This window comes from Domibacillus sp. DTU_2020_1001157_1_SI_ALB_TIR_016 (genome assembly GCF_032341995.1).
GTDB classification, from domain to species: domain Bacteria; phylum Bacillota; class Bacilli; order Bacillales; family Domibacillaceae; genus Domibacillus; species Domibacillus indicus_A.
In genome coordinates this window covers 2,858,204-2,973,546 of record NZ_CP135439.1, presented here as the reverse complement: position 1 = coordinate 2,973,546, position 115,343 = coordinate 2,858,204, and the positions used below count along the sequence as shown (strand labels likewise).

The following is a 115,343-nucleotide window of genomic DNA, read 5'->3' as shown; positions in this document are numbered from 1 at the left end:
GATGAGATCGCCCATTATCTTGATATTTCAGAGGAAGAAGTATTGGAAGCAATGGAGATGGGCAAAAGCTATCAGGCGTTATCAGTGGATCATTCCATTGAAGCCGATTCGGATGGAAGCACGGTAACGCTTCTTGATATTGTTGGGAACCGTGAAGAAGGATATGAGCGTGTCGACCAGCGCCTTGTTCTTGAAAAAGTATTACATGTGTTATCCGACCGGGAAAAGCAGATTATACAATTTACCTATCTTGAAAACCTGAGTCAAAAAGACGCAGGGGACAAGCTTGGCATTTCCCAAATGCATGTTTCCCGGCTGCAAAGAAGGGCTATTAAAAAGTTGAAAGAAGCGATTCATGCTGAGGCCTATTCAACGGAGCACCTTTCTTGATGGAAAAAATACAAAATGAACAGCTGGAATTAATAGCAGGTACACATTCAAAATACGGAAATTCTTTTTGCGGGGATACCTATTATTTTGCGCAGGAGGGAAACTCGTTTGTTTGTTTGCTTGCAGACGGCCTTGGAAGCGGCCGCTATGCCTATGAGTCATCACAAGCAGCGGCGGAAATTGTGAAACGGGATTGGCAGGAAGAATCGGTCGAAGGAATGATGAATTTAATTAACACCGCCATGTTTCAAAAACGTGGAGCGGCGGTTGCACTGTTTAAAATTGATTTTAAAGCACGAAGTTTCGAATATACGTGCGTTGGCAATATTCGTTTTTACTTATATGCTAAAGATGGAAAACTTACGTACCCTCTGCCTGTCACCGGTTATTTATCCGGCCGTCCGCAAAGGTATAGAATGGAACGCTTTACATATGAGCCGGGCAGTAAATTTCTTGTTCATTCAGATGGCGTTAATTTGCTTAACACAAAAGAGCTGATGCGCTACCGGAGTACAGAACAAATTGCGGCAGAACTGGACGCTGTCGCTTTAAAATCAAATGACGATGCAACCTTTTTAGTTGGCAACCTGCTGTGAATCAGCGGGTTTTTTCTTTTTTTGCTACAATATGAATATTCAAGAAAGAAGCGGAGGCACATGTATGGAGGAACAATTAATTAAAGCAGCGGCAGCAGATACAAAAACCAGTGTGAAACAAGTAAAAGCTGTTATTCAGCTAACAGAAGAAGGGAATACAATCCCCTTTATTGCCCGGTATCGAAAAGAAATGACCGGATCACTGGATGAAGTCGAAATTCGAACAATCTTAGAGCAATATACATATCGTAAAAATCTTGAGCAGCGGAAAGAAGAGGTTGCCCGTTCGATTACCGAACAGCAAAAAATGACTCCTGATATCGCAGCAGCGATTGAGGCAGCAGCAACATTGCGGGCTGTAGAGGACATCTACCGTCCGTTTAAGCAAAAAAAGCGTACGAAAGCGTCCGTTGCAAAAGAAAAAGGTTTAGAGCCTTTGGCCAAGTGGCTTCTATCCTGTCCTAAAGACGCACAAATCGATCAGGAAGCTCAACAATATATAAATGAACAAGTAGAAAACACAGAAGCCGCTCTTCAAGGCGCAGCGGATATCGTTGCAGAGACTATTGCAGATGATGCAGCAGTTCGGGAGCGTATCCGGCTTGATATGACGAAATATGGAAAAATAAAAACAGAGTTAAAAGGTGAAGATGAAAAAGAAGTCTTTAAAATGTATTACGAGTATGAAGAGCCCATTAATAAAATTGCTCCCCACCGCACGCTTGCTGTGAACCGAGGCGAAAGTGAAGGAGTATTAAAGGTAGCTGTCTCTTTTGATGAAGAGCGTGTGATCGGCTATTTAGCAAAGAAATTCATTCGAGATGAACAAAGCCCCGCAGCCCCGATTCTATTGGATGCGGCCCGGGATGCATACAAGCGTCTTATTCGCCCCTCTGTAGAAAGAGAAGTGCGGAATGAACTGACAGAAGCGGCAGAAGAACGGGCTATCCACATTTTTTCGGAGAACTTAAAAAATCTTCTGCTCCAGCCGCCGTTAAAAGGAAAAGTGGTGCTTGCAGTTGATCCGGCATACCGAACAGGATGTAAAATGGCGGTTGTAGATGAAACAGGAAAAGTTCTAGCGATTAAAGTCATGTATCCGCATACAGGAGAAGGAAAAAGAAAAGAAGCGAGAGAGCTGTTTAAACAGCTTGCAGAGGAGTTTGAAGCAGATATTATTGCCATTGGAAACGGGACGGCTTCAAGGGAAACCGAACAGTTTGTAGTAGAAATGCTGCCGAGCCTCAAGAAAAAAGCCGCTTATATTATTGTAAATGAAGCAGGGGCCAGCGTGTATTCCGCGTCTGATATTGCACGCGAGGAGTTTCCTCACCTTCAAGTAGAGGAAAGAAGTGCTGTGTCGATTGGGCGCCGCATTCAAGACCCGTTGGCGGAGCTGGTAAAAATCGATCCGCAATCGATTGGCGTAGGCCAGTACCAGCACGATGTATCCCAAAAGAAATTATCCAGCTCGCTTGCATTCGTGGTAGAAACAGCCGTAAACCGTGTGGGTGTGGATGTGAATACAGCTTCTCCTTCGCTGCTTGAACACGTAGCGGGATTAAATAAAACAGTAGCCAAAAATATTGTTCAATATCGAGAAGAAAACGGAAAATTCACGAAGCGTTCTGTGATCAAAAAAGTGCCGCGTCTTGGCGGGAAAACCTTTGAACAGTGCATTGGCTTTCTGCGTATTACAGATGGAGAAGAACCGCTTGACCGGACACCTATTCATCCGGAAAGCTATAAAGAAACAACCGCTCTGTTGAAATCGCTTGGATTTAAAACGGCGGATATTGGTTCAGAAGAGCTGGGAGCTGCTCTTCAGGCGGTGAATACAGAGCAAATAGCAAAGGAGCTTGGCATTGGCGAGCTGACATTAAAAGATATTATTGACTCACTTCAAAAGCCGGGACGCGACCCGCGTGACGAAATGCCGGCGCCGCTTTTAAAAACAGATGTACTGAAAATGGAGGATCTTCAAAAGGGAATGGAGCTGCAGGGAACCGTTCGGAATGTAACAGACTTCGGCGCTTTTGTAGATATCGGCGTAAAGCAGGACGGACTCGTTCATATCTCAAAATTGAAAAAAGGATTTGTGAAAAATCCTTTCAACGTTGTGTCGGTTGGGGATATTGTAACCGTCTGGGTAGAGGCTGTAGAAGCTGGAAAAGGAAGAATTTCATTGACGATGGTTAAAGACGAATCCAAATGAAAACGAGCGATAAAATGATTCAAAAGCTGACAGAAGAGCTGTCAGAACGTTTTTTTAATCGGCCTTTTCTGCACCGGGCATATATTAACAAGCGGCTTCGGACAACCGGAGGCCGCTACCTGCTTGTATCTCACAATATTGAAGTGAATGAAAAATACATTGAAGCGTTTGGAGAAGAAGAACTCATTGGTATTTTGAAGCACGAGCTGTGCCATTACCATCTTCACCTGCAAGGGAAAGGGTACAAGCATGGAGATGAGGACTTTAAAGAGCTGCTGAAACAAACCGGATCGCCGCGTCACTGCAGGACACTTCCAGAACAGGAAGGGAAGCAGAAACAAAGAAAGATTGTTTTTTATAAATGCTCAGCATGCGGAATAAAGTATAAAAGATACCGGCGTATTAACACATCAAGATATGTATGCGGGGCATGCCGGGGAGTTTTAAAAGAAATTATCGAATAATGATGTTGACAATTGCTGCTTCAATTGATATTTTAATTGAGCAGCTTTTTTTATAACGGTGTTCAATTAATAAATATTGAAAAACAGTTAAAAAAGTTGTTGACTATAAATGAGTAATTGGTTTATAATACTAAGTGTCGATAAGATAACATTCGTTATTCCGCAGTAGCTCAGTGGTAGAGCAATCGGCTGTTAACCGATCGGTCGCAAGTTCGAGTCTTGCCTGCGGAGCCAATCTGGGGAAGTACTCAAGAGGCTGAAGAGGCGCCCCTGCTAAGGGTGTAGGTCGGGTAACCGGCGCGAGGGTTCAAATCCCTCCTTCTCCGCCAGATTTTATTTTTAAGGCCCCTTGGTCAAGCGGTTAAGACACCGCCCTTTCACGGCGGTAACACGGGTTCGAATCCCGTAGGGGTCATCGTCGGGAAGCCGGCTTCACCGGTTTCCCTTCTTTATGTTTAATATTCCATGGTCCGGTAGTTCAGTTGGTTAGAATGCCTGCCTGTCACGCAGGAGGTCGCGGGTTCGAGTCCCGTCCGGACCGCCATTTTCAAAGAAAGTATTGGGCTATAGCCAAGCGGTAAGGCAACGGACTTTGACTCCGTCACGCGAAGGTTCGAATCCTTCTAGCCCAGCCATTTTTTTGAGCCATTAGCTCAGTCGGTAGAGCATCTGACTTTTAATCAGAGGGTCGAAGGTTCGAGTCCTTCATGGCTCACCATTCCTTCGAAAACTTTTAAAAAAGTGTTGACAAGGCAATGAAGTTCATGTAAAATATTATTTTGTTGGCAAGCGACAATTTGGTGCGCGGAACGCTTTTATGCGGTCGTGGCGGAATGGCAGACGCGCTAGGTTGAGGGCCTAGTGGGGGCAACCCCGTGGAGGTTCAAGTCCTCTCGGCCGCACCAAATAAATAAGCGCCCGTAGCTCAATTGGATAGAGTACTTGACTACGAATCAAGCGGTTAGAGGTTCGAGTCCTCTCGGGCGCGCCATTTTATTATCTTATTTAACGGGAAGTAGCTCAGCTTGGTAGAGCACTTGGTTTGGGACCAAGGGGTCGCAGGTTCGAATCCTGTCTTCCCGATCTTCATTTTTATGCGGGTGTAGTTTAATGGTAAAACCTCAGCCTTCCAAGCTGATGTCGTGGGTTCGATTCCCATCACCCGCTCCAGAAAATTGAACATTGAAAACTGAACAAAATCAATAAAAACGTCAACGTTTTAAATTTTTATCTTCCATTAAAAACACCCCGTGTTTTTAATGGAAACAAATGAGCAAGTCAAACACTTTTTGGAGAGTTTGATCCTGGCTCAGGACGAACGCTGGCGGCGTGCCTAATACATGCAAGTCGAGCGGACTTGACAGAGCTTGCTCTGTTCAAGTCAGCGGCGGACGGGTGAGTAACACGTGGGTAACCTGCCTGTAAGACTGGGATAACTCCGGGAAACCGGGGCTAATACCGGATAACATCAAGAACTGCATGGTTCTTGATTGAAAGGCGGCTTCGGCTGTCACTTACAGATGGACCCGCGGCGCATTAGCTAGTTGGTGAGGTAACGGCTCACCAAGGCGACGATGCGTAGCCGACCTGAGAGGGTGATCGGCCACACTGGGACTGAGACACGGCCCAGACTCCTACGGGAGGCAGCAGTAGGGAATCTTCCGCAATGGACGAAAGTCTGACGGAGCAACGCCGCGTGAGTGAAGAAGGTTTTCGGATCGTAAAACTCTGTTGTCAGGGAAGAACAAGTACGGGAGTAACTGCCCGTACCTTGACGGTACCTGGCCAGAAAGCCACGGCTAACTACGTGCCAGCAGCCGCGGTAATACGTAGGTGGCAAGCGTTGTCCGGAATTATTGGGCGTAAAGCGCGCGCAGGCGGCCTTTTAAGTCTGATGTGAAAGCCCACGGCTCAACCGTGGAGGGTCATTGGAAACTGGAAGGCTTGAGTGCAGAAGAGAAGAGCGGAATTCCACGTGTAGCGGTGAAATGCGTAGAGATGTGGAGGAACACCAGTGGCGAAGGCGGCTCTTTGGTCTGTAACTGACGCTGAGGCGCGAAAGCGTGGGGAGCGAACAGGATTAGATACCCTGGTAGTCCACGCCGTAAACGATGAGTGCTAAGTGTTGGGGGGTTTCCGCCCCTCAGTGCTGCAGCTAACGCATTAAGCACTCCGCCTGGGGAGTACGGCCGCAAGGCTGAAACTCAAAGGAATTGACGGGGGCCCGCACAAGCGGTGGAGCATGTGGTTTAATTCGAAGCAACGCGAAGAACCTTACCAGGTCTTGACATCCCGCTGACCTCCCTGGAGACAGGGCTTTCCCTTCGGGGACAGCGGTGACAGGTGGTGCATGGTTGTCGTCAGCTCGTGTCGTGAGATGTTGGGTTAAGTCCCGCAACGAGCGCAACCCTTGATCTTAGTTGCCAGCATTTAGTTGGGCACTCTAAGGTGACTGCCGGTGACAAACCGGAGGAAGGTGGGGATGACGTCAAATCATCATGCCCCTTATGACCTGGGCTACACACGTGCTACAATGGATGGTACAAAGGGCTGCAAGACCGCGAGGTTTAGCCAATCCCATAAAACCATTCTCAGTTCGGATTGCAGGCTGCAACTCGCCTGCATGAAGCTGGAATCGCTAGTAATCGCGGATCAGCATGCCGCGGTGAATACGTTCCCGGGCCTTGTACACACCGCCCGTCACACCACGAGAGTTTGCAACACCCGAAGTCGGTGGGGTAACCCTTACGGGAGCCAGCCGCCGAAGGTGGGGCAGATGATTGGGGTGAAGTCGTAACAAGGTAGCCGTATCGGAAGGTGCGGCTGGATCACCTCCTTTCTAAGGATATTTACGGAAGTGAGAACTTGGTTCTCGCAAACGTTTGACGTTTGATTTTGTTCAGTTTTGAAGGTTCAATCTGAAACTTCATAATGGAAGTAGGGGCCTATAGCTCAGCTGGTTAGAGCGCACGCCTGATAAGCGTGAGGTCGATGGTTCGAGTCCATTTAGGCCCACCATTCTTACTTCTTTATATGGGGCCTTAGCTCAGCTGGGAGAGCGCCTGCTTTGCACGCAGGAGGTCAGCGGTTCGATCCCGCTAGGCTCCACCATATTATGTTCTTTGAAAACTGGATAGAAGCAACACATTGTATGACCAAAGCAAAAAACCGAGTAAGATACACCGCCATTTTAGGTTAAGTTAGAAAGGGCGCACGGTGGATGCCTTGGCACTAGGAGCCGAAGAAGGACGGGACTAACACCGATATGCTCCGGGGAGCTGTAAGTAAGCTTTGATCCGGAGATTTCCGAATGGGGAAACCCGCCATCCGTAATGGGGTGGCACACCTGCCTGAATACATAGGGCAGGAGGAGGCATACCCGGGGAACTGAAACATCTAAGTACCCGGAGGAAGAGAAAGCAAACGCGATTCCCTGAGTAGCGGCGAGCGAAACGGGACATAGCCCAAACCAAGAAGCTTGCTTCTTGGGGTTGTAGGACACTCTATACGGAGTTACAAAGGAAGAGGATAGGTGAAGCGATCTGGAAAGATCCGCGGTACAAGGTAACAGCCCTGTAGCCGAAATTCTCTTCTCTCTTGAGTGTATCCTGAGTACGGCGGAACACGAGGAATTCCGTCGGAATCCGGGAGGACCATCTCCCAAGGCTAAATACTCCCTAGTGACCGATAGTGAACCAGTACCGTGAGGGAAAGGTGAAAAGCACCCCGGAAGGGGAGTGAAAGAGATCCTGAAACCGTGTGCCTACAAGTAGTTAGAGCCCTTTAACGGGTGATAGCGTGCCTTTTGTAGAATGAACCGGCGAGTTACGATTTCATGCAAGGTTAAGCTGATAAGGCGGAGCCGCAGCGAAAGCGAGTCTGAATAGGGCGCTTGAGTATGAGGTCGTAGACCCGAAACCAGGTGATCTACCCATGTCCAGGATGAAGGTGAGGTAACACTCACTGGAGGTCCGAACCCACGCACGTTGAAAAGTGCGGGGATGAGGTGTGGGTAGCGGTGAAATTCCAATCGAACCTGGAGATAGCTGGTTCTCTCCGAAATAGCTTTAGGGCTAGCCTCAAACGAAGAGTACTGGAGGTAGAGCACTGTTTGGACTAGGGGCCCATCCCGGGTTACCGAATTCAGACAAACTCCGAATGCCAGATACTTATGTTTGGGAGTCAGACTGCGAGTGATAAGATCCGTAGTCAAGAGGGAAACAGCCCAGACCACCAGCTAAGGTCCCAAAGTATACGTTAAGTGGAAAAGGATGTGGAGTTGCCCAGACAACCAGGATGTTGGCTTAGAAGCAGCCACCATTTAAAGAGTGCGTAATAGCTCACTGGTCGAGTGACTCTGCGCCGAAAATGTACCGGGGCTAAACGTATCACCGAAGCTGTGGATTGACACCTTTCGGTGTCAGTGGTAGGAGAGCGTTCCAGAGGCTGTGAAGTCAGACCGGAAGGACTGGTGGAGCGTCTGGAAGTGAGAATGCCGGTATGAGTAGCGAAAGAAGGGTGAGAATCCCTTCCACCGAATGCCTAAGGTTTCCTGAGGAAGGCTCGTCCTCTCAGGGTTAGTCGGGACCTAAGCCGAGGCCGAAAGGCGTAGGCGATGGATAACAGGTTGATATTCCTGTACCACCAAGCATCGTTTGAGTGATGGGGGGACGCAGGAGGATAGGAGATCACGCAGCTGGATACGCGTGTTTAAGCAGTCAGGCTGGAAATGAGGCAAATCCCGTTTCCATTAAGGCTGAGCTGTGATGACGAGGGAATTTTAGTACCGAAGTCTTCGATTCCACACTGCCAAGAAAAGCCTCTAGCGAGATGTAAGGTGCCCGTACCGCAAACCGACACAGGTAGGCGAGGAGAGAATCCTAAGGTGAGCGAGTGAACTCTCGTTAAGGAACTCGGCAAAATGACCCCGTAACTTCGGGAGAAGGGGTGCTCTGGTAGGGTGCAAGCCCGAGAGAGCCGCAGTGAATAGGCCCAGGCGACTGTTTAGCAAAAACACAGGTCTCTGCAAAGCCGCAAGGCGACGTATAGGGGCTGACGCCTGCCCGGTGCTGGAAGGTTAAGAGGAGGGCTTAGCGCAAGCGAAGGTCTGAATTGAAGCCCCAGTAAACGGCGGCCGTAACTATAACGGTCCTAAGGTAGCGAAATTCCTTGTCGGGTAAGTTCCGACCCGCACGAAAGGCGCAACGATCTGGGCACTGTCTCAACGAGAGACTCGGTGAAATTATAGTACCTGTGAAGATGCAGGTTACCCGCGACAGGACGGAAAGACCCCGTGGAGCTTTACTGCAGCCTGATATTGAATTTTGGCACAGTCTGCACAGGATAGGCAGGAGCCTTGGAAGCCGGAGCGCCAGCTTCGGTGGAGGCGCTGGTGGGATACTGCCCTGACTGTGTTGAAATTCTAACCCGCACCCGTGATCCGGGTGGGAGACAGTGTCAGGCGGGCAGTTTGACTGGGGCGGTCGCCTCCTAAAATGTAACGGAGGCGCCCAAAGGTTCCCTCAGAATGGTTGGAAATCATTCGCAGAGTGTAAAGGCACAAGGGAGCTTGACTGCGAGACCTACAAGTCGAGCAGGGACGAAAGTCGGGCTTAGTGATCCGGTGGTTCCGCATGGAAGGGCCATCGCTCAACGGATAAAAGCTACCCCGGGGATAACAGGCTTATCTCCCCCAAGAGTCCACATCGACGGGGAGGTTTGGCACCTCGATGTCGGCTCATCGCATCCTGGGGCTGTAGTCGGTCCCAAGGGTTGGGCTGTTCGCCCATTAAAGCGGTACGCGAGCTGGGTTCAGAACGTCGTGAGACAGTTCGGTCCCTATCCGTCGCGGGCGCAGGAAATTTGAGAGGAGCTGTCCTTAGTACGAGAGGACCGGGATGGACACACCGCTGGTGTACCAGTTGTCTCGCCAGAGGCATCGCTGGGTAGCTATGTGTGGACGGGATAAGTGCTGAAAGCATCTAAGCATGAAGCCCCCCTCAAGATGAGATTTCCCATTACGCAAGTAAGTAAGATCCCTTGAAGATGACGAGGTAGATAGGTTCGAGGTGGAAGTGCGGCGACGCATGGAGCTGACGAATACTAATCGATCGAGGACTTAATCAATGTACACTTGGCGTGTAACCGAAAGGTTTTTGCCCATACAATAACGCTTCTATCCAGTTTTGAAAGAACACTTCTTTCAAACTTCATAGTCAGGTGGCAATAGCGAAGAGGTCACACCCGTTCCCATCCCGAACACGGCCGTTAAGCTCTTCAGCGCCGATGGTAGTTGGGGGTTTCCCCCTGTGAGAGCAGGACGCCGCCTGGCTGTGAAGGATTAAAATTATATATTTTCTTTTTATCGTCGCGGGGTGGAGCAGCCCGGTAGCTCGTCGGGCTCATAACCCGAAGGTCGCAGGTTCAAATCCTGCCCCCGCAATCGTTGGTCCGGTAGTTCAGTTGGTTAGAATGCCTGCCTGTCACGCAGGAGGTCGCGGGTTCGAGTCCCGTCCGGACCGCCATTTTCTTTTAGAATACGCAATTATTCGATATAATAAAGATACAATCAGAAACCTTAGGATCATCATTATCCTAAGGTTTTTTTTCGAGGAAAGAAGGCGGACACATGACATCTTCTTATACATGGACGTTAAACAATTTGGAAGAAATGAGCGCATTTGCCAGTGCGCTGGCTGATACGCTTCGTCCAGGCGACGTCTTGCTGCTTGAAGGCGACTTAGGAGCGGGAAAAACAACATTTACCCAACATTTGGCAAAAGCATTAGGTGTCACGAAAAATGTAAACAGTCCAACATTTACCATCATCAAAGAATATGAAGGCACCTATCCTCTTTACCATATGGACGTTTACCGGCTAGGGGAAGAATCAGAAGATCTGGGCTTTGATGAATACTTTTACGGTAATGGCATTACGGTCGTGGAATGGGCCCATTTAATCGCAGACCAGCTTCCGGAAGAGTACATACAAATCAATCTCTTCCACACTGGTGTAGAAGGGCAGCGAAAAGTACAATTAACACTGAATGGGGATCGATATGTCCGCATTCTTGAGAAGGTGAATACATTTGAAAACATTAGCGATTGATACCTCTACTTATACGCTGTCGATCGGTCTCGCAGATGGAGACGTCATTCTGGCAGAGCAGGTAACAAATGTGAAAAAGAATCATTCTATCCGGGTAATGCCGGCTATTCAAACGTTAATGAATGAAGCAGACATAAAGCCGGAAGATTTGGAAAAGATTATTGTAACAAATGGTCCGGGCTCATATACAGGAGTTCGTATTGGTGTAACAATCGCCAAAACGTTGGCCTGGACATTAAATATTCCATTGGCTGCCGTTTCTGGTCTCGCTTCACTGGCTGCTTCAGCTCCCGTGGTAGATGGACTTGTCTGCCCGGTTTTTGATGCGCGGCGTGGACGCATTTTCACGGGTTTATACCGCTTGTCAAATGGCGCGGTTCAGCCCGTTTTGGAAGATCGGAATGTTTCGGTGGCGGAATGGTGCACAGAGCTGCTTCTTCAAAAGGAGCCGGTTTTATTTGTGGGGCAAGAAAGTAAAATTCATGAGAAAGTAATTGCTGAACAAATGGGTGAGCAGGCTGTATTTGCTGGCAGAGCCGTTCCTTATACCCGCCCGGCTGCTCTTTTAGCGCTCGGGGCGGCAGTGGAAAGTAACCCGACAGAGGTTGTACCAAATTATGCACGTCTTGCTGAAGCAGAAGCTAAGTGGATTGAGGCAAATGAAAAGAAGGCGGCAGGCCGTGAGTGAGGCAGTAATCCGCCCAATGGTAATAGAAGATATTCCGGCTGTGCTCGAAGTAGAGCAGGCAAGCTTTTCCCTTCCTTGGCCAAAAGAAGCCTTTGAAAGAGAAATTGCATTAAATGATTATGCTCATTATTATACGGTCGAACAAGAGGGCAATGTTATCGGCTATTGCGGAATGTGGGTTGTGTACGATCAAGTGCAGATTACCAATATCGCGATTTTGCCTCGATTCCGTGGAAAAGGATATGGGAAAAAACTGCTTGGTTTTATGATCCAAAAAGCAAGGGAGTACGGTGGAGCTGTTCTTTCACTTGAGGTTCGCGTCAGCAATACAGCAGCAATGACATTGTATAAACAATTCGGTTTGCAGCCGGGTGGAATCCGGAAGCAATATTATACCGACAACCAGGAAGATGCTTTAGTAATGTGGGTGAATTTATAATGGAAAAAAACACATATGTTTTTGGAATTGAAACGAGCTGTGATGAAACGGCGGCGGCCATTGTAAAAAATGGTACAGAAATTGTGGCGAATGTTGTTTCTTCTCAAATTGAAAGCCACAAGCGGTTTGGCGGTGTTGTGCCTGAAATTGCTTCCCGCCATCATGTAGAACAAATTATTGCTGTACTGAACGAAACACTTGAACAGGCAGGTCTGACGTTTAAAGATATGGATGCAATCGCTGTGACGAAAGGTCCAGGCCTTGTAGGTGCTCTATTAATTGGCGTAAATGCTGCAAAGGCAATCGCTTTTGCCCACAACCTGCCGCTTATTGGTGTCCATCATATTGCGGGACATATTTACGCAAATCGTCTGCTGAAGGAAATGGCGTTTCCGCTTTTGTCTCTCGTCGTCTCAGGCGGACATACGGAGCTCGTTTATATGAAGGAACATGGATCATTTGAAGTTATTGGTGAAACACGCGATGATGCAGCAGGTGAAGCATACGATAAAGTAGCACGTACACTAAACCTGCCTTATCCAGGGGGTCCGCATATTGATCGGCTTGCGGCTCAAGGAGAAGATACGTACAAGCTTCCGCGTGTCCGGCTTGAAGAGGGTTCTTACGATTTCAGCTTCAGCGGTTTAAAATCAGCGGTTATTAATACGGTTCATAATGCAGAGCAGCGCGGGGAAGAGATTGTGCCGGAAAACCTGGCGGCAAGCTTTCAAGCAAGTGTTGTCGATGTATTAACCGAAAAAACGATCCGTGCTGCTAAAGAGTATGGAGTAAAGCAAGTGCTATTGTCTGGAGGCGTTGCGGCCAATAAAGGACTTCGTGCTTCTTTAGAAAATGCTTTTGCTGATTTTAAAAACATCGAGCTTGTGATTCCGCCACTGTCTTTATGTACAGATAACGCGGCGATGATTGCAGCAGCAGGCACGATTTTATTCGAGCAGGGAAAACGAGATGGGATGGATATGAATGGTCATCCCGGCTTAGATATTGAAGCTTTTTAAAAAAGAGGCATTCTGGCTGGAATGCCTCTTTTTTGTGTATAAAGGGGATAAATTCTTCCACAACCTGTGGATAATGTGTATAAATCTGTGGAAACCTTTGCAATAAACAGAGTATTCGATGTTTTTATGTGGATAAAAAGAAAAGAGGCTGTGGATAGCCTCTTATTTACTCAGATTGCAATTCTTCCCATTCTGTCATAAGCTGTTCAATCGCTTCATTTGCCCGATCAAGCTGCTGCTGCAGCTCCAGCGATTTTTCGTGATCTTCATATACTTCAGGCAGACAAAGCAATTCTTCTGCTTCTGTTACTTTTTCTTCTTGAGCGGCAATTTCTGTTTCGATTTCTTCAATCCGCCGCGCTCGCTGCCGTTCTTTTTTACGCTGTTCTTTATCTGTTTTATAAGAATCCGCTGATGCCGGCTGGGCTTTTGTGACTGTTTTTTCGTCTGCTTCAAGCGCAGCGAGCTCCTCAAGCTCATTTTTTTTCTCTACATAATAATCGTAGTCACCCAAATAGACGGTTACGCCTTCTTTGTCGAGCTCAATCACTTTTGTAGCAATCCGGTTAATAAAATACCGGTCATGAGACACGAATAAAAGAGTACCCGGATAATCGATCAAGGCGTTTTCAAGAACTTCTTTACTATCGAGGTCCAAATGGTTCGTCGGCTCATCGAGAATTAAGAAATTGGCCTTTTGCATCGTCAGCTTGGCCAGCGCAAGGCGCGCTTTTTCGCCTCCGCTAAGAGCAGCTACTGGCTTTAAGACGTCATCTCCTGAGAACAGAAACGTGCCTAGTATCGAACGAATTTCTTTTTCCGGTGTGCCCGGATAGTCATCCCACAGTTCAGACAGCACGGTTTTAGCCCGGTTCAAATGAGATTGCTCCTGATCGTAGTAGCCGATTTCCACTCCAGCTCCATGACGAATATCGCCGCCAATCAGCGGAAGAGCACCGGTAATGGATTTGAGCAGGGTCGACTTGCCGGCTCCATTTGGTCCGACAAGGGCGATGCTATCACCGCGTGTAACGGAAAAAGACAGATCTGCGCCAATTTTTTCACCATTGTAGCCTATCGATGCATGGTCTACATGCAGTACTTCACTGCCGCTCTGACGATCGATATCAAACAGCATGCCCGGCGGCTTTTCGTCTCCGTCCGGCCGAGCCATCATTTCCATGCGGTCAAGCTGCTTGCGCCGGCTTTGCGCTCGTTTTGTAGTAGAGGCACGTGCGATGTTTCGCTGAATAAACTCCTCCAGCTTTGCGGCTTCTTCCTGCTGTTTTTCATATTGCTTCATTTCCCGTTCAAACTGCTCGGCTTTCTGGGTTAAGTATTTGCTGTAGTTACCGGTAAAACGGCGGATTTTATGACGGGATACTTCATATACCTGATTAACGGTTTTATCGAGGAAGTAGCGGTCATGCGAGACAATTAAAATCGCACCAGAATAGCTTTGCAGATAGTTTTCAAGCCAGGAAAGTGTCTCGATATCAAGGTGGTTAGTCGGTTCATCGAGAATTAAAATATCCGGTTTTGTTAAAAGAAGCTTGGCAAGGGCGAGGCGTGTTTTTTGTCCGCCGCTCAGCGTGGAAATGCGAGTATCATAGTCATAATCATGAAAACGAAATCCGTGCAGGACCGACCGGAGATCAGCCTCGTATTGATAGCCGCCTGCTTCCTTAAATTCATTTTGCAGACTATCGTAAGCAGTCATGACTTGGTTGTAGCGGGCAGAATTTTCATACACATCAGGATCGGCCATGCTGGCTTCAAGTGCCCGCAGCTTTTGTTCCATTTCGCGCAGGCCGTCAAATACACTGTTCATTTCATCCCAAATAGATAAGTCCGATTCAAGCCCGGTATCTTGTGCCAGATAGCCGATGGTTACGTCTTTTGGCTTCATAATGGCGCCTTCTTCATAAGAAAGCTGTCCGGCAATCGTTTTCAGCAGAGTCGATTTGCCGGCTCCGTTACGTCCAACAAGAGCAATGCGGTCGCCTGTCTGCACTTCAAGCTTAATATTAGATAAAATCAGTTCAGCTCCATAATATTTCGAAAGCTGCTGTACTTGTAGAAGAATCATTGTTTTTCACCTCACCTTCCACTTTACTTGAGCTCAGCGCCTTGGGCAATGAAAAAGAAGCGGTTCTTGTGAAAAACGCTACAAAGATTTATGATTGTATTAAGAAAAGAAAACAAACATGGAAGCGGTATCACCTTGGAGGGAAAAAAATGAACAACGATTCGATGAAAATACCTCAGGCGACGGCAAAGCGTCTGCCTTTATATTATCGATTTATTCAAAACCTGCATTCTTCCGGAAAACAGCGGGTGTCATCGGCAGAGCTGAGTGAAGCAGTAAAAGTAGACTCGGCCACAATCCGCCGCGATTTTTCATACTTTGGCGCACTTGGCAAAAAAGGATATGGATACAATGTGAGCTATCTGCTGTCTTTTTTCCGCAAAACCCTTGATCAGGATGAAGTGACCAATGTAGCGCTTATTGGTGTCGGAAATTTAGGAACAGCGTTTTTAAATTATAACTTTTTAAAAAACAACAATACAAAGATTCTGGTGGCTTTTGACGTTGAAGAGAGTAAGGTCAATCAAAAAATTGGAGACGTGCCCATTCATCATATGGATGAATTAGAAATGGTATTATCTGAATTAGAAGTGCCAGTCGCGATTTTAACGATTCCGCAGGCAGCGGCCCAGTCCATTACGGACCGGCTGGTAAAAGCAGATATTAAAGGGATTTTAAACTTTACACCCGCAAGACTAAATGTGCCGCCTGAGATTCGGGTGCATCACATTGACCTGGCGGTTGAGCTGCAATCGCTCGTTTATTTCCTGAAAAACTATCCGGATGAATCTGTCGAAAAATGATCATAGTATTGCGTTCTTAAATCAGTTATGATTAGGAAAAAGGAGGCGGATGCCAATGCCAGGGATTGGAAGCATGGTTGTGATTGGCGCGGCAGCACTTTTGATTTTCGGACCGAAAAAGCTCCCGGAGCTCGGACGGGCAGCAGGGGATACACTTCGTGAGTTTAAAAACTCAACAAAAGGACTGGCCGATGATGAAGAACGGACAGAGGACAAAAAAGAGTCCAAGTAATGTTAGGATGATAGACAAATGAGTCAGCAGGACATGACGGTATATGAACATTTAGAAGAAGTGCGCAAGCGCCTCATCATTGTGATTGTTTTCTTTTTTATTGCGGCAATCGGCGGGCTGTTTTTGGCCAAGCCGATCATCCAGTATTTGCAGCATGCAGATGAAGCGGCTGCCTTGACGATGAATGCGTTTCGTGTAACCGATCCGCTGAAAGTTTATTTTCAAATGGCTTTTGTGATTGGAATTGTGTTAACTTCGCCGGTTCTTTTATATCAGCTCTGGGCATTTGTCAGTCCGGGCCTTCATGAACGGGAGCGCCGGGTTACGCTCAGCTATATTCCGGCGTCCATACTGCTGTTTCTTGGCGGTCTTTGGTTTTCCTATTTTGTGTTGTTTCCCTACATTATTCATTTTATGATGAAGCTGTCTGGCGATTTGAATATTGAACAGGTAATCGGCATCAATGAATATTTTCACTTTTTATTTCAAACCACGATTCCGTTTGGATTCCTTTTTCAGCTGCCGGTCATTACTTTGTTTTTAACAAGGCTTGGCATTGTCACTCCACAGCTGTTAGGACAGATTCGGCGTTACGCTTATTTTGTTCTGCTGATTATCGCGGCGCTCATCACTCCGCCTGATATTATGTCGTTTGCCATAGTGAGCATACCACTTTTTGTACTTTATGAAGTGAGTGTATGGATTTCAAGAATCGGCTTCAAAAAAGCGCAGCAGGCAGAAGCCTTCACCGCAGAAAACGAAGAAAAATCCGCCCAGTAACCTGGACGGATTTTATTTTTGGCTTTTTTGCCGTTTTATATGGGTAAAGATAAGGCGGATGCCTGTGCCAATATCCATAGTAGCCAGCAGAATCAGCAGGTATGTAAAGGGACCAAACCCATTTGCATTTACATCCTGAATGGCAAAAAGAACAAAAAAAGCACCAAGGACACTAAAAAAAATGCCTCTTGTTAAATAAGACTGCACACGATTTCCCCCTTACCACCACTTGATCCATTGGGACAGCTGCTCCATCTGCTCTGCTTTGCGGATCATTTTCTGAATGTCATCCGCAAACACATACTGCATCAGCACAACAAATGTATTCATCGACACGTGCGCGACAATCGGTACGATAATTCGTTTTGTTTTTACATAAAGAAAAGCGAATGTAAAGCCCATTGCTGCATATAATATTGTGTGCTCCAGCTCCATATGTGCGACAGAGAAAATAAGCGAGCTGATTAAAGCCGCAAAGAAAAACGGCATTCGGTTATAAAGCGAGCCGAAAATGATTTTACGAAACACAATTTCCTCTAAAATCGGTCCAAATACCGCTACAGCCAGGACCACAACCGGCACTCCCTGGACAAGCTCAATAATATCCTGTGTGTTTTGCGATCCCGGCTCGATGCCGAGAAGAAACGTTTCAACCATGATGGCCGCATACTGGGCAGCAAACGCCATAAATACACCAAGTATAGCCCAAACCATTGCAGAGCCAGGAGGAACAGGTGCCTGACGTTCAATGGAGTTTCGATACGTAGAACGCCATAAAATAAGCAGCACAATCGCCGTTGCCAGCGCAAATGCGATCACCGTCCAGGAACCTGGGACAAGCGCTTTCAGACGGTCGGTCTCTACTCCCGCAATGAGTCCTGCCTCGTACAGAAGCGGCTGACCGACAAAAGCGGAAAGCTGCATGACAATGTACGTAATCAAAATGAACCCGTATTCTTTTTTCACAAAAAAACCCCTTTACTGATAGAAAAAACGCAACGTCCGGCGTTCTTCTTTTTATTGTACTATTGAAAGAAAGCCGCTTCAAATAAGGAGTCTGAAAATTTTTCCGCTTTCTGCTTGCAAAGAGGATAGGGCATCCTTTATTATAATAATTGTGTTAGCACTCATTAGAGTAGAGTGCTAATAAAAATATATTCAACCATTTTTGAGGAGGGTTTCACTTGTTAAAACCACTAGGTGACCGCGTAGTAATTGAGCTAGTAGAATCTGAAGAAAAAACAGCCAGCGGAATTGTACTTCCAGATTCGGCAAAAGAAAAGCCACAGGAAGGAAAAGTTGTGGCCGTGGGTACAGGACGTGTGCTTGACAGCGGAGAGCGTGTAGCACTTGAAGTTGCTGAAGGCGACCGCATCATCTTCTCAAAATACGCAGGAACAGAAGTAAAGTTTGAAGGAAACGACTACTTATTGCTCCGCGAAAATGACATTTTAGCTGTAATTGGCTAACAATCTGCAAAAAGCGGCTTAATTTAACATTTAAAATGAACGACTAATAGAACCATCATTTAAAGGAGGCACTTTTAACATGGCTAAAGATATTAAATTCAGTGAAGACGCGCGCCGCGCAATGCTTGCTGGTGTAGACAAGCTTGCAGATGCGGTAAAAGTAACGCTTGGACCGAAAGGACGCAACGTTGTATTGGAGAAAAAATTCGGTTCTCCACTTATTACAAACGACGGTGTAACAATCGCTAAAGAAATCGAGCTTGAAGACGCGTTTGAAAACATGGGTGCGAAGCTTGTAGCAGAAGTAGCAAGCAAAACAAATGATGTAGCCGGTGACGGTACAACAACTGCAACGGTTCTAGCGCAAGCGATGATCCGTGAAGGTCTTAAAAACGTAACAGCAGGCGCTAACCCAGTCGGCATCCGCAAAGGAATGGACAAAGCGGTAGCAGCAGCTGTAACAGAGCTTCAAAACATCTCTAAACAAATCGAAGGCAAAGAATCAATTGCACAGGTAGCAGCGATTTCTTCTGCTGACGAAGAAGTAGGCCAATTGATCGCAGAAGCGATGGAGCGCGTTGGAAACGACGGCGTTATCACAATCGAAGAATCAAAAGGCTTTACAACAGAGCTTGATGTAGTAGAAGGTATGCAGTTTGACCGTGGTTACGCATCTCCTTACATGATCACAGATTCTGATAAAATGGAAGCTGTTTTAGACAATCCATACATCTTAATCACAGATAAAAAAATCACAAGCATTCAGGAAATCCTTCCAGTGCTTGAGCAGGTTGTACAGCAAAGCAAGCCGCTTCTATTGATCTCTGAAGATGTAGAAGGCGAAGCACTTGCAACACTTGTTGTGAACAAACTTCGCGGTACATTCAACGCAGTAGCAGTTAAAGCACCAGGCTTCGGTGACCGCCGTAAAGCTATGCTTGAAGATATTGCGATCCTGACAGGCGGCGAAGTGATCACAGAAGAGCTTGGCCTTGATCTGAAAACAACAAACATTACACAGCTTGGCCGCGCAGCGAAAGTAGTCGTTACAAAAGAAAACACAACAATCGTTGAAGGCGCTGGCGATTCTCAAAACATCGGCGGCCGCGTAAGCCAAATCCGTGCGCAATTAGAAGAAACAACTTCTGAATTTGACCGTGAAAAACTGCAGGAGCGTCTTGCAAAACTAGCGGGTGGCGTAGCCGTAATCAAAGTCGGTGCTGCGACTGAAACAGAATTAAAAGAGCGCAAACTTCGCATTGAAGATGCGTTGAACGCAACGCGCGCAGCAGTTGAAGAAGGTATCGTATCCGGTGGTGGTACAGCTCTTGTCAACGTATACAACAAAGTAGCTGAAGTAGAAGGCGAAGGCGACGTAGCAACAGGTGTAAGAATCGTTCTTCGTGCACTAGAAGAGCCACTTCGTCAAATCGCACGCAACGCGGGCCTTGAAGGTTCTGTTATCGTAGACCGCTTGAAGCGCGAAGAAGTCGGCGTTGGCTTCAACGCAGCAACAGGCGAGTGGGTAAACATGATCGAAACAGGTATCGTAGACCCAACAAAAGTAACACGCTATGCTCTTCAAAACGCAGCGTCTGTAGCAGCTCTGTTCCTAACAACAGAAGCAGTTGTAGCAGACAAGCCAGAAGAAGGCGGCGGCATGGGCATGCCAGACATGGGCGGCATGGGTGGAATGGGCGGCATGATGTAATATCATCCCCCGAAAAAAGCGTCAAACCTTGATACATCAAGGTTTGACGCTTTTTTATTTTCTTTTTATTTAAAAAAACTCATAGTCAAAAATTAAATTACTTCTTAGTCTTCCTGAAGTAGAAGTCCGTATTGAAATTTATAAAGAGAACAAGAAGGTCATTCAGACATAGTCGAGTACTAATTGTTAGTATGGCGCCAGGCAGCAATTGGGCTGCTGTTTTTAATGGGCGTGTTAAACGCATTTAAAACACCTTTCAAGCTCCTTTTCACCTTGACCAGCCGTAAGTAGAAGAAGCCGGGATGGAGGGTAAAACCTTCATCCCGGCTTCTTTCTGCTTTTGCTTATATATCTCTTTCGTCTTCAGTTTTCAGCATTTCCTCGTCTATTAGATCAACTAATTCTTGAATACTAAACATATATAGAACAACTTCTTTTTCAACATCCTCAATATGAATTTCAGCTTGAATCCGTATTTTTGTCTGTTGCCCTTTATAAATAACATTAAAGGTTCCGATTTCTTTTTCTTCGTTGTCTTCTTTTATAGCGTTAATTTCAGCTTGAATAGTATTGATTTCGTCTTGACTAAAACCTGAATCCAGTATTGAAGAAGATAACCCTTTTAAAAAAGGTTCTATTTCTTCAAGACCGAAATTCATTCCAGCTGCAAACGGTGCTTCTTCGTAGTCATTTGTATTATCTTTTTGGTAAGCCATATAAAGAGTACCCCCGACTAAAGTATTAAAGTAAGAGCCATAATTAGAAGTTTATTATAACTCGAAAAGTTGATGTTCATTCGGGGTATACCCGTTTGTATATAACAAATTGTAATAAGATAAATCAGTTAAAATGTTCATTCAGGTTTGTTCAATAAAATTACGAGAAAGAAGGACGGGTTTGAAACTTCTTACTCTTAAGAAATCTTAGACCCGTCCTATATGCTTGTCAGGTACCCAACGTCATCATTGCAGTACCTGGCACATTTATCTATTATTGATCTATGTCGCCGCCTAGAGCTTCTGGAATCATCGTAAAGCCTTCAATCACGGTATCTTCTTCGACTTCGATCATGAGGTAGCGTTTACCGTTAAAAAGAATTTGTTTTACATAGCCCAAATCCTGTGGACTGATTGAAATGTTCGCTGCTTTCGTGCTGATTTTAATGGATTTTGACGTATATTTTGGCAGGATACTGCTGGCTTTGATTTCATACTTGTCGTCATCGATTATTTTTTGGTAGGCTGATTCAATTTTTTCCGAATTGATGTCTTCAAGGCCGCTCATCTTTAAAACCCGTTCTACGTCCTTGGAATCTAATTTTGGCGGTTCTTCCTCTTCATTTTCCTCGATCATGCGGTTAATCTCTTCGTACACATTAGAGAGTGTAGATGGGCTCAGCTGATCTCCGGTTACGTCTTTAATGATTTCTTCAAAAACGATTTTATCATCTTTTGCCGTCATCGTTTCTTCCCCGTTTAATACGTCTTCAATGAACGAGTGATCGGGCTCATGGACCTTGCCTGCTGAATAAAGAATATGATTAACATCTGCTGCATTATCGGTGAAGCAGGGAAACAGAAAGCCTGAAAGGGGGGTATTAAGATTAATAATAGGATCAAGGACAAAATGATATTTGAACTCTTTTTCAACATAGTCAAAAAGCAGTTCTTTTTTCGGCTCTTGTGTGTTATTGATGCTGCATAAAATAAATGGATGCGAATAAACGGTATCCCGTTCGCTTTCTTCAGCTTCTTGATTACGGCGTTTCATTGGCTTGAAATACTCTCCGCGAATAAATGTGACGACAATATCCTTCTCATATTGCCGAAGTGCAAGCATTTTGCCGACGATTTGAAGCATTTGCTCTTTCCAGCTCTCTACATCAGCGCTTAATAATCCTTGATGTAAAATAAGCTGGCTGTTATGTTCTGCTTCCCGTTGAAATTTTAACTCAAAAAGTTTCTCATCCAATTGGCCGGCGAGTAGTTTTTTGAAGTTATTCATAAATAACTCCTGCTGATCCTGGTCAAGCATTTCAAAGAGCTGGCTTTGGTGGTGATAAATGTCGCTTGATTCCTTCATAATATACACATTAAAAATGTCAGAGATTTTAAGTAAATCATTATCTGCTTTGAATTGTTTCCGAATATGTGCGATGTCTTTTTTGTTCATGGTTTTATCCACTCCTAAACTGCCTGATTTGCATATCTATTAGAATAACAAATAACCTTCGTCCTTTACATGACTCATTTGTTTTAAACAACATTTTTAATGATATATCCTCTAACATTTGAAAATCTTGTGAAAGGACCATTCTCCATCAGCCTTCTCATTCGTTCTTTTTATACTGAATGTTCTAAGTATTAATAGTTGTAAAATAATTGCAACTTCTACTGAAAACATTGTCGCTTTCTGTCGTTTGTTATAAAATGAGCAAGTCTAAAAAATGATCCTTGTATAATATCAGTGAAATGGTCTGATAGTTTCTACCCGGCAGCCATAAATGCCGGACTACAGGGAAGTATGAACAAACGAAGAGAAAGCACGCAGACTATTTCTTTCATACGGGTTCTTTGTGGATCACTGTATTGAATGGGATTTCCGAAACTCTTATTTTTCATGCTTCAGCCTGTAGCTGTGGGTGAAACGATAGGCTTACTTGTACGGGGAATCCTATATAGGGAGTTGTTAGTGTGTTTTTTTTATTAAATATTGTTGGGATTCTAGTGGTTTTTGGCCTGGTATTTCTTTGTTCTCCCAACAAGAAACAGGTAAAGTGGCGTTCCATTGTTGCTTTAATCATTGTGGAACTGCTCATTACCTGGTTTATGCTTGGAACGAAAATCGGAGCATGGGTCATTGATAAAATTGCTTCGTTTTTTACTTTTCTCATAAACTGTGCAAACGAGGGGATTTCTTTTGCTTTTCCGTCTGTGATGGCAAATCCTACAGTTGATTTTTTCTTTAGTGCGTTAATGCCCATTATTTTTATCGTGGCCTTTTTCGACATTCTTGGCTACTTCGGTATCCTGACATGGATTATTGATAAAGTAGGCTGGGTAATTTCCAAGGTGTCAGGGCTGCCTAAGCTTGAAAGCTTTTTTTCACTGCAGATGATGTTTCTCGGAAATACGGAAGCCCTGGCTGTGATCCGGCAGCAGCTTGCTGTACTGAACGAGAATCGCCTGCTTACCTTTGGCATTATGAGCATGAGCAGTATCAGCGGATCGATTATCGGAGCTTATTTAAGCATGGTTCCGGGAGAATATGTTTTTGCGGCGATTCCTTTAAACTGCTTGAATGCTTTACTGCTTGCGAGCGTTTTAAATCCGATAGAAGTGAGCAAAGAGGAAGACATTGTTTATGTTCCTTCGAAAAAAGAACGAACCGATTTCTTCTCGACCATTTCGAATAGTATGCTTGTCGGGATGCGAATGGTGATCGTCATTTTGGCAATGGTAATCGGCTATGTTGCGTTAACGGCCTGCTTAAATGGCATCTTAGGATTTTTGATAGAAGGGCTGACTGTCCAAAAGATTTTCTCTGTTATTTTCAGTCCGTTTGCTTTTCTTCTCGGCCTGTCCGGCCATGATGCGATGTACGTTGCTCAGCTTATGGGAATCAAGCTTGCTACAAACGAATTTGTGGCTATGATGGATCTGCAAAAAAATCTCCATTCTTTGCAGCCTCATACGGTTGCAGTAGCGACAACATTTCTAACTTCTTTTGCAAACTTTAGTACGGTCGGGATGATTTATGGAACAATCAGTTCAATCATGGGCGATGAAAAGTCCCGGATCATCGGAAAAAACGTGTGGAAGCTTTTAGTGAGCGGAATTGCGGTTTCACTTTTGAGTGCCATGTTTGTTGGTTTATTTGTTTGGTAAGATTATACGATTTAATTGAAGAAGGCCTCTCATCCGTTTATTAAACAGATGAGAGGCCTTCTTCAATTGATAAGCTGCTGAACGGTCATTAGAAAATAAGATCTGCTTTTAGAATAAATGGCTGAGGGAGGGGAGATTCGTTTTACCGAATCCTGCTCTCCTTAACAGCTTTAACCGTGTCGAAAAAAGTTAATGACGCTGATGGGCGAGGTAGCGGGCGTAAGGAATCGCGTTCTGGGCGACGGAGAAGTCGCGTCCGGTCGTTCCCGGGCGCCAGTTTACTTCAAAGAGCCATAATTGCTTGTGTTGGTCGACTCCTACATCAATGCCAAGTTCGTCAAACAACATTCCTTCATAAAGGCTTTCAAAATGGCTGGCAAAGGAGACGGCGAAATACTCCAGCAGCTGTTTCATTTCAAAATAATCATCGCCAAATTGTTCTTTGAGAAAAGGGATAAAGTCGCCCCAGTATCCCCCGGCACTAATGTTGCTGGTCAGCCTGCTGTTTCCGCTGATCCGCGGATAGATAAGATTAATAACCCATTTTCCTTCTCCGTTTTTTTGGACATGCAAGCGAAAATCATAAGCGAGACCGGCTTTCGTTTTACATTCTATATATGGCTGAATGATATATATTTGTTCCGTGACGAGGCTTTCGATCAGCGCATTAAATTCTTCCTGGGACAGACTTTCTTTCTCTGTTCCATACTGGCATTGAACGTGCTTGTTGTTTAAAAGAGTAATAAAGTAAATATTTCTTCCTTTGCTTCCTGAACTCGGTTTGATAACGGCTTTTTTCCACTGGCTGAGGAAGGAGTAGACCTCTTCAGCAGAGGAAATTTTTAATGTAGGGATCAGGTGTCTGGAAAACTCTTTTCCTTGTTTAATTTTTTCAAACACATACATTTTGCTCCCAATGGAGTGGCTGACAAAAGGAATATATTCGATTAGCTTTTCTCTAACCTCAGACTGCATTTCAGTCCTAGGGGCACTTATATTAATAATACAATCGGGAAATCTTACTTCTTTTTGAAGCCAGCTGCCGTTTTGATAAACCCATCCGGTAATCTTTTTTCTGCCGAAATCAACGGAGCGATAAGAAAAATAAACAAAATCAATGCCTTCCATTTTCGCTACGGCTGCATATTCATAGGCTCTTTTTACAGGATGCGGTGATTTACGGTGATGAAGCATTCCAAGGAGTGTCATGTTTGATCACCCTCTTCTGGTTCTAAAACGAACGTGATTTCTTTTGCTGCTTTTTGGGCTATTTGTTTTGCTTTTTTTGATTGACGCGCACTGGCTAAAACATAAGCATATCTGTGTCCCATCGAAAGAGGCGGTGTAAGAAACATGCCTTTTCTAGGCTTGATATACACTTCTTTCACTCCTTCATAATCTTTTGCTCTGTTTTTGCCAGTCACTTTCACCAATCTTCCGCTGGAAGGAACGGTTACCATTTGAACGAAAGCAAATTCTCTTTTAAGAGGTATAAGCATCGGTTCTTCACCAAGGTTCAGTTTTATCGTTTCTTTCACAAGGTTAATACCAGTGGCTGCGAAAATGGCCTGATTAACGGGTCCGCCTGAAATACGGGGATTGATTTCGATTAATTTCCATTCTCCTTTTACAAACCGCATTTCCAGGTGGCATGTTCCGTTTGAAAGCTTCAAATCTTCTAAAATGCTTTTTACTGCCGCATGCAGTTTTTTGCATGCCTGGTTTGGCAATAGAGCTGGCAGGCTATAGCCTGTAATAATAAAACGATCGAACTTGGTAATTTCCTGTTCAATAACTGCCACAATGTGAAGATGCGAATTTTTGACGAGAACTTCAATTAAATATTGAGGGCCGTCAAGGTATTCTTCAATGAGAACGGGAACCCCGGGATAGCGTTTTTGAAAACGTCTTATCGCTTTTTTGAATTGTTCCTGTGAAGAAATGAGAAGAACATCTTTAGAGCCGTTAGACACAGGGGATTTTATAATGAAAGGAAGATAGCGGCTGTATGTGCTGATTAACTTTTCTTCGCCTTCCTCAATCGAACAAACGGCATAAAAAGGAGAGGCTTGGTTTTCTTTTAATACTTCCCGAAACCTTGTTTTATCTTCCATATTAAAAAGTGCCTCTACTGAAAGCTCGGCAAGATTTAATTCCCGGGAAATGTCGGCTGCAAGGCTTACCAGTGGATCAATAAAGCTCATAAAGGCCTTGATTTGTTTTCCCTGCTTTTTTAAGCAGGAAATTTTTTTCAGAATCGCTTTTTTGTCCGTTAAGCTGCTCATATAAATCATTTGATGTACGTCCGTAAATTCTTCCCGCTGCTGCTTGATCCATTTTTCTCTATCTGTCAGTAAAACAATAAAATAACCGAGGCTTTTCGCTGCTTTTAAGGCCTCACGGCTGGAACCGGACTTATTACTGCCTAAAAATATAATAGTTTGCATACAAACGAATCAGCTCCTTAAACATATTTATGATATTTCCACCTATCAAATTTCTCTGCTTACTGCTTATATCAATAAAATAGTAGAATCGTTCTTGATCCCTCCTTTGTCCCTGTCTCATTATTTTATGCAAATGCTAGATTCATTGTATGAGTAAATTTCCTTTATTCCCAAAATTTTTAAAAAAGTTATACTTTATTTTCCATTTGGCGGAAGGGGAGAGAGTATAGATTTGTTTTTCTTTTTTGTCCAATGCTATTGATAAAACGTAATGATTACGATATATTAAAACGTAATGATTACGAAATAAGGGGGATGTTGGGTGCAGACAGTAAAGATGAGAAGAAAGAGTGTTTTATGGAAAGGCTTGTTGAAGATAGGAATAGCAGCGGCTTGTCTTGGCTTATTGGGAGCCTGCGGACAGTCTTCATCAAGTACGACGGCGTCAACAAGTGAAGACAAGCACATTCATTTTCTTTATAATTTCTCAACCAATTCTTTAGATCCACATGTTGATTCAAGCTACGTTCCGCTGCGAGCCGGTATAACGGAAACGCTTGTCCGGCTTGATGAAGAGAAGTTAACGATCGCGCCATGGCTGGCAAAAAGCTGGGAAGGTACAGACGGGCAAAACTGGACGATTCACTTGCGCGAAGATGCCACCTTTCAAAACGGAAAGAAAATGGATGCGAAGGCAGTAAAAGCTTCTCTGGAGCGGGCACTGACAGAAAGCACAGCTGTTCAAAATGCATTAAAGATCGACAAAATGGAAGCAGACGGCTATACATTGCGCATTTCAAATACAGAACCATTTCCTGAATTTATTTCTGAACTGGTGAATCCAAATGTATCCATCATTGATGTGTCGGAAAAAGACATCGTCAATAAACCGGTCGGTACGGGACCTTTTGCTCTGACGTCCTTTGTTCCGGGAAGCCGGCTTGAGCTTAAGCGCTATGATGGCTACTGGGACGGGGCTGCAAAGCTGAACTCGGTTACATTCTCGTTTAACGAAGATGCCAATGCGCGTTCCATGGCACTGCAATCCGGGCAGGTCGATATTGTCTACCGGCCGGAGGTGGAGAGCCTGAAGGCATTGAAAGCACAGCCTGGCATGAAAGTAGAATCGACGGAGACCTTCCGTGTTCATCAAATGACGATGAATATGCAGCGTGAAAGTTTAAAAGATGTCAATGTACGCCGGGCGGTTGATGCATTGATTGACCGCCAGGAGATTGTCGATACGATTTTGTTAGGCTACGGAGAAGCGGCAGAAGGGCCGTTTTTGCCATCTCTGCCATTTGCGCCAACGTATGAGAAACGCCCGCCATCCGGTCCGGATGCAGCTGTGCAATATTTGCAGAAAGCAGGCTACATACTGAAGGATGGAAAGATGCAGAAGGGTGGGAAGCCGCTTCAATTTGAGCTGCTCACATACAGCGCCAGGGCTGACCTGCCGCTTATTGCACAGGTATTTCAATCTGATGCGAAACAAATTGGCATCGACGTAAAAATTAAGCAAATTGAAATTCCGGAAGAATATATGGCGTCTAACCGTGACTGGGATTTGGCGACATACAGTAATTTAACAGCGCCGCGTGGCGATGCCGGCTATTATTTAAACGCAACGTATCATCCGAAAGGTGCTTTGAATTTCAGCGGTGCAGAAGAACCGGAACTGACAAAAATTATTGACAAGCTTAATCAAACAGTCGGCCAGAAGAAACGTGCAGTGCTGGCAGAGCAGGCGGCGGATTATGTGCATGAGAATGTGATCAATTCTTTTGTGCTGCACCCGTCCACGATTGTCGCGTATAACGATGATAAAGTGAAAAACTGGGTCACAACTCGGAGCGAATATTATATGATAACGAACCAATTGGATGTGAAATAAATGCTTCAGATTCTTGTCCGTAAATTTCTTGAAGTAACTCTTTTCCTGCTGTTTATTACTTTTATCAGTTTTCTGTTTGTTCGTCTGGCGCCGGGTGATCCCGTGTTAACGATCTTGAATGTGGATGAGCTTTCTGTAAGCCAGGAACAAGTAGAAGCATTGCGGGAGGATATGGGGTTTAATAAGCCGCTGCTCGTTCAATACGGGCTTTGGCTTTTTCGTTTTATTCAGCTTGATTTTGGACAGTCTTATGTGACAGGCCAGCCGGTGGCAGACATGATTGCGATGAGCCTTCCTGCTACTCTTGAGCTGGCAGCCGGATCCATGTTCGTGATGCTGATCGTATCGATTCCGCTTGGCTCCCTGTCAGCTCTTTACCGGGATAGCTGGATCGACCATGTAAGCCGGGTTACATCTATTGTCGGAGCGGCGATTCCGAGCTTTTGGCTTGGCTTGATTTTGATTCATTTGTTTGGTGTTCAGTTGAATTGGCTGCCCACGATGGGGAGAGACGGGTTTATGTCATTGGTTTTGCCATCGGTTACACTTGGGCTGGCGATTTCAAGTGTATACGTCCGTCTGCTTCGCTCCAGCCTGCTTGAATCGATTAGTCAGGAATTTATCCGTGCCGCAAGAGCGAGGGGGCTGTCAGAAGGGCGCATTTTCTTCGTTCATGCGCTGCGACACACCCTTCCGCCTGTTATTACGGTGTTTGGCGTTAGTTTAGGCAGCTTAATTGGCGGTGTTGTGGTGATTGAAGTGTTGTTTGCGTATCCCGGTGTTGGAAAAATGGTCGTTGATGCGATACGCCAGCGTGATTATCCGCTTATACAAGGATACATTTTGGTCATGGCCGTCATCGTGTTTGTGGTGAATACATGCGTGGATGTCTCGTATCGGTATTTGAATCCGGAAATGAAATTAAAAGAAAGGAACACACCATGATGAGAGGTTTTTCTATACAACTGCCAAAAGGAAAAAAGCACAATTGGCAGGGAGCTGCTGCTGTTTTGATCCTGGCCGCTGTGCTGGCAGGTACCCTGTATGCTTTCTTTCATTTGCGGCATGATCCGACTTTGACAAATATGAGCGGCCGGCTGCAGGGAATGAGCCTGGAGCATCCGCTCGGCACCGACCACCTTGGCCGTGATGTATTAACAAGGCTTTTTTTAGGAGGGCAGCAAACAATCGGCTCCAGCTTTTTAGCTCTGATTGCCGCTCTCGCCATCGGGATTCCATTCGGATTGATTGCGGGCTTCAAGCGGGGCTGGGTTGACCGCGTCTTTATGCGGATTGCCGATGGTTTTTTAGCTTTTCCGGACACGATCGTGGCGATCGTGTTGAGCGGGCTGCTTGGACCGGGAATCGGCAACCTTGTGCTCGCCATTGTGATGGTGAAATGGGTCAGCTATGCCCGGCTTGTTCGAAGCACGGTTTTATCTGAATCACAAAAGGAATACGTACTCATTGCCCGGATTAATGGGCTGTCCGCACGAAAAATTATGTGTAAACATTTGTTTCCGCACATAGCAGGAAACGTGCTTGTACTGGCCAGCCTCGACCTTGGCAAAATTATTTTGCTGATTTCTTCCTTATCTTATATCGGTCTTGGTGCCCAGCCGCCAACGCCGGAATGGGGAGCTATGCTGAATGATGCACGCCCGTATTTTCAATCGATGCCGGCTTTAATGATCTATCCGGGCCTTGCGATTGTCCTTGTTGTACTGCTGGCGAATATGCTGGGTGATTATTTGCGTGATCGCTTTGATGTAAAAAAGGAGGGGCAGTCATGATTTTATCCGTTGAGCAGGTAACGATTGGCAGCAGGCAGAAAAAGCTCGTGCAAAACGTTTCCCTCGCGATTCAAAAAGGAGAATGGTTTGCTCTTGTTGGGCAGAGCGGCAGCGGAAAAAGCATCCTGTCACAAGCTGTTGGGCAAATGCTTGCCCCTGGCTTGAATGTAGAAGGAAACATTTTTTTTAACGGACAAAATGTATTGGAGCTGTCCAAAAAAGAAATGCGGACAGTCCGCGGCCGGAAGCTGTCTTATATTTTTCAAGATTACCAGGGCTCCTTCACACCATTTCGCACGATTGGCCAGCACCTCGATGAATACCAAAAAGCCCATGGCATTCATTCGCCGCAAGCCCGTATGGCTGGAGTGAGGGAAGCACTTCAATCCGTCGGTTTAAGTGAGGAGCTGGCCGGACGCTATCCGTTTGAGCTGAGCGGCGGCCAGCTGCAGCGCGTATCGATTGCGACGGCTCTTTTGCTGGCTCCCGATTTGGTGATTGCCGATGAAATCACCACCGCGCTCGACAGCGTATCCGGGAATCAGATTTTAGAGCTGCTTGCCAGGAGGCAGCAGGAAACTGGCTGTGCCATTTTGTTTATTACACATGACTGGCGCCATGTAAGACGTTATGCGGACCGGATTGCCGTCATGAAAGAAGGCGAAATCATTGAATCAGGAGGAAAGCACCGTATTCTTGATCATCCGCAGCACCTTTATACAAAGCAGTTAATCAAGGCGGCGCCTGTGCTTGACCACCGCCTGCCATCCGGTTTACAGGAGGAGGGGAAAGCATGAAGCTTCTTGCCGTACAGAAATTGATGAAATCATACAGCGGAGGAAAAACGGCTGTAAATAACGTGTCTTTTGAATTAGATAAAGGCGAATGTCTTGGGCTTGTAGGGGAAAGCGGCTGTGGCAAAAGTACATTGGCTAGGTGCCTGCTGAGAATAGAGTCGATTGACAGCGGCTCTATTCGTTTTAAAGGCGAAGCAATTGAAAGGCACACCGAACGCCAATTGTATCCTTACCGAAAACAAATGCAAATCGTGTTTCAAAATCCGTCGGCTGCTTTGAATCCAAAGCTGAAAATAAAGGATTCTCTCATTGACCCGTATGAACAGTACAGAAAAGAGCTGAAGCTTGCCCACTTTTCGTATACGTCCAAAAAAGCGTTTGTTAAACAGCTTTTAGAGGCGGTTGAATTGCCAGAGGATTTGGCAAACCGGTATCCTCATGAATTAAGCGGCGGACAAAAACAGCGGGTTACAATCGCCCGGGCGATCAGCATTGAACCAGAGCTGATTGTGTTAGACGAGCCTACGGCGAGCCTTGATGTACTTTCCCAGGGAGCTGTCCTTGATTTATTAACAGAGCTGCAGCGCACACTCGGTCTTTCTTATTTATTTATCTCCCATGACCTGGCCGCTGTGCAAAAAATGAGCCAGCGCATCATAGTCATGAAGGAAGGGAAACTGGTCGACGAGTTCTGTCGGGAGCAACTATGGGCGGAAGAACGCCATTCTTATACAAAAGAGCTGATTTCTATTTTTTAGAAAACATGATCCAAGGTCCGGCGCAAGTAAACTCACTTGCGCCGGGCTTTTTTATTGCCATCAGCAAAAAACGGCTAAAAACAGCCGAAGAGCAAAGGATAAGAGGAAGCCGTTTTTTCAAGCATTTTAAGTTGACAATGCCGTTGCAGGGGATTATAATTTTTCTTCGTGAGGAAACATTTCGTATACGAAATGTTTCGATAGAAAATAAAAGAGACAGAAGAAAGGAGGAATAAGCAGCGTGTTGAACAACGAAATTTTGGCTTCCTTTTGGAGGATCAATAAAGCGATCAATAAATTAATAAAGCAAGACGCGGATCGGCTTGGTATTACGGTTGTGCAGCTGAAAGCCATTTATATCATTCAGTTAAATCCGAACATAAGCCTGGGAGAATTGGCTGAAAGGCTGATGCTGACAAACAGTACAGTCAGCGGTGTGATTGAGCGGCTTGTTCACAGCGGGCTGGCTGAAAGGATCATTCCGCAGGAGGATCGAAGAAGTGTGTTTATTGATTTAACAGAAGAAGGAAAAGCTGTGTTCGAGCAAATCGTTTCGTCTGAATCGAAGCTCGTAAAAAAATTAAATAACATTCTTGAGCTGCCAGAAGAGGAAATTTCCCATCTTCTGCGCCTGCATCAAATTGTTTTAACAAAGCTCTCATCAGAGGAGGAACAGGAGTCATGAACGCAAAGCGTTTAATTTTGATTAACATTATTATCCTATTGGTTTTAGTAGGCGGCGGCGTAGGCGGCTATGCTTACTACAATAAAGCTGTCAATTACTTAACGACAGACAATGCTCAAATCGCCGGTCAGCAAGTAACTATTTCTGCACCTGCAAACGGAAAATTAACAGAATGGAAAGGCAGTGTCGGTGAAGAGTTCTCTAAAGACGCGAAAGTTGGCACGCTTTCTGTCACAGGTACAGATGGACAAGCATCACAGATGAACCTTACACTTCCAACAGCTGGAACGATTGTTCAAAGCACAGCCATTCAAAATTCATTTGTTGCTGCTGGAACACCGCTTGCGAAAGCGTACGATTTAAATAATTTATGGGTTACGGCTAATATTGAAGAAACAGAAGTGGATCAAGTAGATGTAGGGCAGGACGTGGACATCTATGTAGACGCTTTTCCGAATTCAACGTTAAAAGGAAAAGTGACGCAAATCGGCTCGGCAACAGCTGGAACATTTTCTTTACTGCCAAGTTCAAACAATACAGGAAACTTCACGAAAGTCACGCAGGTCGTTCCTGTAGAAGTATCGATTGACGACAGCAAGGGCGTAGCCATCGTTCCTGGTATGAACGTAACCGTGCGAATCCATAAGTAGGTGATCACATGTTAATATATGGAGCAGTCTATGTTCTTTTATGCGCTTTAGTGCTGCTGCTCTTTAATTTTAGAGCGGTGAAACGAAGAAAACAGAACGTGAATCAAACGGTTATGATGCGTGAAGAGAGTGGAAGAAGCCCTGCAGAAGCCCGTCTGGACCGGAAAGAAGAAGAGGACGAGGCCGCCGCTTCTCCACAGGATTTATCGGAAGAAACAGCAGAGGTGCTTCAAAATTCCGCTGTATCAGAGCCGGCACTAGAATATGTAGAAGCAAACGTTCAGCCGAAAGAAGAAGTAATCGAGGAGCCGAAACAAACGGCTTCGGAAGCGCCAAAAAACTTCCACACGGGAAGAATTCTAACGGCTTTAATGCTTGGTGCCTTTGTCGCCATTTTAAACCAAACGCTGCTGAATGTAGCGATTCCGCATATTATGAATGATCTGGGTGTTTCAGCCAATACCGTTCAATGGCTGACAACAGGCTATATGCTCGTAAACGGAATTTTAATCCCGGTTACGGCGTTTCTTATTGACAAGTTCGGGACGAGAAAGCTGTATATTACGGCGATCCTCCTGTTTACGGTCGGTTCACTCGTTTGTTCGTTATCGGTGAACTTCACCATGCTGATGATTGGACGGGTGATTCAGGCGAGCGGAGCAGGGATTATTATGCCGCTTCTCATGACGGTATTTTTCGTGCTGTTCCCGCCGGAAAAACGCGGGAAGGCCATGGGGCTTATGGGCGTTGTTATGATTTTTGCGCCTGCAATCGGCCCGACCTTATCCGGATGGCTGATCGGCCATTATTCCTGGAGACTGCTGTTTGACATCGTTATTCCAATTGGCGTGCTTGTATTGATTTTAAGCTTTTTGTGGATGAGAGATGTTACGAAAGTAACCAATCCAAAGTTTGATTTACCCGGGTTCCTGTTTTCCACAATTGGTTTTGGATTCCTGCTGTATGGATTCAGTGAAGCTGGAAATAATGGGTGGGAAAGCGCGGTAGTCGTTCTTTCGCTCGTGATCGGGATTGTGTCATTGATCGCTTTTGTTTGGCGGGAATTGACTACAGATAAGCCAATGCTTGATTTGCGTGTATTTAAATATGATATTTTTGCACTGACAACGGTCGTCAGCATGATCGTGAATATGGCGATGTTTGGTGCGATGATTCTGCTTCCGATTTATCTGCAGAACATTCGCGGCTTTACCGCGCTCGAATCCGGACTGCTTATGCTTCCGGGTGCGATTGTGATGGGGATCATGTCTCCAATTGCCGGAGCGCTGTTTGATAAAATAGGTGCCAGATGGCTCGGCGTGATCGGTTTAACGATTACCGTTTTAACAACATGGCAGTTCACGATGCTCAGCATGACAACAAGTTATAGTCATCTGCTGGTTTTATACGTACTGCGGATGTTCGGTATGTCCTTTATTATGATGACCATAATGACAGAAGGGCTCAACCAGCTGCCCCGCCATCTTGGTTCGCATGGAACAGCCGCTTCCAATACGGCGAGACAGGTTGCCGGCAGTATTGGAACCGCATTTCTTGTCACGGTAATGACCACAAGACAAGGGGCGCATTACGGTGCTTATCAAAATACGGTTACAAGCTCTAACTCTTTTCTTTCCAATCAGTTTGAGCAGCTTGGCCAAAGCTTGTCTGCTATGGCTCACCTGCCGGGGGCGGCAGGAAACCAGCTTACAACTCAGCTTCTTTACGCCCAGGCCGTACAGCAATCGACCATTGACGGCATTAATGATGCTTTTATGGTCGCGACAGGGCTTTCTGTGCTCGCCCTCATTCTTGTATTTTTTGTGAAACGGGCACGGATTAAAGAACAATAATCAATTGAACGTCCACCCTAGAAGGTAATCCCTTTTAGGGTGGATTTTTTTATGGTTAAAACGAGGCTTTCTTTTTTGCACCAGCTTTATATTTGTACTTTTCGGTCGATATAAAAACAGATGTTCTATTTTGGTAGAAAGGAATTGATTTATGAGTTTTATTGTTTTACTTCTATTAGGCGCGATAATGATATCGGCCGCCAGGTTTTCCGCCAGTTCCAGACGTAAAAAGGGGGTGCTTGGTGAAAGAACCGTTCAAGAGGAGCTGGACAAACTCGACCAATCGGTATACACGGTTTTTCATGATCTTTATATTCCAAGAAGCAATGGCCGAACGGCGCAAATTGACCACCTGGTTTTGTCAACGCACGGTATTTTCGTAATTGAAACCAAAAACTTCAGCGGTCGAATTTTCGGTGATGAGTCAGAAAAGTATTGGATCCAAAAGACCTTGAAACGAAGAGAGACCTTTTACAATCCGGTTTGGCAAAATGCAGGCCATATTCGTGCATTAAAAGAGTTTTTTGGCCATTCGAATGGAACGAAATATTATTCATTCATCGCTTTTACAAGAAAGTCCCAGCTTGAGCTTGAAGAGCCTTTCAAGGAAGCAAGTGTTTTGTATGCAGATCAGCTGGTGGAAGCACTCTGTGCTCACCGAAACCAGCGCATGAATGCTGTACTTGTGCGAGAGCTCACCGAGAAGCTTGAGCCTTTTAATGAAGCGGGAAGGAGAAAAAAACGGGCGATCGAAAAAAAGCACGTACGGGCTATTAAAAGCGGAAAACGGCAAAGGGAACGAAACAAAAGTGAGGGAGTCTGTCCTAGATGCGGCGGGGCATTGGTAAAGCGGACTGGAAGGTATGGAGCCTTCAAGGGCTGCAGCCATTTTCCAGAGTGCCGGTTTACGAAAGTAATAGAAGACTAGCTGGCTTTTCTGCCGAAAAAAACAGCAGATGCCGGCCGGCATCTGCTTTTATGATTCGGTTTGATAAAGCAATCCTTTTTTACGGATTTGCCCTTTCAGCTCTTCTGCAAATGGAATCTTGGGATGAATCGTATATCGGGCCGGCTTTGCTTCCAGCTCAGCTGCTTCTTCAGCCGATCGTGGGTGCCATTCTTCGGAGTCGAATCCTTCTGACAGAAGGGCTTTGGCGGTGATCCGGTCAAATTTTTCGACAACATCCGGAGAACAGTCATTTACATAAACAAAATGCTGCATTAAATCGTGCCATTGCTCTTTCGTCGAAACCATTTCCGTCCGGATAATGTGATGAAAAGCGTGGCATTTTCGGCAAATAAGCTGGATGTCGAGCAGGTGGCACACCTTGTTCGTAAAGTCGTATTCCTCCACTTCATGAAGGTGAAGGTGCCGCATATCCTGCTCCTGCTCGGGTTTCCATCCGCAAATGCCGCATTGTTTTCCTTGCTGTTCCAGTACAAATGGACGCAGCTTCGTCCGCCAAAAGAAAGGCGAGACCGTTTGGCGAACCGTATGGCCGTGGAAAGGAGGGGGCTTGGCGGAAGGAAGCAGTTTAAAGGCAGTCAGGTCCCATATTCCTGCTTCGTTTTGTGCTGATTTCACGTTCGGATTTCCTCACTTTTTTAAGAGATGACGTAGCTTCAGTATGCCACCTTCTTTCTCCCTCTTCAACGCACTTTTCATACTCAAAGAAAACAGAGGGTAACAGCTGCGAATGCATAGAGAAAAGGAGAGCCGCCTGCTTGAGTGGCTCTCCTATTATAAAAGAAACGGTTATCCTTTCGGGGGATAGGGATCATGTCCGTAGCTGTTTGATTCTCCGATTTGTCCATTTTTTTTATGAATTCTATGTTCTGTTTTATCTTTTTTCGCTTTTTCACGCCCGTCCTTTTCCGCTTCCGCTTTGGTTGAATGATGGCTGATCGTTTCTCCTCCTTGTTTGTTATCCCAGCCGCCGTTTGAATTTGGAACAGTATGAACCTCCGGCTCTTTTTTGTCTGCCATAACACGTCACTCCTTTTCGCTGTTATAAACTGCGTTTTTATTCTTCTTCACTGTTTTTCCTTTTTTAAAAAAGAACAAACGTAAGGGGGAAGTAGATTAGCATGTTTTTCTCTTCAATATGTTGATTCAAGATGATCTTTTTCAAGGGACTTCCAGATGAAACCATTGACTCTATGAAATATCTTGTTATAATTATGAACAAATCTATGTTAGGAAATCTAACAAAGGGTGAGGGACATGAAAAAAATCGAAGCGATTATTCGGCCAGAAAAAATCACGGAAACAATCAAGGGGTTAAAACATATTGGTGTTACGGGTTTTACAGTCTCGCAAGTAGTAGGCAGGGGGAAACAAAAAGATACACAAGGAGTGTATCGGGGGAAAAGCTACAAAGTCACACTGCATCCGAAAGTAAAGCTGGAAATCATTTTATCTGATTATATGGTAGAGCCGACGATCGATACGATTATCAAGTCTGCTCAAACAGGGGAAGACGGAGACGGAAAAATTTATGTGTACCCAATTCTAGAAGCTTATAATATTCGTACAGGCCAGCCGGACGTTGAAATTGATGATGTGAAGCAGGGAGGACGAAGCTGATGGAAGTCATCCATTTGAATACAATCTGGGTCGTCATCGCAGCCGCTATGGTGCTGTTTATGGAAGGCGGCTTTAGTTTACTGGAAGCAGGTTTTGTGCGGACAAAAAACGCGGTCAATGTGACGATGAAAATTTTTGTCGATTTAACAATTGGCGCACTGGCGTTTTGGATGGTCGGATTTGGCATTATGTATGGAAAAGATGCATTTGGTTTGATTGGGACAAGCTTGTTTGGCAGCCCGGAAAATATTGCTCTATCCATCGACCTGCCTAGTGCGGCATTTGTGTTGTTTCAAATGGGCTTCGCGGTTGCCTGCGTATCTATTGTATCCGGCGCAGTAGCAGAACGAATGAGCTTTAAAGCATACATGTTAACAGCAGCGATGATTTGTGTCCTTGTTTATCCGCTGTCCGGCCATTGGATTTGGAACAGCGACGGCTGGCTGGCACAGCTCGGTATGAAGGACTTTGCCGGTTCTGCGGCAATTCATGCACTTGGCGGCTTTGCGGCATTTGCAATGGCAAAGCGCTTAGGAGCAAGAAAAGGCCGGTTTAATTCAGATGGCAGCGTCAACGTATTTGCACCAAGTAATATTCCGTTAGCGTCTGCCGGCGCTTTTATTTTATGGTTCGGCTGGTTTGCGTTTAACGCGGGGAGTACACTTGATGCAACCAATGCTTCCTTAGCAGCGATTGCCCTGCACACTATGCTGGCGGGAGCGAGCGGTGGAACGACAGCTCTTTTACTGACAATGAGCAAATTTGGTAAAGCAGATCCGAGTATGACGATGAACGGAGTACTTGCCGGTCTTGTAGCCGTAACAGCCGGCTGTGCATTTGTGGAAAGCTGGAGCGCCATCGTCATTGGGGCGGTCAGCGGCATCATTGTCATTTATGCAACACTGCTTGTTGACCGCTTAAAAGTAGATGATCCTGTTGGAGCAGTAGCGGTCCACGGGTTCAACGGGGTGTTTGGTACAATCGCTGTTGGTTTGTTTGATTCTTCTCAAGGTCTTTTTACAACAGGAGATGCCAAGCTGCTCGGTGTTCAAGTGCTGGGAGCGGCGGTAGTGGTTGTCTGGGGTCTGGCTGCCGGAAATATGATGGCGGTCATTTGTGAGAAAACAGTTGGTTTGCGTGTAAGTGAACGGGAAGAAGAGGAAGGGCTGGATATGTCTTTTCATGGGATTCCGGCTTACAACGAGTTGGAGCGTTTTACCGATGTGCCAACCAGCTTGTATGATTTTGAAGAAACAACAGGTATTACAGTAGCGCCTATTCATAACAAAAAAGCAGCAGTCAAATAATTGAAAAAACGATCATCCTTTATTAATGAAAGAGGATGATCGTTTTTTTTTTATTAAAATGAGCGGTTTTCAATGATGAGAATATACATTAAAATAGTAAATATTGGATGTGGGGAATATTTGCCTCACAAAAAAGGATGGAGACTTTTGTTCAACAAATTATGGATGAAGCTTGTGATCATTTTTGGGGCGGCCGGTCTGCTGATAACAGCCTTCACAGCATTCCGCATCTGGTCTTTCGGCAGCCAGGTGGAATATCAAAAGGCAGATGCCGCTATTGTACTCGGCGCTGCGGTCTGGAACGGCAAGCCATCGCCTGTTTTGCGTGAAAGAGTCGATCATGCCCTTTGGCTGTATAAGAATGGATATGTGGAAAAGCTGATTTTTACGGGCGGAAGAGGCAGTGGAGAGAAAACAGCGGAATCGGAGGCGGCAAGAGACTATGCGATGAAGAAAGACGTACAGGCGGATGACATTTTGATTGAAACAGAATCCGCCATTACGGAAGAAAACCTTCAATATGCTTACGAGCTGGCGAAAGAAAAAAAGCTGAAAACTTTTGCGCTTGTAAGTGATCCGCTGCATATGAAGCGTGCTATGCTTTTGGCGGAAACAATCGGAATAAATGCTTATTCGTCACCTGCCCAAACGTCCGCTTATCAAACGATCAACAGCCAAATGCCGTTTCTCTGCCGGGAAGTGTTTTTGTACATAGGCTATGTGGTAAGCCGGCCGTTAGAGGGTATCAAGAGACGAATGAAGGTCTTGTTTTAGTGTAAATAAAGCCGTCCATCCCTGCTGTAAAAGGATGGACGGTTTTTTTAATGAGTAGAGTGGCGTTTTTTCGCATTCATTAAATACTGAACAAATACTTCGTCACGAGCCAGCCAGACGGCTTCCTGCCGTTTTAAAAAACGTTCTCCTTCTTCGAAGCTGGTGAACGTTTCCGGCCGCTGTTCATGATTTTGTTCAATACCCCATTGTTCAGAAGACAGAGGATGCAGTAAAAAGCCATCATTCTGCCTATTTGTGTACAGGGCGCCAAAAGAACTGTCTGGCAGGTTGTAGCGGTTACGTTTCGCATCTTCTTTGAGCGGCTCGTGGCCGAATACAGCTGTTACAAACAGCTCAAACGCTTCTGCTGATAAAGAGCAGCCCGAGGCTTTTGCATGGCCGCCCCCGCCAAAAAGCCCGGCAGTGCGCGAAACATCAACGTCATCGTGAATAGTCCGGAGACTGATCCGCCTGCTGCCCACACTGATGATGGCGATGTAATCGAGATGGGAAAACTCTTTGCTTAGTTCATTGCCCAGCTCAGAATGGTACGATTCCGCATGGACAACACCGGCCCATTGGTCGTGGACATAGGCCTGTATAACCTCGCGCTTTTTCCGGCGGATGTATCGCTCTGTTTTTCTTTCTTCCATATCCAGAATTTTCTCTTCAAAGTCATTAAAGAAAAAGTGGTCGCCTGTGTTCAACCGGTTCAGCATTGCTTCTTCAAATTCATCGATAGAGACTAAAAAGAAAAGGGCGTTCAGCCGCTGGGCTTTTCGATTGTTGAGCTTTTCCCAATCCCACGTATCATATTGCCGGACGAGCTCCACAAATTCAGCTACCGCTGCCGAGTGTGTAAGGTGCTCATATTTCAGCAGGTACTCGTAGAACAAAGAAGTCGCTGAAGCCGGACGGCCTTCTTTTTCCTCTATAACGACCTGTCCCCATTTATAGTTGTTCAGGTGCAGTGCTGTTTGATGGTGATCGAGCAGCTGAACTTTTCCGCCGTTTTGATAAAACTGGTTCAGCTTTTCTTCGTTTTCTTCGTTCACGGATAAATCGGTAATAAACAGAAACGTGTCCGGATCTCCATTTTCTAAAAACCATTCGACTTCCTGGTTTAGTCCGGAAATGGAATTGTAGCGGACACTCACATCAGAGCCAAAGGCAAGCTTTGCTAAAATCCCGCATGAAACACCGTCCAGGTCATTATGAGATAACAGTTTGTACATATTTTTCACCTCAAAACGTAGTATGAGGACAAAGGGCAAAAAATATTGAAAAGTGTTCTTTCTTTCTGACGGGTATGCCGTCTTTTATTTTGGATAAAATAGAAAGAAAAGGGGTGAAAGAATGACGCTGGTCCGTCTCGGTTACGCAGCTATGAGCATGAATGTTCAAAATGGTTCTCCTTCTCAAACAATGACCCATGCCCAGTTTTCAAAAATTGGGAACAGGGAAGCGGCCATTCATAAACTAGAACGCATTGCGATGTCAAATCTCCACAATTGTCTGCGGCTGCTTCGGCACAATGCAGCGCATGATATCCACTTTTTTCGGCTTAGTTCCAAACTGATTCCAATGGCGAATCACCCGGAACTTTCGGATTGGAATTACATAAAGCCGCTCGGAGAAAGCTTGAAGGCGATTCGCTCGTATTTAAAAGAGCATCAGGACATGCGGATTGACTTTCATCCGGATCATTTTGTTGTGTTAAACTCGCCAAAACCTGATATTTTAAAAACGGCTGTTCAAACACTCCGTATGCACCGGCTGCTGTTAAAAGGAATGGGGATTGCCCCTGAACATCGATGTGTCGTACACGTAGGCGGCGGCTATCGTGACAAAGAAGCGGCACTCGAGCAGTTTGTGGAAAATTGGGGGCTTCTTCCCGCTCCTTTGCAGCGCATGATAATGCTTGAAAATGATGATAAAACCTTCACGATCAATGAAACGCTGTACTTATGTGAAAAGCTTGGTGTTCCGGCGGTGTTCGATTATCATCACCATGCAGCCAACCATGAAAAGGAAGCAGAATGGGAGGCGGCATGGGAGCGCGTCACCGCTACATGGCAATCCTCTGCGCTGCCAGTGAAAATGCATATGTCGAGTCCAAAGTCAGAAGAAGATTTCAGAGCCCATGCGGATTTTATTGATGAAAAGGAATTTCTGCATTTTCTTCATCGTGTGAAAGGAAGCGTGCCGCAAATCGATGTCATGATTGAAGCGAAACAAAAAGATAATGCCCTTTTTGCCTTGGTGAGGGAATTGAAAAAAGCAGGAATTGAACAAGTGGATGGAGCCAGCTTTTATATGCAGGGATAAAGGAAAGAAGAATATGTATAAACGTATATTTGATTTTTAAAACAGGTGCCAAAACATAAAGCCAATCCTTTTTAATAAAGGATTGGCTTTATGTGGTCCTGCTTTATTTTCGTTTCAGGTTCATCTTCTTGCGTTTTCTTGGTACATCTATAATAGTCAGCTCACAGCCGGCTTCTGTACCGTATGGATCGCTTGAGCCTTGATCCGCTTTTCCGGACTGTGACGGCTGCCCTTGTTTATTGCTCATACCGGTTTTTTGGTTAGAAGAGGCAACAGACATATCAGACCCAGCTTCTGTGCCATACGGATCCGATGCATTTTGCTGGCTTTTTCCAGTTTGTGCCGAGCTGCCCTGTTTGTTGCTTCGTCCCGGTTTTTGATTGCCGAACGTGAAGGATGTATCGGAACCGGCTTCTGTACTATATTGATCCGATGCATTTTGCTGGCTTTTTCCAGTTTGTGCCGAGCTGCCCTGTTTGTTGCTCCGTCCGGGTTTTTGATTGCCGAAAGTAAAAGACGTATCCGAGCCAGCTTCTGTACTATATTGACCCGATGCATTTTGCTGGCTTTTTCCAGTTTGTGCCGAGCTGCCCTGTTTGTTGCTCCGTCCAGGTTTTTGATTACCGAAAGTAAAGGATGTATCCGAGCCGGCTTCTGTACTATACTGATCGGATGAATTCTGCTGATTTTTCCCAGATTGTGCCGAGCCGCCCTGCTTGTTGCTTTGCCCGGCTTTTTTATTGCCGGAAGTAACGGACATATCGGAACCGGCTTCTGTGCCATACTGATCAGACGAATTCTGCTGGTTTTTCTCAGATTGTGCTGACACGCCCTTCTTGCTGTTCTTCCCGGTTTTTTGAATACGGGAAGCGAAGGACATATCAAGGCCAGCTTCTGTCCCGTATTGGCTGGTTGAGTCTTTTTGTTTTTTCTCAGACTTTGCCGCTTCGCCTTGTTTGTTCTTTTTATTTTGCTCGTCAGCCGGTTTTACAGAGATATCGGAGCCGGCTTCGGTTTGATATCGGTCCACTGAAATGGTTTTCTTTTTTTGATCTTGAATGACGGCGCCTTGTTGCTCAATATTGGCTTTGTTGACATTCGGTCGAACCGCCATATCGGAGCCAGCTTCGGTTTGATATTTGAAAGTGGATACAGCCTGGTTGGCGTTTTTGCCAGCATTTTGGCCGCCGGCCTTTTTCTTGTTTTGCTGAGATTGTCCAGCGGGTCCCTGCTTGAGCATATACATATGGAAAAAATACTCGCCAATCGCAATGACAACGGCACATAAAAGAGCGGCTGCCCATAATGAAATACGCGGTTCAAATAAAAGGGCTCCCAGCAGCCAAACAACGATAAGTGTTAAGACGAAATCAGCAGCAGATGCTGTAGGATTTCCGAATTTCGGTAAAATAAATAAATCCCCAATCAGAAATCCGGCAGCAGTGAGCACAACGCTTATTGTGAAGATGTCACCCAAGGAAATATTAAAGAATCCGCCTAGAATAATCCAAAGAACGAGCGTTACCATGACAAATTTTATTAACAATGCTGATACATATTTCATCGTGTTCGTTCCTCCTCCATCTTTAAAATCGTGGCCGTTATGCTTTCCTGCATACAATAAGAGCGCAATACCGGGTAAACAATGAGCGGATGGACCATCACTGATTGGTCATGCCTTTACGTAGGATGTGGAGTTGGCGGTGAAAATATTTAAATTTATTTTGTTTTTTGCTTTTTAAGGATTCAGGAGTTTGGGCAATAAAAAAAGGCCGGCCCCTTCGTTTGAAAGGGGCCGGCCTTTTTTTATCACTGAAGAGTCGGAGCAGTCAGTATAAAACGGATCTGGAGAAGAAAAATTACGAAAAGATAACAACTGCTTTATTAGAGGGATGATGAAACAATCAAATAAATGGAATCCAAAGGAATTACACGTTGCTTTCTTTTAGCTGTGACGATCGTAACTGTTTCTTCATCCACTTCATGAATATGGCCGGCTATGTTATTTCTGGCTAATACAATATTTACCTTTTTGTCGATATAACCCAATAAGAAAATAGGGAGTGTCATTTTAAAGAAAAGGTGAATCAATTCGGGAGAAGAAGCAACCGTTTCTCCGAATTTAAACATAAGTGCACGTCGAAGTGCCGGGTCAATATCAAGCAAAGCTGGATCTTTATCGAGTCCGCGATGGCGTGTAAAGGACTTGATCGATTGTATTTTTGAAAAAGGAATGATCATTTCCTGCTCTTTTTTCTTGAGGAGCACGAAATTACGTCCAGCCAGCTGAACACGGCCGGATTGCTTGTAAAGAAGCACGCTGCTTTTAGGCAGCGTTACTTGCGGCAGCTTTTTTTTGCCGGCATGCGCTTTCGGCCGGACAGCCCGTCTTTTTCTGCGCTTTCTCGCTGCCAGCTTTTTCTTAAATAAACTTTCTTTACTGTTTTTTATTTTTATTCGATTCCCTTTTTTAACAGCAGGCAGTCCTGCTTCTCCTTCACGCGTAAGCACAACTTCTGCCCATTGGCCGACTAGTCCTTCAAATGATACTCTTCGTCCTTCTTCTGACTGTTCGTTCGACAAAGCAAGATTCAGCAGCAGGGTATTGGCTTCCTCGATTTTAGCTTCAAGCTTCGCCTGCTGTCTCTCAGGGAGACAAGAGGGAGGTGACGGAAAAGCCGGCCTGTTTTCGCTTTTTGAACAGCACTCTTCATGATCAAAAGAATCATCAAAATCAGAATGTTCCTGCATAGGATCACTTCCTTTTGCTCAAGCTTTCCTTTTTATCACATGTAAAAAAACAACGTTATGCTTTCTTCATATCGTATGTGATCGTTTTTCACTGGTGACTTGGAAAATAATTCTATTTTTTTCTGAAAAGAGGGGGCGGTAGTTTATTCGGATTTACTAGTTAAGCATAGGATAATAGTAGGCTGTGAGAAGCAGATAAAAGAGAGAAACGGTTTACAGCCTGCGCTTTTCTCAGTCCGAACACTTCACTTTAATGGGAAAGGAGGAAAAATATGAGTATACTAAACTGCGATTGTCAAGATTTTGGAAAACACCATCAACATTCCTGCGGCTGCAATAAAGGCGATTCCTTCAGCCGGTTTCATTCGCACAACCAACACCAGCACCACGATTTCCGTCATCAGTGTTCATGCAGCCGCTGTGGACATGGAGATGGTAACCGTCATTTTATGGATAGATGTTTGTGCGACGATCGCTTTCGCATCCGCTTGAGCGGATTAAGAAGCAGCATGGCGTTTCGCTTTCGGCAGCTGATCGGTGAGCATGTGAAGGTTGCCCTTGAAGGAGAAAAGATTGTTCAAGGAAGAATTACTTTTGTAGGCAATGATTTTATTGAGATTGTTGTGAAAGTGAAAAAAGAAAAGCATAAGCATGAAGTCAAGAAAAAAGTGTTTCTTGTTCAATTTGATCAAATCAAATGGGTAGAACGGATTGATAAATTCCGCTGACAAGCTGTATGAAAAAAAGCGGTATCCCCTATGGAATACCGCTTTTCCATGTAAAAAGGAAACAAATCGTTTACTCTTATCAATGTCAATGAGATAAAGGCGGCAAATGGGGCTGTACTTTGCTGTGAACCCGGATGATTCCCCACATTCCCTGTTCGATATCCCAGCGAATATTGCCGGCCCGGTACATATAATCCCCCGGATAGTTATACGTTCCTCCGGCACCGCCAATTAAAAGCAAATCTTCTGTTACACCTACAACCATATGGCCTGTGAATGAATCAATCCGGGAGTCTATATCTCTCGGATCGAATTTCCAGTTGTGTCCGTGAATGTGGAATGTATGGCTTCTTCTGCGTTCCGAAGGGGTAGTGAGCCGGACAACAACAGGGTCACCGGGATACGCTTCAAAAACAGGTGTGGCTGGATCACCGTGAATTTCTGAACTAAATAAGTCACCTAAAACAGGGTGTTTTCTAAAGCGGTTAATCAGCCGTTCCGTCCGGTAATTAAAACCGCGCGAACCAAAATCATATGTGTCTACTTCATCGTCTTCAGGGTCCGGTTTTGGAATGACACCGTCAAGTGGATCGATAATCACTTTACCATGCTTATCTTCTAAACGAACACCGTCATGCATCACTAAAACAAATTCTCTATACCTGTCGTTGAGTGGGTGTTGAAGCAGCACATTTGTGCCTGTTTGCACAGGCTCCAGCGTATAAGGATCAAGATAAGTGGTAAAGCGCGGTTCCGCTATAAAAGCCCCAAATGTTCCAAAGGAGCGGTGATTACGCAGGTCAGCCATATCCCACATGGCGCAGGTGCCCATGCTGTCCTGCACATGCCAGCGGTACGTAATCGTTTCACCAGGCCCCACTGTCTGGTCAGGATTAAAACCGACCGTGCCGCCGCTTGAAGTCGTAACATCGTAATCAAGCATATTGACGTGCAGGGAAATCCGAAGAGACGGCGGATAAAAAGCCTGCTCTTTTACTGGTGGGTAAGGATGAATGCCATCCGGGAATGGGAACAAGTCAAACTTGAGCTGGCTGGTTAAGGTAACTTCGACTAACTCACCAGAATTACCTCTAAGCACAAGCGGCTCCGGATTTTTTCTGCCTGACAGAATATCATCTACGTCTTCTTCTAAAGCAAACACGATGCCAAATGGATCATGGTCCCCAAACGAGTTGTATAAAATCGGCGTTTGAAAAGCAACAACACTGTATCGGCGAATCGGCGCATTGTGCGCTACTTCAGGCGGAAGGGTAGACTGCGGATCAGCGGGAGCCGGCGGCTTTCCGGTTACTTCAGGCAGCGGCCTTGTTCGTGGTTCCGGCAAAGGCCGGTCTGACAGCGATATGAGATGATCTACTTCCTGATCGTATGCACGAATAAGCCCCCACGTACCATTCCACACATCTTCTTCTGTTTCAAAAGCCCATAAATAATCGCCGGCTCTTGGAATATCCATTTCAAACGTAAAAGACTCTGAAATGCCAATATGCTGCTGTGACCGGATCTGGGAATCATTGCTGGGCCGTTCTGATTTCCATCTTAAGCCGTGTAAGTTAAAGCTGTGCGATTCTTCCTGGGCACCCTGCAGCAGCCGAATGCGGATGGAATCTCCTTCATAAGCCCGGAAAACGGGGGTGAAGGGATCTCCATTTACATAAGAGCTGAAAGAGTAGGCAGGGTCACAGTCTTTCCCAAGCCGGAACTGCAGCGGCTCATTTCTGTAATTGACTGCAAAAATACCGGGATCATCCTGTGAGCCGGGGAACTGTGGCGGCTGAATCGGACAGCCGTCTTTATCAAATAACATGGCGAAATCCTGGACAAACAGTGTAAAATCACGATAATCAGCGATCAATGGGTGGCGGACAGTAATTTCGGCTCCCTTATCTGTTTCTTCACCTGTTTTAGAATCCAAAAATTGAGAAAAGCGCGGCTGCACAACAACCGTTCCAAAAATGCCATGCTGCTGGTGAGAAACAGGATACAAATGATCATGAACAAAAAAGGCTTTCAATTCTGTATCGGCAAAATATTCATATCGTATCGTTTCATTTGGTAAAACGGAGCTGTCGTAATTCCAGCCTACGTTAGCGCCGTCGCCTACAAGAACATCAAATTTAACGAAATGAATATGAAAACCGGTCTCATACGTTCGGGTCACCAGCTGAAACGCGTCGCCATCCAAAATATGAGGCAGCCGATTGGTGTAATTAATTCGAATGCACGTACCGGCCGCTACATGCAGCACAAGCGGTTCAGGCTCCTTTTTTCCGGACAGCACATCATCCAGATCTTCATCCCGCACATATATTCTTCCTTTTGGGTCGTACCAGCCCTGTTTGTTATAAACAATCGGCAGTTCAATCACCGATATATTGAACTCTTCAACGACCGGATTTTTCATACACGGATCCGCAAAAACAGCTCCCGGTCTGGCGTTTGGGACAGCGGCATTTCTTTCAAGCTCTGTCATTTCCCGGCCGCCGACAATGCCGAGAGGAGGCCTTGGCGCCTTGCAGCCGACTTTTCCGGGAATGAAGTTCGGGAATCCCGGCCTTTCTTTTGTGGGGCGCGGCGGGCAAGGACAATCAGGAAGCGGCTGAAGCGGTGCAATGGGCTCGCCATTTGGATAGCACTGGCTTCCATCCTGCAATGTATCAAAAACACGGTTCATTCCCCACATTCCAGCTTCGAAATGGGGATACAAGTGGCAGTGAATAATCGCATCTCCAATCGCGCCCTGCAGACTGCCAAGTCCATATAAAGGCCGGATGCTATAGTGGGACTGAGGACTGATCGCCTGTGCATCCACAATTTCAGAGTTAACATTTCCTGGGTCTCTCAGCCACTGGTGCACATGATAATGAAAAACATGTGTTTCTTTGGATGCTGCATGAATTAAGCGGATCACAGCAGGGTCGCCTTTGTACCCGCGCAGAATCGGTGTTGCAGGGTCGCCAAACATCCAGGAGTCATGATGCACTTCTTCTCCTTCAACCTCGGGAGACACAACACCTTCTTCTACAAGTTTCAAGCGGTTATGAAGCGGTTCATATCGGTAGTTCACACCGTGAAACGATTCGGCTTCCTGATTGGTCATCGGGTTCAGCGGCCGGTTGCCCGTTAAATCATTCACTTCCATTTCATCATGGAAAAACCATGCATACTCACGGAAGGAGGGAAGGAAAGGATGATGAATATCCGCAAACGCGCCGCTGTTGATCGGTCCGCCTGTTACCGGATCGGTCCACCAGGAACCTCTTTTTTCAACGAGCAATGTACCGAAAAGACCCTGGATGCTGGAGCCATCCTCCGTACTCGATACATTGCCGACATCGGTGAAAAAACAAATTCCTTCAAACGTGGCATCCAGCCTGTAAAGAAGCTGTTCGCCGCATTCAGCGAGCGAGCTCGGATTAAAGCCGACGTTAGCTCCGTCTGACGTTAACACGTTATAATCGAGATCTTGAAAATGCATGCCCGCTGCAAAAGGAAGCTGGTTTTCAAAAAGAATTTCAACAACATCACCTTCGTTCGCTCTGATCGTAAGCGGCTGTACGAGCTCTACCGGTGTAAAGGGATTTTTGCGAATCAGCTCTTTTACTTTTGCTTCATTTTCCTTTAACACATACATCTGCCCATCCGGATTATGGTCACCGAAATTGTTGACCACCATCCGGATGGGAATCGCGACTACATGATAACGACGTATCATTGTTTTCCTCCTCGTTACAGCATGTCATTTAACTCTGGGATGCGCGGATCGCCGGGAAACTCGATATAAAACACTTCGATATTGTGAATGTGAATGAGCCAGTTTCGGTTTTCCAGCTGGGCAAAATGGGTGGTTTCGACTGCAAGCTCCACCTGGTCTCCTATTAAGGAAACAATTTCACCGATAAACATAAAGGGATAAGAAGGAGTCATTATAAAAGCCCTCTGTCCAATAGAGGCTCTAAAATAATCCACAAGCGCCATATCATGCATAACGTTATCGGAATTTGAAGCAGAACGTCTTGACGTCATTTTCTTACACTTCCTTTCTTCCTGGCTTTAAATAAGCGGGAACCGCTCGCTACAATCAAAACAAGGCGTCAGCTGGGCAATCCTTTCAAAAGGAATGGACAGCGGCGTTGGGAACTGGAAAAATGGCGCATTTAAAATTTTAATGGTGACCGGATCAATCGTCAGGTGGCCTCGCTCCACTTCAACAATAGGGCCGCAAAAAATAGGCCTGAATGTCTGGCCTAGCAAATTTAATTGAGACGCTTCAGTAATAATCAACACACTTTGGCCTAACAAACCGGTCAATTCTTCAAAAAATTCGTCTTCATCATCTTCGTCTTCATCACCATCTTCGTCTTTATCCTCTTCGTCCTCGTCTTCATTATCCGGCTTGTCTTTTTCCTCGTTTTCTTGATCTTCTGCATGTTCCTTTTGTTCGGTGTTTTCCTTTGCTATCTCCAGCTCTTCCTCGGTGTTTTCGTTCTTCAACGCTGCCGTTTCAATTTCCTCGGCAATCAGGTTTTCGTCTTGTTTTTCTTTTTCGTCTTTTTTGTTGCGCATGCTATCTCTCCTTTACTAAAAGAATTCAAGAGCGAGACGTGTGATGGGTGAGGCAGGAAAAACGGGAACACATTCACCTGAAAACTCTTTTGTACAGCCTTGTTACAATTAATGGAAGCAGACTTATGTAACGTATGCTTTGAACGGAGACAATATGCGCAGCATCCATTTCATGTTTTTCTTTCCAAAAAGACAGTCGGAGGGTTTCGCTGTCCGTATCCTCTATTTTTCCGAATGAAACTTTTTGTTCAGTTTCGACCTTTACCCATAAGGACTTCCAGGAATTTAAATTGGTTAAAAGTGTTTCTTCGTAAAATTGCTGGACTAATACATCCCTCGAAGCAACTGTCTCACCGAAGCGGTAAAGCAGCCGCTCCTTTAATTGATTATCGTAAATCAAATTTTGATGAGAGGTGGAATACAGAGGGACTCCCGTCGGAATATTAGCGGACTCAATCGTGCGAAACGGCATCCAAATCCGCTCCTTTGCATTGGTCAGCATCACAAAATCACGGCCAACCGTGTTTACTTTTCCTGTTTTTTCAAAGATTTGATTACCTTTTTTCAGACGCACAATCACTTGCTGGTTCCGCCGCATCTTTAAAAATTTTTTCAGCATTAAAAACTTTCTTCTTTCGGGAACGGCATTTGCAATTTGAAGAAGATTGGCTTGTTCCTTGTATTCGTTAAATAGCCTTATTTCTTCTGTGGGAGCTGCTCCGGCGGGAGAACTGAATCCTTCTTTTTCCTCAAGGGATTCATGTTTTTCTGTTATTTCAAGTTTTCTTTTTTCGAGCAGGGTGGAAAGGTATTGATCAAATCTCATGCGTGTTTTCATTGATCTCCTCCTTCTGCAAAACTACAGCAAATTTATATGTGCGAATGCAGGACAAATATTCTTACAAAAAATTAGGTGAAACAGAAATCAGCTTTGAAGTCCGTTCGGTCTTTTGAAAGAGAAAAATTATTTACACGTAAAAGTGTAAAAATTGGTTGCACGCATTATACGTGATTATAAGAGTGTTCATACGATATAGAGCCAAGAGAAAAGCTGGCATTCAAAAAGAAGGGAGGAAAGCAATAGATGGATAGCTGGAAATGTGATTACTGTAAAAAAGAAAACGATTATGATGAAGAACGCTGCGAGCACTGCGGTGCTTATTATGACGAAGAGGAGGATGAATATATGGAATGCAAAAAGAAAATGCATAAAAAGGTGTATACGTCAGGACCTATTTCGAATTCAACAGCTGGAGGTGCTCAAGCTGCTCAGGAGCTATGGGTATCTGCCACAGGTTTTGATAATTGTCTTGTGAAAGTAGAAGTTTTAAACTGGGGTGATCCGGCTGTTTCCGCTGGACTTACAACGACACCTCCTGGTATGGCCGTTCCAATGAAAGCAATGGTTGTGCCGGTTATGCCAGCGGAAAAAGTGAAAGTAACTAGCTGCCAGACGCAGCACTTTTTCGCAGACTTATTAACAGGCGGCCCTTTAGCGACACCTGTTCTTTCCTTTGAAATCCGTGTCACGGTTATGTGCGAGGACCTTGATGCAAAGGTGCTGTTCAACGCGGTTGCCTACAGCGCAGAAGCAGCGGAACCAGTAGTAGATGAACTGGATGTGCTGGGGCTTGAAGAGGAAGAAGAAGAGCCGGCAGCAGGCACAGCCGTAACAACGGTTGTCTTTTCATTTAAAGACTTTGTTATGATCGAAGCAGAATAATATTTTCGAAAGTATTTCATAAGGCCTCCAGCTGAGATGGAGGTCTTATTAGTATGGAACAGAGATATTCACTGGCATGTTTGCATAGCTATAAGCGTAACATGTCGGACAGCTGTTTCTAACGCATTCAGCCTGCGAAGGTGAGGTGTAAAGGTGAACACACTTACTTTATTCTCTTTTTTATGTGTGGACTTATTCGTGTACACCGCCCTATTTATGTACATATTCCGCCGAAAAAAACGAATTGGTATTCAGCTTGGAATGAATATTAGTCAAGCAGCGGGCGGTTTTTCGGCCCTGCTTGCCGGGCTTATGCTTGTTATTGCTTTTCCTTTTCATTTTACACTCGTTACGATCACTGCTGCGGCCCTAGGGATTCTTTTAGGAGCTCTGTTTGGATTGCTTTTTGATTACCAGGCCTTTTTAGCGGGAGTGATAAATGGATTTATTACCGGCTTAATGGCCCCTATGCTCGGATCTGTCATAGATATGCCCGGACAGTTGATTTGGTTTATTCACGCCGTCTTTTTTGCCTGTCTTCTTTTAGTGATGATCTCAATTCAAAGGTCGTGACAAACTTGGCTTTTATTCTTCTATTAAGCAGCTGGAACGGAATAGAACTGTATCGGATATATCACCTATTAAAGAGGAAGCGGATGCTTTTTGACGACCATTTTACAATGGTTCTTTGTATGACGATTACGATGCTCGCTTCTTTTTTCTTCAGCATGTGCCTTATTTTGCTTTTTCCTGGTTTTTACGCAGCTTCCCTGCTGATCGGCCTATGGATTGGCTGGAGGTTCGGCACTCTGTTAAAACATCCAGCTCCATTAAATGGGGTGTTTAATGGGTTAATGGGAGGGGCAATGGGCACCATGCTGGGCGCTGTTTTACAAAATCCGGCTTTATGCAGAATACCGGTCGAATCAGCCGCCGCCATTGATCTGTACACCATTCCATTTGCAGCTGCCTGCTTTCATGCCTGCATCCTGTTATCTATTCGCTATTCACTTCGCATGTAGAAAGGAGGGTAGATGCGATGAAGAAAGCTGCACTCGCCGCTGCTGTTGTTATAGGGTGTTTTTTCTTTTATTATGTATGGACTTCCTTGTCAGCACTGCCCAAGCTCGGTGAAGTGGATGATTTTTCAATGCAGGAGGTAAGCGGAAATGACTTTTCGGTAAGCGGCAAGCCGATGCTTGTGTCGTTTTTTTATACAAAATGCCCGGACGTCTGCCCTTTTACGATACAGGATTTAAAAAAGCTTCAGCGGGCATTGGCGGAAAAAGGAATAGAAGAAGAGCAGTATAGTATCTTATCTGTTACGCTTGATCCGGCGTTTGATACCGTCCCAGTCATTTTGCAATATAAGGAAGCCTTTGATATTCAATCATCAAACTGGCTGTTTCTGCGCGGCACTGAACAGCAAACGAGAGAATACGCTGAGCAATTTAACATGATATATGAAAAAAGCGGGGAGGGTGTCATTACGCATTCAACTTCCATGTACATGGTAGACGCGGATGGCCGGATAAGAGCCGTTCATGATATGGCATCGGGCAGCAAAAGAGTAGATATTGAAAAAGCAGCCGCGCATCTTATACAGTTAATCGAATAAAAAAGTCAGCCCAAATGATTCAATTGGGCTGACTTGGATATCATTTACGCTTTTACCCATTCGGTTTCTAATTCAATGCCGGCTGCCTTCATCATCGTCAGCACCGGGCACCGGGCGTCGGTTTTTTCTTTTAATTCCGCAAGGCGTTCTTCCGATTCGCTTGTGGAAACCTTTGCTTTAAAGGAAACTTTTTCGAAAAACACTTGAACTCCTGGCTCTCCCCGCATACCGAGCGGATCAAGTACGCCTTTTACATCCATCTCCATGGATTGAAGGTCAAAATTCATTTCCTGTGCCACCATATACGCGATAATATTTTCGCATCCAGCTAAAGAAGCGAGAAGATAAGAAAGGGGATCGGAGCCTTTGTCGCCTCCGCCGACTGCCGGCGGCTCATCCAATATGATCGTATGCTGCTTTGATTGAATTGTCGTTTTTAATTTTTCCGTCGTACCGGTTACATGAAAAGTCATTTTATCTTTTAAATCCATGTATCGATCCTCCTGTTGTATGGCATGCCTGTATAGCTTGCCGCAGTTCGGAAAATTTAAACGCAAAATCCGCTGGTGATGCTTATCGAATGAGCTTAATGAGAAGTTGTTTTTAAGCCGTCGGCCCAGTTTTCTGCCGCAAAGTCCCCATTTATTTTCACAGCTGCCTCATAGCCCTGGCTTGCTGCACCGACCAGGCTCGTAAAGGTGTTTTTAGCATCGCCAATAATAAACAAATCCTTGATCTCTGTTTGTCCGTGCTGGCCGGTCACATATTCATGTTGATCATTGAGCCGAATGCCAAGCCGGGCGGGAAGAGAGGAGCCTTGTTGTTCTCCGGTAGAAGCCATAAAGCCACCGGTGCGGCGGATGCTGTCCCCATTTTGCAAAACCACATTTTCCAATTGTCCATCCGTCGACTGCAGGTTAGCGATAGGTGTTTCAATCAGCTGAATATTGTAATGCATGAGCTGTTTCTTTTCTTCTGCTGTTATTCCAGCCGGCCCGTTCGAAAAAACGATTAAGTCTTTACTCCAGTTGAAAATGAGTTTAACGAACGGTAGAAGAGCTTTTCCGTCTGCAAAAAGAGCAATCGGATCGTGCTGCCGTTCCCAGCCGTCACAGTATGGGCAATGAAAAACCGTTTTTCCATATACTTTATCAAGCCCCGGAATATCGGGCAGGTGGTCCTTCATACCGGTTGCGAAAATCATTTTTCTGCCGGAAGCCATTTTTCCATTTTTGGTTTTTACTATAAAGAGGCCATTTTTTCGTTCAACATCTTCCACGACATCCTTTATAAAAGTAACATTTGGATACGTTTTTAGTTGTTCTCTGGCAATTTCGCGAATTTCATCCGGGCTGGCTCCGTCCCTTGTTAAAAAACCGTGCGATCTTAGTGTGGCACTGTTTCTTGGCCTGTCTTCATCAATCACAAGCACTTTTTTCAAAGACCTGCCCAAAACGAGTGCCGCATTTAAACCGCCCGGTCCGCCGCCTGCAATGACAACGTCTACTTGTTCATTGTCCATGATTTTGGCCTCCGTTTAATGTCGTATTATCGTTTCGCCTGTTCCCTGAACAACGCGGGGCCAAACGTTAAAATGAAGTATGATACCATCCGCTTTGGTCATACTAAGGACCAGGAGGTGTAAGCAAATGGCGAAAGATGTTCTTTGTGAAGTAAACAACTGCAAATACTGGGGTTCTGGAAACAAATGTAGAGCAGAGGCCATTTACGTAGTGAGTCATAAAGGCAAGCAGGCCTCCAACCAGGAAGAAACTGATTGTAAAACATTCGTACCAGAAGTGTAAAAATGGAGGGGCAGCCATCTGGCTGTCCTCTTTTTTAGTATTGATAATTGCTTTCTTTTCATACATAGATGTACATTATTTTTTTAAATGCCGATTTGGAGGAGAGGCATAAACTTTTGCTTTTGTTGGTTGATTCACATGCGGAAGTGGTATGATACTAGAAAGAACTAGAAATGAAAGGGGACTTCTTGTATCATGCGTGAATTACAAAAAGAAATCATTGAAGAGCTGCAAGTACAGCCGCAAATCGATCCACAAAAAGAGATTCGCCGAAGCATTGATTTTCTTAAAGACTATCTCCGCCAGTATCCTTTCCTGAAAGGATACGTGCTCGGAATTTCTGGGGGGCAAGATTCCACGCTTGCCGGGCGCCTTGCGCAGCTCGCAGTGGAAGAGCTTCGTGAAGAAACTGGCAAGGATTATACCTTTTATGCCGTCCGCCTTCCATATGGAGTTCAAAAAGACGAGCCGGATGCACAGGCTGCTATGGACTTTATTGGAGCGGATGAGCGCCTGACGGTTAATATTAAAGGAGCGGTGGACGCCAGCGAAGCGGCCGTTGAAGCCGCCGGCATTGAGATTTCTGATTTCATAAAAGGAAATGATAAAGCGCGTGAGCGAATGAAAGTGCAGTATGCGATCGCTGCAGCAAAAGGAGCGGTAGTGATCGGAACGGACCATTCGGCGGAAGCTGTTACCGGCTTTTATACAAAGTTTGGTGACGGGGCAGCCGACGTTGTTCCGTTGTTCCGTTTAAATAAGCGCCAGGGCCGTTCTATGCTGAAGGAGCTCGGTGCACCGGAGCATTTGTATATGAAAGTACCGACTGCTGACCTTGAAGACAATAAACCGCTGATCCCAGATGAAGTGGCGCTCGGTGTAACGTATGAACAAATTGATGACTACCTTGAAGGAAAAGAAATTCCAGCTGAGGCAGCTGAAAAAATCGAGGCGCATTTTACAAAAACACGCCATAAACGCCATCTTCCGATTACGGTATTTGATGATTTCTGGAAAAACTAAAACTTTCCGGCTGACGCCGGAAAGTTTTTTTATGTGAACAAAAAATGATGTAAACGGTATCCGCCGCAGAGCGGGGCGTGTTTTTACTTTTTGAATTTTCAATAAACAGAACAATACCTTGACCGGCTCCATTGAACCATATAAAATGAGGTCAAAATGTGTGAACACGAACAAAAAATAGATAAATGTTTCCGATAATACGGAATTGAAGGGAAGAGAGTAAAATTATGACAGGGAAATCAGAATTGCAGCACCAGGAAATGATTCTTGTACTTGACTTTGGAAGCCAGTACAACCAGTTGATCACACGTCGTATTCGTGAATTTGGTGTATACAGCGAGCTTCATCCGCACACTATTACAGTTGAAGAAATCAAAGAGATCAATCCGACAGGGATTATTTTCTCAGGCGGCCCAAACAGTGTATACGCAGATGACGCCTTTCACTGCGATGAGCGCATTTTTGACTTGAATGTGCCGATTTTCGGTATTTGCTACGGTATGCAGCTGATGACAAAACACTTTGGCGGTACAGTTTCAAAAGCGTCGCACCGTGAATACGGAAAAGCCGCTATTACCGTTCAAAATGAGTCTGCTCTATTTACAGATCTTCCGAACGAACAGGTTGTCTGGATGAGCCATAGCGACCTTGTAACAGAAGCACCAGCTGGTTTTACAGTTGATGCAGTAAGTCCATCATGCCCAATTGCTGCAATGAGCAATAAAGCTGAAAACCTATACGCAGTTCAATTCCATCCGGAAGTAAAGCATTCCGTATACGGAAACGATCTTTTAAAGAACTTTGTATTTGGTGTATGTGGCTGCACAGGCGACTGGTCTATGGAAAACTACGTTGAAATCGAAGTGGAAAAAATCCGCCAAATCGTGGGCGATAAAAAAGTGCTTTGCGCGATGTCCGGCGGTGTAGATTCATCTGTTGTAGCGGTTTTGATCCATAAAGCAATCGGCGATCAGTTAACATGTATTTTTGTTGACCACGGCCTTCTTCGTAAAGGGGAAGCTGAGCAGGTTATGGATACATTTGCTAATGGCTTTAACATTAATATTATTAAAGTTGATGCGAAAGAGCGCTTTATGAACAAGCTGGCAGGCGTATCAGATCCAGAACAAAAACGGAAAATTATCGGTAACGAGTTTATTTACGTTTTTGATGATGAAGCATCAAAACTTCAAGGTATTGAATTCCTGGCGCAGGGAACACTTTACACAGATATTATCGAAAGTGGTACAGCTACGGCGCAGACAATTAAATCGCACCACAACGTAGGCGGACTGCCGGAAGATATGCAGTTTAAGCTGATTGAGCCGCTTAGCACGCTGTTTAAAGATGAAGTGCGCGCGCTTGGAACAGAGCTTGGTATTCCAGAACACATCGTTTGGCGCCAGCCGTTCCCAGGTCCTGGACTGGGTATCCGTGTGCTTGGAGCGATTTCAGAAGAAAAATTGGAAATTGTTCGTGAATCTGATGCGATTTTGCGCGAAGAAATCGCCAATCATGGTCTTGAGCGTGAAATTTGGCAGTACTTCACTGTACTTCCAGACATCCGCAGCGTAGGGGTTATGGGAGATGCGCGCACATATGATTACACGGTAGGTATCCGTGCCGTAACATCCATTGACGGTATGACATCGGATTGGGCGCGTATTCCATGGGATGTGCTTGAAGTGATTTCTACACGTATTGTCAACGAGGTCGCACACGTAAACCGCGTTGTGTATGACATTACGAGCAAGCCGCCTGCAACAATCGAGTGGGAATAAACGAACAAAAAACATAAAAAAATATTTTTCGTTCGTGTTTTGTATTGACGAACGAATGGTATATCAGTAAAATGAAAGAGTACATTATTACTTTTACATGCATCGTATATCGTCGAGAATAAGGCTTGACAGTTTCTACCGGACTGCCGTAAATGGTCCGACTACGAATGAATGGAAAGAGAATGTCTCTTTCTATATTCCTTTGTTAGTCGTACCCGGAGCATCCACTGCTCCGGGTATTTTTCGTTCGTATATAAGATCGAAGGGAGAAAAAAGAATGAGAAAGTTTTTCCAATTGGATGAACTTGGCACTACGTACCGCCGTGAAATTATTGGCGGATTGACAACATTTTTGTCTATGGCGTATATTTTGGTCGTTAATCCGATGACGCTGTCGCTGCAATCCATACCGGATTTACCGGATGCGATGCGCATGGACCACGGATCCGTTTTTGCAGCTACGGCTATTGCGGCTGCAGTTGGATCACTGATTATGGGGCTTTTAGCGAAGTATCCGATTGGTCTTGCGCCAGGGATGGGACTTAACGCATTTTTTGCTTATACCGTTATGCTGACATATGAAATTCCATGGCAGACAGCACTGACAGGTGTTTTGTTTTCCGGACTTATTTTCATTGCCCTTACACTGACCGGGCTCAGGGAAACCATCATTAATGCCATTCCAATTGAATTGAAATATGCTGTTGGGGCAGGGATTGGCTTATTTATTACATTTGTTGGTTTTCAAAATGCCGGGATTATTGTGAATGATGATGCTGTTTTAGTTGGCCTAGGAGATATCCATTCTGCGCCGACTTTGTTAACGATTTTTGGTTTAATCATTACCATTATTATGATGACCAAGGGCATTAACGGAAGCATCTTTTATGGGATGCTCATTACAGCAGTAGTTGGCATGATTTTCGGCCTGGTAGAACTGCCGGCCAAGATTGTTTCTGCCGCTCCAAGCATTGCACCGACATTTGGTGTGGCGCTTGAAAATATTTTCCAAAAACCAGATGAAATTTTCACGCTTCAAATGCTTATTATTGTTTTAACGTTTTTATTTGTAGACTTCTTTGACACGGCCGGCACTCTTGTAGCCGTTGCAAACCAGGCAGGATTAATGAAAGACAATAAACTGCCTCGTGCAGGCAGAGCGTTAATGGCAGATGCCTCTGCCACAACAGTGGGTTCACTGCTCGGTACGTCTACGACAACAGCATATATTGAATCTTCTGCCGGTGTAGCGGTAGGCGCACGAAGCGGACTTGCAGCAGTGGTAACAGGAATTCTTTTCTTGCTTTCGTTGTTTTTCTTCCCGCTTTTGTCCGTCATTACAACTCATGTAACAGCTCCGGCTATTATTATTGTTGGGGTGCTGATGGTATCCGTACTTGGTAAAATTGATTGGACAAAATTTGAAATTGCCGTTCCTGCTTTCTTCACAATTATTGCAATGCCGCTTTCTTACAGTATTGCAACCGGAATTGCAATGGGCTTTGTGTTCTATCCGATCACGATGCTCATGAAAGGGCGCGGAAAAGAAATCCATCCAATTATGTATTTCTTATTTGTGGTATTTGTGCTTTATTTTGTATTTTTAAAATAGTCCCAAAACACCTCTCTGCCAAACAGAGAGGTGTTTTTTTACGTCGCCCTCATGCTATACTGTAAAAAAAGAAGAACAACGAGGATGTGCTATGGAAAAATTTTTTGTGAAAAAAGCACTAAACAATAATGTGCTCATTGCAGCCACCACTGATGAGACAGAGGTTGTGCTGATCGGCAGAGGGATCGGTTTTGGCAGGCAGCAGGGAGACAGCATTGTGCGTAGCTCGGTGGAAAAGCTGTTTGTATTAAAGGACCGGAGCGAGCAGGAGCAGTATAAAAAGCTGCTGCCTCACTTGGATGATGAAACGTTGAAAGTCATTATCGCGGCAGTGGAACTTATTCGTGAGCGGGTAGGGGAAACGCTGAACGAGCACATTCACGTCGGCCTGACAGATCACCTGTTGTTTGCGGTAAATCGCATGATGCGCGGCATGGGCATTAGCAACCCGTTTTTGCTGGAAACGAAAGCGCTCTATCCGTTTGAGTATGAAATAGCAGAAGAGGTTACAAAGCTGATTAACAGCAAGCTGACGATTAAACTGCCAGAAGGGGAAACCGGCTTTATTGCCCTTCATATTCATAGTGCGGTTGCCAATAAAGATGTGAAGGATTTAAGCCGCCATTCTGAGCTGATGGCGACATTAGTTGGAATGATCGAATCTCAGCTTGAAGTGGAGCTCGACAAAGAAAGCATTGATTATATGCGCCTTGTACGCCATATACGATATACGATTGAACGGGTAGTCCGCGGGGAAAAAGTCGAGGAACCGGAAAAAATCGCAAACCTATTGAAAGCGGAATATCCTGTGTGTTATAATTTGTCGTGGAAGCTGATCAAGGTGATGCAGCAGACATTAAAACATCCCGTGTATGATGCGGAAGCGGTTTATTTAACGATGCATCTGCAGCGGATACAGACAAAAATGAAATAATTACATTGTTCTTTACGTGTTACTGATACGATCAGGCATGAGTAAAGGAGATACAGGGAAATAGGGGTTTATTAGGACTTCTATTTTCTGATGTCTTCTTTTCTCATGCCTTTTTTCGTGCTTGTCTGTCTGATTCATCTTTGAAATGCACATACTATTCAATATAGAGGAGGAAACACACATGTTTAAAAAGCTTTTCGGTGTGCTTCAGAAAATCGGTAAAGCACTTATGCTGCCTGTTGCGATTTTGCCGGCTGCCGGACTTTTGCTTGCGTTTGGTAATGCGCTGCAAAACCCAGCTTTAACTGATTTAGCACCGTTTTTAACAGCTGACTGGATTGTTACAGTCGCGTCTGTTATGGAAAACTCAGGTGACATTGTTTTCGGAAACTTGCCGATACTCTTTGCAGTCGGTGTAGCAATTGGTCTTGCAGGCGGTGACGGTGTTGCCGGTCTTGCGGCGATCGTCGGATATTTAATTATGAACGCCACAATGGGGACAGCACTAGGCTTGGAGAAAATCGCTGTTCTAGAAGGCGGCAACCCTGCTTATGCGCTTATTCTTGGAATTCCATCCCTGCAAACCGGTGTATTCGGAGGGATTATCGTGGGAGCGATTGCCGCTTTCATGTACAACAAATTCTTTAACATTGAATTACCATCATACTTAGGATTCTTTGCAGGCAAACGGTTCGTTCCGATTGCAACAGCGGCTTCAGCAGTAATTCTCGGTCTTCTTATGATTGTGATCTGGCCGCCAATTCAAAGTGGCTTAAATGCCTTTTCACACGTACTGTTAGAAGGTAATCTTGCCCTATCTGCTTTTATTTTCGGTGTAATTGAACGAAGCTTAATTCCATTTGGCCTTCATCACATTTTCTATTCACCGTTCTGGTATGAATTTGGCCAGTACACAACTGCGGCGGGTGAAATCGTTCGTGGTGACCAGCCAATGTTTATGGCGCAGATTCGTGACGGTGTTGAAAACTTAACAGCTGGTACATTTATGACTGGTAAATATCCATTCATGATGTTCGGTCTTCCGGCAGCAGCGCTTGCAATTTATCATGAAGCGCGTCCGGAGCGTAAAAAAGTAGTAGCCGGCCTTATGGGTTCTGCTGCATTAACATCTTTCTTAACAGGGATTACAGAGCCGCTTGAGTTCTCATTCTTGTTCGTAGCACCTGTTTTGTTCGGAGTTCACGCGATTTTTGCGGGTCTGTCATTTATGACAATGAACTTGCTGGATGTAAAAATTGGTATGACATTCTCAGGCGGTTTGATTGACTATACACTATTCGGTCTTTTAAACCCGCAAACAAATGCATGGATTGTTATTCCAGTAGGTCTTGTATTTGCGGTTATTTACTACTTCGGTTTCCGTTTTGCGATCCGCAAGTTTAACCTGGCAACACCAGGACGTGAGACAGAAGACGAAGATAATGAAGAGGGACCAGCTGTTGTAGCAGGCGACCTTCCATATGAGATTCTGGATGCAATGGGCGGAAATGAAAACATTGTGAACCTTGACGCTTGTATCACACGTCTTCGTGTATCTGTAAATGATATTGGCAACGTTGATAAAAAACGTTTGAAACAGCTTGGAGCAGCAGGTGTCCTTGAAGTGGGCAACAACATTCAGGCTATCTTTGGACCGAAATCAGACGGTCTTCGCCACCAAATGGCGGACATTATGAAAGGCAACAAGCCTCGTCCAACAGCAACCGTAAAACCGGACCAGGAAGTGCAAAAAGAAGTGGAAAACGCGGCGCCAGCTGCAATCCGCAATGATATAGAAGATAAGTTTGTAGCACCTATTTCAGGTGAACTTCTGCCAATTACAGAAGTACCGGACCCTGTTTTCGCTGGAAAAATGATGGGTGACGGCTTTGCGATCAAGCCAAACGATGGTACAGTCGTATCTCCGGTAAACGGTAAAATCATTAACGTCTTCCCGACAAAGCATGCGATTGGTATTACTGCGGACAGTGGGCGCGAAATCTTGATTCACTTCGGTATCGATACAGTAAAGCTGAACGGGGAAGGTTTTGAAGCCCTTGTATCAGAAGGTGATGAAGTCAAAGCAGGCCAGCCGCTTCTTAAAGTGGACCTGGACTACATTGCGAAAAATGCCACATCGACGATCACGCCGATTATTTTCACAAACCTTGCAGAAGGTCAATCCGTAACGGTTGAAAAGCCGGGAACAGTGAAAAATGGCGACGAGAACATCATCACTATTAAATAAGAAGCAATCTGCCTCAGCCAATCATTTGGCTGAGGCTTTTTTAATGAGCGGCAATATGGTAAACTGCCGGGAAAGAGGAGTGAATCACGATGATGGATAATGCGTTACTAATGGTTGTCATTATTTTGCTGATCAATATTGTATACGTTTCATTTTTTACGATCCGCATGATTTTGACTCTAAAGGGCTATCGCTACACAGCCGCTTTTGTCAGTACGATTGAGGTTGTTATTTATGTTGTAGGTCTTGGGCTGGTGCTCGATAACTTAAACGAAATTCAAAACTTGATTGCTTATGCGGTTGGCTACGGTGTCGGAGTGATCGTTGGCATGAAGATCGAGGAAAAGCTGGCGCTTGGATATATTACGGTGAATGTGATCACAAAGGAATATGATAAAGACCTGCCGAAGCAATTGCGCCAGGAAGGCTACGGAGTGACCAGCTGGGCAGCGAACGGGCTTGAAGGCGAACGGATGGCAATGCAGATTTTGACGCCGCGTAAATATGAGCTGAAGCTGTATGAGAAAATTAAAGACCTTGACCCAAAAGCATTTATTATTGCTTTTGAACCGAAAACTATCCATGGCGGCTTCTGGGTAAAACAAGTGAGAAGGGGAAAATTGATGCAATGAGCAAAAAAAAGAATTTTTACGTGCAGGAAAACGAAACGATTGATGAGTGCCTCGAACGAATGAAGCGTGAAGGCTATATGCCGGTGCGGCGGATGGAAAAGCCCCTTTTTGAAGAACGGAAGGAAAACGGGGAAACAATTCATGTGCCGATTGGTCGTGAAATCGTCTTTGAAGGAAAAATAATGACTTAAATACGAACATTAAAATATAAGTGATAAATATCGTTCGATTTTTTGTTGACAACCCCTTCGATCGGTTGTTAATATGTAGAGGACAAATAAAGCACCTCATATAATAGCGGGAATATGGCCCGCGAGTTTCTACCGGCCGCCGTAAACGAGCCGACTATGGGGAAAGCATTCGTACTCTCGATCGACTACGGGCGAATCGCTTTCTCCTTTTTACCGGAGAAGCGGTCTGCCCGTTTTTTTATGTAAAAAAATCTCACAATGGAGGATCAAGATGACGATTGAAGTTGGCGTTATTATGGGAAGCACATCAGATTGGGAAACAATGAAGCATGCATGTGACGTACTCGATGAACTTGACATTCCCTATGAAAAGAAAGTAGTGTCCGCACACCGCACCCCTGATTTGATGTTTGAATATGCCGAAGCGGCACGGGAGCGAGGAATTAAAGTAATCATTGCGGGAGCAGGAGGGGCTGCTCATCTGCCAGGCATGACGGCAGCAAAAACGACTTTGCCGGTTATCGGCGTCCCTGTTCAGTCAAAAGCGTTAAATGGACTTGATTCTCTTCTTTCTATCGTTCAAATGCCGGGCGGCGTGCCTGTTGCTACAACAGCGATTGGCAAAGCCGGTGCAACCAATGCCGGTTTGCTGGCGGCGCAAATTTTGTCGATCGCAGACACAGGTGTAGCGGCGCGGTTGGACAAGCGCCGGAAGGAAACAGAAAAAACGGTCCTCGAAAGCAGTGATCAGCTTGGCTAGAAAAATCATTGAACCGGGAAAAACGATTGGCATCATCGGCGGCGGACAATTAGGACGTATGATGGCACTGGCCGCTAAAGAAGCGGGCTTTCGTATCGCAGTTCTTGAACCGGCAGAAGGAGCCCCATGCACGCAGACAGCGGATATCGTCATCCAAGCGCCTTACAATGACCAGGACGCACTTCAGCGCCTGGCACAGGTAAGTGACGTGATCACCTACGAATTTGAAAATATCGATTATGAAGGCTTAAAAGAGCTGATGAACACGGCCCATATTCCGCAGGGAGCAGAGCTGATCCGTATTACGCAAAACCGCGTTTACGAAAAAGAAGCGATCTCGAATGCAGGGGTGCCGGTCGCCCCTTATCGGGTGATTCGGACCGAGTCTGATCTGCTGGAAGGAATCGAGGCGCTCGGCTTGCCGGCTGTACTGAAAACGGCAACTGGCGGATATGACGGCAAAGGGCAGTTTGTGTTAAGAGAAGTGAACCAGGCATCAGAAGCAGCCAAGCTGCTTACGCACGGTGACTGTGTACTTGAACAATGGATTCCATTCCAAAAAGAAATATCCGTCATTGTGACACGAAATCCAGAAGGGGAAACGACATTTTTCCCAGTGGCAGAAAACATTCACGTAGATAACATTCTGCACGAATCAATTGTACCGGCCCGTATTTCGAAAGAAACCGAGCGAGCTGCACATGAGGCAGCAGAGAGCATTGCATCGGCGCTGTCCCTTGTCGGCACCCTGGCTGTTGAGATGTTTGTAACAGAAGAAGGCGGCATTTACATTAATGAATTGGCACCGCGGCCGCACAACTCCGGGCATTATACGATCGAAGCGTGCGGAATCTCCCAGTTTGGCCAGCACATCCGCGCTGTTTGCAACTGGCCGCTTAAAAGCACAGCGCTTTTAAAGCCAGCTGTCATGGTTAATGTGCTCGGTGAACATGTAGAGGGTATTGTGAGCGCCATTGTAGACAAGCCTGAATGGTCCATTCACTTATACGGAAAAGACGAAGCAAAAGAAAAACGGAAAATGGGGCATGTAACCATTTTGACGGACAATATTGATGAAACCTTAACCGAAATCCAGGAAAGCCGGATTTGGACAAAATAAACGACGATTAATCGGAGGATGACAACTAATGATCGAACGCTATACACGACCTGAAATGGGCAGCATCTGGACAGAAGAAAACAAATTCAAAGCATGGCTTGAAGTAGAAATCTTAGCTTGCGAGGCATGGTCTGAGCTTGGTGAAATCCCGAAAGAAGATGTTCAAAAACTTCGTGAAAATGCAAGCTTTGACATCGACCGCATTAGCGAAATTGAACTAGAAACACGCCATGACGTAGTGGCATTTACCCGCGCTGTATCCGAAACACTTGGAGAAGAACGCAAATGGGTGCATTACGGATTAACGTCAACAGATGTAGTCGACACAGCCCTTTCTTATCTATTAAAGCAGGCGAACGACATTTTGCGTAAAGACATTGAGAACTTTATCGACATCCTTCGCGACAAAGCGATTGAACATAAACATACGGTAATGATGGGCCGTACACACGGTGTTCATGCAGAACCGACAACTTTTGGCTTGAAGATGGCCCTTTGGTATGAAGAAATGAAACGTAACCTTGAGCGCTTTAACGACGCAGCTGACGGCGTTCAGTACGGAAAAATCTCTGGTGCAGTCGGCACATACGCAAACATCGATCCGTTCGTTGAGCAATATGTTTGCGAAAAGCTGGGTACGAAACCAGCACCGGTTTCAACACAGACTCTTCAGCGTGACCGCCATGCACATTATATGGCTACTCTTGCACTCGTTGCTGCATCTATCGAAAAATTCGCAACGGAAATTCGCGGCCTGCAAAAGTCGGAAACACGCGAAGTAGAAGAAGCATTTGCAAAAGGACAAAAAGGCTCATCAGCGATGCCGCATAAACGTAATCCAATCGGATCTGAAAACATGGTTGGCCTTGCGCGTGTGATTCGCGGCCACATGGTTACAGCCTACGAGAATGTATCGCTTTGGCATGAGCGCGATATCTCCCACTCATCTGCAGAGCGCGTGATTCTGCCGGATGCAACGATTGCCTTGAATTACATGCTGAACCGTTTCGGCAACATTGTGAAGAACTTGACGGTATTCCCGGAAAACATGAAGCGCAATATGGACCGTACGCTTGGTCTTATTTACTCACAGCGTATTCTTCTTGCTCTGATCGACAAAGGCATGGCGCGTGAAGCAGCTTATGACACTGTACAGCCGCGGGCGATGGAAGCATGGGACAAGCAAGTTCAGTTCCGTTCACTTGTAGAAGCGGATGAAACGATCACATCGAAATTAACACCGGAAGAAATTGCTGACTGCTTTGACTATAACTACCACATCAAACATGTCGACACGATTTTTGACCGCATTGGTCTTTAATTAAACCGGAACCTGGGAGGATCACATCATGCAAAAAGGCAAGCAGCTCTACGAAGGAAAAGCAAAACGCATTTATGCAACAGACCAGGAAGAGATCGTCTGGATCGAATATAAAAACTCAGCGACTGCTTTTAATGGTGAGAAAAAAGCAGAAATCGACGGTAAAGGCCGCTTAAATAATTTAATCACAGGGCTATTGTTTGAGAAGCTCGCCGAGCAGGGTATTCAGTCTCACTTTGTTGAGCAGCTGTCTGAAAACGAGCAGCTTGTGAAGCATGTTGACATTATTCCGCTTGAAGTTGTGGTGCGCAATGTTGCTGCTGGCAGCATTGCCAAGCGCCTCGGCTTTGAAGAAGGTGTGCGGTTTAAAGAGCCAATCGTTGAGTTTTATTACAAAAACGATGACCTCGGTGATCCGCTCTTAACAGAAGATCATATCCGTCTGCTTGACGTGGCAGTACCTGAAGAAGTGCAAATTTTGAAAAAAGAAGCTCTTCGTGTAAACGATGTACTCATTCCATTGTTTAGCGAAATGGGTGTTGACCTCATTGACTTTAAAATCGAATTTGGCCGTCAAAAGGATGGAAGCATTCTGCTGGCCGATGAAATTTCGCCGGATACATGCCGCTTATGGGAAAAAGGCACAAATCGCAAACTCGATAAAGACTTGTTCCGCCGGGATCTTGGCGGACTGACAGAAGCATATACCGAAATCTACAATCGACTTGGAGGAACTCTATAATGTATAAAGTGAAAGTTTATGTAACACTTCGTGAAAGTGTATTAGACCCGCAAGGAAAAGCAGTACAGCAATCTCTGTCAAACCTTGGCTACCAAGGAGTAGAAGAAGTGCGCATCGGCAAATACATGGAGCTTCAATTCGATGATTCTGTTCGTGACGTAGAGGGCACAGTAAAAGAAGTATGTGAAAAACTTTTGTCAAACCCGGTTATTGAAGATTACCGATATGAAATCGAGGAGAGTGCGAAACAGTGAAATTTGCAGTCATCGTATTTCCAGGATCCAACTGTGATGTAGACATGTACCATGCAGTAAAAGACGAATTAGGCGAGCAGGTTGATCTTGTCTGGCATGATGCGGACAACCTTGATGAATATGACGGTATTTTGCTTCCAGGAGGCTTTTCATACGGAGACTACCTGCGTTCAGGCGCGATCGCTCACATGTCAAACGTAATGGCCGCAGTTAAACGTGCTGCGGAAGCGGGCAAGCCGGTTCTTGGCGTCTGCAACGGGTTTCAAATTTTGCTTGAATCAGGCCTTCTTCCAGGAGCTATGCTTCGCAACAAAAATTTAAAGTTTATTTGCCGGACGGTAGAGCTGTCTGTTGAAAATAATGAAACGATGTTTACTTCTTTATACGAAAAAGGCGAAAAAATCAGCATTCCAGTTGCACACGGTGAAGGAAACTACTACTGTGACGAAGCAACACTGGCAAAACTGAAGGAAAACAATCAAATTGCCTTCACATATGCGAGCGATGTAAACGGAAGCCTTTCTGATATTGCAGGTATCACAAACGAAAAAGGCAACGTACTTGGCATGATGCCGCATCCGGAGCGGGCTGTTGATGAACTTCTTGGCAGCGCGGATGGCCTTAAACTTTTCCAATCAATTGTAAAGCACTGGAGGAATTCTCATGTCGTTAATGCTTGAACCAAATCCACAGCAAATTAAAGACGAAAAACTATACAGCACAATGGGCTTAACGGATGAAGAATTTGCGAAAGTAGAAAAAATTCTTGGCCGTCTGCCAAACTACGCAGAAACAGGTCTTTTCTCGGTTATGTGGTCAGAGCATTGCAGCTATAAAAATTCCAAACCTGTTTTAAGCCGTTTCCCGACAAAAGGCGAGCACGTTTTGCAGGGACCGGGTGAAGGCGCTGGTATCGTTGATATCGGTGACGGTCAGGCCGTTGCGTTTAAAATTGAAAGTCATAACCACCCATCTGCTATTGAGCCATACCAGGGCGCAGCAACAGGTGTCGGCGGTATCATCCGTGATGTATTCTCAATGGGTGCCCGTCCGGTTGCGGTTTTAAACTCACTTCGTTTCGGTGAACTTGAAACAGCACGTGTAAAGTATTTGTTTGAAGAAGTTGTTGCCGGTATTGCCGGTTACGGAAACTGCATCGGGATCCCAACAGTCGGCGGTGAAATCGGCTTTGATCCGTCTTATGACGGCAATCCGCTTGTGAACGCAATGTGTGTGGGACTCATTGATCATAAAGATATTCAAAAAGGTCAGGCAAAAGGCGTTGGCAACACCGTAATGTATGTAGGAGCGAAAACAGGCCGCGATGGTATTCACGGTGCAACATTCGCTTCAGAAGAACTAAGCGAAAGCTCAGATGAAAAACGCCCAGCGGTACAGGTTGGCGACCCGTTCATGGAAAAATTGCTTTTAGAAGCATGCCTTGAGCTTATTTACAACCATCAAGACGTTCTTGTCGGCATTCAAGATATGGGTGCTGCCGGCTTAACAAGCTCGTCAGCAGAAATGGCGTCAAAATCCGGATCAGGTATCCAAATGAACCTTGATTTGATTCCGCAGCGCGAAACAGGCATGACACCATATGAAATGATGCTGTCTGAATCACAGGAGCGCATGCTGATCGTTGTGAAAAAAGGACATGAAAAAGAAATCGAAGATCTTTTTGCGAAATACGGTCTTGAAGCGGCATCAGTTGGTGTTGTAACAGACGACAAAATGCTTCGTTTGATTCATAAAGGCGAAGTAGCAGCAGAAGTACCGGTTGATGCGCTGGCAGAAGATGCACCAGTGTACCACAAGCCATCTGCAGAGCCAGAATACTTCCGTACATTCCAGGCAATGGAAGACGTAACACCGGACGTTACAGATTACAAAGAAACACTTGTGAAATTGCTTCAGCAGCCGACGATTGCAAGCAAAGAGTGGGTGTATGACCAATACGATTACCAAGTTCGTACAAATACAGTGGTAGCACCAGGATCAGACGCAGCGGTAATCCGTCTGCGCGGCACAAACAAAGCACTTGCGATGACAACAGACTGTAACGCACGTTACATTTACCTTGATCCAAAAACAGGCGGTAAAATTGCCGTGGCAGAAGCGGCTCGTAATATCGTAGCTTCTGGTGCCCGTCCACTTGCGATTACAGACGGCTTAAACTACGGAAGCCCTGAGAATCCAGGCGTATTCTGGCAGCTTGAGCAGTCAGCAGACGGAATTAGTGAAGCGTGTCTTGCGCTTCAATCACCGGTTATCGGCGGAAACGTATCTCTTTATAATGAAACAAACGGTACAGCTATTTACCCGACACCAATTATCGGCATGGTCGGATTGATTGAAGACGTGAATCATATTACGACACAAGCAGCGAAGCAGGCTGGTGACCTTGTATACGTAATTGGAGACGCTGCGAACGAATTTGGCGGCAGCGAGCTGCAAAAAATGACGAACGGCGGCGAAATTTTCGGTAAATCACCAGCGATTGATTTGACAGTGGAAAAAGCACGCCAGGATGCACTTCTTGTGGCTATTCAGTCGGGCCTTGTTCAATCAGCTCATGATATTTCAGAAGGTGGATTTGCCGTAGCACTTGTTGAAAAATTATTCGGCACAGGTCTTGGTGCCCGCGTTTCTCTTCAAGGTGAAGCAACGGCTGCCCTATTTGCAGAAACACAGTCACGCTTTGTCATTACAGTGAAGCCAGAAAACAAAGAAGCGTTTGAAGCAGCCGTACAGGATGCAAAACAAATTGGTGAAGTAACAGCTCAGCCATTGGCATCAATTTCAATTAACGGAGAAGAAGTGGTACAGGCACCGGTTAGTGAACTGGAGGATGCCTGGAAAGGAGCTATTCCATGCTTGCTGAACTCAGAGGCTTAAATGAAGAGTGTGGCGTCTTCGGGGTTTTTGGACACGAAAATGCATCACAAATCACATATTACGGCCTGCAAAGCTTACAGCACCGCGGACAAGAAGGCGCCGGCGTCGTGATGAGCGACGGAGAACGCCTTCGCGGCCATAAAGGTGAAGGGCTTGTTACAGAAATTTTCAACCAGGATATTATCAACGGTTTAACAGGAACAGCAGCCATTGGGCATGTTCGTTACCAAACAGCAGGAGGCGGCGGCTACCAAAATGTACAGCCGCTCCTGTTCCACTTTCAAACAGGCAGCCTGGCGCTTGCGCATAACGGAAACCTTGTCAATGCTACATCGCTGAAGCGTGAACTGGAAGCTCAGGGAAGCATTTTCCAGACAACGTCTGACACTGAAGTACTGGCACACTTAATCCGCCGCAGCACATATGGCACGATCAAAGACCGTTTGAAGACAGCTCTTTCCATGGTAAAAGGAGCTTATGCGTTTCTTGTCATGACGGAAAACGAAATGCATGTAGCACTTGATCCACAAGGGCTGCGCCCGCTTTCAATCGGCAAACTTGGCGATGCTTATGTGGTTGCCTCTGAAACGTGCGCCTTTGATATTATTGGTGCTGAGTTTTTACGTGATGTGGAGCCGGGTGAATTAATTACCATTAATGAAGACGGTCTTCATTCTGAACAGTTTGCCGCAGCGATCAGTGACGCAATGTGCACAATGGAATATGTTTATTTCTCCCGTCCGGACAGTAATATTCATGGCGTGAATGTTCATAGTGCCCGTAAACGCCTCGGTAAGATGCTGGCACAAGAAGTAGATCCAGCGGTACTGGAAGCCGATGTTGTCACGGGAGTACCAGATTCGAGTATTTCTGCTGCTATCGGTTTTGCAGAAGCAACAGGTATTCCATATGAGCTTGGTTTAATTAAAAATCGTTACGTTGGCCGGACATTTATTCAGCCGTCCCAGTCTCTTCGTGAGCAGGGGGTTAAAATGAAGCTTTCTCCTGTACGCGGGGTTGTAGAAGGCAAAAAAGTGGTTATGGTAGATGACTCGATTGTCCGCGGCACAACGAGCAGACGGATCGTTACAATGCTCAAAGAAGCCGGCGCAAAAGAAGTACACGTCGTAATCAGCTCGCCAGCCATTAAGCATCCATGCTTTTATGGAATTGATACATCTGAAAAAGGCGAATTGATCGCTGCACACTATACAAATGAAGAATTACGTGAACTGATCGGAGCAGATTCTCTTACGTATTTAAGCGTAGAGGGCACGATTGAAGCAATCGGCCATCGCAAAAGCGAGCTTGGCGAATGCGGCCAGTGCATGGCCTGCTTTACAGGGGAATACCCGACGGAGATTTTCCCAGATACACAGCATCCGCATGATAAAGAAGTCATGTGCTAACAGGAGGAACAAAAATGGCAAAATCGTATGAAGCAGCCGGTGTAAACATCGAGGCAGGGTACGAAGCGGTAGAACGGATGAAAAAACATGTAGAGCGGACGAAGCGCGCCGGTGTAATGGGAGCGCTCGGCAGTTTCGGGGGCATGTTTGATCTGTCATCACTGCAGTTAAAGGAGCCGGTTCTTGTTTCCGGAACAGATGGCGTCGGCACAAAACTAAAGCTTGCGTTTATGATGGATAAGCATGATACGATTGGCATCGACTGTGTAGCCATGTGTGTCAACGATGTTGTCGTACAGGGAGCAGAGCCCTTGTTTTTCCTTGATTATATTGCATGCGGCAAAGCAGTGCCGGAAAAAATCGAACAAATCGTTAAAGGAGTAGCGGACGGCTGTGAGCAGGCGGGCTGTGCCCTTATTGGCGGAGAAACAGCAGAAATGCCGGGACTTTATGATGAGGAAGAATACGATATGGCCGGATTTACGGTTGGCGCTGTTGAAAAGAGCAGCGTTGTAACAGGTGAAAACGTAAAAGAAGGCGACGTGCTGATCGGTCTCGCATCGAGCGGGATTCACAGCAACGGTTATTCACTCGTTCGCAAAATTTTCTTTGAAACACATAACCTTGATGTAAACGCGCAGGTAGAAGGTCTTTCAGTTCCGCTTGGAGAAGCGCTTCTTGAACCAACACGTATTTATGTGAAGCCGGTTCTATCCGCACTAAAGCAAGCGGCTGTAAACGGGATGGCGCACATTACAGGCGGCGGATTTGTGGAAAACATTCCGCGTGCTCTGCCAAAAGGCCTTGGCGCTTCAATTGAAGCTGGTTCATGGCCGGTACCGGACATTTTTAATGTACTGGAGACGTATGGAGAGCTTGACCGCCAGGAAATGTACAATATTTTCAATATGGGTATTGGATTTGTATTGATTGTATCGAAAGAAGAAGAAGCAAACGTAAAAGCAGCACTCGAAGCAGCTGGTGAAACAGCTTATACAATCGGACGTGTTGTGAGCGGCGAAGGAGTTACCGTTCAATGACGAAAATTGCCTTGTTTGCATCCGGCAGCGGAAGCAACGTGCAGGCAATTGCCGAGGCGGTGGCAGCAGGAAAGGTTCCTGCTGAAATCGCCTTGCTCGTCTGCGATAAACCGGATGCATATGTACTTGAACGTGCAAAAGCACTCGACATCCCGGCGTTTTCATTTCAGCCGAAACAATACGAATCAAAAGCAGCGTTTGAGAGTGAAATTGTGGACCGCTTGCAGGAGGCAGGAGTTGAATTTATTTTTCTAGCCGGCTATATGCGTTTGATCGGCCCTGTTTTACTGAATGCATACCGGAACCGGATCGTAAACATTCACCCGTCTCTTCTGCCGGCTTTTCCCGGAAAAGATGCGATCGGCCAGGCGTTTGACGCAGGGGTGAAAATATCCGGCGTTACCGTTCACTTTGTTGATGAAGGGATGGACACCGGCCCGATCATTGATCAGGAATGTGTACGAATTGATTCCGGCATGACGCGCAGCGATGTACAGACTGCCATTCAACGGATTGAACACAGCCTTTATCCGAATGTAATCACCAAACTTTTGAACCAACATAGGGAGGAACAAACACAATGACGAAACGCGCATTAATCAGCGTATCAGATAAAAGCGGCGTAACTGAATTTGCGAGAGAAATTGCGGCGCTTGGCTATGAAATTGTTTCAACAGGCGGCACGAAAAAAATGCTTGCAGAAGCAGGTGTACCGGTAAAAGGCGTAACAGATGTAACCGGGTTTCCGGAAATTCTAGAAGGCCGCGTTAAAACGCTGAACCCGTTCATTCACGGCGGCCTGCTTGCGAAACACGGCGAGCCGGATCATCAAAAGCAGCTTGAAGAGCACAATATTCAGCCAATCGATATCGTCTGCGTGAACTTGTACCCATTCCAGCAAACGATCGCAAAGCCGGATGTCACAACAGAAGATGCGATTGAAAACATCGACATCGGCGGCCCGGCCATGCTTCGTGCGTCTGCGAAAAACCACGAATATGTGACTGTAATTGTGGATTCAAGTGATTACGATCAAGTGCTGTCTGAACTGAAAGGCGAAGGTAAAACAACGCTTGAAACGCGCCGGAAGCTTGCTGCAAAAGTGTTCCGCCATACAGCTGCGTATGATGCGATGATTGCCGGCTTTATGACGGATCTTGCCGGGGAAGAAAACCCTGAAAAGCTGACTGTTACGTATGAATTAAAGCAATCGCTCCGCTACGGCGAGAACCCGCATCAAAAAGCAGCGTTTTATTCACAGCCGCTTGGCTCTTCTTTCTCTGTGGCACAAGCTGATCAGCTGCATGGAAAAGAGCTTTCATATAATAATATCCGTGATACAGACGCTGCCCTTCAAATCGTAAAAGAATTCGACGAGCCGGCTGCGGTAGCCGTGAAGCACATGAATCCTTGCGGTGTTGGAGCAGGAGAAACGATTGAAGAAGCATATGCCCGTGCATATGAAGCAGATCCAACTTCTATTTTCGGCGGTATTGTGGCATTGAACCGCCCTGTATCAAAAGAGCTTGCCCAAAAGCTGCATGAGATTTTCCTTGAGATCATTGTGGCGCCGTCTTTTGATGCAGAAGCGATTGACATACTGTCTCAAAAGAAAAACATCCGCCTCCTAACACTTGATTTCGCAAACGGCAAAAAAGGCGAAAAAGTACTCACATCTGTTGAAGGCGGCTTGCTTTCGCAAGATTTGGATGAACTGTCTCTTGCGGATGCAGACGTAAAAGTTGCGACGAAACGCCAGCCAACAGAAGAAGAATGGAAAGCCATGAAACTGGGCTGGAAAGTTGTGAAGCATGTTAAGTCAAACGCAATTGTTGTGTCCGACGACAAAATGACACTTGGTGTTGGTGCGGGACAAATGAACCGTGTTGGTGCAGCGAAAATTGCGCTTGAGCAGGCTGGTGAAAAAGCAAAAGGAGCCGCTCTTGCCTCAGATGCATTCTTCCCAATGGATGACACTGTTGAAGCGGCTGCCAAAGCGGGTATTACAGCTATTATTCAGCCGGGTGGATCAATCCGGGATGAAGATTCCATTAAAAAAGCGGATGAATACGGCATTACAATGGTAATGACAGGTATTCGCCATTTCAAACATTAAGAGGGGGCTTTTCTCATGAACGTACTCGTTGTAGGACGTGGCGGACGCGAGCACGCCATTTGTAAAAAAGTGGCGGAGAGCCCGCTTGTCGAAACCGTTTTCTGCGCGCCAGGAAATGCCGGGATCGCACAGGATGCAAGCATTGTGAATATCGACGAAATGAACTTTGCTGACCTTGCTGCTTTTGCGAAGGAGCAAGGCGTGGCCCTTGTGATTGTCGGCCCTGAAAATCCGCTTTCTGCTGGTATTACGGATTATTTAGAAGGCGAGGGGCTGAAAGTATTTGGTCCGAAACAAAACGCGGCTATTTTAGAAGGCAGCAAATCTTTTTCAAAAATGATGATGGAAAAGTACAACATTCCAACGGCACGCTATCAGTCATTTGAAGACTATGATGCAGCGAAAGCATATATTGAAAAAGAAGGTGCGCCAATCGTGCTGAAAGCAGATGGCTTGGCAGCAGGAAAAGGCGTAACCGTTGCAATGACGATGGATGAAGCACTTGCGTCATTAGATGACATGATGCTCGATAAAAAATTCGGTGATGCTTCTGCGCGCGTTGTCGTAGAGCAATTTTTGCAGGGAGAAGAATATTCTCTTATGGCTTTTGTTCATGGCGAAAATGTGTATCCGATGGAAGCTGCACAGGATCATAAGCGCGCATTTGATAACGATGAAGGCCCAAACACAGGCGGAATGGGTGCTTATTCGCCAGTTCCGCACATCTCACAGGCTATTAATGATCAGTCTGTAGAAGAAATTATCCGTCCGATCGCAAAAGGCATGGTTGCGGAAGGCCGTTCGTTTACGGGCATTATTTTTGCAGGTTTAATGCTTACAGAAGAAGGACCGAAAACGATTGAATTTAATGCTCGTTTTGGTGATCCGGAAACGCAGGTTGTACTGCCGCGTCTTGAAAATGATCTTGTTCAGGTGATGCTTGATGTGCTTGATGGCAGAGACCCTGAACTCGCTTGGAAAGAAGAATCCGTTCTCGGTATTGTTCTGGCAGCAAAAGGCTACCCGGAAGCATACGAGAAAGGCAATGAGCTCAAAGGGCTCCAGGCTATTGATGCCGGATCTGTTATCCACGCTGGCACGTATGCAGATGGAGATGTTATCCGCGCGAATGGCGGCCGTGTGCTTCTTGTTGCAGGAAGTGGAGCAAACCCGGTTGAAGCTCAGCAAAACGCGTATGAAAAAATGCAGCATATCGATACGGAACATTTCTTTTTCCGTAAGGATATCGGCAGCCGCGCTATTGCGAAAGCCCGTTTATAAAAAGAAAGCAGGGGGAGTTTCCCCTGCTTTTTTGCGTTAAATCGGGACAAAAAAAGAAGGCAATTTACCTGATTTGTCCCGAAAATCAGACTAATGCAAGTTTCTTGCCAAAAGTTCGAACTTTTTTCACAAAATCGATGATTCTTTAATGCTTTACTGTGTGATCTATGTTACGATGGAGTTCAATCGCACATTTGAAAGCGATCTCATTTTGAAAGGAACGATTGGTATGTCTGATTTAACACATAGATGGAGAAACAAAAAAATACGTGAACAGGTTGCCGTAGTAGACCGTAAAAAAGCGCCGACGCTTGTTTTGAAGAATGCGCGTTATCTTCATTCAGCTATGAAGCGCTGGCTGCAGGGAAACATCTGGATCTATGAAAACCGTATTGTCTACATCGGAGACGACCTTCCGGACCATGCGGATGAGATCGTTGACTGCACCGGAAAAACGATCGTGCCCGGCTATATTGAACCGCACGTTCACCCCTTTTTAATTTACAATCCAAAAACCTTTTCTGAATATGCGGCAAAGCGCGGAACGACCACTCTTATCAATGACAACTTGATGATGATGCTGGCCCTTACAAAAAAGAAAGCGTTTTCTTTAATTGAAGAGCTGAATAAGCAGCCGGTTTCGATGTACTGGTGGTGCCGGTATGATGCCCAAACCGAAATTGAAAATGAAGATGACGTTTTTGCAAACGGCACGGTAAGTGCCTGGCTGAAAAATGAATGTGTCATTCAAGGCGGTGAATTGACCGGCTGGCCCAAGCTTTTAGATGGAGACGATATGATGCTGTATTGGATGCAGGAAACAAAAGCAGCTAATAAGCGGATCGAAGGGCATTTCCCTGGTGCCTCGGAAAAAACATTGACGAAGATGACCTTGTTTGGAGCGGACGGCGATCATGAATCGATGACCGGAGAAGACGTAAGAAAGCGCCTGATGAATGGCATGATGGTCACACTCCGTCATTCATCCATCCGTCCGGATCTTGAAAACCTGCTGACAGAGATGAAAGAGCTTGACCTCGATCAGTACGACATGATGATGCTGACAACAGACGGTCCATCGCCTGTTTTTTGTAGGGACGGGCTGACCGATAAATTAATCCGCATCGCCATCGAAAATGGGGTGCCGCCTATCGATGCATATCATATGGCGTCATATAACGCTGCTCGTTATTATCGCATGGAACATATACATGGCATGATTGCACCTGGACGCCTGGCAAGTGTAAACATTTTAACAAGTGAATTTGACCCAACACCGGAAGCAGTGCTGTCAAGAGGCATGTGGGTGAAAAAAAGCGGCCAGGAAGCGAGTCCATTCCCGCCTGTTGCCTGGCAGCGGTTCGGGCATACGAAAATGCGGCTCGATTGGGAACTACGGGAGGATGATTTGCAATTTTCGATGCCGTTTGGTATAGAAATGGTCAACAATGTCATCACCAAGCCATGCAGTGTCGTGAAAGATGTGGCTGGAGAGCATTTTTATATGGAGCATGACCAAAATTACCTCGTTCTCCTCGATTATGAAGGAAAGTGGCGGGTAAACACAACTATCAAAGGGTTTGCTACAAACGTGCAGGGATTTGCCTCCTCGTTTTCCAGCACGGAGGATATTGTTTTGATTGGTTCATCCAAAGAGGAAATGAAGCGGGCATTTGACCGGGTGAAAGAACTGGGCGGAGGCATTGTGCTTGCAGAGAACGGAAAAATCATTCATGAAATCCCGCTTACACTGTCCGGCATCATGTCGGATCAGCCGTTTGAAACGGTAATGGAACAAGAAGCCAAGCTGCGGGAACTGCTGTCAGCGCGCGGCTATCCATATGAAGATCCCATCTATTCACTGCTGTTTTTAACGTCCACTCACCTGCCTTATATTCGCCTTACCTCGCAGGGGATATATGACGTTATGAAGAAAACGATACTCTTTCCAACGATAATGCGTTAAAATAGTAAAGTAAAACTATTTTCGGAGTGTCGATATGAGAAAAAAATGGATGGCAATGGCTGCAGCAGCCGTTTTAATCAGCGGATGTTCAAGTGCCGAGCCTGCCAGCAAGAATGAAAAAAGTGAGCTCAATCCTTTAACAGGCATTCAATCATCAGATAATGCACACCGGGCTGTAGCGGTCGTGATTAGCAATCATCCGTCAGCCCGTCCACAGACGGCTCTTGAGAAAGCGGATATTGTATATGAAATTTTGACAGAAGGCGGCATCACTCGTTTTTTAGCCATCTATCAAAGCGAATATCCAGATAAAGCGGGGCCTGTACGGAGCGCACGCGATTATCTTGTCGAGCTTTCTAAAGGGTACGATGCACTGTTTTTAGCCCACGGCTATAGTCCAGAAGCACAGGAGATGCTGCTGTCCGGTGAAGTAGATCAGGTTAATGGTATCCAGCATGATGGCGATGTGTTTAAGCGGGACCCGTCCCGGAAAGCACCGCATAATTCATACGTAGATATGAAGGAAGCGTTCCATGTTGCGGAAGAAAAAGGCTACAGCTTAAATGACGCGCCGTCGCGGCTGGCTTTTTTATCGAAGAAGGAAGCAGCGTCGCTGACCGGTGACCCGGCAGAAGCGTTTTCTATTCGGCCGTCATCAAATGATTTATTCGAATCAAGATATGAGTATGATGGCGATCAATACCGCCGGACGATAGATGGGGCAGAGATCAAAGCAGATAATGTTTTCGTCATCGAAGCGGACCATCGTGTTGTCGATGCAAAAGGGCGTCTGGATATTGATTTAACCTCTGGTGGAGATGCGTTTCTTTTTCAAGAAGGTGTCATGAACCTGGTGAAATGGCGCAATCAGGATGGACGTATCGTGCCTAATACAGAAAGCGGTCCTGCTTTTGTAACAGGAAAAACGTGGATTCATATAGTACCGGCCTCAAGAGGATTAAATAAAGCAGTAAAGGTAGAAATAGATGGTGAAGGGAATGGAAGTTGATTATGCAGATAGATAAGTTGCGGGGGAGGGAGCTGGACCAGCTGTTTCAAGCTGTCCTCTCGCTGAAGGATCTGGAAGAATGCTATCGATTTTTCGATGATCTGTGCACAGTAAATGAAATCCAGTCACTGGCCCAGCGTCTTGAAGTAGCAAGGATGCTTCAAGAAGGCAAAACCTATCATAAAATTGAAACGGAAACCGGTGCATCAACCGCTACTATTTCCCGTGTGAAACGATGCTTAAACTATGGAAATGACGGCTATGAATTCGTATTGAAGCGCGTATATGATAAAGAATAAAACAAAAAAGCAGCTCTTTTAAGAGCTGCTTTTTTCTGTATACAGAGAAGGCTTTTTTTAAAGAGTATAAATTAAGGAAGCAAAACGAAACCGTTTCGTTGAACGAATGAAGCGGGCGCTGTTTCATGATATAATACGAAGTTGTAGTTGAATGAATGGAGGCAGTGCACATGTATGATGTTCGCGAATGGCGGCATGTGTTTAAATTAGATCCGAATAAACCGATAGATGATGAATTGCTCGAACGTGTATGCGAATCTGGAACGGATGCTATTGTAGTAGGCGGTTCAGATGGCGTTACGCTGGATAATGTACTGGACTTAATGGTACGGGTGCGCCGCTTTCCGCTTCCGTGCGTACTGGAAGTATCGTCACTTGAAATCGTAACGCCGGGCTTTGATTTGTATTTGATTCCAACCGTTTTAAATACGAGCCAGGCCGAATGGATTACCGGACTGCACGTGGAAGCGATGAAAGAATACGGCGATTTAATGGACCCGGGTGAATTAATTGTAGAGGGCTATTGTATTGCGAACCCTGATTGCAAGGCAGCGAAACTGACTGGTGTTTCCGAGAAGCCGGATACGGAGGATATCATTGCATATGCACGTCTGGCCGGCCACTTATGGAAGCTGCCTGTTTTTTATTTGGAATACAGCGGCACGTATGGTGATGTTGAAGCCGTGCAGCAAGCAGCCGAAGTGTTAAAAGAAACCGAAACCGTGTTTTTCTACGGAGGCGGTATTCAAACAGCCCGGCAGGCAAAAGAAATCGGGCAGTATGCGGATGTAGTCGTTGTCGGAAATGCGGTTTATGAAAAGCCGGAAGAAGCATTAAAAACCGTCACGGCGGTTCAAAAATAGTGTATAATAAAGAACAAACGTTCTAAATGGTGGTGGCAGGATGCAATTTTTAACAGATCGATTATTAAATGGCTTGAATCCGCAGCAGCAGGAAGCCGTTAAAACAACAGAAGGGCCGCTCCTGATTATGGCTGGAGCGGGCTCAGGCAAAACCCGGGTGCTGACACACCGGATTGCCTATTTAATTGTTGAAAAAGAAATCAATCCCTATAACATTTTGGCGCTTACGTTTACCAATAAAGCGGCGCGCGAAATGAAAGACCGAATTGGTGCACTGCTCGGCGGTGCAGCTGAAGAAATCTGGATGTCGACATTCCACTCCATGTGTGTGCGTATTTTACGCCGGGATATTGACCGGATTGGCTACAGCCGGAATTTTACAATTTTAGATACAGCAGATCAGCTTTCGGTCATTAAAAGCATTTTAAAAGATTTAAACATTGATCCAAAAAAGTTTGATCCGCGGGCGCTGCTTGGCGCGATCAGCTCGTCTAAAAACATTTTAGTGGATGCGGCGGCGTTTGCGCGCCAGCAGGGCGGCTATATGGATAAAGTCACGTCTGATGTGTACACGGAATATGAAAAGCGCTTAAAGAAAAACAATGCGCTTGATTTTGACGATTTGATTATGCTGACGATCCGCCTGTTTGAGCGGGTGCCGGAAGTATTGGAGTTTTATCAGCGCAAATTTCAGTATATTCACGTGGATGAGTATCAGGATACGAATAAATCGCAGTACACCCTTGTGAAGCAGCTGGCGAGCCGTTTTCAAAATTTGTGCGTAGTCGGCGACAGTGATCAGAGCATTTATCGCTGGCGCGGTGCGGATATTGCGAATATTTTATCTTTCGAAAAAGATTATCCGCATGCAAAAGCGATTATTCTTGAACAAAACTACCGGTCAACAGGACGGATTCTACAGGCAGCGAATGAAGTGATTGAAAACAATTCCAACCGAAAGCCGAAAAAGCTTTGGACTGAAAATGTGGATGGGAAAAAAATCGCTTATTTCCGGGCTGACAGCGAACGGACAGAAGCTGAATTTGTGGCCGGTAAAATAAAAGAGCTTTCCGCCACGGGAAGAAAGCCGTCTGATTTTGCTGTTTTGTACCGCACAAATGCCCAGTCGCGTTTGATTGAGGAAACACTGATGAAGTCAAACATTGACTATACGATCGTCGGCGGTATTAAATTCTATGATCGGAAGGAAATTAAAGACCTGCTCGCGTATTTGCGCTTGATTGCAAATCCGGATGATGATATCAGCTTGTCGCGTGTCATTAATGTGCCGAAGAGGGGCCTTGGTTCCACGTCACTTGATAAAATTGCCCGCTACGCGCAGGAGAACGACATTTCCATGTTTAGGGCTCTTGCAGAAGTCGATTTTATTGGTTTAAGCGGTAAAGCGGCGAATGCAGCAGCTGATTTTCGTGATCTGATTCATGCTTATACGCAGCAGCAGGAATACTTATCTGTCTCCGAGCTTGTAGAAGAAGTGATTGACCGGACCGGGTACGTGGACATGCTTGCAGCGGAAAAAACAATTGAAGCGCAGACACGGATCGAAAATATCGAAGAGTTTTTATCTGTCACAAAGTCTTTTGAAGAATCAAACGAAGACAAAACGCTTATTGCTTTTTTAACAGATCTGGCGCTTGTTGCGGATATCGACCAGCTCGGCAAAGAAGAAGGGCCGGCAGAATCCGTCGTTCTTATGACGCTTCATTCCGCTAAAGGGCTTGAATTCCCCGTTGTATTCCTGATTGGACTGGAAGAAGGCGTCTTTCCTCACAGCCGCTCGCTTATGGATGATGAAGAAATGGAAGAAGAACGCCGTCTTGCGTATGTCGGGATTACCCGTGCGGAAGAAGAGCTGTATATGACCAATGCAGAGATGCGGACACTATACGGAAAAACAAACATGAATCCTGTGTCGCGCTTTATCAGCGAAATTCCAGAGGATCTGCTTGAATCAGAGAATCCGAAACGACAGCCGCGAAAAGCGATGCCGTTTGGCCAAAAAACACGTCCGGCTGTAACACGCCCGCAAACGAGTGCGGCGGCAGGGCTGGAGTGGAGGGTTGGCGATAAAGCGGCGCATAAAAAATGGGGAACAGGAACCGTTGTGGCGGTAAAAGGAAACGGCGACAGCACAGAGCTGGACATTGCGTTTCCGAGTCCAACCGGCATTAAGCGGCTTCTTGCACAATTCGCACCGATTGAAAAGATATAAAAACCGATTTAAAGAATCGAAGGCCGTACACGCCGCGTCCTGCGGCAGCGCCTTTGTAACCCACGTGATGTGAACACCGGAAAAGGAGATTGTATATGGATATAAAAACAGCCGAACAGCGTGTGAAGGAACTGCATGACACGCTGAATAAATACAGCTATGAATATTATGTAATGGATCAGCCTTCGGTGCCAGATTCAGAATACGACCGGCTGTTAAAAGAGCTGAATGACATTGAAGCGCAATTTCCACAGCTGCAAACACCGGACTCACCGACGCAGCGTGTCGGCGGAGCGGTTCTGGATGCTTTTCAAAAAGTGCGCCACGATACGCCGATGCTTAGTCTTGGCAATGCCTTTAACGAAGAAGACCTGCGGGATTTTGACCGCCGCGTCCATCAACTTGTCGGCCACGCCAATTACTCTTACGTATGCGAACTGAAGATTGACGGGCTTGCTGTTGCGCTTAAATACGAGAATGGAATGTTTGTGCAGGGCGCTACACGCGGTGATGGTACAACGGGAGAAGACATTACGGCAAACTTAAAAACGATTCACTCCATTCCACTTCGGCTGTCCGAGCCGCTTACAATGGAAGTGCGCGGCGAAGCTTTTATGCCAAAGCAGTCATTTATCGCCTTAAATGCGATTCGTGACGAAAAAGGAGAAGAGCCGTTTGCCAATCCGCGGAATGCAGCAGCAGGGTCCCTTCGCCAGCTGGACCCTCGCATTGCCGCTTCGCGAAACCTTGATATTTTCTTGTACGGCATTGCGAACCCGGGACCGCTTGGAATCAGCACGCATAGCGAAGGGCTGGATCTGCTTGATACGCTTGGTTTTAAAACGAACAAAGAGCGGCGCGTATGCCAAACGATTGAAGATGTGATCACCTATGTCGAAGAACAGTCCGAAAAGCGGGCGAAGCTGCCGTATGAAATTGATGGAATCGTCATTAAGGTAAATTCGCTTGACCAGCAGGACGAGCTTGGATTTACCGCGAAAAGCCCGCGCTGGGCTACTGCTTTTAAATTTCCGGCAGAAGAGGTTGTCACAAAGCTTGTAGACATTGAGCTGAGTGTAGGACGCACAGGAGTGGTTACGCCAACGGCCATTTTACAGCCGGTTCGTGTTGCAGGCACAACCGTCAGCCGTGCTTCACTTCATAATGAAGATTTAATCCGTGAAAAAGACATCCGGATCGGTGATATGGTTGTGGTGAAAAAAGCCGGTGATATTATTCCGGAAGTAGTCAGTGTACTGGCCGACCGCCGCACCGGTGAAGAAAAAGAATTCCGCATGCCGGAAGTGTGTCCGGATTGCGGCAGTGAACTGGTCCGCCTGGAAGAAGAAGTGGCGCTTCGCTGTATAAACCCGCAGTGCCCGGCTCAAATCCGCGAGGGTCTGACGCACTTTGTGTCGCGTAATGCGATGAATATTGAAGGGCTCGGCGAAAAAGTAATTGCACAGCTGTACCGTGAAGAACTGATTAAAGATGTAGCGGATTTATATACGCTTCAACGGGAGGATTTGCTGAAGCTTGAGCGGATGGGAGAAAAATCGGTAGATAATTTGTTATCCGCTATTGAAGCGTCCAAAAATAACTCGCTGGAACGGCTTTTGTTCGGCCTTGGCATCCGTCATGTTGGCGCAAAAGCAGCAAAAATACTGGCGATGGAGTTTGGCACAATGGACCGCTTAAGAGAAGTGACAGAAGAAGAACTGACGGCTATTCATGAAATTGGCGGCAAGATGGCGGATGCAGTTGTGACGTATTTCCAGCAGCCGGAAGTAGCCGAGCTGATTGAAAAGCTGAAAGCAGCAGGCGTCAATATGTCCTATGAAGGACCGATTCGCCTGGCAGTTGCAGAAGGAGAATCTCCTTTTGCCGGCAAGACGGTTGTGCTGACAGGAAAGCTGATCCAGCTTACGCGTAATGAAGCCAAGGAACGAATTGAAGCGCTCGGCGGGAACGTAACCGGCAGTGTCAGTAAAAAAACAGATCTTGTGATTGCGGGAGAGGAAGCGGGTTCGAAGCTTGAAAAAGCGGAAAAGCTCAGCATTGAAGTTTGGGATGAACAACGGTTTATGGATGAACTTACAAAATAAGAGGTGGCTTTTTTGAAAAAGAAATGGGTCCTGGCGGCAGTATCCGCCATGCTGCTTATGGGTGGATGCGCGCCGGCGCTGCAAAACAATGATGAAGTAACACAGGGAGATGGAGAGGAAAAAACATCTGTTATTCCAACCTACCAAATCTCGGACAGTTATTACCGCACGATTGTACCGTTTGAACCGGGCAAAGCGCGTGGCCTTGTCGTTTCCAATTTAAACACACGCTATGATATTGCTGAATTTGAAACGGGCTTAATGCGGATTGCACAGGAGAATTTTTCCCCAGAGCAATTTTTCTTTCAGGAAGGACAGGTGCTGGATGAAGATGTGATCCGGTCCTGGCTGAGCAGAAAGTATACAGATGCACAGTTGAAAGAAAACGAGCTGACAGCAAAAGAGAATCTTGGGCTGAATCCAATAGATACAGGGGAAGGGTCCGTTGATGAAAGAAACGAAAGAGCACCGATTTACTTGGCTCATATTATGGAGCAGGACTATTTAACGAAAAAAGAGGATAACTCTTTGCAGCTCGACGGTATGGTGATCGGGCTTGCGCTTAATTCCGTTCATTATTATCAAAAGGAAGAATACGGCGCACAGTACGAATTTAAAATGGATGACGAAACGGTTGAAAGAGAAGGCAAGAAAATTGCTGCGGAAGTAGCTTCGCGCCTCCGTGCGATGGACAAAACAAAAAACATTCCAATCACAATTGCTTTATTTAAGCAGGCGCCGCAAAACTCGGTAACAGCAGGGAATTTTATTGCTTATACCCATCTTGATTCAGGTGATGCGGATACATCCGACTGGAAAGCGATCAATGAAAAATACGTATTGTTCCCATCCGGCTCTGCAGAAGAAGACCACCGGGAAGACTCTACGTATTTCGCTAACTTTAAGCAGGATATTGAATCTTATTTTGATGGCACAAACGGTGTAATTGGGCGTGGACTTTACAGCGGGGAAGAACTGACAAGCTTGAAAATTGAGATTCCAATTCAGTTTTACGGAAAAGCGGAAGCGATTGGCTTTTCGCAGTATGTAACCGGCCTTGTGATGGAGCATTTTCCGGCATACATTCCGGTTGAAGTAAGTATTACGTCAACAGGCGGCCCGGAAGCGCTTATTGTGAAGGAAGCAAACGCGAAAGAACCGTATGTTCATATTTACGAATAAGGAAGAACCTGATTTCATCCAGCTGGATGAGATCAGGTTTTTTTATTTGCCTCAACAAAAAAAGTTGCGCATAAGCAACACATGGCATACACTAATAAAAAAAGATGGAGGAGGGCGCATATGGATGAGAATGTACTGCTGGCAATCGGTTTAACATTATTCGCTGGTCTTGCAACAGGTATCGGCAGTGCGCTGGCATTTTTCACCTCACGTACAAACACAAAGTTTCTCGCCTGGGCGCTTGGTTTTTCAGCGGGTGTGATGATTTACGTCTCGATGATCGAAATTTTTGTAAAAGCGAAGGATGCGCTTGTTTTAGAGCACGGGGAGAAAACGGGCTATTGGCTGACCGTCATCGGCTTTTTTGCCGGCATTGCTGTGATCGCTGTGATCGACAAGTTTATTCCGTCAACCGAAAATCCGCACGAAACGAAAACAGTAGAAGAATTTCATAAAGAGCCGGAGCGGGATGAATACGCCAAGCTCAAAAAAATGGGGGTTTTCACTGCGATCGCCATTGCCATTCACAATTTTCCGGAGGGCATTGCAACTTTTGCATCGGCCATTCAGGATCCAGCTCTCGGTATCGCGATTGCAGTAGCAGTTGCCATTCATAATATTCCAGAAGGCATTGCAGTGGCTGTACCTCTGTATTTTGCGACAGGAAGCCGTAAAAAAGCATTTAAATGGTCCTTTTTGTCGGGCCTTTCAGAGCCGGTAGGAGCGCTTGTAGCCTGGATCGTTTTAATGCCTTATTTAACAGATACGATGTTTGGCATGATTTTCGCTGGTGTTGCCGGCATTATGGTGTTTATTTCACTTGATGAACTGCTCCCGGCTGCCCAAAAGTACGACCAGACACATCTCGCCATTTACGGGATTGTCTCCGGGATGGCTGTTATGGCGCTCAGTTTATTGCTTCTTTTATAAAATGAAAAGCCGGAAGAATTTATTCTTCCGGCTTTATTTTTTTGAATTTTTTAAAAAATGGGTTGGCAAGCAAAGTATACTGTTATATAATACAAATTGTAATAAACAATCTGTTTTATAACAAAGGGGATGTTTTAAAATGGGGAATACGGATCAAGCACGGGTGAATCAGCTTCAACAATCATGGGAAAACGATGCTAGATGGAAAGGGATTAAACGGCCTTATTCGGCAGAAGAAGTGATCAAGCTTCGCGGCTCCATCGATATCGAGCATACATTGGCTCAGCGCGGCGCTGACAAACTATGGAGTCTGGTAACAGGAGAAGGCTTCGTGAATGCACTCGGTGCCCTGACGGGAAACCAGGCTGTACAGCAGGTAAAAGCAGGTTTGAAAGCGATTTATTTAAGCGGCTGGCAAGTCGCTGCCGATGCCAATCTTTCAGGCCATATGTATCCCGATCAAAGCTTGTATCCGGCAAACAGCGTGCCAAATGTTGTAAAGCGAATCAACCAGGCGCTTCAGCGTGCTGACCAGATCGCGCATATGGAAGGTAATCATTCCACTGATTATTTCGCTCCAATTGTAGCCGATGCTGAAGCTGGCTTTGGGGGACAGCTTAATGTATTTGAATTGATGAAAGGGATGATTGAAGCGGGTGCAGCAGGTGTCCACTTTGAGGATCAGCTTTCTTCAGAGAAAAAATGCGGGCATCTGGGGGGGAAAGTACTCCTGCCGACACAAACGGCTGTACGAAACTTAATTGCGGCACGCCTTGCAGCAGATGTAATGGGGACGCCAACGGTTTTAATCGCACGTACAGATGCAGATGCAGCGGACCTGATCACCAGTGACATCGATCCGGCTGATGCTCCGTTTATTACAGGTGAACGCACATCTGAAGGCTTTTTCCAGACGAAAGCGGGCCTTGATCAAGCCATTGCACGCGGTCTTGCCTATGCGCCATATGCAGATATGATCTGGTGCGAAACATCCGAACCGAATCTGGAGGATGCACAGCGCTTTGCGGATGCCATTCATGAAAAATTCCCGGACAAATTGCTTGCGTACAACTGCTCGCCTTCCTTTAACTGGAAAGCGAAACTCGATGATGAAACCATTGAGAAATACCAAATGGAACTTGGGAAAATGGGTTACAAATTCCAGTTTGTTACACTTGCCGGCTTCCATACGTTGAATTACAGCATGTTCCAGCTTGCAAACGGATATAAAGACCGAGGAATGAGTGCTTACTCGGAACTTCAGCAGGCGGAGTTTGCAGCGGAAAAAGATGGATACACAGCGACCCGGCACCAGCGTGAAGTAGGGACTGGCTATTTTGATGCCGTGTCGATGACGGTAACGGGAGGCCAGTCTTCTACAACAGCATTGAAAGGGTCAACAGAAGAAGAACAATTTCAAACAAACTGATCAGCCACGAACAAAGGGATTTGTCTTGCATTGGGGGATGTAAAATAGATAAGAACCGCCTTCATTTTGGAGGGCGGTTCTTCTTTTTGTTCACGCGGGCTGAAATCATGGTAAAATAGACTTTGTGCAATTATTAGCGTACAAATTTTTTACGGAGGTGGATTCCATTGACGCGAATTTCAGAAGAACAAGTCCGGCACGTGGCCCATTTGGCGCGCCTTGCGGTTACGGACGAAGAAGTGCATACATTTACAGAACAGCTCGATGCGATCATTACATTTGCCGAGCAGCTGAATGAACTGGATACATCAAACGTGCAGCCGACATCACACGTTTTAAATATGAAGAATGTATTGCGGAAAGACGAATCGGCACCAGGACTAGACCGGGAAGAAGTATTGAAAAATGCACCGGATCAGCAGGACGGCCAAATTCGAGTTCCGTCCATTATCGAGTAAGGAGGAGAGACCGTGTCATTATTTGATCACAAATTAACCGAGATTCAATCGATGATCGACAAAAAAGAAGTATCGATTCCGGATCTTGTGGATGAATCATTCAAACGCATCGCCGCTGTAGACGGAGATGTAAAAGCATTTCTTGCATTAGATGAAGAGCGTGCCCGCAAGCAGGCGGAAGAAGCACAAGGTGCAGGGAAAACCGGTATTTTATCAGGGATTCCGATTGGCATAAAAGATAATATCGTTACAAAAGGACTCCGCACGACTGCTGCCAGCCAAATCCTTCACAACTTTGACCCGATTTATGATGCAACCGTGGTAAATAAGCTTCGTGAAGCCGGAACAATTACAGTCGGCAAGTTAAACATGGACGAATTTGCGATGGGCTCATCAACGGAAAACTCAAGCTTCCAAAAAACACGTAACCCATGGAATTTAGCTCACGTGCCAGGCGGTTCATCAGGCGGCTCTGCTGCGGCTGTTGCAGCAGGCGAAGTACCGTTTTCACTTGGCTCAGATACAGGCGGATCGATTCGCCAGCCGGCTTCTTTCTGCGGCGTAGTCGGCATGAAACCTACATACGGACGCGTATCCCGCTTTGGCTTGATTGCTTTTGCATCGTCTCTTGACCAGATTGGGCCTATTACACGCAACGTAGAAGACAATGCGCATCTTTTAGAAGCGATTGTCGGGGTTGATCCGTACGATTCTACTTCGGCGAATGTGCCGGCTGAAAGCTTTGCTGCCGGATTGACAGGCGACATTAAAGGCTTGCGCATTGCTGTACCGAAAGAATACCTTGGAGAAGGTGTTTCAGAAGAAGTAAGACAGTCTGTTCTTGCGGCGCTGAAAGTATTGGAAGGGCTTGGTGCTACGTGGGAAGAAGTATCTCTTCCGCATTCAAAATACGGCGTGGCTACGTACTACCTGCTCGCGTCATCTGAAGCGTCATCCAACCTGGCCCGTTTTGACGGTATCCGCTACGGCTACCGTGCAGAAGGCGCAGAAAACTTAATCGATTTATACAAAAAAACACGTGCAGAAGGCTTCGGCGACGAAGTAAAACGCCGGATTATGCTTGGTACGTTTGCGCTAAGCTCAGGCTACTACGACGCGTATTATAAAAAAGCGCAGCAAGTGCGCACACTGATTAAAAAAGACTTTGAAGATGTGTTCGCAAGCTATGACGTGATCATCGGCCCTACAACACCAACACCGGCGTTTAAAATCGGCGAAATTATCGACGATCCGTTAACAATGTACGCAAATGACATTTTAACGATTCCAGTAAACCTTGCTGGCGTACCGGGTATTTCCGTTCCATGCGGATTCGCAGAAAACGGGCTGCCGCTTGGCCTGCAGATTATTGGACGCCATTTCGATGAAAAGAACGTATACCGTGTTGCGCATGCGTACGAGCAGGCAACTGATTTCCATAAAGAAAAGCCGAAGCTGTAAAGGAGGGGACCACCTGTGCAATTTGAAACGGTGATTGGACTTGAAGTCCACGTTGAATTAAAAACAAACTCAAAAATCTTTTCGTCGGCCCCGGCCCATTTCGGCGCGGAGCCAAATACGAATACAACGGTGATTGACCTTGGATATCCAGGCGTGTTGCCGGTGATGAATGACAAAGCGGTGGAATTCGCAATGAAAGCAGCCATGGCCATCAATTGCGAAATCGCCGAGGAATCCATTTGGGACCGGAAAAATTATTTCTATCCAGACAACCCGAAAGCATACCAAATATCACAAAATGATAAACCGATCGGCGAACACGGATGGGTAGAAATCGAAGTGAACGGTGAAACAAAACGCATCGGCATCACTCGTCTTCATTTAGAAGAAGATGCGGGCAAGCTGACGCATGCCGGCAAGCATTCTCTTTGCGATTATAATCGCCAGGGAACACCGCTTGTAGAAATTGTATCCGAACCAGATATTCGCACGCCCGAAGAAGCCTATGCATTTTTAGAAAAATTAAAAGCGATTATTCAATATACAGAAGTATCCGACTGTAAAATGGAGGAAGGATCGCTTCGCTGTGACGCAAACATTTCGATCCGTCCATTTGGACAGGAAGAATTTGGGATAAGAACAGAATTAAAAAACTTAAACTCCTTTAACTTCGTGCGTAAAGGGCTTGAATATGAAGAAAAACGCCAGGCGGAAGTTGTATCTTCAGGCGGAAAAGTGGAGCAGGAAACACGCCGTTTTGATGAATCAACAGGCAAAACCGTTTTGATGCGTGTAAAAGAAGGATCAGATGATTACCGTTATTTCCCGGAACCGGATCTGCTTCCTGTTTACATTGATGACGAATGGAAAGAGCGTGTTCGCGCGTCAATTCCAGAGCTTCCGGATGCACGCAAAAAGCGTTACATGGAAGAGCTTGGACTGCCGGCGCATGACGCGAAAATTTTGACGATGTCAAAAGACATTGCCGATTTCTTTGAAGCAACGGTAGCAGCCGGTGCTGCAGCAAAGCTTGCTTCTAACTGGATGATGGGTGAAGTGCCGGCGTACTTGAACGCAGAGAACAAAGAACTGGCTCAAACAAAGCTGACACCAGAGAACCTTGCGGGTATGATTAAATTGCTTGAAGAAGGAACCATCTCTTCTAAAATCGCTAAAACCGTGTTTAAAGAAATTATTGAAAACGGCGGCGATGCCGAAGCGATCGTAAAAGAAAAAGGCCTTGTGCAAATTTCTGACGAATCAGCGCTTTTAAAATTCGTAAACGACGCTTTAGATGCGAACCCACAGTCTATTGCCGACTTTAAAGAAGGCAAGAAAAAAGCGATCGGCTTCCTTGTTGGACAAATTATGAAAGCGTCCAAAGGGCAGGCGAATCCGCAGGCGATCAATAAGCTGCTTGTAGAAGAAATTCAAAAAAGATAATAAATGATCAGACAGGATGGCGCGATTGAACTCCAATCGCGCCATTTTTGTATGTAATAGCACCGTCTTTTCAATCGAACGGTTTTCTTTTTATGTTAATTCCAACTTGACTTGTCGGATAAAATCCGTTAAAGTGTATATATCTTATAAAAATAATCGGAATTAAAACGGAGGGCCGGATAATGAGCAGAGAATATACTGTAATCCCAGGTGCTGAGTCATTTTATTTAGAAGGAAATGAAATTGGTATTGTTCTTTCCCATGGATTTATTGGTACGCCGCAAAGTGTCCGGGAGGTAGCCGAAGCATTAAACCAAAAAGGATTTTCGGTTGTTGCTCCAAGACTGAAAGGCCACGGCACGCACCAGGAAGAAATGGAAACATGCACACATGACGACTGGTATAACAGCTATTCAAACGCCTATCGCTTTTTGAAAAAGCGCGGCAAGCGTATTTTCTTAATGGGGCAGTCCATGGGCGGCACACTGACGCTTAAATTTGCAGCCGCTCATCAGGACATTGAAGGCATTATTACGATTAATGCAGCTCTTACACTGCCGTCACTTGATTACTTGCAGTATGATCCGGCTCCTCGTTTTATTCCGGAAGGGGCGCCGGATATTAAAAAAGACGGCGTCCATGAAATCACGTACGAAGAAGCACCTGTTGCTTCTGTGCGCGAGCTGCAAAAGCTCATGAAAGAGGTGCCAGGCGTACTGCACCGTGTCCGCGTGCCGGCGCTTTGCATCAAATCAGCAGTAGATCACGTCGTGCCGCCAGAAAACACATCGTTTATTTACCAGGCGATTTCATCCAAACAAAAGAAAATCGTCACACTGCGAAATTCTTACCATGTAGCCACCATGGATTATGATGCCGGCCGCATCGTGGAAGAAGCTGCTGCATTTATTGAAGAAACCATCCAAAAACAGTCGGCATTTCGAAAAGTATTGTAAAAAGCGGTCTCCGAATGGAGACCGCTTTTTTTAATTGGTTAAAATATGGGTGATCACGTTCACAGCTGCTTTAATTTCATCCTCTGTTACGGTAAGAGGCGGAAGAAGGCGGATTACATGAGTACCGGCTGTTAAAATAAGCAGGTTTTGTTCACGCGCTTTGGCTAAAAACGGCCCCGCTTCTTCATTCAGCTCAATACCTACCATTAAGCCTCTTCCTTTGAGCTTTTTAAAGATAGGCTGCTCTTTTAGTGCTTCTTCGAGCAGCGAGTGAATCAGTTCGCCTTTTTGGGTTACGTCGGCCAAAAAGGATTCGTCAAAGATGGTGTTCAATGTTTCTTTGGCCGCTGCAAGAGCCACCGGGTTGCCGCCGAATGTCGAGCCGTGTGAACCGGCAGAAAACGCTTCGGCAAGGGACGCTTTACCGATAATCGCACCGAGAGGGAAGCCGCTCGCAATTCCTTTTGCAACCGAAATAATATCCGGATTCAAGCCGATATGCTGAAAAGCAAATGGCTTTCCGGTACGGCCGATGCCTGTCTGGATTTCATCAATAATAACAAGAGAGCCATTTTGATGAGCCAGTTTTTCGGCTTGCTTTAAAAAGTCTGCATTTCCTTCATTAATACCGCCTTCACCTTGAATCACTTCAAACATAATGGCTGCGGTATTGTCATCAAGGGCAGCTGTCAAGGAATCAAGATCATTCATGGTGACATACTCAAATGATTCGAGCATGGGACCGAAGCCGGTTTTAATTTTGTCCTGGCCGGTCGCCGCCATCGTGGCAAAAGTGCGGCCATGGAATGAATCAACGAATGTAATCACTTTTGTACGGCCAGTTGATTTGCGGGCAAGCTTAATGGCTGCTTCATTTGCTTCAGCGCCGCTGTTTCCGAAAAACACAAGATCGAGCCCTGACGCGTCTGTCAGCTGCTTCGCTACTTTTTCCTGCAGCTCAATTTGAAACAAATTTGACGTATGCCAAAACTGATTCAGCTGCTCTTCAACTGCTGTTTTGACGTTGTCCGGTGCGTGGCCAAGGTTGCATACGCTGATGCCGGATGTAAAGTCTAAATATTCCTTGCCACCTTTTGCTGTTAAATAAGAGCCTTTTGCTTTGACGGGTGTAACATCCCATCTTGCATATGTAGGAAATAAATGACTCATACTGTTTCCTCCTTTTGAAATAAAGTGCCATGCCACGTTTCATTTTCGTAGAACGGTTTTTTGCCAGAGACAATATGAACATGTCCGCAGCTTTCGAGTGCTTTCAGGGCAGTATGAACTTTTGGGATCATCCCGCCGCTGATTACACCGGAATCAATAAGTTCGTTTGTTTGGGAAGCAGTGAGAGATGGAATCAGTTCACCATTTTTTAAAACACCGGGCACGTCTGTCACCATAAGAAGGTGGTCTGCCTCAAGAGTGTAAGCAGCCGCGCCTGCTGCATGGTCTGCATTCACATTCAGCACCGTTCCGTCTGGACCTTTCGCAATCGGTGTCAGAACGGGAAGGAGGCCGGCTTCAAGGAACAGCTGGAGCACTTCTTTGTTAACAGCTGTTACGTCGCCGACAAACCCGAGTTCTTCCTGGTTAATAAAGTCAGCCTGAAGGATACCCTGGTCGCTTGACTGTACACCGATAGCCGGAATACCTTGTGCTTCAAGCATACGGACCAGTTTCCGGTTCATGCTTCCGGAAAGAACAAGCTCCGCTGCCTGAAGCACTTCCTCTGACGTAACGCGCAGGCCGTTTTTAAACTCGCTTTTTACGTTCATTTTCTCGAGCATAGCGTTAATTTCCGGGCCGCCGCCGTGAACAAACACAATTTTGTATCCATCGGCGATCAGCGCGTTCATGCTGTCAAAAAAGCTTTGTGACAATTCTTTTAACACACTGCCGCCGCATTTTACGACTACTGTTTTCATCGGTCTCCTCCTCTTATGGGTACATCGGAAAGCCTTTAAGCCCCGATGTTTCTTCGAATCCAAACATAATATTTGCATTTTGAACGGCTTGTCCCGCTGCACCTTTTACAAGGTTATCGATAACGGACACGATTACAAGACGGTTCGTGCGTGTATCCACATCAACAGAAATATCACAGAAGTTTGAACCGGCTACTTCTTTAATGCCAGGGAACTGTTTCACTGGGCGGACACGGACAAATGGATCGTTTTTGTAGGTATCAGCATAAAGAGCATGTGCTTCTTCTGTTGTCATATCGCGTGTGAGCGGTGCATACATCGTTGCCATAATTCCACGGGATACCGGCAGAAGGTGGGTAGAAAACGTAATGGGGGCGGCTGATTCGCTCCACCAGGAAAGCTGCTGCTCAATTTCCGGAATGTGCTGATGTTCATTTACTTTATAAATGCGGAAGTTATCATTCATCTCCGCGAAATGAACGATCGGAGACAAGCCGCGTCCAGCACCCGATACACCGGATTTGGCATCAATAATAATATTTTTCATATCAATTACACCGTTTTGTACAGCGGGAGCAAGCCCTAAAAGCGCTGCTGTCGGATAACAGCCCGGATTGGATAGAACGGATGCCGACTTAATGTTTTCGCGGTTCCATTCTGTCAGCCCGTACACGGCATCGGCGACAAATTCTTTTGGAGCCGGGTCTTTTTTATACCACTTTTTATAATCTTCTGTTTCTTTTAAGCGAAGGTCTCCGGATAAATCGACGACTTTGGCCCGTCCGCCGGCAAGCTGGGGGGCAAGGGCAGCGGCTGCGCCGGAAGGAACCGCTAAAAATACAACGTCTGACTCCTGTTTGATCGCTTCTGTATCAATTTTCGTTAAGGGAAGCGGGCAAATCTCGGCAAGATGAGGATACTCTTCTGTAACAGGAACGCCGTCTTTGCTGGATGAATAAACAGCGTGCAGCTCAAAATGTGGATGATTGGATAAAAGGCGTATAAGTTCAATTCCTCCGTAGCCGGAAGCGCCGATGACTGATGCTTTCATGGTAAAACTCCTTTGTATTTTTATTTATAATTATTAATATTTATTAATTTATTCTTCTTCATTATAGAATTGTGCCTCCTTGAAATCAACCGATTTTGTCAAATCGGCCGTTTTTGTGCATAATGGAGGATAGGATGTTTTGAAAATCCGTAACGGAGGAACGAAAAATGAATCTGCAGGAATGGTTTGAAAAAGGACTGACACCTGAGGACTATATAAACAATATGTCGGAGCATAAAGAAAATCTTCTTTATGTATTAAAAAATTTTCACTTATCGAGCGAAGAAGCTTCTCTTATTGATAAAGTAAGCGAAGCCAATTGGCGTGTCATTGTCCTCACAGAAGACTGGTGCGGGGACGCTATGGTGAACATTCCGATTCTGCTTGCCATGGCAAAAGCAGCAAAGATGGAAGTCCGTATGCTGCACCGCGATGAAAATCTGGAGCTGATGGACCAGTATTTAACAAATGGAACATCACGGGCAATTCCTATTTTTATTTTTATAAACGAAGAAGGAGCGGAGCAGGCCGTATGGGGACCGCGTGCTCCAGCCGTGCAGGAAATGGTCACACAGTACCGTTCATCGCTGCCGCCGCGTGACCATGAAGATTTCGAGAAAAAGAGCCGTGACATGATCCAGGCATTGACAGAAACCTACCGCACGGACGAATCGATCTGGCAGGAAATATACCGCAGCATAAAAACAACGCTTGCGGAACGATTATATTAATAGCAGAAAGACTGGGATAAAGATGACGAAACGAGCACGAATTATTTACAATCCAACCTCTGGGCGCGAATTGTTCCGCAAGCATTTGCCGGAAGCGCTCGAAAAGCTTGAAAGAGCCGGATATGAAACTTCCGCGCATGCAACAACGGGAGAAGGAGATGCGACCGAAGCAGCACGAATCGCCACGGAACGGAAATTCGATGTTGTCATTGCAGCGGGCGGCGATGGAACGTTAAATGAAGTAGTGAATGGCCTGGCCGGCCAGGAGCATCGTCCGAAATTCGGCGTGATTCCAATGGGCACGACCAATGACTTCGCCCGGGCATTGCATATTCCGCGTGATATTCAAGGAGCCATCGATGTGATCACAGCCGGTGAAACCATTCCGGTGGACGTCGGGCGCATGAATGAGCGCTATTTCATTAATATTGCAGGGGGCGGCCGTTTAACAGAGCTTACGTATGAAGTGCCAAGCAAGCTGAAGACGATGCTCGGCCAGCTTGCTTATTATTTAAAAGGTATCGAGATGCTGCCTTCGATCAAGCCGACAGATATTAGAATTGAATATGATGGTGAAGTGTTTGAAGGAGAATCTCTTCTTTTTTTAATCGGGCTGACGAATTCAGTCGGCGGTTTTGAAAAGCTGGCGCCGGATTCATCTGTTAACGATGGTTTATTTACGCTGATTATCTTAAAGAAAACCAACCTGGCTGAATTTATCCGAATTGCGAGCCTTGCCCTGCGGGGAGATCATTTAAATGACCCTCATGTTATTTATACAAAAGCAAGCCGCATTCATGTTCAATCATCGGAACCGTTACTGATTAATCTTGACGGGGAGCTTGGCGGCGAGATTCCGGCTGATTTTGAAAATTTATACCGCCATCTTGACGTTTTTGCACCAATCGAAAAGCTTCGTCCACAGGACCGCATTTATTAATATGGGCTGCTTCGGTGATACCGAAGCAGCTTTTTTTATAGAAAGTATTTCGTGTATCGAAGAATCATGTTATAATTTAGTTACCTAAGTAATCAATTGGAGGATGGAATGGAAACACATGAGCTATTTCATACGATTCATCAGCTGTCTCGCACGCTGACTAAACAAGTGAATGAAACGCTGCATCCGTTCGGTCTGTACAGTGCACAGTGGGCGGTTTTATTTGTACTGAAAACAAAAGGGGCCATGCCGCAGTCTGCGCTATGTGAATACCTGGCGGTTGAAGCACCACCGATGACCCGGACGATTCAGCGCCTTGCCAGGCAGGGATACGTACAGCAGGTGCCGGGCGAAGACAAGCGGGTAAAAGTGATTCACTTAACGGACAAAGCGCATGAGGCATATCCGGAATGGGAGAAAGCCATTTTAACGATGAATGACCGCCTGCTTGAGCAGGTACCGTGGAAACAGCGTACGCTTGTTCAGCTGGTACTTCATGATTGGCTTGGAAAAATGAAAGGGGATTTGCATGAATAAACCAGCTCTATGGACAAAAGATTTTATCAGCATCTCATTAACAAACTTTTTCTTATTTATGACGTTTTATTTTCTGCTTGTCACGCTGCCCGTTTATGTATTGAACGAATTAAACAGCACGGAAAGTGAAGCAGGACTGGCCACAACCGTCTTTTTAATTTCAGCGATTTTAATCCGGTTCATTTCTGGACAATGGGTCGAGTATTTCGGCAAGAAAAAAGTATTGATCGCGTCACTTGTGATCTTTTTTGCAGCCTCGGTTTTATACCCGTTCACAAATGGACTTACAGCGCTCCTTGTGCTTCGGTTCTTCCACGGTATTGGCTTTGGGATGGCGACTACCGCAGCCGGCGCTGTCGTCGCAGATATTATTCCAAATTCGCGCCGGGGAGAGGGAATGGGCTACTATGTAATGTCCATGAACCTGGCTATGGCGATCGGCCCGTTTGCGGGGCTTGCCATTATGAACAAATGGAGTATTCAAGCGGGCTTTATCGTGTGTGCAGCGGTAGCTTTGATTGCGCTGGTGATCGGTTTGTCATTGAAAAATGAGAAAGCGGTCAGCCGGGAGCCTGCTGCACGGTTTAAGCTTGATCTGTCTCCGGGGAATTTAATTGAAAAGTCTGCTCTGCCAATCGCGCTGACCGGTACATTTTTCGCCATTGTGTATTCAGCTATTTTATCCTTTGTTTCGGTTTATGCCGAAGAGCTGCATATTGGTGCCATATCGGGCTTCTTTTTTGTTGTGTATGCGGTTGTTATTGTACTGTCCCGTCCGTTTACCGGCCGCTGGTTTGACCGTTATGGTGCCAATGCCATCGTCTATCCGTCGATTGTTGTATTCGCAGCGGGGCTGCTTTTGCTGAGCCAGGCTGGCGGAGCCGGTCTGTTTCTGATTGCAGCAGGGGTGATCGGGCTTGGCTGGGGCACTTTATTCCCTGGCTTTCAAACGATTGCCATATCAAAGGCGCGGCCTGAGAAAAAAGCGCTGGCGACAGCGACATTTTTGTCTCTTTTTGACCTTGGCATCGGCTTTGGATCCTTTGTTATGGGGGTTGTGGCATCCGGCCTCGGGTTTAAAATGCTTTATGCTGCGTGTGCGGTATACGTGCTTGCCGGTGTGATTGTTTATTATTTTGTACAAAAAAACAAAAGGGAGACAGAACAGTTTCCTCAGCTATAAACTGCCCGCCTGCCGGCATCGCTTCGTTCGATGCCGGCAGGCTTTTTTAAAATTTTCCAGATCATCCGCATGAAAAGCCGTGCCTTTTTGTTCAATGCATGGCGAATGACCATGCCAAATTGAAAATAGGTCATACGCTATAAGGAAGCTTGAATGCTGGAAAACAGAGAGGTGCAGCGGATGAAAACCATTGTTTTTATTGGTGTCAATAAATCGAGCTCCAGCAGGGAAGCTGTAAAAGCAGCCGAAAAGGCGGGATATTTTACAGTTGTTTTTACGAATCGGGAAATTCAGATGCAGCAGCGGGAAAAGTACCCGGATGTGCATCAGCTTATTTTTGCTGATATTACAAATGTAGATATGCTGGCAGAGCATATTGAAGCGCTGCAGGAGAAAGGACATGTGATTGCAGCGGTCGTAAGTTTTGTCGATCGCTGCGTGCACACGGCATCTCTTTTAGCGGATCGCTTTTGTGACAACGTGTTATCGACAGAAGCCATCTTTATTATGGAAAACAAAGAAGAAACGCGTAAACATTTTGCGCACCAGCCGTACACCCCGGCGTTTTTTCTTGTAGAGAGCGGAATACCTGTCCAGGATATGGTTGTTCCAGTCCGCTTTACTTACCCTGTTATGGTCAAATATCCGAAGTCTACAGGATCAAAGGATGTGCTCCTGTCTAAAAATAAATGGATGTTACGCCGAAATATTATCAAGCTGCGGGAAAAGTATCCTGGTGAAGATCTGATTGTGGAAGAATACATTAAAGGAGAGCAATATTTATTTGAAGTGATCGTGTACAAGGGTGAAATTATGATTGCGGCAGTAATCGAACAGGAAATTACCAAAGGACGCCGGTTTATTATCACCGGATATGGCGTCATGACTGACATTCCAGATGAGATAGAAGAAAGTGTATGGGTGATGATCGAATCAATCGTTGCTTCCCTCGATATTCAAAATGGAGCGTTTCATATTGAAGCAAGATGGACCGTTAAAGGATGGAAGCTTGTTGAGATCAATCCGAGAATTTCCGGCGGAGCGATGAACAAAATGATTGAGGCAGCATTCGGTTACAGTTTAGTAGAAGAAACACTGAAGATGCTGACGGGAGGAGCTCCTTCCTTAAAACGAAGAACCAATCGATTTGTTTTTACTCAGTATGTGATTGTGGGGCGGGAAGGGATATTAGAGAAGGTAACAGGGAAGCGTCGGGCGGAGAGCTGCCCGGGGGTTATAGAAGTGTATGTGAAACCGAAGCGGGGCACCATCCTCGTTCCGCCGCTGTCCATGGGGCACCGGTATGCATACGTAATGGCAGTAGGTGAAACGATGCAGGAAGCAAAAGCATCGGCGAAAAATGCGGCACGGGAAATTCAATTTTATTTAAGAGAAAGGTAAAAGCAACAGGCAATCTGCTGCCATGTTGTTTGGTGTGTCTTTGGGGAAAGAAACCGAGATGGGCGGTTCACCTCTTCAGGAAGCGGAATAAGCTATATAGTAAAAGCGGCTGAAGGAGGAGGCGCCATGTCCCGCAGAAGCGGTCTAGGCTTTTTTTTGCAAATATTGAAAGAACAGCAGGATCAATTAAAAGGAATGAAGACAGATATTTGCAGCAGTTTGCTGGCGAAGATTTTTGAAGCAGATACAATTCCGATTATGCTGAAAACGGACGAAGACTATTTTGAAGCGGCCGGCTCGAAAAATGATTGCCCTTTTACAACCAGGTACTTCCGCATCGAACATCTCGACGAGGAGGAAAAAACAGTGACTCTATCACTGCTTCAGCCGTTAGATGTGTGCTGCGGTACAGCAGTCTGCTTTCATGAGCTTTCTTTTTTAGAGCGGACAAATGTGTGCGTAACCGTCTGCATAGAAGGAATCAGCGCTATTCAATGCCTGGATATGGAATTGATGGTGAGAAGAACGTTTATCGAACCAAAATGGTAAGGCACTTCTCCAGCTGGTAAATAAAACAGGCTGGAGAATGCCTTCTGCTCTTTGAGCGGACAAGCATACTGGACGCTTCTTGAAAGAAGCGATTTTTTTTTATGTTTGCTACACTAAAGATAACAAAGAAGTGGAAGAAGGAATGGGGATGAATCATGTTTGGGCTTTATTAAGACCATACCGTCTTAGGATGGCTGCTGCCTGGGGACTGATGCTGCTTGAGCTCGCGGTGGAACTCGTGCTGCCGGTTTTAATGGCGAAGATGATCGATGATGGCATCGCGGCTGGAGAAATGAACGCGATTTTATTTTGGGGTAGTATCATGGTCGGGCTGTCGCTGTTTTCATTTGCTGCTGGAATTACCAATTCATTTATTGCTGCGCGGATTGGCCAAAACTATGGGTTCGATATTCGAAAGAAACTGATCGAGAAAGTGCAGTTTTTTTCGTTCGGGCAGTACGGCCACTTTGATACGTCGACATTAATTACAAGAATGACAAACGATGTGACCCAGCTGCAAAACGCTGTTTTTATGAGTCTGCGGATTATGCTGCGTGCACCGCTCATGATTCTCTTTGGCACAGTGATGGCGCTGTTTGTTCATTTTAAGCTAGCGTCGGTGCTGCTTATAACGGTGCCGGTCATGACCATCTTTATGCTGTTTATGATGCGAAAGGGAGCCGGGATGTTCCAACGCGTGCAGCTCAAGCTCGACCGTGTAAACAGCGTGATGCGTGAAAACTTGACGGGCATCCGGCTGATCCGGGCGTTTGTCCGCAACGGACATGAAACAGCGCGGTTTGAGCGGGCCGGCAAAGCACTCATGGAAAATACGATCAGCGTCATCCGCACATTTGAAAGTATTGTGCCGATTTTGATGCTTGTGATGAATGGCGGTCTTTTATTTATCCTATGGTTCGGCTTTGCCGAGCTGCAAAGCGGCACAGCGACCACCGGTGAAATTGTGGCTGTGATCAACTACGCGGCACGGATTATTATTTCACTGTCAATCCTTACGTTTATTACACTTGCGTTTGCCCGCGGCAGAGCCTCTGCTGCCCGGATCAATGAAGTATTGATGATGGAAGAGGAGCAGCATCCGGCCGTAACAGAGACTTATTCAGCAGAAGGAGATCTCTCGTTAGAAGAGATTACCTTTACATACCCGAGTGGTAAAACGCCCGTGCTTCATTCACTCTCCATGAATATTAAGAGCGGCAGCATGGCCGCTGTTCTGGGAGAAACCGGCTCTGGCAAGTCGGCACTGCTTTCTTTGATTCCGCGCTTGTATGAGCCAGAGAAAGGGCGTGTCGCCATCGGCGGCCGTGATATAAGCCGGATGGATGTCGGCCTGCTTCGGCGCCATATTGGCTTTGTTCCGCAGGAATCCCATTTGTTTACCGGATCAATTATTGATAACATTCGCTGGGGCAAGAAAGATGCGACTGATGAAGAAGTAATGGAAGCCGCTCAAAAAGCGCAAATTCATGAAACGATCGTTTCATTACCGGACGGATACCATACGGTGATCGGGCAAAAAGGCGTTACACTCTCAGGAGGACAGAAGCAGCGGCTGTCCATCGCGAGGGCGCTCGTCCGGCAGCCGGATATTTTACTGTTGGATGACAGTACGAGCGCGTTGGATGTAAAAACGGAATCCGCACTTATTGAGGCAATCACTGCCCAGCCATGCACTGTGGTGATTGTAACGCAAAAAATTTCAACTGCTGAACAAGCGGATTGTATTTTTATAATGGAAGACGGTCGAATTGCCGCTTCCGGCACACACAGGGAACTGGCACGGGCAAATGGCTTGTACAGACGCCTGCTGGAGTCGCAGGGCAGAGGAGATGGAATTCATGAAGCATCCGGGCAATAACAGGGAAGCCAAGCCGCAGATCAGCAACATGTCCGAGACGCTGAAGCGGATTGGCCGCTATTTGCTGAAAAGAAAAGGAAAACTGATGCTGACGATGGTAATGGTGGCGCTGGGCTCCGCATTAGCCCTGGCCGGCCCTTTTTTAATCGGGAAGGCGATCGATGATTATATCGCATCGGGGAATGAACGTGGACTGCTTCTGCTGCTCGCCGGCCTGGCACTGGTATATGTCAGTTATTCAGCCGTCAGCTTTCTGCAAAACTATTGGATGGTGGAAATTGCCCAACGAACCGTCTACGAGCTTCGTGACGATTTATTCCGCCATTTTCACACACTGCCGATTTCTTTTTTCGATAAGCGCCGCCATGGCGAGTTGATGAGCCGTGTCACCAATGACATCGATAATATCAGCAGTACATTGAACAGCTCCATTATTCAAGTGGCATCGGGGCTGTTGACACTCACCGGCTCCATTGTGGTGATGCTTTATTTAAGCCCGCTTTTAACCGCAGTGACTTTGCTCATTATCCCGCTGATGTTTGGCGGAATGAAATGGATCACAAGCCGCACCGGCCCGAGGTTTAAGGAGCAGCAGCGCCACCTTGGCGATTTAAACGGGTTTATTGAAGAAGCGATTTCGAGCCGGCATATCGTCAAAATGTTTTCGCGGGAAGAAGACATCATTGAAGAATTTATGGAAAAAAATGAGCGTCTGCGTGAAGCCGGTTATCTGGCACAGGCTTATTCGGGCTTTATTCCGAAATTAATGAATGTGCTGAATAACGCTGGTTTCGCTGTGATTGCTTTTGTCGGCGGTGTTCTAGCGCTGAGCGGGCAGGCAACGGTTGGTACCATTGTGATCTTTACAGAATACGCCCGCCAGTTCACGCGCCCCCTCAATGATCTGGCCAATCAATACAATACAATGCTGTCAGCGGTCGCCGGAGCGGAACGGGTATTTGATATTATGGATACGGATGAAGCGGTTGACAGGAAAAAAGGACAGACACCGCTTCTGTCGGGGGAAATAGTATTTGATGATGTCTCTTTTTCTTATGAAGAAGGAAAAAAAACATTATCTCATGTTTCATTCCACGCTTTACCGGGAGAGATGATCGCTTTGATCGGCCCGACTGGTTCAGGTAAAACGACAATTATGAATTTGCTTGTCCGGTTTTATGAGCCGGATGGGGGCAAAATTTTGTTTGACGGTATAGACAGCCGGGAAATTTCCGGAGCAGCACTGCGCAGCCAAATGGGATTTGTGCTGCAGGATACGGTACTTTTTGAAGGAACAGTGATGGAAAATATCCGCTATGGGCGGCTGAATGCGACCGATGAAGAAGTCATAGAAGCCGCCAAGCAGGCCAATGCCCATTCGTTTATTGAACGGATGCCGGACGGATACGATTCCATGCTCAAGCAGGATGGATCAGGCATCAGCCAGGGGCAGCGCCAGCTTCTGGCGATTGCCCGGGCGATTTTGGCTGATCCGGTTTTGTTGATTTTAGATGAAGCAACAAGCAGCATCGATACAATCACTGAATTGCATATTCAGGAAGCGCTCGGCCGCTTGATGAAAGGACGGACCAGCTTCGTCATCGCCCACCGGCTGAATACAATCCGCCGTGCCGATCAAGTGATCCGGCTGAAAAACGGCGGTATTCAAGCAATTGGCTCATATGAAGAGGTTGTAGCAGCTGCCCGATAAAAAGCACCCCCTCAGACTGTTGGCAAACGCCCGCTTTCTTACTTTGTCTACAACCAAAAAGCACCGCCTTTTAAGGCGGTGCTTTTGATTTCTATTACAGCTCCAGCGTTTGCGGCGGCTGTCCTTTTTTATTCATGAGCCGGATTTGCTCAGGGATAACCTTTAAAATCAATAACTTCGGATCCTCCGGCCCTTCAAACCATGACTCTAAATGTTCATTCCATACTTTTTTCTTTAAGCTTTCATCGTCAGACTCGGTCACTTTTCCTTCGATTTCAACATATTCATCGCCGATTCCCTCGCCGTTATAGCCAAGCAGAATATGAGTATATGGGTTCTGCTCGATATCTTCTGTTTTATGAGTGTCTTTGCTTGTGGCCGTGTACAGTGTTAAATTGTCATTAAAAAAAGTCATATAGCGTGAACGCGGCTTGTTATCATGAATAGTGGCCATCGTTCCCACAAGGTTGTTGTCGATAATTGAGGCAATTTGATCTTTTAGTGAACTCATTTTCAATCACTCCTTATATGGATTACTATTCCACTTTCCGCCGGTTCTAAACAAAAAAAAGAACATCCAGGGAGGATCTTCTTTGAGACTGTCGATAAAGTCATTAGTCTTTTTTATGAAAGCTTTCACTGCTAAAAACGGGCAGGTGTCTTTTCAGGAGACAGTCTTCTTAAAAAGAGCCGATAGGGGAAGCCGGCCGAACTTCGCGCCCCTTAGGGCAGTGCAGGAGCCTCCTCGGCGCACGCGCCTGCGGGGTCTCCTGACTCACTGTGCATCCCGCAGGAGTCTTCGTCCGGCCGAAGTGTATCTGTCAGGTTGTTCATTTTTGTACAACCGCCTTATCGGCTCTCATCCCAACCGCGCGCACTCCTTACATGAAGAAGAAACAAAGAGGTTCTTTGGCAAAAGATTTTATTTGCCTGCAATCTAAAAGAACATCCAACAAGGATGTTCTTTTTTAATCACTCAGGCTGGGATTTAACTAAAATCTTTATATGATTTTTTTCCTTCACCAGTGCTTCAAACCCTTCTGTTACCACATCGTCAAGCGATATGCGTTTTGTTACCAGCTTTTCCGCCTGAAAATAGCCTTGCTGCATAAGCTCCATAACGGCCGGGAAAATATCACGATAGGCGATAATGCCTTTTACAGTCCGTTCCTGCAGTACAACATTATTTGGCTGCACAGACGCCTCGGATTCCCAAATAGAAACAATGACGGTTTCTCCTTCAAATGTTGTAGCGTCAATCGCCTGCTGGAGAACAACCGGCACACCGGTAACTTCAAATGCCACATCTACGCCGCCGTCTGTCAGCTCCTGAAGACGCTCTACGACATTTTCCTCTTTCGGATTAATCACATCGCGTGCTCCCAGCTCTCTTGCTTTTGCTGCCCGTTCAGGAGAAAGCTCAACGGCATAAATTTCGGATGCACCTGCTGCCCGGAGCGCTTCGATCACAAGCAGGCCAATAGGACCCGCGCCGAAAACCGCCGCTTTATCACCCGCTTTTAATTTGCTCAGGCGGACTGCGTGAAGAGCGACCGCCGCCGGTTCAACGAGTGCGCCCTGCTCGAAAGAAAGGCCGTCCGGCATTTTATGTACCATATGTTCATCTACCACTGTATATTCAGCAAACCCGCCGCCTCCTCCAGACAATCCATGAAAGCCGAGGTGTTTACACAAGTTGTATTTTCCTTTTTTACACGCTGCACATTCACCGCAGGAAAGAATAGGCTCCACCACAACCGGATCGCCCGGCTGAATACGTGTGACGCCTGCACCTACCTCGATAACCCTGCCGGAAAACTCATGTCCCATTACAATCGGTGCTTTATCCTGGCTGACGTAATGCGGCTCATTCACCGGTACAAAAATAGGCCCTGCAGCGTATTCATGCAAATCACTGCCACAAATACCTGTCCATTCTACTTGAATCTTTACTTTTCCAGGCGCTGTTACCGGTTCATCAATAGTTTCAACACGGATATCTTTTGCCTCATACCAACGTAAAGCTTTCATACGTAAAACCTCCTGATAAAGTATTTGCTTGCACTATTATTCTATCATTTTCCAGAAGGAGTGACGAATACGAGCAGATTATAGAAAGTGAGAGGATAAAAAGTCATAAACGTTTTTACCGATCAAGGAGACTGTCACGATAATAAACAAAAGCCTTACATACGAGGTGCCTTTTTGAATCGCAAATTTTGATCCGACCAATGCGCCGAGGATCATGCCGCCGCCCATTACAAGGCCGTACGTAACATACACCATATCAGTCAGCAGGAAAAGCAGCAGAGCCGCAATGTTGCTGCCAAAGTTCAAAAGCTTCGCGTTGCCGGCAGACTGTATAAAGTCAAAACCAAGCAGTAAAAAAGCAAACAGCATAAACGAACCGGTACCGGCGCCAAGAAAGCCATCATAAAAACCGATCACCAAAATAGCCGACGCAAACAGAACCGCTCTTTTTCCGCTGCCTTTTTGATAGGTGGAGACGCTGCCCCAGTCCTTTTTAAAAACTGTATAAACCGCTACCGCAGTCAGCAGAATAAGGATAAGCGGCTTTAACAAATCAGGCGAAACATGCTGAACGGTAAGCGCACCGAGAATAGAGCCGATAAACGCAAGGGGAAACAGCCGGCCCGCCAGGCGGAAATCCACTTTTCCCGCCCGTACGAACGCAATTGTACTTGTGAGCGCCCCCATTGTGCTGGCTAGTTTATTCGTAGCGACCGCTGTGGCTGGCGGAAGCCCTGCTGCAAGCAATACTGGAATTGAAATCAAGCCGCCGCCTCCTACAACTGCATCAATAAAGGCGGCTAAAAAGCCGAAAAAGAAAAGCATGATAATAACCGACTCATTCAATGATCTCATCTCCTGTTATATAGTTACTACTGTAATAGTAACTAATATTTTTTCGATTGTAAACATGGTATGATGGACTCAACAAGCAGCCATGGAGGAGAACATGAACGGAATTATCGAGAAAATGCAGGAGATAGGCTTTAACCAGTATGAATCCCAGGCGTATGTGACGCTTGTTAAATGCGGTACTTCAACAGCATATCAAGTGAGTAAAGAATCCGGTATTCCGCGGGCGCGGGTATACGACGTATTAAAAAGCTTAGCTGTGCAAGGAGTTGTGATTCAGGAGAAGAGCGGCAAGAGCACGCTTTATTCACCGCTCCCGGTAGACGTCTTTTTAGCATCCATTCAATCAAAGTGGGAAGCGACGTTTTCATCAGTCGGTGAATCATTAAAAGCGCTCGAGATCGTGCAGCCAAATCCGGATAACCGGGTTGCTTCCATTCAGGGGAGCGAGCCAATTCTGGCGTTTTGTGAAACCATGCTACAAAAAGCGGAGCGGAAAGTGATTCTTTCCATGTGGAGCGGAATGTATGAAATGCTTGAACCGCTCTTGAAGAAAGCGGCACATCGTTGTAAGATGAAAGGTATCGTTTTTCAAGTAGAGCAGCCAATCAGTGGACTCGATGTGCACCGCAAGACAAGCTTTGTTGAAGAAATCGGGCAGAATAAATGGTTTATTCTATCAATTGATGGCAGGGAAATGCTGTATGGACCGTCTGTTGAGCAGCGGGATACCGCGTTTTACACGGATGATCCGGTTCATATTTACTTACTGGAAAACTACGTCTGGCACGATATTTTAGTGAATCGTCTTGTAAGGGAAAAAGAAATGGAAAAATGGATTTCAGCTGAGCGGGAATCGTTTTTCAAATAGAAAGAGGAGAGTAATTGTGGCAAAGATTCAAGCTCCGGTTCAAAAAGGCGATATCGTTCATGTAACGGTGGCTGATTTGACGCATGAAGGAAAAGGAGTAGCCAAAATTGACGGCTATCCATTATTTATAGAAGGTGTTCTGCCGGGAGAAACAGGAGAAATTCAAGTAACTAAATTAAACAAGGGGTACGGGTTTGCCAAGCTGGTCCGGCTCGATCAAGCATCAAAAGAGCGGGTGGAGCCGCCTTGTCCGGTCTATGATGAGTGTGGCGGCTGCCAGATGCAGCACTTATCCTATGCAGGGCAGCTGGATATGAAATACAACCAGGTACGCAATGTGATTGACCGGATCGCCAAGCTTCCGGACGTGCCGGTACATCCGGTGCTCGGCTTGGAGGATCCGTGGCGCTACCGGAATAAAGCGCAGGTGCCGGTCGGTCTGTCGCCTGAGGGGCAGATTGTCGCTGGTTTCTATAAAAAGCGTTCGCATGACATTATTGATATGACAGAATGCTTGATCCAGCATACAGAAAGTGACGCAATCATTCAAAAAGTAAAAGATGTTTGTGCGGCGAACGGCGTTATGCCTTATGATGAAGGCCGCCATAAAGGTGTGCTCCGTCACGTAATGGCGCGAATCGGCTATCAAACCGGCGAAAAAATGGCTGTGCTGATCACACGCACCAATGAGCTGCCGAACCAGGAGGCCATTATAGAGGGGATTCGCCAGGCTGTTCCAGATATTACGTCGATTGTACAAAATGTAAATCCGGATAAAACAAACGTTATTTTCGGTTCCACAACGCGGACGCTCTTTGGAGAAGATGTGATTTATGATACGATCGGCGGCATCCGATTTGCCATTTCCGCCCGGTCGTTTTATCAAGTAAATCCGGTTCAAACAGAAGTGCTTTACAATAAAGCACTTGAGTATGCCGGATTGACTGGTGAGGAAACCGTGATCGACGCTTATTGCGGTATCGGCACGATCTCCCTGTTTCTTGCGCAAAAAGCAAAGCAGGTGTACGGGGTTGAAATTGTACCGCAGGCCATTGAAGACGCCGAGCAAAATGCAGAGCTCAACGGCATTACAAACGCTCATTTTGAAGCGGGAAAAGCAGAGGAAGTGATCCCGGCCTGGTATAAGCAGGGCATCAAGCCGGATGTAATCGTTGTAGACCCGCCTCGTAAAGGCTGCGACGAGGCACTGCTTGACACGATTTTAAAAATGAAGCCGAAACGGGTTGTGTACGTGTCTTGTAACCCGGGTACACTCGCACGGGATCTTCGTGTACTTGAAGACGGCGGCTTTCAAACACGTGAAGTGCAGCCAGTGGATATGTTCCCGCAGACGGTCCATGTCGAGGCCGTAGCAGTATTAGAATTAAGATAACAAAACATAAAAAGCAGGGAAGAGGTCAATTGGCCGTATTCCCTGCTTTTTTGATTTTGTCATGCCATATAAGATGCGTATTATTTCTAGGTCAAAAGATACCATTTTAAGTCTGAAACTATATGTTAAATTATGTTAAAAAAACAAAAGGTACGATCGTTGTTCATTAATAAAATTTTCGAAAATCAATATTTACAAGCATTAAAGTATTCATTTCATTTTATTAAAGTATACATTTTTTTGTAAAACTATTTACGAATTTTGCTTCATTTATTATACTGAAAAATAGATAAAAAGAACTAATTGTTGGGTTCTTAGGAATTAAATGGTCTGCGTTAAATCTTTTTACCTGTAGCAGTCGTTTGGACGCATGAGCATCTGGATGTTTATTACAATTTTCATATCCTCCGATAATAGCAAACTTATTGAAAAATAAGGACGCAAAGCCACAGACCTAAAACCAAGTGTTAAGGCAGCCAGGCTGCCGAAGAAGATGGACGCATCTTTAAACAAGATGCTTTTTTTAGCATGTATGTAAGGATAATCCACCTTTTTTAAGGTGGACTTTTTCTTTACGTGCGTTATTGGAGGTAATCGTACCCACATACATTTTAACTAGAAAGGATTACATACATTATGATGATTTTAAACGAACAAATTCTGTCTCCTTTACTGAAACAAACACTGGAACATTTACAGATTCCGGTTTTAAAGGAGGCGGACCCTGTGAACTGCATGGCGTTTTTCGATTCGCTGACGAAAGAACAGCGGCTGCTGACCAACTCAGAAAGCGGGCTGTCTCTTCTAGATACTTATTGTCCGGACAGTAATGAGAATCAGTGGTCAAAGCTGTTTAAAAACAAAGGACAGCTGCGCGCTCTTTTGTCTCAAATGTACCCTGACTATTTTTATCAAGTGGTAACGGCTGATAACCTGCTCAGCCTGCCGGTCGAGAAAATTCCGTTTCCTGTCGTGCTGAAGCCTACCTTTGGCTACTCGAGCGTAGGGGTTTATAAAGTAAAGCGGAAAGAAGAGTGGGAAAAAGCGATCCATCAGTTTGAAGCGGACGTATTGCTTTCGGAAGAAATATACGACCCGTCGGTTGTTAATCAAAAAACGCTTCTTATTGAAAAGTGGATTCAGGGAGAAGAATACGCAGTTGACGGATACTATGATGAGCAGGGAAATCCAGTCGTTTTAAGCGTCTTTAAGCGGCTTTTCAAAGATGAATACGATACATCGGACCGCATTTACTATACATCTAAACAAGTGATTCAAGAAATTTATGAGCAGGCTTATTCTTTTATGGCTGAGCTGCAAAAGCTGGTCCCATTACAAAACTACCCGATCCATTTTGAAATTAGAAAGCAGGGAGAAATCGTTATTCCTATTGAGATTAATCCACTCCGGTTTGCAGGAGCAGGTACGACAGACCTCGGTTACTATGCTTACGGACATAATATCTATGAGCAGTATTTCACGCAGCAAAAACCGGATTGGAAGCAGATTATCGAGGATATGGATGATTCTATTTACAGCTTTTGCTGTGCGGAAATTCCGCTCGCCTTGTCACGGGGATTAGTAAAAGCTGTTGATCATGAAGCGTTTCAAAAGGAATTTGAGCATATTTTAGAATACCGTCCGATTCAGGCTGCTCACGATCGGACATTTGCCATTGTGTTTTTCAAAAGCGATAACTTAGACGAAAATCATTATATCCTTCAACTGGACTTGGAACCTTTTATTGACATGCAAGAACTTAAAAACCGCGAAATGGAGCAAGTATTGTGAAATTATCAATCATACGTCCTAAAAAGTCTCTTAAATCTCAATTAACACTTGGTTTTTTGGTACCGTTTGTAGCTTTTTCATTAGTGATTTGCTTATTTTTTATTAACTTATTAAATACGATTCTAGATGATCATGTGCTCTCCCAATTTAATCATCGTCTTGAAGAAAACGGAACGGCTTTGGCCCGGACACTTTCTTCACAGGAGATAGAGGACGCCATACAACGTCCAGAAAAAAGCGGCTCGCTATTAAAATCCGCTTTAGATGATTTTATAAAAGAGCGTGAAGGCATTGAATATGTATATGTATTAACAAGCCAGGATAACAAGGATTATATTGTGGCCCTCAACGGCAGTGATGAATATATGAAAGAATCGCCGTTTACGCCTGAACAGGAGAAAGCTTTCACAGAAGAACACGCCGTAGTAAGTTCGATTTACACGGATCAATGGGGCGTTCATAAATCCTTTTTTATACCGATAGAAGGAACGGACACCATTGTCGGCGTTGACATGGATGCATCGTTTATCCATTCGTTAGAACAGAAAGCTCTTTTCTACCCGCTGCTGTTTTTAGTTTTATCCGTATTACTTGGAACCGGCTCTGCTATTTGGCTGGGCAGTCGGATTTCGTCTCCCATCAAACGGCTGGCTGGTTTCACCCAAGAAATTGCAGACGGGAATTTGCGTAATCCGATCCGCCTCGACCGGGAAGACGAAATTGGCATGCTTGCCGGCAGCTTTGAGAGCATGCGCCGCCAGTTAAATGCAGTTATTCAAAATGTGCATGAAAAAGCCGAAGATTTGAGCCAGTCAGGGAATACACTGTTTGCGTCGTTTCAGGAATTAACAGAAGCATCGGATCAGATTGCCAGCAGCACCCAGACAGAAGCAATGGGAGCGGAAGACCGTTCCCGCCATTTGGAATCTCTTTCTAACCTCATGCTGGATATGACTGAAGCAGTCGAGCAGATGAATAAGGAAACAGGCCAAATTAAAGAGATGGCAACAGAAACGAGTCATTTGTCTCAAAGTGGTTCGCAGCAGGTAGAAACGATTTCGAGCCAGATTCAGTCGATCAAACAGAATGGACTGGTCTCGCAGGAGAACTTGTCTGATTTAAACAGCAAGCTGACCCGTATCAGCGAAATTGTCGAATTAATACGTAACGTCTCCGCTCAAACTAATTTGCTGTCACTGAATGCAGCGATTGAAGCTGCCCGCGCAGGCGAAGCAGGAAAAGGATTCGCTGTTGTTGCCCAGGAGATTCAAAAGCTGGCTCAGCAAACGGCTGCTTCAGCGCAGGACATTACGGCAACAGTAGAGGAAATTAATAAACAAACTAATAAAGTATTAACGCTGAATGAAACGAATGTAGAAGATATGATGAAAGGCGTCGACATGATTGAAGACAGCGGCAAGCTGTTTTCAAAGATCTTCCAAGCGGTTGAAGAGCTGGAAACAAGATCAGAACGAATTTTTACAAATTCCCGCCTTGTTTCTAACGCATCAGAGGAAGCATTAACGGCCATCCAGGAAATCAGTGCAATTTCAGAGCAGGGAACAGCGATTACGCAGGAAATTGCTGCATCGGCTCAGCAGCAAAACCAGGTTGTTGAAACGGCCCAGCAGCAAAGCGGCAAGCTGAGAGAAGTCGCCTATATTTTACAGGAAATGGTCAGTCGATTTGAAACCTTGCAGGAAACCGATTCAGAGCGGCCGACCCGCACTGGTGTAAAGCAATAAAGAGATCAAGAACCGAAAATCCATCCAGCGATTTTCGGTTCTTTTTATGTAATGATGAGGAAAAAGTCTGCCCACGCAAAACAAGCCTTCGTTAATAAAATACAAGTGGAGGTGAAATGGATGGTGATGGTCGGCATGCTGGATTTGGCAGGGCCTGAAAAGCATTTGAAAGCTTATCCTTTTGCTGCGGTAGCAAAAGCGGAGGGGATTGGCTTTTTTTATTTTCAGCCCCAGGATGTAGACTTAGAAACGAAGACGATACGGGGTAAGTTTTATGAAGATGGACAATGGATTGAAAAGCAAACGACTTTTCCGGATGTGGTTTATAATGCAAACGGCCATGTGAAATCGGAAGAAGAACAATTGATCATTGAAGCGTTAAAAGCGCTTATTCCATTTACAAGCTGGTCTGTTGGAAATAAAATGAAAGTTTTTAATAAATTAAGCAAGTCGGCTTTATTCTCTCGCTATCTTCCAGATACGATGGAAGTGAAGGAAGTGGAAGCAGCAATTGATTTTATTCATAAAAAAGAGCAGGTAATCTTAAAGCCGCGAAATGGGCGAAAAGGAAAGGGTATTATCTATGTAAGGCGGATGGAAGACGAATATGAGGTCAGGGGGGACAACGAACAGCAACGGATGTCGAGACGTATGCTGTCTTCCTTATTAACGGACAAAATCCCGGAAAAGTACATTATTCAAACGTTCATTCAATGCAGAAACCAGGCAGGCCTCGTGTATGATTTAAGACTGCATGTGCAAAAAGATGGAACCGGCAGGTGGACAGTTTGCTCGATTTATCCTCGTATTGCGCCTCCCAATAGTGTGAAAGCTAATATTAGCAGCGGGGGCGCTGCCTTGTATATTACGCCTTTTTTAAAGCAGGAGTTTGGCGAAGATTACTTTAATATGCAGCGGTATTTAGAGGTTTTTGCCATATCGATCTCCAAGGAAATGGATAAACTTTATAGACGTTCATTTGATGAGCTTGGTATTGATATAGGAATTGACAGCAGCGGCAAGGTTTGGCTGTATGAGATAAACTGGCACCCGGGGGCTCCTCCTGCTTTTTATCTTGAATTAGACGTGGTAAAAAATTCTTTAGCATACTGTTGTTATCTTGCACATGCGAGCGGTGCCCTACTTTCCTTGAAGTCTGTGAAGATGGATAAACAACGGTAATATGAAATCCTTCGGCAGTTTTGAAACCACATTCATTTTTCCGCAGCACGGCTAATCAAAAAGAACGAAAGAACTGAAAATCAGATTGTTGATTTTCAGTTCTTTCTTGACCAGGGAAAATTCAGGAAAATGGTTTAGATATTTTATGTAAAAGGTGAGAAATAAAGGGATGATCGTTCAATTTTCTCGATCCCGGAGATATGTACTCATAGCAACGAAAGCATAAATAACAAAGAAGGAACACACCTGTATTTAAGGCTTCTTTTTAAGCAGGCAAACGAAGCAGTTCGCCTTGGTCTGTCAGCTTAAAATCGTGAAAGAGAAGAAGTGCCTGCTTTTGAAGGTCTGTCAAGCTTTCCTGGTCATAGGCACATACGCATGAGATGCCCGTTTCTTTTAAAAGCGCGTGTGCGTTACGTTCAAATTCTTCCAGCTGAGCAGAGAAGCCGGTTTGTTTGTTCCACTCTATATGTGACCAGATTCTCTCGGCATAATGATAAATATGTTCTTTATGCTTTTCATTAAAAAAATGATGCTGGGATGGATCTTTCGGATTGAAGATAATAGAAAAAAATTCGAAGTTATTTTGAAAAAGAATGTCATTCATTTGGCTGGCGGACAAAAGAGGCTGCAGGCGGGCTTCAATCAGCCGGCGAAAACGGTCATTCTCAATAACAAGCGTGCGTTTTCCAAGCTGAATGCTCGTTAAAATATAAGCTGCAGCATGGTCAATATAAGCATCAATTTCCTGGAAAAGATAAAATACATGGGCATTTGGGATAGATTCGAACAAGCTGGTTGTTTCTATTTTAGGTTGAACAAGCATATTTTTGTCCCTTCTGCGTTTAAATTAAAATCATTACTTTTGTTTGGATATCGAGATTTTAACATGGG

Annotated in this window: 103 protein-coding genes, 14 tRNA genes, 3 rRNA genes and 4 riboswitches (1 of these 124 cut by a window edge); of the genes, 95 read left to right on the top strand and 25 right to left on the bottom strand. The window is 45.6% G+C overall.

Annotated elements, in window-relative coordinates; all coding sequences use genetic code 11:
• The 25 genes from sigB to tsaD form a co-directional block, all read left to right on the top strand.
• Nucleotides 1–390 carry the 3' end of an RNA polymerase sigma factor SigB gene (gene sigB / locus RRU94_RS23330; protein ID WP_242235241.1) on the top strand. The gene continues 405 nt to the left of window position 1, outside the view, so only the last 390 of its 795 coding nucleotides appear in the window; its start codon lies off the left edge, out of view; it ends in the stop codon at nucleotides 388–390.
• Nucleotides 390–986, top strand: a complete 597-nt coding sequence (locus RRU94_RS23325) for a PP2C family serine/threonine-protein phosphatase (protein WP_315693222.1) — start codon at nucleotides 390–392, stop codon at nucleotides 984–986. Before sigB ends, RRU94_RS23325 begins: the two co-directional genes overlap by 1 nt.
• Before the next feature lie 64 nt (nucleotides 987–1,050).
• Nucleotides 1,051–3,201, top strand: coding sequence for a Tex family protein (locus RRU94_RS23320; protein ID WP_315693221.1), 2,151 nt, complete (start codon nucleotides 1,051–1,053; stop codon nucleotides 3,199–3,201).
• Complete coding sequence (locus RRU94_RS23315; protein WP_315693220.1) at nucleotides 3,198–3,665, top strand: SprT family protein; 468 nt, start codon at nucleotides 3,198–3,200, stop codon at nucleotides 3,663–3,665. Before RRU94_RS23320 ends, RRU94_RS23315 begins: the two co-directional genes overlap by 4 nt.
• 159 nt (nucleotides 3,666–3,824) lie before the next feature.
• Nucleotides 3,825–3,899 (top strand) — tRNA-Asn (locus RRU94_RS23310).
• Between the two features lie 4 nt (nucleotides 3,900–3,903).
• A tRNA-Ser gene (locus tag RRU94_RS23305) sits at nucleotides 3,904–3,994 on the top strand.
• Nucleotides 3,995–4,008: 14 nt separating this feature from the next.
• A tRNA-Glu gene (locus RRU94_RS23300) sits at nucleotides 4,009–4,080 on the top strand.
• Nucleotides 4,081–4,132: 52 nt separating this feature from the next.
• Nucleotides 4,133–4,209, top strand: a tRNA-Asp gene (locus tag RRU94_RS23295).
• A gap of 16 nt (nucleotides 4,210–4,225) precedes the next feature.
• Nucleotides 4,226–4,300 (top strand) — tRNA-Gln (locus tag RRU94_RS23290).
• Between the two features lie 7 nt (nucleotides 4,301–4,307).
• Nucleotides 4,308–4,383, top strand: a tRNA-Lys gene (locus RRU94_RS23285).
• Between the two features lie 101 nt (nucleotides 4,384–4,484).
• Nucleotides 4,485–4,570, top strand: a tRNA-Leu gene (locus RRU94_RS23280).
• A gap of 9 nt (nucleotides 4,571–4,579) precedes the next feature.
• Nucleotides 4,580–4,656: transfer RNA gene (locus RRU94_RS23275), tRNA-Arg, on the top strand.
• Between the two features lie 18 nt (nucleotides 4,657–4,674).
• Nucleotides 4,675–4,748, top strand: a tRNA-Pro gene (locus tag RRU94_RS23270).
• Nucleotides 4,749–4,761: 13 nt separating this feature from the next.
• Nucleotides 4,762–4,835, top strand: a tRNA-Gly gene (locus tag RRU94_RS23265).
• Between the two features lie 116 nt (nucleotides 4,836–4,951).
• Nucleotides 4,952–6,504 (top strand): 16S ribosomal RNA (locus RRU94_RS23260).
• Nucleotides 6,505–6,606: 102 nt separating this feature from the next.
• Nucleotides 6,607–6,683 (top strand) — tRNA-Ile (locus RRU94_RS23255).
• A gap of 17 nt (nucleotides 6,684–6,700) precedes the next feature.
• Nucleotides 6,701–6,776: transfer RNA gene (locus tag RRU94_RS23250), tRNA-Ala, on the top strand.
• An 82-nt stretch (nucleotides 6,777–6,858) separates the two neighbouring features.
• Nucleotides 6,859–9,791: ribosomal RNA gene (locus RRU94_RS23245) — 23S ribosomal RNA — on the top strand.
• 89 nt (nucleotides 9,792–9,880) lie between these two features.
• Nucleotides 9,881–9,996, top strand: a 5S ribosomal RNA gene (gene rrf / locus RRU94_RS23240).
• The 16S, 23S and 5S rRNA genes sit together here with 14 tRNA genes alongside, the layout of an rRNA operon.
• A 37-nt stretch (nucleotides 9,997–10,033) precedes the next feature.
• Nucleotides 10,034–10,107, top strand: a tRNA-Met gene (locus RRU94_RS23235).
• Between the two features lie 5 nt (nucleotides 10,108–10,112).
• Nucleotides 10,113–10,189: transfer RNA gene (locus RRU94_RS23230), tRNA-Asp, on the top strand.
• A gap of 104 nt (nucleotides 10,190–10,293) precedes the next feature.
• The gene (gene tsaE / locus RRU94_RS23225; protein ID WP_315693219.1) at nucleotides 10,294–10,773 is read left to right on the top strand and encodes a tRNA (adenosine(37)-N6)-threonylcarbamoyltransferase complex ATPase subunit type 1 TsaE; all 480 of its coding nucleotides are present in this window, start codon (nucleotides 10,294–10,296) and stop codon (nucleotides 10,771–10,773) included.
• Nucleotides 10,754–11,461 (top strand): tRNA (adenosine(37)-N6)-threonylcarbamoyltransferase complex dimerization subunit type 1 TsaB, encoded by a 708-nt coding sequence (gene tsaB / locus RRU94_RS23220; RefSeq protein ID WP_315693217.1) that lies wholly within the window; start codon nucleotides 10,754–10,756, stop codon nucleotides 11,459–11,461. The genes tsaE and tsaB overlap by 20 nt, the downstream gene beginning before the upstream one ends.
• Nucleotides 11,454–11,900, top strand: coding sequence for a ribosomal protein S18-alanine N-acetyltransferase (gene rimI, locus RRU94_RS23215; protein ID WP_315693215.1), 447 nt, complete (start codon nucleotides 11,454–11,456; stop codon nucleotides 11,898–11,900). The genes tsaB and rimI overlap by 8 nt, the downstream gene beginning before the upstream one ends.
• Entirely contained in the window at nucleotides 11,900–12,919 is a 1,020-nt protein-coding gene (gene tsaD / locus RRU94_RS23210; protein ID WP_315693213.1) for a tRNA (adenosine(37)-N6)-threonylcarbamoyltransferase complex transferase subunit TsaD, read from the top strand. The genes rimI and tsaD overlap by 1 nt, the downstream gene beginning before the upstream one ends.
• Nucleotides 12,920–13,085: 166 nt before the next feature.
• On the opposite strand, the gene RRU94_RS23205 is transcribed toward tsaD, so the two are convergent.
• Entirely contained in the window at nucleotides 13,086–15,008 is a 1,923-nt protein-coding gene (locus RRU94_RS23205; RefSeq protein WP_315693212.1) for an ABC-F family ATP-binding cassette domain-containing protein, read from the bottom strand.
• A 149-nt stretch (nucleotides 15,009–15,157) separates the two neighbouring features.
• On the opposite strand from RRU94_RS23205, the gene RRU94_RS23200 reads away from it, so the two are divergent.
• The 3 genes from RRU94_RS23200 to tatC are packed head-to-tail and all read left to right on the top strand — an operon-like array spanning nucleotide 15,158 to nucleotide 16,823.
• Nucleotides 15,158–15,811 carry a redox-sensing transcriptional repressor Rex gene (locus RRU94_RS23200; RefSeq protein WP_315693210.1) on the top strand — a complete coding sequence of 218 codons (654 nt, stop codon included), beginning with the start codon at nucleotides 15,158–15,160 and terminating at the stop codon, nucleotides 15,809–15,811.
• A gap of 55 nt (nucleotides 15,812–15,866) precedes the next feature.
• A complete protein-coding gene (locus RRU94_RS23195; protein ID WP_242237718.1) occupies nucleotides 15,867–16,043 on the top strand; it encodes a twin-arginine translocase TatA/TatE family subunit in 177 nt (58 codons plus the stop codon).
• Between the two features lie 18 nt (nucleotides 16,044–16,061).
• Nucleotides 16,062–16,823, top strand: coding sequence for a twin-arginine translocase subunit TatC (tatC, locus tag RRU94_RS23190; protein ID WP_315693208.1), 762 nt, complete (start codon nucleotides 16,062–16,064; stop codon nucleotides 16,821–16,823).
• A 12-nt stretch (nucleotides 16,824–16,835) separates the two neighbouring features.
• On the opposite strand, the gene RRU94_RS23185 is transcribed toward tatC, so the two are convergent.
• Nucleotides 16,836–17,030 (bottom strand): YdiK family protein, encoded by a 195-nt coding sequence (locus RRU94_RS23185; RefSeq protein ID WP_242237722.1) that lies wholly within the window; start codon nucleotides 17,028–17,030, stop codon nucleotides 16,836–16,838.
• A gap of 12 nt (nucleotides 17,031–17,042) precedes the next feature.
• Nucleotides 17,043–17,789, bottom strand: coding sequence for a CPBP family intramembrane glutamic endopeptidase (locus tag RRU94_RS23180; protein WP_315693207.1), 747 nt, complete (start codon nucleotides 17,787–17,789; stop codon nucleotides 17,043–17,045).
• A gap of 218 nt (nucleotides 17,790–18,007) precedes the next feature.
• Between RRU94_RS23180 and groES the strand changes: the two genes are divergently transcribed.
• Both groES and groL read left to right on the top strand, forming a co-directional pair.
• Nucleotides 18,008–18,292: a co-chaperone GroES gene (gene groES, locus RRU94_RS23175; protein ID WP_050184120.1), complete on the top strand. Its 285-nt coding sequence runs from the start codon at nucleotides 18,008–18,010 to the stop codon at nucleotides 18,290–18,292.
• Between the two features lie 79 nt (nucleotides 18,293–18,371).
• Nucleotides 18,372–20,003 carry a chaperonin GroEL gene (gene groL / locus RRU94_RS23170; protein ID WP_242237726.1) on the top strand — a complete coding sequence of 544 codons (1,632 nt, stop codon included), beginning with the start codon at nucleotides 18,372–18,374 and terminating at the stop codon, nucleotides 20,001–20,003.
• Nucleotides 20,004–20,347: 344 nt separating this feature from the next.
• Here the strand turns inward: groL and RRU94_RS23165 are convergent, their stop codons facing one another.
• Nucleotides 20,348–20,719 (bottom strand): hypothetical protein, encoded by a 372-nt coding sequence (locus RRU94_RS23165; RefSeq protein ID WP_315693205.1) that lies wholly within the window; start codon nucleotides 20,717–20,719, stop codon nucleotides 20,348–20,350.
• A 274-nt stretch (nucleotides 20,720–20,993) separates the two neighbouring features.
• Complete coding sequence (locus RRU94_RS23160) at nucleotides 20,994–22,175, bottom strand: DUF4317 domain-containing protein (protein WP_315693204.1); 1,182 nt, start codon at nucleotides 22,173–22,175, stop codon at nucleotides 20,994–20,996.
• A gap of 261 nt (nucleotides 22,176–22,436) precedes the next feature.
• A riboswitch (purine riboswitch) is annotated at nucleotides 22,437–22,537 on the top strand.
• Between the two features lie 159 nt (nucleotides 22,538–22,696).
• Here RRU94_RS23160 and RRU94_RS23155 point away from each other — a divergent pair.
• Nucleotides 22,697–23,890, top strand: a complete 1,194-nt coding sequence (locus tag RRU94_RS23155) for a nucleoside transporter C-terminal domain-containing protein (RefSeq protein ID WP_315693203.1) — start codon at nucleotides 22,697–22,699, stop codon at nucleotides 23,888–23,890.
• 189 nt (nucleotides 23,891–24,079) lie between these two features.
• On the opposite strand, the gene RRU94_RS23150 is transcribed toward RRU94_RS23155, so the two are convergent.
• Entirely contained in the window at nucleotides 24,080–25,099 is a 1,020-nt protein-coding gene (locus RRU94_RS23150) for a YheC/YheD family endospore coat-associated protein (protein WP_315693202.1), read from the bottom strand.
• Nucleotides 25,096–26,337 (bottom strand): ATP-grasp domain-containing protein, encoded by a 1,242-nt coding sequence (locus tag RRU94_RS23145; RefSeq protein ID WP_315693201.1) that lies wholly within the window; start codon nucleotides 26,335–26,337, stop codon nucleotides 25,096–25,098. Before RRU94_RS23145 ends, RRU94_RS23150 begins: the two co-directional genes overlap by 4 nt.
• Before the next feature lie 337 nt (nucleotides 26,338–26,674).
• Between RRU94_RS23145 and nikA the strand changes: the two genes are divergently transcribed.
• From nikA to RRU94_RS23100, 9 genes are all read left to right on the top strand, one after another.
• Nucleotides 26,675–28,231, top strand: a complete 1,557-nt coding sequence (gene nikA, locus RRU94_RS23140) for a nickel ABC transporter substrate-binding protein (protein ID WP_315696112.1) — start codon at nucleotides 26,675–26,677, stop codon at nucleotides 28,229–28,231.
• Complete coding sequence (nikB, locus tag RRU94_RS23135; protein WP_315693200.1) at nucleotides 28,232–29,176, top strand: nickel ABC transporter permease; 945 nt, start codon at nucleotides 28,232–28,234, stop codon at nucleotides 29,174–29,176.
• A complete protein-coding gene (gene nikC, locus RRU94_RS23130) occupies nucleotides 29,176–30,024 on the top strand; it encodes a nickel transporter permease (protein WP_315696110.1) in 849 nt (282 codons plus the stop codon). The genes nikB and nikC overlap by 1 nt, the downstream gene beginning before the upstream one ends.
• Nucleotides 30,021–30,821 (top strand): ABC transporter ATP-binding protein, encoded by an 801-nt coding sequence (locus tag RRU94_RS23125; protein ID WP_315693199.1) that lies wholly within the window; start codon nucleotides 30,021–30,023, stop codon nucleotides 30,819–30,821. The genes nikC and RRU94_RS23125 overlap by 4 nt, the downstream gene beginning before the upstream one ends.
• Entirely contained in the window at nucleotides 30,818–31,579 is a 762-nt protein-coding gene (locus tag RRU94_RS23120; protein WP_315693198.1) for an ABC transporter ATP-binding protein, read from the top strand. Before RRU94_RS23125 ends, RRU94_RS23120 begins: the two co-directional genes overlap by 4 nt.
• 241 nt (nucleotides 31,580–31,820) lie before the next feature.
• Entirely contained in the window at nucleotides 31,821–32,264 is a 444-nt protein-coding gene (locus tag RRU94_RS23115) for a MarR family winged helix-turn-helix transcriptional regulator (protein ID WP_315693197.1), read from the top strand.
• Nucleotides 32,261–32,914 carry an HlyD family secretion protein gene (locus RRU94_RS23110; RefSeq protein WP_315693196.1) on the top strand — a complete coding sequence of 218 codons (654 nt, stop codon included), beginning with the start codon at nucleotides 32,261–32,263 and terminating at the stop codon, nucleotides 32,912–32,914. The genes RRU94_RS23115 and RRU94_RS23110 overlap by 4 nt, the downstream gene beginning before the upstream one ends.
• An 8-nt stretch (nucleotides 32,915–32,922) precedes the next feature.
• Nucleotides 32,923–34,767, top strand: coding sequence for a DHA2 family efflux MFS transporter permease subunit (locus RRU94_RS23105; protein WP_315693195.1), 1,845 nt, complete (start codon nucleotides 32,923–32,925; stop codon nucleotides 34,765–34,767).
• Between the two features lie 151 nt (nucleotides 34,768–34,918).
• The gene (locus RRU94_RS23100) at nucleotides 34,919–35,695 is read left to right on the top strand and encodes an NERD domain-containing protein (RefSeq protein ID WP_315693194.1); all 777 of its coding nucleotides are present in this window, start codon (nucleotides 34,919–34,921) and stop codon (nucleotides 35,693–35,695) included.
• Nucleotides 35,696–35,743: 48 nt separating this feature from the next.
• On the opposite strand, the gene RRU94_RS23095 is transcribed toward RRU94_RS23100, so the two are convergent.
• The gene (locus RRU94_RS23095; RefSeq protein ID WP_315693193.1) at nucleotides 35,744–36,352 is read right to left on the bottom strand and encodes a hypothetical protein; all 609 of its coding nucleotides are present in this window, start codon (nucleotides 36,350–36,352) and stop codon (nucleotides 35,744–35,746) included.
• Nucleotides 36,353–36,523: 171 nt separating this feature from the next.
• Nucleotides 36,524–36,754, bottom strand: a complete 231-nt coding sequence (locus tag RRU94_RS23090) for a DUF2188 domain-containing protein (protein WP_315693192.1) — start codon at nucleotides 36,752–36,754, stop codon at nucleotides 36,524–36,526.
• A 237-nt stretch (nucleotides 36,755–36,991) separates the two neighbouring features.
• Between RRU94_RS23090 and RRU94_RS23085 the strand changes: the two genes are divergently transcribed.
• From RRU94_RS23085 to RRU94_RS23075, 3 genes are all read left to right on the top strand, one after another.
• On the top strand, nucleotides 36,992–37,354 hold the full coding sequence (locus RRU94_RS23085; RefSeq protein WP_251272685.1) for a P-II family nitrogen regulator: 363 nt from the start codon (nucleotides 36,992–36,994) through the stop codon (nucleotides 37,352–37,354).
• Nucleotides 37,354–38,661, top strand: coding sequence for an ammonium transporter (locus RRU94_RS23080; RefSeq protein ID WP_315693191.1), 1,308 nt, complete (start codon nucleotides 37,354–37,356; stop codon nucleotides 38,659–38,661). The genes RRU94_RS23085 and RRU94_RS23080 overlap by 1 nt, the downstream gene beginning before the upstream one ends.
• 147 nt (nucleotides 38,662–38,808) lie before the next feature.
• Nucleotides 38,809–39,435 (top strand): YdcF family protein, encoded by a 627-nt coding sequence (locus RRU94_RS23075; RefSeq protein WP_315693190.1) that lies wholly within the window; start codon nucleotides 38,809–38,811, stop codon nucleotides 39,433–39,435.
• A gap of 47 nt (nucleotides 39,436–39,482) precedes the next feature.
• Here the strand turns inward: RRU94_RS23075 and RRU94_RS23070 are convergent, their stop codons facing one another.
• On the bottom strand, nucleotides 39,483–40,670 hold the full coding sequence (locus RRU94_RS23070) for a DHH family phosphoesterase (protein WP_315693189.1): 1,188 nt from the start codon (nucleotides 40,668–40,670) through the stop codon (nucleotides 39,483–39,485).
• 121 nt (nucleotides 40,671–40,791) lie between these two features.
• Here RRU94_RS23070 and uvsE point away from each other — a divergent pair, with 121 nt between their 5' ends.
• The gene (uvsE, locus tag RRU94_RS23065; RefSeq protein WP_315693188.1) at nucleotides 40,792–41,763 is read left to right on the top strand and encodes a UV DNA damage repair endonuclease UvsE; all 972 of its coding nucleotides are present in this window, start codon (nucleotides 40,792–40,794) and stop codon (nucleotides 41,761–41,763) included.
• A 103-nt stretch (nucleotides 41,764–41,866) separates the two neighbouring features.
• Here uvsE and RRU94_RS23060 read toward each other — a convergent pair whose 3' ends face one another.
• Both RRU94_RS23060 and RRU94_RS23055 read right to left on the bottom strand, forming a co-directional pair.
• On the bottom strand, nucleotides 41,867–43,327 hold the full coding sequence (locus tag RRU94_RS23060) for a DUF2512 family protein (RefSeq protein WP_315693187.1): 1,461 nt from the start codon (nucleotides 43,325–43,327) through the stop codon (nucleotides 41,867–41,869).
• Between the two features lie 320 nt (nucleotides 43,328–43,647).
• Entirely contained in the window at nucleotides 43,648–44,514 is an 867-nt protein-coding gene (locus RRU94_RS23055) for an LSm family protein (protein WP_315693186.1), read from the bottom strand.
• 272 nt (nucleotides 44,515–44,786) lie between these two features.
• Here RRU94_RS23055 and RRU94_RS23050 point away from each other — a divergent pair, with 272 nt between their 5' ends.
• Nucleotides 44,787–45,242 (top strand): hypothetical protein, encoded by a 456-nt coding sequence (locus RRU94_RS23050; RefSeq protein ID WP_315693185.1) that lies wholly within the window; start codon nucleotides 44,787–44,789, stop codon nucleotides 45,240–45,242.
• Nucleotides 45,243–45,327: 85 nt separating this feature from the next.
• Here the strand turns inward: RRU94_RS23050 and RRU94_RS23045 are convergent, their stop codons facing one another.
• The 4 genes from RRU94_RS23045 to RRU94_RS23030 form a co-directional block, all read right to left on the bottom strand.
• Nucleotides 45,328–48,978, bottom strand: coding sequence for a multicopper oxidase domain-containing protein (locus tag RRU94_RS23045; protein WP_315693183.1), 3,651 nt, complete (start codon nucleotides 48,976–48,978; stop codon nucleotides 45,328–45,330).
• A gap of 14 nt (nucleotides 48,979–48,992) precedes the next feature.
• Nucleotides 48,993–49,289: a hypothetical protein gene (locus RRU94_RS23040; protein ID WP_315693182.1), complete on the bottom strand. Its 297-nt coding sequence runs from the start codon at nucleotides 49,287–49,289 to the stop codon at nucleotides 48,993–48,995.
• 27 nt (nucleotides 49,290–49,316) lie between these two features.
• Nucleotides 49,317–49,829 carry a hypothetical protein gene (locus RRU94_RS23035; protein WP_315693181.1) on the bottom strand — a complete coding sequence of 171 codons (513 nt, stop codon included), beginning with the start codon at nucleotides 49,827–49,829 and terminating at the stop codon, nucleotides 49,317–49,319.
• Nucleotides 49,830–49,902: 73 nt separating this feature from the next.
• Entirely contained in the window at nucleotides 49,903–50,667 is a 765-nt protein-coding gene (locus tag RRU94_RS23030; RefSeq protein ID WP_315693179.1) for a hypothetical protein, read from the bottom strand.
• 246 nt (nucleotides 50,668–50,913) lie between these two features.
• Between RRU94_RS23030 and RRU94_RS23025 the strand changes: the two genes are divergently transcribed.
• The 4 genes from RRU94_RS23025 to RRU94_RS23010 all read left to right on the top strand — a co-directional run bounded on the left by RRU94_RS23025 (nucleotide 50,914) and on the right by RRU94_RS23010 (nucleotide 53,170).
• Nucleotides 50,914–51,552: a hypothetical protein gene (locus RRU94_RS23025; protein WP_315693178.1), complete on the top strand. Its 639-nt coding sequence runs from the start codon at nucleotides 50,914–50,916 to the stop codon at nucleotides 51,550–51,552.
• Nucleotides 51,553–51,705: 153 nt separating this feature from the next.
• Complete coding sequence (locus tag RRU94_RS23020; protein WP_315693177.1) at nucleotides 51,706–52,125, top strand: hypothetical protein; 420 nt, start codon at nucleotides 51,706–51,708, stop codon at nucleotides 52,123–52,125.
• An 83-nt stretch (nucleotides 52,126–52,208) separates the two neighbouring features.
• Nucleotides 52,209–52,574 carry a hypothetical protein gene (locus tag RRU94_RS23015; protein WP_315693176.1) on the top strand — a complete coding sequence of 122 codons (366 nt, stop codon included), beginning with the start codon at nucleotides 52,209–52,211 and terminating at the stop codon, nucleotides 52,572–52,574.
• A 17-nt stretch (nucleotides 52,575–52,591) separates the two neighbouring features.
• Nucleotides 52,592–53,170 (top strand): SCO family protein, encoded by a 579-nt coding sequence (locus tag RRU94_RS23010; protein ID WP_315693175.1) that lies wholly within the window; start codon nucleotides 52,592–52,594, stop codon nucleotides 53,168–53,170.
• 44 nt (nucleotides 53,171–53,214) lie between these two features.
• On the opposite strand, the gene RRU94_RS23005 is transcribed toward RRU94_RS23010, so the two are convergent.
• Entirely contained in the window at nucleotides 53,215–53,661 is a 447-nt protein-coding gene (locus tag RRU94_RS23005) for an OsmC family protein (RefSeq protein WP_315693173.1), read from the bottom strand.
• Nucleotides 53,662–53,756: 95 nt separating this feature from the next.
• The gene (locus tag RRU94_RS23000; RefSeq protein WP_315693172.1) at nucleotides 53,757–54,692 is read right to left on the bottom strand and encodes an NAD(P)/FAD-dependent oxidoreductase; all 936 of its coding nucleotides are present in this window, start codon (nucleotides 54,690–54,692) and stop codon (nucleotides 53,757–53,759) included.
• 127 nt (nucleotides 54,693–54,819) lie between these two features.
• Between RRU94_RS23000 and RRU94_RS22995 the strand changes: the two genes are divergently transcribed.
• The 33 genes from RRU94_RS22995 to RRU94_RS22835 all read left to right on the top strand — a co-directional run bounded on the left by RRU94_RS22995 (nucleotide 54,820) and on the right by RRU94_RS22835 (nucleotide 92,671).
• A complete protein-coding gene (locus RRU94_RS22995) occupies nucleotides 54,820–54,975 on the top strand; it encodes a DUF1540 domain-containing protein (RefSeq protein ID WP_315693171.1) in 156 nt (51 codons plus the stop codon).
• A gap of 195 nt (nucleotides 54,976–55,170) precedes the next feature.
• On the top strand, nucleotides 55,171–55,998 hold the full coding sequence (gene nadE / locus RRU94_RS22990) for an ammonia-dependent NAD(+) synthetase (RefSeq protein ID WP_251272669.1): 828 nt from the start codon (nucleotides 55,171–55,173) through the stop codon (nucleotides 55,996–55,998).
• Nucleotides 55,999–56,225: 227 nt separating this feature from the next.
• The gene (gene guaA / locus RRU94_RS22985; RefSeq protein WP_315693170.1) at nucleotides 56,226–57,779 is read left to right on the top strand and encodes a glutamine-hydrolyzing GMP synthase; all 1,554 of its coding nucleotides are present in this window, start codon (nucleotides 56,226–56,228) and stop codon (nucleotides 57,777–57,779) included.
• An 83-nt stretch (nucleotides 57,780–57,862) separates the two neighbouring features.
• Nucleotides 57,863–57,963, top strand: a riboswitch (purine riboswitch).
• A gap of 93 nt (nucleotides 57,964–58,056) precedes the next feature.
• The gene (locus RRU94_RS22980) at nucleotides 58,057–59,391 is read left to right on the top strand and encodes an NCS2 family permease (RefSeq protein WP_315693169.1); all 1,335 of its coding nucleotides are present in this window, start codon (nucleotides 58,057–58,059) and stop codon (nucleotides 59,389–59,391) included.
• A gap of 91 nt (nucleotides 59,392–59,482) precedes the next feature.
• Entirely contained in the window at nucleotides 59,483–60,325 is an 843-nt protein-coding gene (gene glcT, locus RRU94_RS22975) for a glucose PTS transporter transcription antiterminator GlcT (RefSeq protein ID WP_315693168.1), read from the top strand.
• A 181-nt stretch (nucleotides 60,326–60,506) separates the two neighbouring features.
• Nucleotides 60,507–62,573, top strand: coding sequence for a glucose-specific PTS transporter subunit IIBC (gene ptsG, locus RRU94_RS22970; RefSeq protein WP_315693167.1), 2,067 nt, complete (start codon nucleotides 60,507–60,509; stop codon nucleotides 62,571–62,573).
• Nucleotides 62,574–62,662: 89 nt separating this feature from the next.
• Nucleotides 62,663–63,205: a DUF2179 domain-containing protein gene (locus RRU94_RS22965; RefSeq protein ID WP_315693166.1), complete on the top strand. Its 543-nt coding sequence runs from the start codon at nucleotides 62,663–62,665 to the stop codon at nucleotides 63,203–63,205.
• Nucleotides 63,202–63,396: an NETI motif-containing protein gene (locus RRU94_RS22960; RefSeq protein WP_315693165.1), complete on the top strand. Its 195-nt coding sequence runs from the start codon at nucleotides 63,202–63,204 to the stop codon at nucleotides 63,394–63,396. Before RRU94_RS22965 ends, RRU94_RS22960 begins: the two co-directional genes overlap by 4 nt.
• 76 nt (nucleotides 63,397–63,472) lie before the next feature.
• Nucleotides 63,473–63,573, top strand: a riboswitch (purine riboswitch).
• 94 nt (nucleotides 63,574–63,667) lie between these two features.
• Nucleotides 63,668–64,156 (top strand): 5-(carboxyamino)imidazole ribonucleotide mutase, encoded by a 489-nt coding sequence (purE, locus tag RRU94_RS22955; protein WP_315693164.1) that lies wholly within the window; start codon nucleotides 63,668–63,670, stop codon nucleotides 64,154–64,156.
• Nucleotides 64,149–65,276, top strand: a complete 1,128-nt coding sequence (gene purK, locus RRU94_RS22950) for a 5-(carboxyamino)imidazole ribonucleotide synthase (protein WP_315693163.1) — start codon at nucleotides 64,149–64,151, stop codon at nucleotides 65,274–65,276. Before purE ends, purK begins: the two co-directional genes overlap by 8 nt.
• Before the next feature lie 28 nt (nucleotides 65,277–65,304).
• Entirely contained in the window at nucleotides 65,305–66,597 is a 1,293-nt protein-coding gene (gene purB / locus RRU94_RS22945; protein ID WP_315693162.1) for an adenylosuccinate lyase, read from the top strand.
• Nucleotides 66,598–66,625: 28 nt separating this feature from the next.
• Complete coding sequence (gene purC, locus RRU94_RS22940) at nucleotides 66,626–67,339, top strand: phosphoribosylaminoimidazolesuccinocarboxamide synthase (protein ID WP_315693161.1); 714 nt, start codon at nucleotides 66,626–66,628, stop codon at nucleotides 67,337–67,339.
• Nucleotides 67,339–67,593 (top strand): phosphoribosylformylglycinamidine synthase subunit PurS, encoded by a 255-nt coding sequence (gene purS, locus RRU94_RS22935; protein WP_050181945.1) that lies wholly within the window; start codon nucleotides 67,339–67,341, stop codon nucleotides 67,591–67,593. The genes purC and purS overlap by 1 nt, the downstream gene beginning before the upstream one ends.
• Nucleotides 67,590–68,273 carry a phosphoribosylformylglycinamidine synthase subunit PurQ gene (gene purQ, locus RRU94_RS22930; RefSeq protein ID WP_309090170.1) on the top strand — a complete coding sequence of 228 codons (684 nt, stop codon included), beginning with the start codon at nucleotides 67,590–67,592 and terminating at the stop codon, nucleotides 68,271–68,273. The genes purS and purQ overlap by 4 nt, the downstream gene beginning before the upstream one ends.
• Nucleotides 68,257–70,491: a phosphoribosylformylglycinamidine synthase subunit PurL gene (gene purL, locus RRU94_RS22925; RefSeq protein ID WP_315693160.1), complete on the top strand. Its 2,235-nt coding sequence runs from the start codon at nucleotides 68,257–68,259 to the stop codon at nucleotides 70,489–70,491. Before purQ ends, purL begins: the two co-directional genes overlap by 17 nt.
• Nucleotides 70,467–71,900 (top strand): amidophosphoribosyltransferase, encoded by a 1,434-nt coding sequence (gene purF, locus RRU94_RS22920; protein ID WP_251272658.1) that lies wholly within the window; start codon nucleotides 70,467–70,469, stop codon nucleotides 71,898–71,900. Before purL ends, purF begins: the two co-directional genes overlap by 25 nt.
• Nucleotides 71,901–71,914: 14 nt before the next feature.
• Nucleotides 71,915–72,940, top strand: coding sequence for a phosphoribosylformylglycinamidine cyclo-ligase (purM, locus tag RRU94_RS22915; RefSeq protein WP_315693159.1), 1,026 nt, complete (start codon nucleotides 71,915–71,917; stop codon nucleotides 72,938–72,940).
• Complete coding sequence (gene purN / locus RRU94_RS22910) at nucleotides 72,937–73,524, top strand: phosphoribosylglycinamide formyltransferase (RefSeq protein WP_315693157.1); 588 nt, start codon at nucleotides 72,937–72,939, stop codon at nucleotides 73,522–73,524. Before purM ends, purN begins: the two co-directional genes overlap by 4 nt.
• Nucleotides 73,521–75,056 carry a bifunctional phosphoribosylaminoimidazolecarboxamide formyltransferase/IMP cyclohydrolase gene (purH, locus tag RRU94_RS22905; protein WP_315693156.1) on the top strand — a complete coding sequence of 512 codons (1,536 nt, stop codon included), beginning with the start codon at nucleotides 73,521–73,523 and terminating at the stop codon, nucleotides 75,054–75,056. The genes purN and purH overlap by 4 nt, the downstream gene beginning before the upstream one ends.
• A gap of 15 nt (nucleotides 75,057–75,071) precedes the next feature.
• Complete coding sequence (gene purD, locus RRU94_RS22900) at nucleotides 75,072–76,337, top strand: phosphoribosylamine--glycine ligase (RefSeq protein WP_315693155.1); 1,266 nt, start codon at nucleotides 75,072–75,074, stop codon at nucleotides 76,335–76,337.
• A gap of 229 nt (nucleotides 76,338–76,566) precedes the next feature.
• Nucleotides 76,567–78,303 (top strand): adenine deaminase C-terminal domain-containing protein, encoded by a 1,737-nt coding sequence (locus RRU94_RS22895; protein ID WP_315693154.1) that lies wholly within the window; start codon nucleotides 76,567–76,569, stop codon nucleotides 78,301–78,303.
• Nucleotides 78,304–78,337: 34 nt separating this feature from the next.
• Nucleotides 78,338–79,312 (top strand): DUF3048 domain-containing protein, encoded by a 975-nt coding sequence (locus tag RRU94_RS22890; RefSeq protein ID WP_315693153.1) that lies wholly within the window; start codon nucleotides 78,338–78,340, stop codon nucleotides 79,310–79,312.
• 2 nt (nucleotides 79,313–79,314) lie between these two features.
• Nucleotides 79,315–79,611: a YerC/YecD family TrpR-related protein gene (locus tag RRU94_RS22885; RefSeq protein WP_242233935.1), complete on the top strand. Its 297-nt coding sequence runs from the start codon at nucleotides 79,315–79,317 to the stop codon at nucleotides 79,609–79,611.
• A 170-nt stretch (nucleotides 79,612–79,781) separates the two neighbouring features.
• Entirely contained in the window at nucleotides 79,782–80,474 is a 693-nt protein-coding gene (locus tag RRU94_RS22880) for a heptaprenylglyceryl phosphate synthase (RefSeq protein ID WP_315693152.1), read from the top strand.
• A gap of 40 nt (nucleotides 80,475–80,514) precedes the next feature.
• Nucleotides 80,515–82,707 carry a DNA helicase PcrA gene (pcrA, locus tag RRU94_RS22875; RefSeq protein WP_251272650.1) on the top strand — a complete coding sequence of 731 codons (2,193 nt, stop codon included), beginning with the start codon at nucleotides 80,515–80,517 and terminating at the stop codon, nucleotides 82,705–82,707.
• Between the two features lie 95 nt (nucleotides 82,708–82,802).
• Entirely contained in the window at nucleotides 82,803–84,812 is a 2,010-nt protein-coding gene (ligA, locus tag RRU94_RS22870) for an NAD-dependent DNA ligase LigA (RefSeq protein WP_315693151.1), read from the top strand.
• Nucleotides 84,813–84,824: 12 nt separating this feature from the next.
• Complete coding sequence (locus tag RRU94_RS22865) at nucleotides 84,825–85,994, top strand: CamS family sex pheromone protein (protein ID WP_315693150.1); 1,170 nt, start codon at nucleotides 84,825–84,827, stop codon at nucleotides 85,992–85,994.
• A gap of 120 nt (nucleotides 85,995–86,114) precedes the next feature.
• Entirely contained in the window at nucleotides 86,115–86,924 is an 810-nt protein-coding gene (gene zupT, locus RRU94_RS22860) for a zinc transporter ZupT (protein WP_315693149.1), read from the top strand.
• Between the two features lie 139 nt (nucleotides 86,925–87,063).
• A complete protein-coding gene (aceA, locus tag RRU94_RS22855) occupies nucleotides 87,064–88,353 on the top strand; it encodes an isocitrate lyase (RefSeq protein ID WP_315693148.1) in 1,290 nt (429 codons plus the stop codon).
• A 167-nt stretch (nucleotides 88,354–88,520) separates the two neighbouring features.
• Nucleotides 88,521–88,811, top strand: a complete 291-nt coding sequence (gatC, locus tag RRU94_RS22850) for an Asp-tRNA(Asn)/Glu-tRNA(Gln) amidotransferase subunit GatC (RefSeq protein WP_050181916.1) — start codon at nucleotides 88,521–88,523, stop codon at nucleotides 88,809–88,811.
• A 12-nt stretch (nucleotides 88,812–88,823) separates the two neighbouring features.
• The gene (gene gatA, locus RRU94_RS22845; protein WP_315693147.1) at nucleotides 88,824–90,272 is read left to right on the top strand and encodes an Asp-tRNA(Asn)/Glu-tRNA(Gln) amidotransferase subunit GatA; all 1,449 of its coding nucleotides are present in this window, start codon (nucleotides 88,824–88,826) and stop codon (nucleotides 90,270–90,272) included.
• A gap of 15 nt (nucleotides 90,273–90,287) precedes the next feature.
• On the top strand, nucleotides 90,288–91,715 hold the full coding sequence (gatB, locus tag RRU94_RS22840; RefSeq protein WP_315693146.1) for an Asp-tRNA(Asn)/Glu-tRNA(Gln) amidotransferase subunit GatB: 1,428 nt from the start codon (nucleotides 90,288–90,290) through the stop codon (nucleotides 91,713–91,715).
• A 182-nt stretch (nucleotides 91,716–91,897) separates the two neighbouring features.
• Complete coding sequence (locus RRU94_RS22835) at nucleotides 91,898–92,671, top strand: alpha/beta hydrolase (RefSeq protein ID WP_315693145.1); 774 nt, start codon at nucleotides 91,898–91,900, stop codon at nucleotides 92,669–92,671.
• Between the two features lie 30 nt (nucleotides 92,672–92,701).
• Here the strand turns inward: RRU94_RS22835 and RRU94_RS22830 are convergent, their stop codons facing one another.
• Genes RRU94_RS22830 through argC form a run of 3 tightly spaced genes read right to left on the bottom strand, consistent with a single transcriptional unit; the run spans nucleotide 92,702 to nucleotide 95,653 of the window.
• The gene (locus RRU94_RS22830; protein ID WP_315693144.1) at nucleotides 92,702–93,841 is read right to left on the bottom strand and encodes an acetylornithine transaminase; all 1,140 of its coding nucleotides are present in this window, start codon (nucleotides 93,839–93,841) and stop codon (nucleotides 92,702–92,704) included.
• Nucleotides 93,838–94,602 carry an acetylglutamate kinase gene (argB, locus tag RRU94_RS22825; protein WP_315693143.1) on the bottom strand — a complete coding sequence of 255 codons (765 nt, stop codon included), beginning with the start codon at nucleotides 94,600–94,602 and terminating at the stop codon, nucleotides 93,838–93,840. Before argB ends, RRU94_RS22830 begins: the two co-directional genes overlap by 4 nt.
• A 13-nt stretch (nucleotides 94,603–94,615) precedes the next feature.
• Entirely contained in the window at nucleotides 94,616–95,653 is a 1,038-nt protein-coding gene (argC, locus tag RRU94_RS22820) for an N-acetyl-gamma-glutamyl-phosphate reductase (protein ID WP_315693142.1), read from the bottom strand.
• 167 nt (nucleotides 95,654–95,820) lie between these two features.
• Here argC and RRU94_RS22815 point away from each other — a divergent pair, with 167 nt between their 5' ends.
• The 8 genes from RRU94_RS22815 to RRU94_RS22780 all read left to right on the top strand — a co-directional run bounded on the left by RRU94_RS22815 (nucleotide 95,821) and on the right by RRU94_RS22780 (nucleotide 104,584).
• Nucleotides 95,821–96,384, top strand: coding sequence for a thioredoxin family protein (locus RRU94_RS22815; protein ID WP_315693141.1), 564 nt, complete (start codon nucleotides 95,821–95,823; stop codon nucleotides 96,382–96,384).
• A gap of 22 nt (nucleotides 96,385–96,406) precedes the next feature.
• Nucleotides 96,407–97,324 (top strand): diacylglycerol kinase, encoded by a 918-nt coding sequence (locus tag RRU94_RS22810; RefSeq protein ID WP_315693140.1) that lies wholly within the window; start codon nucleotides 96,407–96,409, stop codon nucleotides 97,322–97,324.
• 108 nt (nucleotides 97,325–97,432) lie between these two features.
• The gene (locus tag RRU94_RS22805; protein WP_315693139.1) at nucleotides 97,433–97,861 is read left to right on the top strand and encodes a MarR family winged helix-turn-helix transcriptional regulator; all 429 of its coding nucleotides are present in this window, start codon (nucleotides 97,433–97,435) and stop codon (nucleotides 97,859–97,861) included.
• Nucleotides 97,854–99,044, top strand: coding sequence for an MFS transporter (locus tag RRU94_RS22800; protein WP_315693137.1), 1,191 nt, complete (start codon nucleotides 97,854–97,856; stop codon nucleotides 99,042–99,044). Before RRU94_RS22805 ends, RRU94_RS22800 begins: the two co-directional genes overlap by 8 nt.
• A 153-nt stretch (nucleotides 99,045–99,197) precedes the next feature.
• The gene (locus RRU94_RS22795; protein WP_315693136.1) at nucleotides 99,198–100,445 is read left to right on the top strand and encodes an ATP-grasp domain-containing protein; all 1,248 of its coding nucleotides are present in this window, start codon (nucleotides 99,198–99,200) and stop codon (nucleotides 100,443–100,445) included.
• Nucleotides 100,446–100,571: 126 nt separating this feature from the next.
• Nucleotides 100,572–100,994 carry a CotY/CotZ family spore coat protein gene (locus tag RRU94_RS22790; protein ID WP_315693135.1) on the top strand — a complete coding sequence of 141 codons (423 nt, stop codon included), beginning with the start codon at nucleotides 100,572–100,574 and terminating at the stop codon, nucleotides 100,992–100,994.
• 148 nt (nucleotides 100,995–101,142) lie between these two features.
• Nucleotides 101,143–102,873 carry an ABC transporter ATP-binding protein gene (locus tag RRU94_RS22785; protein ID WP_315693134.1) on the top strand — a complete coding sequence of 577 codons (1,731 nt, stop codon included), beginning with the start codon at nucleotides 101,143–101,145 and terminating at the stop codon, nucleotides 102,871–102,873.
• Nucleotides 102,854–104,584 (top strand): ABC transporter ATP-binding protein, encoded by a 1,731-nt coding sequence (locus tag RRU94_RS22780; RefSeq protein WP_315693133.1) that lies wholly within the window; start codon nucleotides 102,854–102,856, stop codon nucleotides 104,582–104,584. The genes RRU94_RS22785 and RRU94_RS22780 overlap by 20 nt, the downstream gene beginning before the upstream one ends.
• A gap of 94 nt (nucleotides 104,585–104,678) precedes the next feature.
• On the opposite strand, the gene RRU94_RS22775 is transcribed toward RRU94_RS22780, so the two are convergent.
• The 3 genes from RRU94_RS22775 to RRU94_RS22765 all read right to left on the bottom strand — a co-directional run bounded on the left by RRU94_RS22775 (nucleotide 104,679) and on the right by RRU94_RS22765 (nucleotide 107,470).
• On the bottom strand, nucleotides 104,679–105,095 hold the full coding sequence (locus tag RRU94_RS22775) for a pyridoxamine 5'-phosphate oxidase family protein (RefSeq protein ID WP_315693132.1): 417 nt from the start codon (nucleotides 105,093–105,095) through the stop codon (nucleotides 104,679–104,681).
• A gap of 461 nt (nucleotides 105,096–105,556) precedes the next feature.
• Nucleotides 105,557–106,615, bottom strand: coding sequence for a 2,3-butanediol dehydrogenase (locus tag RRU94_RS22770; protein ID WP_315693131.1), 1,059 nt, complete (start codon nucleotides 106,613–106,615; stop codon nucleotides 105,557–105,559).
• A 78-nt stretch (nucleotides 106,616–106,693) separates the two neighbouring features.
• The gene (locus RRU94_RS22765; protein ID WP_315693130.1) at nucleotides 106,694–107,470 is read right to left on the bottom strand and encodes a TSUP family transporter; all 777 of its coding nucleotides are present in this window, start codon (nucleotides 107,468–107,470) and stop codon (nucleotides 106,694–106,696) included.
• Nucleotides 107,471–107,564: 94 nt separating this feature from the next.
• Here RRU94_RS22765 and RRU94_RS22760 point away from each other — a divergent pair, with 94 nt between their 5' ends.
• From RRU94_RS22760 to RRU94_RS22740, 5 genes are all read left to right on the top strand, one after another.
• On the top strand, nucleotides 107,565–108,338 hold the full coding sequence (locus tag RRU94_RS22760; protein WP_315693129.1) for a TrmB family transcriptional regulator: 774 nt from the start codon (nucleotides 107,565–107,567) through the stop codon (nucleotides 108,336–108,338).
• A gap of 16 nt (nucleotides 108,339–108,354) precedes the next feature.
• Nucleotides 108,355–109,731, top strand: a complete 1,377-nt coding sequence (gene rlmD / locus RRU94_RS22755) for a 23S rRNA (uracil(1939)-C(5))-methyltransferase RlmD (protein ID WP_315693128.1) — start codon at nucleotides 108,355–108,357, stop codon at nucleotides 109,729–109,731.
• Between the two features lie 405 nt (nucleotides 109,732–110,136).
• Nucleotides 110,137–110,220, top strand: a riboswitch (cyclic di-GMP riboswitch).
• Between the two features lie 147 nt (nucleotides 110,221–110,367).
• Nucleotides 110,368–111,522: an ATP-grasp domain-containing protein gene (locus tag RRU94_RS22750; protein ID WP_315693127.1), complete on the top strand. Its 1,155-nt coding sequence runs from the start codon at nucleotides 110,368–110,370 to the stop codon at nucleotides 111,520–111,522.
• On the top strand, nucleotides 111,519–113,267 hold the full coding sequence (locus RRU94_RS22745) for a methyl-accepting chemotaxis protein (RefSeq protein ID WP_315693125.1): 1,749 nt from the start codon (nucleotides 111,519–111,521) through the stop codon (nucleotides 113,265–113,267). The genes RRU94_RS22750 and RRU94_RS22745 overlap by 4 nt, the downstream gene beginning before the upstream one ends.
• Before the next feature lie 120 nt (nucleotides 113,268–113,387).
• Entirely contained in the window at nucleotides 113,388–114,449 is a 1,062-nt protein-coding gene (locus RRU94_RS22740; protein ID WP_315693124.1) for a YheC/YheD family endospore coat-associated protein, read from the top strand.
• A gap of 265 nt (nucleotides 114,450–114,714) precedes the next feature.
• Here the strand turns inward: RRU94_RS22740 and RRU94_RS22735 are convergent, their stop codons facing one another.
• On the bottom strand, nucleotides 114,715–115,275 hold the full coding sequence (locus RRU94_RS22735) for an MEDS domain-containing protein (RefSeq protein ID WP_315693123.1): 561 nt from the start codon (nucleotides 115,273–115,275) through the stop codon (nucleotides 114,715–114,717).
• Nucleotides 115,276–115,343: the final 68 nt, after the last annotated feature.

Bases quoted from the DNA above. Each gene is read 5' to 3' on its own strand.
- RRU94_RS23325 (WP_315693222.1), top strand. From the start codon at position 390: ATGGAAAAAATACAAAATGAACAGCTGGAATTAATAGCAGGTACACAT.
- RRU94_RS23320 (WP_315693221.1), top strand. From the start codon at position 1,051: ATGGAGGAACAATTAATTAAAGCAGCGGCAGCAGATACAAAAACCAGT.
- RRU94_RS23315 (WP_315693220.1), top strand. From the start codon at position 3,198: ATGAAAACGAGCGATAAAATGATTCAAAAGCTGACAGAAGAGCTGTCA.
- tsaE (WP_315693219.1), top strand. From the start codon at position 10,294: ATGACATCTTCTTATACATGGACGTTAAACAATTTGGAAGAAATGAGC.
- tsaD (WP_315693213.1), top strand. From the start codon at position 11,900: ATGGAAAAAAACACATATGTTTTTGGAATTGAAACGAGCTGTGATGAA.
- RRU94_RS23205 (WP_315693212.1), bottom strand. From the start codon at position 15,008: ATGATTCTTCTACAAGTACAGCAGCTTTCGAAATATTATGGAGCTGAA.
- RRU94_RS23200 (WP_315693210.1), top strand. From the start codon at position 15,158: ATGAACAACGATTCGATGAAAATACCTCAGGCGACGGCAAAGCGTCTG.
- RRU94_RS23195 (WP_242237718.1), top strand. From the start codon at position 15,867: ATGCCAGGGATTGGAAGCATGGTTGTGATTGGCGCGGCAGCACTTTTG.
- tatC (WP_315693208.1), top strand. From the start codon at position 16,062: ATGAGTCAGCAGGACATGACGGTATATGAACATTTAGAAGAAGTGCGC.
- groL (WP_242237726.1), top strand. From the start codon at position 18,372: ATGGCTAAAGATATTAAATTCAGTGAAGACGCGCGCCGCGCAATGCTT.
- RRU94_RS23165 (WP_315693205.1), bottom strand. From the start codon at position 20,719: ATGGCTTACCAAAAAGATAATACAAATGACTACGAAGAAGCACCGTTT.
- RRU94_RS23160 (WP_315693204.1), bottom strand. From the start codon at position 22,175: ATGAACAAAAAAGACATCGCACATATTCGGAAACAATTCAAAGCAGAT.
- RRU94_RS23150 (WP_315693202.1), bottom strand. From the start codon at position 25,099: ATGACACTCCTTGGAATGCTTCATCACCGTAAATCACCGCATCCTGTA.
- RRU94_RS23145 (WP_315693201.1), bottom strand. From the start codon at position 26,337: ATGCAAACTATTATATTTTTAGGCAGTAATAAGTCCGGTTCCAGCCGT.
- nikA (WP_315696112.1), top strand. From the start codon at position 26,675: ATGAGAAGAAAGAGTGTTTTATGGAAAGGCTTGTTGAAGATAGGAATA.
- nikB (WP_315693200.1), top strand. From the start codon at position 28,232: ATGCTTCAGATTCTTGTCCGTAAATTTCTTGAAGTAACTCTTTTCCTG.
- nikC (WP_315696110.1), top strand. From the start codon at position 29,176: ATGAGAGGTTTTTCTATACAACTGCCAAAAGGAAAAAAGCACAATTGG.
- RRU94_RS23125 (WP_315693199.1), top strand. From the start codon at position 30,021: ATGATTTTATCCGTTGAGCAGGTAACGATTGGCAGCAGGCAGAAAAAG.
- RRU94_RS23120 (WP_315693198.1), top strand. From the start codon at position 30,818: ATGAAGCTTCTTGCCGTACAGAAATTGATGAAATCATACAGCGGAGGA.
- RRU94_RS23110 (WP_315693196.1), top strand. From the start codon at position 32,261: ATGAACGCAAAGCGTTTAATTTTGATTAACATTATTATCCTATTGGTT.
- RRU94_RS23105 (WP_315693195.1), top strand. From the start codon at position 32,923: ATGTTAATATATGGAGCAGTCTATGTTCTTTTATGCGCTTTAGTGCTG.
- RRU94_RS23100 (WP_315693194.1), top strand. From the start codon at position 34,919: ATGAGTTTTATTGTTTTACTTCTATTAGGCGCGATAATGATATCGGCC.
- RRU94_RS23090 (WP_315693192.1), bottom strand. From the start codon at position 36,754: ATGGCAGACAAAAAAGAGCCGGAGGTTCATACTGTTCCAAATTCAAAC.
- RRU94_RS23085 (WP_251272685.1), top strand. From the start codon at position 36,992: ATGAAAAAAATCGAAGCGATTATTCGGCCAGAAAAAATCACGGAAACA.
- RRU94_RS23080 (WP_315693191.1), top strand. From the start codon at position 37,354: ATGGAAGTCATCCATTTGAATACAATCTGGGTCGTCATCGCAGCCGCT.
- RRU94_RS23070 (WP_315693189.1), bottom strand. From the start codon at position 40,670: ATGTACAAACTGTTATCTCATAATGACCTGGACGGTGTTTCATGCGGG.
- uvsE (WP_315693188.1), top strand. From the start codon at position 40,792: ATGACGCTGGTCCGTCTCGGTTACGCAGCTATGAGCATGAATGTTCAA.
- RRU94_RS23060 (WP_315693187.1), bottom strand. From the start codon at position 43,327: ATGAAATATGTATCAGCATTGTTAATAAAATTTGTCATGGTAACGCTC.
- RRU94_RS23055 (WP_315693186.1), bottom strand. From the start codon at position 44,514: ATGCAGGAACATTCTGATTTTGATGATTCTTTTGATCATGAAGAGTGC.
- RRU94_RS23050 (WP_315693185.1), top strand. From the start codon at position 44,787: ATGAGTATACTAAACTGCGATTGTCAAGATTTTGGAAAACACCATCAA.
- RRU94_RS23045 (WP_315693183.1), bottom strand. From the start codon at position 48,978: ATGATACGTCGTTATCATGTAGTCGCGATTCCCATCCGGATGGTGGTC.
- RRU94_RS23040 (WP_315693182.1), bottom strand. From the start codon at position 49,289: ATGACGTCAAGACGTTCTGCTTCAAATTCCGATAACGTTATGCATGAT.
- RRU94_RS23035 (WP_315693181.1), bottom strand. From the start codon at position 49,829: ATGCGCAACAAAAAAGACGAAAAAGAAAAACAAGACGAAAACCTGATT.
- RRU94_RS23030 (WP_315693179.1), bottom strand. From the start codon at position 50,667: ATGAAAACACGCATGAGATTTGATCAATACCTTTCCACCCTGCTCGAA.
- RRU94_RS23025 (WP_315693178.1), top strand. From the start codon at position 50,914: ATGGATAGCTGGAAATGTGATTACTGTAAAAAAGAAAACGATTATGAT.
- RRU94_RS23015 (WP_315693176.1), top strand. From the start codon at position 52,209: ATGCTTTTTGACGACCATTTTACAATGGTTCTTTGTATGACGATTACG.
- RRU94_RS23010 (WP_315693175.1), top strand. From the start codon at position 52,592: ATGAAGAAAGCTGCACTCGCCGCTGCTGTTGTTATAGGGTGTTTTTTC.
- RRU94_RS23005 (WP_315693173.1), bottom strand. From the start codon at position 53,661: ATGGATTTAAAAGATAAAATGACTTTTCATGTAACCGGTACGACGGAA.
- RRU94_RS23000 (WP_315693172.1), bottom strand. From the start codon at position 54,692: ATGGACAATGAACAAGTAGACGTTGTCATTGCAGGCGGCGGACCGGGC.
- RRU94_RS22995 (WP_315693171.1), top strand. From the start codon at position 54,820: ATGGCGAAAGATGTTCTTTGTGAAGTAAACAACTGCAAATACTGGGGT.
- nadE (WP_251272669.1), top strand. From the start codon at position 55,171: ATGCGTGAATTACAAAAAGAAATCATTGAAGAGCTGCAAGTACAGCCG.
- guaA (WP_315693170.1), top strand. From the start codon at position 56,226: ATGACAGGGAAATCAGAATTGCAGCACCAGGAAATGATTCTTGTACTT.
- RRU94_RS22980 (WP_315693169.1), top strand. From the start codon at position 58,057: ATGAGAAAGTTTTTCCAATTGGATGAACTTGGCACTACGTACCGCCGT.
- glcT (WP_315693168.1), top strand. From the start codon at position 59,483: ATGGAAAAATTTTTTGTGAAAAAAGCACTAAACAATAATGTGCTCATT.
- ptsG (WP_315693167.1), top strand. From the start codon at position 60,507: ATGTTTAAAAAGCTTTTCGGTGTGCTTCAGAAAATCGGTAAAGCACTT.
- RRU94_RS22965 (WP_315693166.1), top strand. From the start codon at position 62,663: ATGATGGATAATGCGTTACTAATGGTTGTCATTATTTTGCTGATCAAT.
- RRU94_RS22960 (WP_315693165.1), top strand. From the start codon at position 63,202: ATGAGCAAAAAAAAGAATTTTTACGTGCAGGAAAACGAAACGATTGAT.
- purE (WP_315693164.1), top strand. From the start codon at position 63,668: ATGACGATTGAAGTTGGCGTTATTATGGGAAGCACATCAGATTGGGAA.
- purB (WP_315693162.1), top strand. From the start codon at position 65,305: ATGATCGAACGCTATACACGACCTGAAATGGGCAGCATCTGGACAGAA.
- purC (WP_315693161.1), top strand. From the start codon at position 66,626: ATGCAAAAAGGCAAGCAGCTCTACGAAGGAAAAGCAAAACGCATTTAT.
- purS (WP_050181945.1), top strand. From the start codon at position 67,339: ATGTATAAAGTGAAAGTTTATGTAACACTTCGTGAAAGTGTATTAGAC.
- purL (WP_315693160.1), top strand. From the start codon at position 68,257: ATGTCGTTAATGCTTGAACCAAATCCACAGCAAATTAAAGACGAAAAA.
- purF (WP_251272658.1), top strand. From the start codon at position 70,467: ATGCTTGCTGAACTCAGAGGCTTAAATGAAGAGTGTGGCGTCTTCGGG.
- purM (WP_315693159.1), top strand. From the start codon at position 71,915: ATGGCAAAATCGTATGAAGCAGCCGGTGTAAACATCGAGGCAGGGTAC.
- purN (WP_315693157.1), top strand. From the start codon at position 72,937: ATGACGAAAATTGCCTTGTTTGCATCCGGCAGCGGAAGCAACGTGCAG.
- purH (WP_315693156.1), top strand. From the start codon at position 73,521: ATGACGAAACGCGCATTAATCAGCGTATCAGATAAAAGCGGCGTAACT.
- purD (WP_315693155.1), top strand. From the start codon at position 75,072: ATGAACGTACTCGTTGTAGGACGTGGCGGACGCGAGCACGCCATTTGT.
- RRU94_RS22895 (WP_315693154.1), top strand. From the start codon at position 76,567: ATGTCTGATTTAACACATAGATGGAGAAACAAAAAAATACGTGAACAG.
- RRU94_RS22890 (WP_315693153.1), top strand. From the start codon at position 78,338: ATGAGAAAAAAATGGATGGCAATGGCTGCAGCAGCCGTTTTAATCAGC.
- RRU94_RS22885 (WP_242233935.1), top strand. From the start codon at position 79,315: ATGCAGATAGATAAGTTGCGGGGGAGGGAGCTGGACCAGCTGTTTCAA.
- RRU94_RS22880 (WP_315693152.1), top strand. From the start codon at position 79,782: ATGTATGATGTTCGCGAATGGCGGCATGTGTTTAAATTAGATCCGAAT.
- pcrA (WP_251272650.1), top strand. From the start codon at position 80,515: ATGCAATTTTTAACAGATCGATTATTAAATGGCTTGAATCCGCAGCAG.
- ligA (WP_315693151.1), top strand. From the start codon at position 82,803: ATGGATATAAAAACAGCCGAACAGCGTGTGAAGGAACTGCATGACACG.
- zupT (WP_315693149.1), top strand. From the start codon at position 86,115: ATGGATGAGAATGTACTGCTGGCAATCGGTTTAACATTATTCGCTGGT.
- aceA (WP_315693148.1), top strand. From the start codon at position 87,064: ATGGGGAATACGGATCAAGCACGGGTGAATCAGCTTCAACAATCATGG.
- RRU94_RS22835 (WP_315693145.1), top strand. From the start codon at position 91,898: ATGAGCAGAGAATATACTGTAATCCCAGGTGCTGAGTCATTTTATTTA.
- RRU94_RS22830 (WP_315693144.1), bottom strand. From the start codon at position 93,841: ATGAGTCATTTATTTCCTACATATGCAAGATGGGATGTTACACCCGTC.
- argB (WP_315693143.1), bottom strand. From the start codon at position 94,602: ATGAAAACAGTAGTCGTAAAATGCGGCGGCAGTGTGTTAAAAGAATTG.
- argC (WP_315693142.1), bottom strand. From the start codon at position 95,653: ATGAAAGCATCAGTCATCGGCGCTTCCGGCTACGGAGGAATTGAACTT.
- RRU94_RS22815 (WP_315693141.1), top strand. From the start codon at position 95,821: ATGAATCTGCAGGAATGGTTTGAAAAAGGACTGACACCTGAGGACTAT.
- RRU94_RS22810 (WP_315693140.1), top strand. From the start codon at position 96,407: ATGACGAAACGAGCACGAATTATTTACAATCCAACCTCTGGGCGCGAA.
- RRU94_RS22805 (WP_315693139.1), top strand. From the start codon at position 97,433: ATGGAAACACATGAGCTATTTCATACGATTCATCAGCTGTCTCGCACG.
- RRU94_RS22800 (WP_315693137.1), top strand. From the start codon at position 97,854: ATGAATAAACCAGCTCTATGGACAAAAGATTTTATCAGCATCTCATTA.
- RRU94_RS22795 (WP_315693136.1), top strand. From the start codon at position 99,198: ATGCTGGAAAACAGAGAGGTGCAGCGGATGAAAACCATTGTTTTTATT.
- RRU94_RS22790 (WP_315693135.1), top strand. From the start codon at position 100,572: ATGTCCCGCAGAAGCGGTCTAGGCTTTTTTTTGCAAATATTGAAAGAA.
- RRU94_RS22785 (WP_315693134.1), top strand. From the start codon at position 101,143: ATGAATCATGTTTGGGCTTTATTAAGACCATACCGTCTTAGGATGGCT.
- RRU94_RS22780 (WP_315693133.1), top strand. From the start codon at position 102,854: ATGAAGCATCCGGGCAATAACAGGGAAGCCAAGCCGCAGATCAGCAAC.
- RRU94_RS22775 (WP_315693132.1), bottom strand. From the start codon at position 105,095: ATGAGTTCACTAAAAGATCAAATTGCCTCAATTATCGACAACAACCTT.
- RRU94_RS22770 (WP_315693131.1), bottom strand. From the start codon at position 106,615: ATGAAAGCTTTACGTTGGTATGAGGCAAAAGATATCCGTGTTGAAACT.
- RRU94_RS22765 (WP_315693130.1), bottom strand. From the start codon at position 107,470: ATGAGATCATTGAATGAGTCGGTTATTATCATGCTTTTCTTTTTCGGC.
- RRU94_RS22760 (WP_315693129.1), top strand. From the start codon at position 107,565: ATGAACGGAATTATCGAGAAAATGCAGGAGATAGGCTTTAACCAGTAT.
- RRU94_RS22750 (WP_315693127.1), top strand. From the start codon at position 110,368: ATGATGATTTTAAACGAACAAATTCTGTCTCCTTTACTGAAACAAACA.
- RRU94_RS22740 (WP_315693124.1), top strand. From the start codon at position 113,388: ATGGTGATGGTCGGCATGCTGGATTTGGCAGGGCCTGAAAAGCATTTG.
- RRU94_RS22735 (WP_315693123.1), bottom strand. From the start codon at position 115,275: ATGCTTGTTCAACCTAAAATAGAAACAACCAGCTTGTTCGAATCTATC.